Annotated in this window: 100 protein-coding genes, 1 other RNA gene and 2 pseudogenes (1 of these 103 running past the window's edge); 54 read left to right on the top strand and 49 right to left on the bottom strand. The window is 63.5% G+C overall.

The genetic code is table 11. The features are described from left to right. Positions 1 to 219, bottom strand: the 5' portion of a protein-coding gene (locus NCR93_RS10620; protein WP_008342560.1) for an ArsR/SmtB family transcription factor. Its footprint begins 105 nt before the window's first position; the window shows 219 of its 324 coding nt (coding positions 1-219); it begins with the start codon at positions 217 to 219; its stop codon lies off the left edge, out of view. A gap of 836 nt (positions 220 to 1,055) precedes the next feature. Here NCR93_RS10620 and NCR93_RS10615 point away from each other — a divergent pair. Continuing rightward, positions 1,056 to 2,071, top strand: a pseudogene (locus NCR93_RS10615) (IS110 family RNA-guided transposase). 2,960 nt (positions 2,072 to 5,031) lie between these two features. On the opposite strand, the gene NCR93_RS10610 reads toward NCR93_RS10615, so the two are convergent. The 3 genes from NCR93_RS10610 to NCR93_RS10600 are packed head-to-tail and all read right to left on the bottom strand — an operon-like array spanning position 5,032 to position 8,510. Next, on the bottom strand, positions 5,032 to 5,772 hold the full coding sequence (locus NCR93_RS10610) for an SDR family oxidoreductase (RefSeq protein WP_175980406.1): 741 nt from the start codon (positions 5,770 to 5,772) through the stop codon (positions 5,032 to 5,034). Beyond that, a complete protein-coding gene (locus NCR93_RS10605; RefSeq protein WP_034474344.1) occupies positions 5,769 to 7,085 on the bottom strand; it encodes an FAD-binding oxidoreductase in 1,317 nt (438 codons plus the stop codon). The genes NCR93_RS10610 and NCR93_RS10605 overlap by 4 nt, the downstream gene beginning before the upstream one ends. Before the next feature lie 3 nt (positions 7,086 to 7,088). Then, positions 7,089 to 8,510 (bottom strand): UbiA family prenyltransferase, encoded by a 1,422-nt coding sequence (locus tag NCR93_RS10600; protein ID WP_008342552.1) that lies wholly within the window; start codon positions 8,508 to 8,510, stop codon positions 7,089 to 7,091. A gap of 193 nt (positions 8,511 to 8,703) precedes the next feature. On the opposite strand from NCR93_RS10600, the gene NCR93_RS10595 reads away from it, so the two are divergent. From NCR93_RS10595 to NCR93_RS10570, 6 genes are all read left to right on the top strand, one after another. Then, entirely contained in the window at positions 8,704 to 9,102 is a 399-nt protein-coding gene (locus NCR93_RS10595; RefSeq protein ID WP_034474346.1) for a GtrA family protein, read from the top strand. Between the two features lie 117 nt (positions 9,103 to 9,219). Further along, positions 9,220 to 10,044: a glycosyltransferase family 2 protein gene (locus tag NCR93_RS10590; RefSeq protein ID WP_175980405.1), complete on the top strand. Its 825-nt coding sequence runs from the start codon at positions 9,220 to 9,222 to the stop codon at positions 10,042 to 10,044. Next, a complete protein-coding gene (locus NCR93_RS10585; RefSeq protein WP_175980404.1) occupies positions 10,041 to 11,012 on the top strand; it encodes a UDP-glucose 4-epimerase family protein in 972 nt (323 codons plus the stop codon). The genes NCR93_RS10590 and NCR93_RS10585 overlap by 4 nt, the downstream gene beginning before the upstream one ends. Before the next feature lie 191 nt (positions 11,013 to 11,203). Beyond that, the gene (locus NCR93_RS10580; RefSeq protein ID WP_051996840.1) at positions 11,204 to 12,229 is read left to right on the top strand and encodes an MraY family glycosyltransferase; all 1,026 of its coding nucleotides are present in this window, start codon (positions 11,204 to 11,206) and stop codon (positions 12,227 to 12,229) included. Positions 12,230 to 12,241: 12 nt separating this feature from the next. Continuing rightward, positions 12,242 to 14,137 (top strand): polysaccharide biosynthesis protein, encoded by a 1,896-nt coding sequence (locus NCR93_RS10575; RefSeq protein ID WP_175980403.1) that lies wholly within the window; start codon positions 12,242 to 12,244, stop codon positions 14,135 to 14,137. Positions 14,138 to 14,154: 17 nt separating this feature from the next. Further along, positions 14,155 to 15,261: a glycosyltransferase family protein gene (locus NCR93_RS10570; protein ID WP_175980402.1), complete on the top strand. Its 1,107-nt coding sequence runs from the start codon at positions 14,155 to 14,157 to the stop codon at positions 15,259 to 15,261. Here NCR93_RS10570 and NCR93_RS10565 read toward each other — a convergent pair. The 4 genes from NCR93_RS10565 to NCR93_RS10550 form a co-directional block, all read right to left on the bottom strand. Beyond that, complete coding sequence (locus NCR93_RS10565) at positions 15,197 to 16,117, bottom strand: LysR family transcriptional regulator (protein ID WP_033537194.1); 921 nt, start codon at positions 16,115 to 16,117, stop codon at positions 15,197 to 15,199. The genes NCR93_RS10570 and NCR93_RS10565 overlap by 65 nt on opposite strands. A gap of 111 nt (positions 16,118 to 16,228) precedes the next feature. After that, the gene (locus NCR93_RS10560) at positions 16,229 to 16,816 is read right to left on the bottom strand and encodes a phosphatase PAP2 family protein (protein ID WP_034472792.1); all 588 of its coding nucleotides are present in this window, start codon (positions 16,814 to 16,816) and stop codon (positions 16,229 to 16,231) included. Between the two features lie 30 nt (positions 16,817 to 16,846). Continuing rightward, a complete protein-coding gene (locus NCR93_RS10555; protein WP_034472789.1) occupies positions 16,847 to 17,905 on the bottom strand; it encodes a GlxA family transcriptional regulator in 1,059 nt (352 codons plus the stop codon). A gap of 189 nt (positions 17,906 to 18,094) precedes the next feature. After that, positions 18,095 to 18,547, bottom strand: coding sequence for a GDP-mannose mannosyl hydrolase (locus NCR93_RS10550; protein WP_034472787.1), 453 nt, complete (start codon positions 18,545 to 18,547; stop codon positions 18,095 to 18,097). A gap of 785 nt (positions 18,548 to 19,332) precedes the next feature. Here NCR93_RS10550 and NCR93_RS10545 point away from each other — a divergent pair. The 6 genes from NCR93_RS10545 to NCR93_RS10520 all read left to right on the top strand — a co-directional run bounded on the left by NCR93_RS10545 (position 19,333) and on the right by NCR93_RS10520 (position 27,314). Beyond that, a complete protein-coding gene (locus NCR93_RS10545; protein WP_175980401.1) occupies positions 19,333 to 19,578 on the top strand; it encodes a hypothetical protein in 246 nt (81 codons plus the stop codon). 49 nt (positions 19,579 to 19,627) lie between these two features. Next, a complete protein-coding gene (locus NCR93_RS10540) occupies positions 19,628 to 20,626 on the top strand; it encodes a GlxA family transcriptional regulator (protein WP_175980400.1) in 999 nt (332 codons plus the stop codon). A 143-nt stretch (positions 20,627 to 20,769) separates the two neighbouring features. Next, on the top strand, positions 20,770 to 22,299 hold the full coding sequence (locus NCR93_RS10535) for a mannose-1-phosphate guanylyltransferase/mannose-6-phosphate isomerase (RefSeq protein ID WP_502799848.1): 1,530 nt from the start codon (positions 20,770 to 20,772) through the stop codon (positions 22,297 to 22,299). Positions 22,300 to 22,411: 112 nt separating this feature from the next. Continuing rightward, positions 22,412 to 23,791, top strand: a complete 1,380-nt coding sequence (locus NCR93_RS10530) for an undecaprenyl-phosphate glucose phosphotransferase (RefSeq protein WP_008342527.1) — start codon at positions 22,412 to 22,414, stop codon at positions 23,789 to 23,791. A 50-nt stretch (positions 23,792 to 23,841) separates the two neighbouring features. Continuing rightward, entirely contained in the window at positions 23,842 to 24,996 is a 1,155-nt protein-coding gene (locus tag NCR93_RS10525) for a polysaccharide biosynthesis/export family protein (RefSeq protein WP_008342525.1), read from the top strand. Positions 24,997 to 25,082: 86 nt separating this feature from the next. Then, positions 25,083 to 27,314 (top strand): polysaccharide biosynthesis tyrosine autokinase, encoded by a 2,232-nt coding sequence (locus NCR93_RS10520; RefSeq protein WP_175980399.1) that lies wholly within the window; start codon positions 25,083 to 25,085, stop codon positions 27,312 to 27,314. A gap of 11 nt (positions 27,315 to 27,325) precedes the next feature. On the opposite strand, the gene NCR93_RS10515 is transcribed toward NCR93_RS10520, so the two are convergent. Beyond that, entirely contained in the window at positions 27,326 to 27,616 is a 291-nt protein-coding gene (locus NCR93_RS10515) for a hypothetical protein (RefSeq protein ID WP_008342521.1), read from the bottom strand. A 97-nt stretch (positions 27,617 to 27,713) separates the two neighbouring features. On the opposite strand from NCR93_RS10515, the gene NCR93_RS10510 reads away from it, so the two are divergent. Next, entirely contained in the window at positions 27,714 to 28,172 is a 459-nt protein-coding gene (locus NCR93_RS10510; RefSeq protein ID WP_034472777.1) for a hypothetical protein, read from the top strand. An 11-nt stretch (positions 28,173 to 28,183) separates the two neighbouring features. On the opposite strand, the gene NCR93_RS10505 is transcribed toward NCR93_RS10510, so the two are convergent. Then, positions 28,184 to 29,605, bottom strand: coding sequence for a hypothetical protein (locus tag NCR93_RS10505; RefSeq protein WP_241814162.1), 1,422 nt, complete (start codon positions 29,603 to 29,605; stop codon positions 28,184 to 28,186). Positions 29,606 to 30,141: 536 nt separating this feature from the next. Here NCR93_RS10505 and NCR93_RS10500 point away from each other — a divergent pair. Beyond that, on the top strand, positions 30,142 to 30,837 hold the full coding sequence (locus tag NCR93_RS10500) for a dienelactone hydrolase family protein (RefSeq protein WP_008342514.1): 696 nt from the start codon (positions 30,142 to 30,144) through the stop codon (positions 30,835 to 30,837). A 44-nt stretch (positions 30,838 to 30,881) separates the two neighbouring features. On the opposite strand, the gene NCR93_RS10495 is transcribed toward NCR93_RS10500, so the two are convergent. From NCR93_RS10495 to NCR93_RS10475, 5 genes are read right to left on the bottom strand one after another with little or no spacing between them, the layout of a single operon-like run. After that, positions 30,882 to 31,991 carry an MraY family glycosyltransferase gene (locus tag NCR93_RS10495; RefSeq protein ID WP_033537192.1) on the bottom strand — a complete coding sequence of 370 codons (1,110 nt, stop codon included), beginning with the start codon at positions 31,989 to 31,991 and terminating at the stop codon, positions 30,882 to 30,884. A 58-nt stretch (positions 31,992 to 32,049) separates the two neighbouring features. Continuing rightward, a complete protein-coding gene (gene galE, locus NCR93_RS10490) occupies positions 32,050 to 33,084 on the bottom strand; it encodes a UDP-glucose 4-epimerase GalE (RefSeq protein WP_034472825.1) in 1,035 nt (344 codons plus the stop codon). Between the two features lie 25 nt (positions 33,085 to 33,109). Then, positions 33,110 to 34,249 carry a glycosyltransferase family 4 protein gene (locus tag NCR93_RS10485; protein WP_034472774.1) on the bottom strand — a complete coding sequence of 380 codons (1,140 nt, stop codon included), beginning with the start codon at positions 34,247 to 34,249 and terminating at the stop codon, positions 33,110 to 33,112. Between the two features lie 19 nt (positions 34,250 to 34,268). Continuing rightward, positions 34,269 to 35,075 (bottom strand): glycosyltransferase, encoded by an 807-nt coding sequence (locus NCR93_RS10480; RefSeq protein WP_175980397.1) that lies wholly within the window; start codon positions 35,073 to 35,075, stop codon positions 34,269 to 34,271. Continuing rightward, a complete protein-coding gene (locus NCR93_RS10475; protein WP_034472769.1) occupies positions 35,072 to 36,334 on the bottom strand; it encodes an oligosaccharide flippase family protein in 1,263 nt (420 codons plus the stop codon). Before NCR93_RS10475 ends, NCR93_RS10480 begins: the two co-directional genes overlap by 4 nt. 452 nt (positions 36,335 to 36,786) lie before the next feature. Between NCR93_RS10475 and NCR93_RS10470 the strand changes: the two genes are divergently transcribed. The 5 genes from NCR93_RS10470 (at position 36,787) to NCR93_RS10450 (ending at position 42,599) form a co-directional block, all read left to right on the top strand. Continuing rightward, complete coding sequence (locus NCR93_RS10470; protein ID WP_008342501.1) at positions 36,787 to 38,187, top strand: phosphomannomutase/phosphoglucomutase; 1,401 nt, start codon at positions 36,787 to 36,789, stop codon at positions 38,185 to 38,187. 148 nt (positions 38,188 to 38,335) lie between these two features. Further along, positions 38,336 to 39,331: a lipopolysaccharide heptosyltransferase I gene (gene waaC, locus NCR93_RS10465; RefSeq protein ID WP_034472764.1), complete on the top strand. Its 996-nt coding sequence runs from the start codon at positions 38,336 to 38,338 to the stop codon at positions 39,329 to 39,331. A gap of 47 nt (positions 39,332 to 39,378) precedes the next feature. After that, on the top strand, positions 39,379 to 40,263 hold the full coding sequence (kdoO, locus tag NCR93_RS10460) for a Kdo hydroxylase KdoO (RefSeq protein WP_175980396.1): 885 nt from the start codon (positions 39,379 to 39,381) through the stop codon (positions 40,261 to 40,263). 44 nt (positions 40,264 to 40,307) lie between these two features. After that, positions 40,308 to 41,630, top strand: coding sequence for a lipid IV(A) 3-deoxy-D-manno-octulosonic acid transferase (waaA, locus tag NCR93_RS10455; RefSeq protein WP_175980489.1), 1,323 nt, complete (start codon positions 40,308 to 40,310; stop codon positions 41,628 to 41,630). Positions 41,631 to 41,795: 165 nt separating this feature from the next. Continuing rightward, entirely contained in the window at positions 41,796 to 42,599 is an 804-nt protein-coding gene (locus NCR93_RS10450; RefSeq protein WP_175980395.1) for an FkbM family methyltransferase, read from the top strand. A 27-nt stretch (positions 42,600 to 42,626) separates the two neighbouring features. Here the strand turns inward: NCR93_RS10450 and ureG are convergent, their stop codons facing one another. From ureG to NCR93_RS10355, 19 genes are all read right to left on the bottom strand, one after another. Further along, positions 42,627 to 43,277: an urease accessory protein UreG gene (gene ureG, locus NCR93_RS10445; protein WP_034472760.1), complete on the bottom strand. Its 651-nt coding sequence runs from the start codon at positions 43,275 to 43,277 to the stop codon at positions 42,627 to 42,629. Positions 43,278 to 43,288: 11 nt separating this feature from the next. Next, positions 43,289 to 43,969, bottom strand: a complete 681-nt coding sequence (locus NCR93_RS10440) for an urease accessory protein UreF (RefSeq protein WP_250532218.1) — start codon at positions 43,967 to 43,969, stop codon at positions 43,289 to 43,291. After that, complete coding sequence (gene ureE, locus NCR93_RS10435; RefSeq protein ID WP_008342488.1) at positions 43,956 to 44,549, bottom strand: urease accessory protein UreE; 594 nt, start codon at positions 44,547 to 44,549, stop codon at positions 43,956 to 43,958. The genes NCR93_RS10440 and ureE overlap by 14 nt, the downstream gene beginning before the upstream one ends. Position 44,550: 1 nt before the next feature. Continuing rightward, positions 44,551 to 46,257, bottom strand: coding sequence for an urease subunit alpha (gene ureC, locus NCR93_RS10430; protein WP_175980394.1), 1,707 nt, complete (start codon positions 46,255 to 46,257; stop codon positions 44,551 to 44,553). 12 nt (positions 46,258 to 46,269) lie between these two features. Beyond that, on the bottom strand, positions 46,270 to 46,575 hold the full coding sequence (locus NCR93_RS10425) for an urease subunit beta (protein WP_008342484.1): 306 nt from the start codon (positions 46,573 to 46,575) through the stop codon (positions 46,270 to 46,272). Between the two features lie 4 nt (positions 46,576 to 46,579). Then, positions 46,580 to 46,882, bottom strand: coding sequence for an urease subunit gamma (locus NCR93_RS10420; RefSeq protein ID WP_175980393.1), 303 nt, complete (start codon positions 46,880 to 46,882; stop codon positions 46,580 to 46,582). A gap of 99 nt (positions 46,883 to 46,981) precedes the next feature. Then, positions 46,982 to 47,701 carry an amino acid ABC transporter ATP-binding protein gene (locus NCR93_RS10415; protein WP_008342480.1) on the bottom strand — a complete coding sequence of 240 codons (720 nt, stop codon included), beginning with the start codon at positions 47,699 to 47,701 and terminating at the stop codon, positions 46,982 to 46,984. After that, positions 47,688 to 48,338 carry an amino acid ABC transporter permease gene (locus NCR93_RS10410; protein ID WP_008342479.1) on the bottom strand — a complete coding sequence of 217 codons (651 nt, stop codon included), beginning with the start codon at positions 48,336 to 48,338 and terminating at the stop codon, positions 47,688 to 47,690. Before NCR93_RS10410 ends, NCR93_RS10415 begins: the two co-directional genes overlap by 14 nt. Next, positions 48,335 to 49,012: an amino acid ABC transporter permease gene (locus NCR93_RS10405; RefSeq protein ID WP_034472752.1), complete on the bottom strand. Its 678-nt coding sequence runs from the start codon at positions 49,010 to 49,012 to the stop codon at positions 48,335 to 48,337. Before NCR93_RS10405 ends, NCR93_RS10410 begins: the two co-directional genes overlap by 4 nt. Before the next feature lie 18 nt (positions 49,013 to 49,030). Continuing rightward, entirely contained in the window at positions 49,031 to 49,819 is a 789-nt protein-coding gene (locus NCR93_RS10400; protein WP_008342474.1) for a transporter substrate-binding domain-containing protein, read from the bottom strand. Between the two features lie 172 nt (positions 49,820 to 49,991). Next, positions 49,992 to 50,852 (bottom strand): urease accessory protein UreD, encoded by an 861-nt coding sequence (locus NCR93_RS10395; protein ID WP_034472749.1) that lies wholly within the window; start codon positions 50,850 to 50,852, stop codon positions 49,992 to 49,994. A gap of 32 nt (positions 50,853 to 50,884) precedes the next feature. After that, positions 50,885 to 51,577: an urea ABC transporter ATP-binding subunit UrtE gene (gene urtE / locus NCR93_RS10390; RefSeq protein ID WP_008342470.1), complete on the bottom strand. Its 693-nt coding sequence runs from the start codon at positions 51,575 to 51,577 to the stop codon at positions 50,885 to 50,887. Between the two features lie 150 nt (positions 51,578 to 51,727). Next, positions 51,728 to 52,594 carry an urea ABC transporter ATP-binding protein UrtD gene (urtD, locus tag NCR93_RS10385; RefSeq protein ID WP_008342468.1) on the bottom strand — a complete coding sequence of 289 codons (867 nt, stop codon included), beginning with the start codon at positions 52,592 to 52,594 and terminating at the stop codon, positions 51,728 to 51,730. Beyond that, positions 52,591 to 53,784 (bottom strand): urea ABC transporter permease subunit UrtC, encoded by a 1,194-nt coding sequence (urtC, locus tag NCR93_RS10380; RefSeq protein WP_175980392.1) that lies wholly within the window; start codon positions 53,782 to 53,784, stop codon positions 52,591 to 52,593. The genes urtD and urtC overlap by 4 nt, the downstream gene beginning before the upstream one ends. A gap of 3 nt (positions 53,785 to 53,787) precedes the next feature. Further along, the gene (gene urtB / locus NCR93_RS10375) at positions 53,788 to 55,392 is read right to left on the bottom strand and encodes an urea ABC transporter permease subunit UrtB (protein WP_175980391.1); all 1,605 of its coding nucleotides are present in this window, start codon (positions 55,390 to 55,392) and stop codon (positions 53,788 to 53,790) included. Positions 55,393 to 55,469: 77 nt separating this feature from the next. Next, positions 55,470 to 56,777 (bottom strand): urea ABC transporter substrate-binding protein, encoded by a 1,308-nt coding sequence (gene urtA / locus NCR93_RS10370; RefSeq protein ID WP_008342462.1) that lies wholly within the window; start codon positions 56,775 to 56,777, stop codon positions 55,470 to 55,472. Positions 56,778 to 57,099: 322 nt separating this feature from the next. Next, positions 57,100 to 58,416, bottom strand: coding sequence for an MFS transporter (locus NCR93_RS10365; RefSeq protein ID WP_008342460.1), 1,317 nt, complete (start codon positions 58,414 to 58,416; stop codon positions 57,100 to 57,102). Between the two features lie 175 nt (positions 58,417 to 58,591). Continuing rightward, on the bottom strand, positions 58,592 to 59,368 hold the full coding sequence (locus NCR93_RS10360; protein WP_175980390.1) for an SDR family oxidoreductase: 777 nt from the start codon (positions 59,366 to 59,368) through the stop codon (positions 58,592 to 58,594). 10 nt (positions 59,369 to 59,378) lie between these two features. Beyond that, the gene (locus NCR93_RS10355) at positions 59,379 to 60,818 is read right to left on the bottom strand and encodes an aldehyde dehydrogenase family protein (protein ID WP_175980389.1); all 1,440 of its coding nucleotides are present in this window, start codon (positions 60,816 to 60,818) and stop codon (positions 59,379 to 59,381) included. 188 nt (positions 60,819 to 61,006) lie between these two features. Between NCR93_RS10355 and ppa the strand changes: the two genes are divergently transcribed. Continuing rightward, positions 61,007 to 61,534, top strand: a complete 528-nt coding sequence (ppa, locus tag NCR93_RS10350; protein ID WP_008342456.1) for an inorganic diphosphatase — start codon at positions 61,007 to 61,009, stop codon at positions 61,532 to 61,534. A 51-nt stretch (positions 61,535 to 61,585) separates the two neighbouring features. On the opposite strand, the gene NCR93_RS10345 is transcribed toward ppa, so the two are convergent. After that, positions 61,586 to 61,879: a GIY-YIG nuclease family protein gene (locus NCR93_RS10345; protein ID WP_008342455.1), complete on the bottom strand. Its 294-nt coding sequence runs from the start codon at positions 61,877 to 61,879 to the stop codon at positions 61,586 to 61,588. 165 nt (positions 61,880 to 62,044) lie between these two features. Between NCR93_RS10345 and NCR93_RS10340 the strand changes: the two genes are divergently transcribed. The 5 genes from NCR93_RS10340 to NCR93_RS10320 all read left to right on the top strand — a co-directional run bounded on the left by NCR93_RS10340 (position 62,045) and on the right by NCR93_RS10320 (position 69,259). Further along, the gene (locus NCR93_RS10340; RefSeq protein ID WP_175980388.1) at positions 62,045 to 63,187 is read left to right on the top strand and encodes a GNAT family N-acetyltransferase; all 1,143 of its coding nucleotides are present in this window, start codon (positions 62,045 to 62,047) and stop codon (positions 63,185 to 63,187) included. A gap of 55 nt (positions 63,188 to 63,242) precedes the next feature. Next, the gene (locus tag NCR93_RS10335; protein ID WP_175980387.1) at positions 63,243 to 65,297 is read left to right on the top strand and encodes an NAD(+) synthase; all 2,055 of its coding nucleotides are present in this window, start codon (positions 63,243 to 63,245) and stop codon (positions 65,295 to 65,297) included. Positions 65,298 to 65,426: 129 nt separating this feature from the next. Beyond that, on the top strand, positions 65,427 to 65,765 hold the full coding sequence (glnK, locus tag NCR93_RS10330) for a P-II family nitrogen regulator (protein WP_008342452.1): 339 nt from the start codon (positions 65,427 to 65,429) through the stop codon (positions 65,763 to 65,765). Between the two features lie 167 nt (positions 65,766 to 65,932). Beyond that, positions 65,933 to 67,690: a cation:proton antiporter gene (locus NCR93_RS10325; protein ID WP_034472734.1), complete on the top strand. Its 1,758-nt coding sequence runs from the start codon at positions 65,933 to 65,935 to the stop codon at positions 67,688 to 67,690. A gap of 162 nt (positions 67,691 to 67,852) precedes the next feature. Next, a complete protein-coding gene (locus NCR93_RS10320) occupies positions 67,853 to 69,259 on the top strand; it encodes a gamma-glutamyl-gamma-aminobutyrate hydrolase family protein (RefSeq protein ID WP_008342450.1) in 1,407 nt (468 codons plus the stop codon). Positions 69,260 to 69,346: 87 nt separating this feature from the next. Here the strand turns inward: NCR93_RS10320 and NCR93_RS10315 are convergent, their stop codons facing one another. The 3 genes from NCR93_RS10315 to NCR93_RS10305 form a co-directional block, all read right to left on the bottom strand. Further along, complete coding sequence (locus NCR93_RS10315) at positions 69,347 to 70,060, bottom strand: DUF2968 domain-containing protein (RefSeq protein WP_175980386.1); 714 nt, start codon at positions 70,058 to 70,060, stop codon at positions 69,347 to 69,349. Between the two features lie 51 nt (positions 70,061 to 70,111). Further along, complete coding sequence (locus NCR93_RS10310) at positions 70,112 to 71,131, bottom strand: hypothetical protein (protein WP_175980385.1); 1,020 nt, start codon at positions 71,129 to 71,131, stop codon at positions 70,112 to 70,114. Positions 71,132 to 71,342: 211 nt separating this feature from the next. Further along, positions 71,343 to 71,855: a GNAT family N-acetyltransferase gene (locus NCR93_RS10305; RefSeq protein WP_034472728.1), complete on the bottom strand. Its 513-nt coding sequence runs from the start codon at positions 71,853 to 71,855 to the stop codon at positions 71,343 to 71,345. 247 nt (positions 71,856 to 72,102) lie between these two features. Between NCR93_RS10305 and NCR93_RS10300 the strand changes: the two genes are divergently transcribed. Then, a complete protein-coding gene (locus tag NCR93_RS10300) occupies positions 72,103 to 73,398 on the top strand; it encodes an MFS transporter (protein ID WP_034472725.1) in 1,296 nt (431 codons plus the stop codon). Positions 73,399 to 73,449: 51 nt separating this feature from the next. On the opposite strand, the gene NCR93_RS10295 is transcribed toward NCR93_RS10300, so the two are convergent. Next, the gene (locus tag NCR93_RS10295) at positions 73,450 to 75,309 is read right to left on the bottom strand and encodes a tetratricopeptide repeat protein (RefSeq protein ID WP_034472722.1); all 1,860 of its coding nucleotides are present in this window, start codon (positions 75,307 to 75,309) and stop codon (positions 73,450 to 73,452) included. A gap of 131 nt (positions 75,310 to 75,440) precedes the next feature. On the opposite strand from NCR93_RS10295, the gene NCR93_RS10290 reads away from it, so the two are divergent. The 3 genes from NCR93_RS10290 to NCR93_RS10280 are packed head-to-tail and all read left to right on the top strand — an operon-like array spanning position 75,441 to position 78,615. Next, complete coding sequence (locus NCR93_RS10290) at positions 75,441 to 75,800, top strand: ArsR/SmtB family transcription factor (RefSeq protein ID WP_085955275.1); 360 nt, start codon at positions 75,441 to 75,443, stop codon at positions 75,798 to 75,800. A 25-nt stretch (positions 75,801 to 75,825) separates the two neighbouring features. Beyond that, entirely contained in the window at positions 75,826 to 76,821 is a 996-nt protein-coding gene (locus tag NCR93_RS10285) for a cation diffusion facilitator family transporter (RefSeq protein ID WP_174447741.1), read from the top strand. A 57-nt stretch (positions 76,822 to 76,878) separates the two neighbouring features. Continuing rightward, a complete protein-coding gene (locus tag NCR93_RS10280; RefSeq protein WP_051996560.1) occupies positions 76,879 to 78,615 on the top strand; it encodes an FAD-dependent monooxygenase in 1,737 nt (578 codons plus the stop codon). 32 nt (positions 78,616 to 78,647) lie between these two features. On the opposite strand, the gene NCR93_RS10275 is transcribed toward NCR93_RS10280, so the two are convergent. The 4 genes from NCR93_RS10275 to NCR93_RS10260 are packed head-to-tail and all read right to left on the bottom strand — an operon-like array spanning position 78,648 to position 83,876. Further along, the gene (locus NCR93_RS10275; protein ID WP_008342440.1) at positions 78,648 to 78,893 is read right to left on the bottom strand and encodes a formate dehydrogenase subunit delta; all 246 of its coding nucleotides are present in this window, start codon (positions 78,891 to 78,893) and stop codon (positions 78,648 to 78,650) included. Between the two features lie 3 nt (positions 78,894 to 78,896). Continuing rightward, positions 78,897 to 81,818: a formate dehydrogenase subunit alpha gene (gene fdhF, locus NCR93_RS10270; protein ID WP_034472719.1), complete on the bottom strand. Its 2,922-nt coding sequence runs from the start codon at positions 81,816 to 81,818 to the stop codon at positions 78,897 to 78,899. 16 nt (positions 81,819 to 81,834) lie between these two features. Further along, entirely contained in the window at positions 81,835 to 83,391 is a 1,557-nt protein-coding gene (locus tag NCR93_RS10265) for a formate dehydrogenase beta subunit (RefSeq protein WP_034472717.1), read from the bottom strand. Next, a complete protein-coding gene (locus NCR93_RS10260; protein WP_008342437.1) occupies positions 83,388 to 83,876 on the bottom strand; it encodes an NAD(P)H-dependent oxidoreductase subunit E in 489 nt (162 codons plus the stop codon). The genes NCR93_RS10265 and NCR93_RS10260 overlap by 4 nt, the downstream gene beginning before the upstream one ends. Before the next feature lie 128 nt (positions 83,877 to 84,004). On the opposite strand from NCR93_RS10260, the gene NCR93_RS10255 reads away from it, so the two are divergent. Next, positions 84,005 to 85,075, top strand: coding sequence for a substrate-binding domain-containing protein (locus NCR93_RS10255; protein ID WP_008342436.1), 1,071 nt, complete (start codon positions 84,005 to 84,007; stop codon positions 85,073 to 85,075). A gap of 94 nt (positions 85,076 to 85,169) precedes the next feature. Then, entirely contained in the window at positions 85,170 to 85,439 is a 270-nt protein-coding gene (locus tag NCR93_RS10250; RefSeq protein ID WP_008342435.1) for a hypothetical protein, read from the top strand. A 382-nt stretch (positions 85,440 to 85,821) separates the two neighbouring features. Here the strand turns inward: NCR93_RS10250 and ssrA are convergent. The 4 genes from ssrA to ompA all read right to left on the bottom strand — a co-directional run bounded on the left by ssrA (position 85,822) and on the right by ompA (position 88,562). Beyond that, positions 85,822 to 86,180: a transfer-messenger RNA gene (gene ssrA / locus NCR93_RS10245) on the bottom strand. A 59-nt stretch (positions 86,181 to 86,239) separates the two neighbouring features. Continuing rightward, positions 86,240 to 87,004: a phosphoglycolate phosphatase gene (gene gph / locus NCR93_RS10240; RefSeq protein WP_008342397.1), complete on the bottom strand. Its 765-nt coding sequence runs from the start codon at positions 87,002 to 87,004 to the stop codon at positions 86,240 to 86,242. Positions 87,005 to 87,008: 4 nt separating this feature from the next. Continuing rightward, complete coding sequence (gene ubiG / locus NCR93_RS10235) at positions 87,009 to 87,707, bottom strand: bifunctional 2-polyprenyl-6-hydroxyphenol methylase/3-demethylubiquinol 3-O-methyltransferase UbiG (protein WP_008342396.1); 699 nt, start codon at positions 87,705 to 87,707, stop codon at positions 87,009 to 87,011. A 192-nt stretch (positions 87,708 to 87,899) separates the two neighbouring features. Continuing rightward, on the bottom strand, positions 87,900 to 88,562 hold the full coding sequence (gene ompA / locus NCR93_RS10230) for an outer membrane protein OmpA (protein WP_033537188.1): 663 nt from the start codon (positions 88,560 to 88,562) through the stop codon (positions 87,900 to 87,902). A gap of 732 nt (positions 88,563 to 89,294) precedes the next feature. Here ompA and gyrA point away from each other — a divergent pair. The 16 genes from gyrA to cysM all read left to right on the top strand — a co-directional run bounded on the left by gyrA (position 89,295) and on the right by cysM (position 107,194). Continuing rightward, entirely contained in the window at positions 89,295 to 91,940 is a 2,646-nt protein-coding gene (gene gyrA / locus NCR93_RS10225; protein WP_075583528.1) for a DNA gyrase subunit A, read from the top strand. Positions 91,941 to 92,090: 150 nt separating this feature from the next. After that, positions 92,091 to 92,705, top strand: a complete 615-nt coding sequence (locus NCR93_RS10220; protein WP_008342389.1) for a DUF2059 domain-containing protein — start codon at positions 92,091 to 92,093, stop codon at positions 92,703 to 92,705. Between the two features lie 207 nt (positions 92,706 to 92,912). Further along, positions 92,913 to 93,995, top strand: coding sequence for a 3-phosphoserine/phosphohydroxythreonine transaminase (serC, locus tag NCR93_RS10215; protein WP_008342388.1), 1,083 nt, complete (start codon positions 92,913 to 92,915; stop codon positions 93,993 to 93,995). Between the two features lie 26 nt (positions 93,996 to 94,021). Then, the gene (pheA, locus tag NCR93_RS10210) at positions 94,022 to 95,104 is read left to right on the top strand and encodes a prephenate dehydratase (protein ID WP_034472713.1); all 1,083 of its coding nucleotides are present in this window, start codon (positions 94,022 to 94,024) and stop codon (positions 95,102 to 95,104) included. A 34-nt stretch (positions 95,105 to 95,138) separates the two neighbouring features. Next, positions 95,139 to 96,059 carry a prephenate dehydrogenase gene (locus tag NCR93_RS10205; protein ID WP_239295203.1) on the top strand — a complete coding sequence of 307 codons (921 nt, stop codon included), beginning with the start codon at positions 95,139 to 95,141 and terminating at the stop codon, positions 96,057 to 96,059. 21 nt (positions 96,060 to 96,080) lie between these two features. Then, positions 96,081 to 97,385, top strand: coding sequence for a 3-phosphoshikimate 1-carboxyvinyltransferase (aroA, locus tag NCR93_RS10200; protein ID WP_008342383.1), 1,305 nt, complete (start codon positions 96,081 to 96,083; stop codon positions 97,383 to 97,385). 75 nt (positions 97,386 to 97,460) lie between these two features. Further along, positions 97,461 to 98,147, top strand: coding sequence for a (d)CMP kinase (gene cmk / locus NCR93_RS10195; protein ID WP_008342380.1), 687 nt, complete (start codon positions 97,461 to 97,463; stop codon positions 98,145 to 98,147). A gap of 112 nt (positions 98,148 to 98,259) precedes the next feature. Continuing rightward, positions 98,260 to 99,990, top strand: coding sequence for a 30S ribosomal protein S1 (gene rpsA / locus NCR93_RS10190; protein ID WP_174447740.1), 1,731 nt, complete (start codon positions 98,260 to 98,262; stop codon positions 99,988 to 99,990). A 23-nt stretch (positions 99,991 to 100,013) separates the two neighbouring features. Beyond that, positions 100,014 to 100,343, top strand: coding sequence for an integration host factor subunit beta (locus NCR93_RS10185; RefSeq protein ID WP_008342376.1), 330 nt, complete (start codon positions 100,014 to 100,016; stop codon positions 100,341 to 100,343). 295 nt (positions 100,344 to 100,638) lie between these two features. Continuing rightward, positions 100,639 to 100,932, top strand: coding sequence for a LapA family protein (locus tag NCR93_RS10180; protein ID WP_008342374.1), 294 nt, complete (start codon positions 100,639 to 100,641; stop codon positions 100,930 to 100,932). 38 nt (positions 100,933 to 100,970) lie between these two features. Next, on the top strand, positions 100,971 to 102,146 hold the full coding sequence (gene lapB, locus NCR93_RS10175; RefSeq protein ID WP_008342373.1) for a lipopolysaccharide assembly protein LapB: 1,176 nt from the start codon (positions 100,971 to 100,973) through the stop codon (positions 102,144 to 102,146). A gap of 82 nt (positions 102,147 to 102,228) precedes the next feature. Further along, positions 102,229 to 103,632, top strand: a complete 1,404-nt coding sequence (locus tag NCR93_RS10170; protein WP_034472707.1) for a UDP-glucose dehydrogenase family protein — start codon at positions 102,229 to 102,231, stop codon at positions 103,630 to 103,632. Then, the gene (gene rfaE1, locus NCR93_RS10165) at positions 103,598 to 104,572 is read left to right on the top strand and encodes a D-glycero-beta-D-manno-heptose-7-phosphate kinase (protein WP_175980383.1); all 975 of its coding nucleotides are present in this window, start codon (positions 103,598 to 103,600) and stop codon (positions 104,570 to 104,572) included. The genes NCR93_RS10170 and rfaE1 overlap by 35 nt, the downstream gene beginning before the upstream one ends. A 19-nt stretch (positions 104,573 to 104,591) precedes the next feature. Continuing rightward, the gene (gene rfaD, locus NCR93_RS10160; RefSeq protein WP_008342370.1) at positions 104,592 to 105,584 is read left to right on the top strand and encodes an ADP-glyceromanno-heptose 6-epimerase; all 993 of its coding nucleotides are present in this window, start codon (positions 104,592 to 104,594) and stop codon (positions 105,582 to 105,584) included. Positions 105,585 to 105,659: 75 nt separating this feature from the next. Further along, entirely contained in the window at positions 105,660 to 106,034 is a 375-nt protein-coding gene (locus NCR93_RS10155) for a ComEA family DNA-binding protein (protein WP_008342369.1), read from the top strand. A 257-nt stretch (positions 106,035 to 106,291) separates the two neighbouring features. Next, positions 106,292 to 107,194 (top strand): cysteine synthase CysM, encoded by a 903-nt coding sequence (cysM, locus tag NCR93_RS10150; protein WP_034472705.1) that lies wholly within the window; start codon positions 106,292 to 106,294, stop codon positions 107,192 to 107,194. A gap of 73 nt (positions 107,195 to 107,267) precedes the next feature. Here cysM and mltB read toward each other — a convergent pair whose 3' ends face one another. Continuing rightward, positions 107,268 to 108,440 (bottom strand): lytic murein transglycosylase B, encoded by a 1,173-nt coding sequence (gene mltB / locus NCR93_RS10145; protein ID WP_175980382.1) that lies wholly within the window; start codon positions 108,438 to 108,440, stop codon positions 107,268 to 107,270. A gap of 308 nt (positions 108,441 to 108,748) precedes the next feature. Here mltB and NCR93_RS10140 point away from each other — a divergent pair, with 308 nt between their 5' ends. Beyond that, entirely contained in the window at positions 108,749 to 109,672 is a 924-nt protein-coding gene (locus NCR93_RS10140; RefSeq protein WP_008342364.1) for a histone deacetylase family protein, read from the top strand. Here the strand turns inward: NCR93_RS10140 and NCR93_RS10135 are convergent. Further along, positions 109,669 to 110,550: an alpha/beta hydrolase gene (locus tag NCR93_RS10135; RefSeq protein WP_034472700.1), complete on the bottom strand. Its 882-nt coding sequence runs from the start codon at positions 110,548 to 110,550 to the stop codon at positions 109,669 to 109,671. The genes NCR93_RS10140 and NCR93_RS10135 overlap by 4 nt on opposite strands. A 164-nt stretch (positions 110,551 to 110,714) precedes the next feature. Between NCR93_RS10135 and NCR93_RS10130 the strand changes: the two genes are divergently transcribed. The 5 genes and pseudogenes from NCR93_RS10130 to NCR93_RS10110 form a co-directional block, all read left to right on the top strand. Further along, complete coding sequence (locus NCR93_RS10130) at positions 110,715 to 111,749, top strand: methionine ABC transporter ATP-binding protein (RefSeq protein ID WP_008342360.1); 1,035 nt, start codon at positions 110,715 to 110,717, stop codon at positions 111,747 to 111,749. Further along, positions 111,739 to 112,392, top strand: a complete 654-nt coding sequence (locus NCR93_RS10125) for a methionine ABC transporter permease (RefSeq protein WP_008342358.1) — start codon at positions 111,739 to 111,741, stop codon at positions 112,390 to 112,392. Before NCR93_RS10130 ends, NCR93_RS10125 begins: the two co-directional genes overlap by 11 nt. 14 nt (positions 112,393 to 112,406) lie before the next feature. Then, the gene (locus NCR93_RS10120; RefSeq protein WP_008342356.1) at positions 112,407 to 113,201 is read left to right on the top strand and encodes a MetQ/NlpA family ABC transporter substrate-binding protein; all 795 of its coding nucleotides are present in this window, start codon (positions 112,407 to 112,409) and stop codon (positions 113,199 to 113,201) included. A gap of 175 nt (positions 113,202 to 113,376) precedes the next feature. Continuing rightward, complete coding sequence (locus tag NCR93_RS10115; protein WP_034472697.1) at positions 113,377 to 114,126, top strand: electron transfer flavoprotein subunit beta/FixA family protein; 750 nt, start codon at positions 113,377 to 113,379, stop codon at positions 114,124 to 114,126. Positions 114,127 to 114,128: 2 nt separating this feature from the next. Continuing rightward, positions 114,129 to 114,497 (top strand): annotated as a pseudogene (locus tag NCR93_RS10110) (electron transfer flavoprotein subunit alpha/FixB family protein); the annotation flags it as partial.

Below are 114,497 nucleotides of genomic sequence, written 5' to 3'. Positions count from 1 at the left end.
ATAGATCAGGCTGCGCCCGTCGCGCTCCTGCGTGACGAGGCCAGCGTGCATCAGTTCCTTCAGGTGAAAGGAGAGCGTCGCGTTTGGAACGTCGAGCTGGTCCGCCATGGCGCCCGGCGTCAAGCCGGTTGGACCCGCGACGACCAGCATTCGGAACACACGCAGGCGTAGTTCGTGGGCAAGCGCTGCAAGGGCGCGAATAACGTCTTTATCTTCCATATTTCCAATATACTCGAAATATTGCAAGGAAGCAAGTCGCTTCGGCAGTTCACCGGGGCAATGACGACTATCGTTTTGCGAGCGGGTCTGGCCGGTACAGTGGGTCGACGGGCAGTTCAGGATCGCCTCCGCCCGAAACGCGAGCGCCGGCAGTAGCTGACTCCGTATGCAAATCGCATCTGACACTCATCGGCCACGAGCTGACGTTCGCAACTATTGCCACGGCATTCAGATGGCCCGATCTGCCCGCAATTAGACGCCCGATGGGCACAACTCTGTTGCTCCGTCTCCTACTGAATCGCGAGGTGAGCCAATTTATGGCGCCTTAGCGCTGCTCGCACGTACTCGCGGCGGACCCTTCACAACGGCCGCAGCATCGGTCAACATAAGAGGAACGGGCTATGGCTAACGTCCAAACGCTGGACGAAAGTAGTGGCCGTGGGCCAATTGTCGGATCGCTCGTATGAATCTGAGTGGCGCTTTGATAGGACCGGCCAAGGAGCTATGGAAGACCATGTTGGCAACGCGTGCGTTTTTTTTAGACGGAACCGGCAAGTTGGGAGAAAACGTCGCATGAATCGCAGGCTGGCCTAATTCGCAATGAAGGCCATGACATGATGGCGTCGCGTGCACGTGACTCGCACGACGCGCCCACACGGCTGACGTCATGAAACTAGTCAGCGGATTTCATCGGGGGCCGCAGCGTCTAAGGCTGCAACAAGCCCGGATATAGTGGAATGGCCTCGTCCCACCTTCGATGCGTGAATGCAAATGATCGCCATCAGAGGGTATGGCAGTATGAGCACTCCCTGATCCACGTATGAGCGGAGGCCGTCATGAGCGTCTCGTTGCTGAGCATCGATCTGGCAAAAAGCATCTTCCAGCTGTACGGCGTCGACGAGCGAGGCCACCCGGTGTTGAGCCGGCGAGTCAGCCGCAGCAAGCTCCTCGAAGTAGTCGTTGCTCTACCCTGTTGCCGGATCGTGATGGAAGCTTGTGGTGGGGCGCACTACTGGGCTCGCCGCTTCTCGGCAATGGGGCATCACGTGCAGATCATCGCTCCGCGATTCGTCAAGCCGTTCGTAAAATCCCAGAAGAATGACCGCAACGATGCGGAGGCAATCGTCGAAGCTGCGTCCCGCCCGACCATGCGCTACGTCGCAGTCAACAGCGTTGAGCAGCAAGATATCCAGTCCATGCTCGCGTCCGCAGTCTGTTGATGCGAGACCGCATCGCACAGATCAATCAGATTCGAGGCCTGCTGGCTGAATACGGGGTGGTCATTGCCCAAACACCTCTAAAAATAAGGACGCAACTCCCCGCGATTATCGACGACGAATGCAACGAGCTGACAGGGTTGACTCGGTCAATGATGAGAGATATGTACGAGAGACTCGTCCTGCTGGATAAGCAGATCGCCCGGTACGATGAGTTGATTCATCACGTGCACAGGGCATCGCCTGCAAGCCAGCGCCTGGAAAAGATTCGTGGGGTCGGGCCGATGATTGCAACCGCCGTCATCGCCGCTGCGGGAAGCGCCTCCGAGTTCTCAAATGGTCGGCAGTTCGCGGCCTGGCTGGGTTTGACGCCACGCCAGCACTCCTCAGGCGGCAAGGATCGTCTGTTCGGTATCACCAAGCGCGGGAACGGCTACCTGCGAGTGCTGCTGGTACACGGTGCGAGATCCGTGGTACAGCAGGCGATAAAGCATACGGATACGCTGTCTCGATGGATACTTGAGGTGCAGGCGAGACGGGGAACGAACATCGCGGTCGTAGCGCTTGCCAACAAGATTGCCAGGACGATCTGGGTATTGCTCGCACGCGGTGTGGAGTACGTATCGCCGGTATGAGCGGAGCGTCGGTCGGATAGTAGCAGTGATTTACCCTCTTCACTGGTTGCACAAGTAATCTGATTCAATGGCTAACAGGTCGGACCGTCGGTGACAAAACCTGCGCAGTCTTAGGGCTCTCGAAGCCGTGGATATAAGTAGGAGTCGCCGGGCGAAATCCATTGGGGCCGGGCACACGCGTGCCACAGAAAGGCCGAATGTATATATGCAATCCAGCACCTGCTCGCCGTAGAACAGATTGTTTGGCAAACGGGACGAGGCCATGTATACGACTGCAACCCATCTTGTCCAGGTCGATTCGCATAAAAACTGGCGCAAGCGGGACGCGTTCATATACGGTCCTAGAAGAATACTGGCAAGCTGACGTCCATCGGGATGAAATTCTTTCCGTAGCGGACGTTAGCGCCGTCGGAGCGACCACAGCGGCACAATCTTCCACGGTCGCCAAAAGCGAAGTGGTAGGAAGATGAGATCATCTTGTGTTCAGCATGCCGTAGATCTCGGGGTAACTGCACGCGGAAAAGATCTCGCACCAGACGGAATTCAAGATTTTTGCGGTTTCAGCGCGTCACGACAGCGTGCCCACAATTCGATCACCTCCGCACTCGTCAGATCCAGCGCAAGTGACTCGGTGAAAATACATTCGACTTGGGGGCAGCGACGCTTTTGTTTGACGTGTTCTCTGCAAAGTTTCAACGCGAGTTGGCCAAGCTGAACGCGCGTCATCCAGTCAAAGGACGTTTTCGATCGTGCGTGCCACAGGCGGGTAGATTCGACTAAGTGAGGAAGTGACCATGTTCGCGTCAGTCCGTACGACACTAGCGTCGCACAAACTAGGTAGCAGACGCAATGGACCCGGGTGTCGTCGGTGTCAAATTGAACGTTGAATTCGCGCATAGAGCATCGCACAGGAACTGACATTTAAGTACGGCGCGCCAGCAATCAGACGGCGGGCTGGCTTCACCGCTTTAGCAGAAAGGTTAGGGCATCCTGCAAAACTCATCTACGTTCGAGTTTGAAATGCAGCGTTTCGCGGACGACGACACGTGCACCACGAAAAAATTCAGCGGTAGCGAGGTTCACGAAATCGTCGATCGGAATTCGGGGGCGAATGCGGATTGCTATGTCAGCTCGAGAAAAGTGCGAACTTTCGCCCGCAAAGCGCTCACATACCAACGCGAACCTCGTCGGGCCGCCCCCAACTTCGTGATCGCTCAGGATGCGTTGCCGGCTAAGAAGGTTTGACGTGGGCGGATTTTCACTGAAGCATCGATGCATCGGATCTTCGAACGTCCGCTCCGCTGACAATGCCGGCCGACAAGGCGTCCGATTGGCGAACGGCGGCAACGAGTGAGCTCCGGTAGTTGGGCCGCAGGCGTAGTCGAGCGGGGTCGTGAAGAAACTTCTGCACGTTCGGCCAGAGACGCTTCTGACCGCACGGGGTCGTGGTTCCGCGGCCGTCCGAAGGAGAATCTTGCATAAGAAGCGGCTCTTTTTGGCCGGGCCGATCGACTGAGTGATGCCTGGGCGTGCGGTCAATTCGCTGTTGAAATATTGGTATCGCGGCACGTGCTCAAAATACGTTCTGCCGAATATGGGACGATTAAGGCCGCGCTTTGCTTAGACGGGACAAATAGCAAGCGAATCCCAATATTCTTGGAGACTGCAATCGTGAGTGAAGTCTCACTGGCGTCTGTCTCCCGACCGTGCGCAATCACTCCACGCTCGTAAAACTCGGATACGAATGAACCTGGCGGAGCGCGGATTCATATATGCCCGTGGCTCTGAAAGGAAGTTGGTTTGCTGTTGAACGCATGCGCAGAAATGAACGGCAGTCCCGATAGGACTGCAAGGGCGCATCGATTGAAGCTAAGCTAATTCGACGAACGGTAACGGAACGATCAGCAGACTTGTCAACAACGTCGGTTAGGATGACCGCTCGTAGACGTCCTCAATCTTCCGTTGTATCGAACAATCTTTGCAACGCAAATGAGCCGACTGTCTAGCGTCACTCAATTTTCCTCGGTTTGCGAAAAAACATCGTATCTTCCGACGACTCAGTCCTTAAATAGTGTTTCAATCCGATTGCTACTTATGCACTAGCGTTAAATGTATTTTGTTGCATGCTCGTGCAACCACTTTAGCTTTGTGTAGGGCTTGCACCTTTATTTCTGGCTTTTTTGGTCGCGGCGCTACGAGCTTACTTCGAACTCGGATACCTATGAAGTTAGGGAGAGTCGATGTGCGGCTAATTCCTAGAGTTGGGGTTGGGGTTGGGGTTGGAGTTGGCGTTGGGGTGAGCAACTTTAGACAAAGCCCGCGTCAACAATGCGATTCGTGGCTCAAAAAAAATCGCATAGATTGAACGCGAGCGACGAAGATTAGGTAGAGGCGCACATGGGAAAAGTGGTGTGCCATGGCTTCTCGAATATAATCAAAATCAAGAACGCCACGACGAAAAGACCTTGCAAGTTTTTACCTTCTTGTGTGCGGGCCCATATTTTATTCGGATCACTGATTCGCGTTCGAGCGTTTAAAACTGGAGCGTTCGAGTTTAAGGCGCCGAGAGTTCTTGAAAATGGTTGCTGAACTTCGCACTTAAAATACATGCGAGTTGCCTTTGCACCTGTTCTCGCGCTCCCCACCGTCGCGAACGTCCCAGCGCGGGGCCTCGAGACACGCGTCGACGCTCCCTAGCGATTCTCTTCCCCAGTGCTGTTCAACAACGGCCATGGCGGCCTGAAATTCATACGAGACAACAAAATAGATCGTCGACTGTAAGTCACAAAGTACACATTACGGCGCCACTCTGTCACGGCGTATCTGATGATGGGAGTCGGCAGTGCCGTGACTCCGCAAGTGGAGTTTGACTCCAACCACATCTTCGGCAACATATATCGGCGCTCTTGGTGGCTTGGGGGTCTGCGGAGTGTCAACTATCGCGCTGAAACTGCGCCTACTTAAAGCGACGCGCGCTTAAACACGAACCGCGGCACGTTCCGGATGATCAGCATAATCCCCCACCAGAACCACGGCGTATAAAGCACGTCCTTCTTCCTGTCGATTCCGCGCACGATATCCTTCGCGACCTTCTCCGGCGTGGCGACGAGCGGGCCGGGCAACGGCAGCCCCGCAGTCATCGGCGTGGCGACGAAGCCGGGTTTGATATCGACGACATGCACGCCGACCTTGAACAACCGCGCGCGCAAGCCTTCGAGAAACGCCTGCAACGCGGCCTTCGCGCTGCCATAAAGATAATTCGACGGACGCCCGCGATCGCCCGCCACCGACGAGATCACCGCGAGCGCCCCGTGCCGCTGCGCGTCGAGCCGATTGGCGATCGGCGTGATGAGCGCAATCAGCGAAAGCGCATTGGTATGAAACTCGCGCACCGCGACGGCGGGATCGCTCTGGCAGGCCGCCTGGTCCGGCAGCGTGCCCGACGCAATCAGCACGATATCGATCGAATCCATGTGCGCGGCGCAGTCAGCGAGCATCGCGGCGTGATCGTCGAGCTTGTCGATATCGAGCCGATACACGGCGACCGAAGCCGCCCCCCGCGCCGTCAAATCGGCGGCGACCTGCTCCATGCGTTCCTGATTGCGCGCGACGAGAAAGAAGCGCGCGCCTTTCGCGGCCCATTCTCGCGCGCAGGCGATGGCGATAGCGGACGTGGCGCCCACGATGACGATGTTCTTCATAGGCCAGTCATTCGTTTCCAGAAATGCGACAGCATGGCCGGATCGCGAAGCGATTCGAGCGCCTGCCATCGGGGATAAGCGGCGCGGAAATCGGCGCCCGACATGTGCGCGTCCTTGGCCGGATAGATGCGTCCGCCGGCATCGCGCACGATCGCGTCGAGCGCGTCGAAGAGCTGCGAATTACGCAATTCATGCTGCGGAAAGTCGAGCGCGAGCGAGGTGCCTTCCATCGGAAACGACAGCAGCCCCGGCGACGGAATGTTCCCGCAGCGCTTGAGCACCGCGAGAAACGAACCCGTGCCGCTCGATGAAATGCGATCGAGCATCGCGCGCACCGCATCGCGCGCGCTCGCTGCCGGCACGACGCACTGATACTGCTGAAACCCCTGCGGCCCGTAGATGCGGTTCCATTCGAGCAGACTGTCGAGCGGATAGAAATAGCCGTCGTAACCGACGCGCGAAAGCTCGATCGCGCGTCGCTGCTTCCGGTAGTACAGCTCGTTGAACGCGCGCAGCGTGAGGCCGTTGATGAGCGAAACGGGCGGCGTGAACGGCACGCGGCGCGTGTTGCGCTGTTCGACATCGAGCGAGCCGTGGATCGCGTGATCGCCCGCCATGAAGATGCCGCGCCCGAGCGCCGGTCCGCGGCTCGCGCAATCGACCCACGCGACGCAATACTCGTGCTTCGCGTCGTACTCTTCCGAGAGATCGAAGAACTCGTCGAGCTTGCCGAAGCGGATGCTCGTCACGTCGATGAGACTCGTGCGGATCGGCATCAGCGAGAACTCGGCCCACAGGATGAGTCCCGTCAGCCCGAGCCCGCCGATCGTCGCATTGAACATCTCCGTGTTCGATTCCGGCGAGCATTCGATGAACGTGCCGTCGCTGCGCGCGAGGCCGAACGCGCGCACATGCCGCCCGAACGTGCCGCGCACGTGATGATTCTTGCCGTGCACGTCGTTGGCGATCGCGCCGCCCAGCGTCAGGTACTTCGTGCCCGGCGTGACCGGCAGCATCCAGCCGCGCGGCACCGCGAGCGCGAGAATCTGCTCGAACGTGATGCCGGGCTCGGCGCGCACGATGCCGCGCGTCCAGTCGGCGGCGATGATCCGGTCGAGCGCGAGCGTCTGAAAGACGTGATTCGAACTCGCGAGGCAGACGTCGCCGTAGCTTCGGCCATTGCCGAACGCGAGCGTCGTGCCATGTTCGCGCTGCACGTCGCGCCATCGCGCCTGCGCTTCGTCGCGCCAGTGCGCGGCGTGCGCGGTCTGCGGCAGGCGCGGGTAGCGGCCCCAGGAGAGCAGTTCGCTCATCGCTCAGATCGCGAGCCAGAACGCGAAGCCGCACAGCGCGACGACGACGAGGCTCATGCGATCGCGCGCCGCGAACACGATGGGATCGTCGTTCATGCGTCCGCGATGCGTGATGACCCATGTCCGGCTGAACCAGTAGAGCATCAGCGGACACACCATCCAGATGTATTGCGGATGCCGGTAAAGCACGGTGGTGCGTTCGTCCTGGATATAGAGCGCGAGCACGAGCACCGAGATGTAACCCGACGACGTTCCCAGCGACGACACGATGGCCAGATCGCTCGCCAGATAACCTCGCCCGCGCGCGCCTTCGCGCCCGGACTTCATCATCGCGTGAAGCTCGGTGTAGCGCTTGACGAGCGCGAGGCTCAGGAACGCGAACATCGAGAAAGCTAGCAGCCAGAACGTGAGCGGGACATGGATCGCCGCGGCGCCCGCGACGATGCGCGTCGTGTACAGCGCGGCAAGCACGACGACGTCGATCATCACCTGACGCTTGAGCGCGAGCGAATAGGCGAGCGTCAGCACGTAGTAGCCGAGCAGGACCGCGTTGAATTTCCACGACAAGAACGTGAGCGAGATCGAGAACGCGGCGGCGAGCAGAACAGGGCAGAGCGCCATGCCCCATGCGAGCGGCATCGTGCCGGCGGCGAGCGGGCGCCGGCGCTTCACCGGATGCTGCCGGTCGTCCTGCAAGTCGAGCAGATCGTTTAGCAGATACACGCTCGATGCACACAGCCCGAACGCGAAGAACGCAATCACGGCGGACTCGATGGCCGCCGGCGACTTCAGCTGATGCCCTGCGAGCAGCGGCACGAAGATCAGCACGTTTTTCAGCCACTGATGCAGCCGCAGGGACTTGGCCCAGACCTTGAGCGTCGGCGGGCGATTCTCGAAGACCTGTTCGACGTTGTCGTGCTTCGATGCGGCGCGCACGACGCCCGCGTGCGGATTGACCACGTACGCGCGATCGGCGGCGGCCCAGACGGACATGTCATCGTGCGAATTGCCGACGTAATCGAAGCCCTTCTCGCCGTACTCGGCGACGAGCCGGTCGCGCTTGCGATGCGCGGAAAGGTTGACGCGCTCGTCGGTGGCGAACACGCGATCGAAGATGCCGAGATGCTCCGCGATGCGATGCGCGAACGATTCATGGCTCGCGGTGGCGAGCGCGATCGTGCGGCCCCCGGCGCGCATGTCCTTCAGCCAGTTCACGACCTGCGTGTTGTAGGGCAGCGTCGCGACATCGATGCTCACGTGCTCGGCGAGCCGCGACTTGAGCACGGACTTGCCGCCGCTGGAAAGCCACAGCAGCGGCTTGAAGAATTTCTGCGGTGAGGATCTCAGGAAGGCGAATCCGCTCTCGACGAGAATGTCGGAGTGAATCAACGTGCCATCGAGATCGACGACGATGGGCTTGCTCATTCAATTCACGTTGAGATGATTGCTTAAGCCCACGACCGGGCGGAACCGGGCCTGGCCGTCTTCTCAGCGACGGCTTCGGCACCGGCTTTGTCGAGTTTTCCAGGCACATCGTATATGGTGTCGATTTTTCCGCCAAGCAACGTGTGACGTAGCGCCGGAAAAACGCCGAACCACCGAACCATGTTCTGAACACATGCAACTCGCGCTGCTCTACACCTTTTTCGCCGCCATCGCGACGCTTGCCAACATCGGCGCGCAGGATCTGACTACGCGCATCTATAGCGGCCCCTGGCATGTTTTGCTGTCGGTGTTCGTCGGCACGGGCGTCGGTCTCGTCGTGAAATATCTGCTCGACAAGAAATGGATCTTCCGCTTCAAGGCGGAGAATGCGCGTCACGACGCGACCATGTTCACGCTCTACGTCACGATGGGCCTCGTCACCACAGCGATTTTCTGGGGCGTCGAATTCGGCTTCAATCACGTCTTCGGAACGGCCGAAATGCGCTACGTCGGCGGCTGCATCGGTCTCGCGATCGGTTATGTGATCAAGTACCGCCTCGACAAGCGCTACGTGTTTCGCACGTTCGCCTGACGCGACGCCCCGCCGCCCGCGGTTGCCGAAACCTCCGACATTAAGGACAATCTTGGCGTCTTCCACCCGTCGATGCGGTCCGTTTTCCTTTCGTGGCGCGGACGCCCCATTTGTCCGATGAACGCGAACGCCCCGCCGATCACTCTCAGCATTTCCATCGTCGTCTACCGGCCCGATGCCGCGTTGCTCGCGCGCACCGTCGAAACGCTGGAATCCGCGCTCGCCCAACTGCACGATGTCGCCGGGCGCCCGTGCCTGTATCTGATCGACAACGGCAATCCGGGCGAGCTCGCCGACCTGCCGGCGCCCGCGGATGCCGAATTCGACACCGTCGTGCTCAAAGGGCACGGCAATGTCGGTTATGGACGCGGCCACAATCTCGCCATCGAGCGCGCGAACAGCCGCTTCCATCTGATTCTCAATCCCGACGTCGAACTCAATGCCGATGGCCTGCGCCGCGCGCTCGCCTTTCTGCACGGCTCGCCGGAAACCGGTCTGCTCGCGCCCTGGATCGGCGGCGACGATGGCCGTCAGCAGTTTCTTTGCCGCCGCTATCCGACCGTGCTCGACCTTTTCGTGCGCGGCTTTCTGCCGTCGGCGCTGCGCAAGCCGTTCGCGGGGCGCCTCGCGCGCTACGAAATGCGCGATGTCATCGGCGACAGCAATATCGTGTGGGATCCGCCGATCGTGAGCGGCTGCTTCATGCTCTTCAGAACCGATGTGCTCAAGTCGCTCGGCGGCTTCGATCCGCGCTATTTCCTCTATTTCGAGGACTACGACCTGAGCCTGCGCACGCGCCGCGTCGCGCGCATCGCCTATGTGCCGTCGGTGCGAATCCTGCATCACGGCGGCGGCGCGGCGAAGAAAGGCTCGGTGCACATCAAGCTGTTCGTCACGTCGGCGTACCGGTTCTTCAACCGTTTCGGCTGGAAATGGCTATGAGCGAATCCGGCCGACGCATCGCGATAACCGGCGCCAACGGCTTCGTCGGCCGCGCGGTGAGCCGTGCGCTCGCGGCGCGCGGGATCGGCGCGACAGGGCTCGTGCGGCGCGACGCGCAGTGCGAACCGGGCGTCGACGTGCGCCATATCGACGGCCTCGATTCGATCGCGCCCGAAGCCTTTGCCGGTTGCGACGCAGTGATCCATCTTGCGGCGCGCGTCCACGTAATGGCCGACGCCGCCGCCCAATCGCAGGCCGTGTTGAAGGCGTATCGGGCGGTCAACGTCGACGGCACGCTCGCCGCCGCCGAATCCGCGCGGCGAGCGGGCGTGACGCGCTTTGTCATGATGAGCAGCGTCAAGGCGCTCGGCGAAAGCGATCCGGGCCGCCCGTTCAGCGAAGACGACGCGCGCAATCCGCCCGATGCCTACGGCGTGTCGAAAGCCGAAGCCGAAGTGAAACTGCTCGAATTCGGCAGCCGCACCGGGCTGGAAATCGCCATCGTGCGGCCGCCGCTCGTCTACGGCCCCGGCGTGCGCGCCAATTTCCTGGCGATGATGAACGCGATCGCGCGCGGCATCCCGTTGCCGCTCGGCGCGATCGATGCGCGCCGCAGCCTCGTCTCCGTCGACAATCTCGCGAGCGCGACGATCGAATGCGCGCTCCATCCGGCTGCGGCGGGCCGCCTGTTCCATGTCACGGACGGCGACGACCCGAGCGTCGCCGAACTCGCGCGCAAGCTCGGCCAACATCTCGGCAAACCGGCGCGGCTCGTGCCGGTGCCGGTGGGACTCTTGCGCGGCGTCGGGCGTCTGACGGGCAAGACCGCGCAGATCGATCGGCTGACCGGCAGCCTGCGCCTCGATTCGAGCCGCATCCGCGAGACGCTCGGCTGGCAAGCGCCGCAATCGCTCGACGAAGGCCTCGCCGCCACGGCCGCGTGGTTTCGCTCGACACGCGCGCAATAAACGGTTCTCGCGATCGGAAACGTCTGTCGCGAACGTTAAAATATGCGCGGCTTCGATATCGGCGCGATTTTCGTTATCCGTCAGTTATTTACGACTCATTCCGGCGACCGTTCGCGTATCCTTGCGGGTTTGCCCGGGATAAAAGTCGCCGGGACGATCGGGGCTTCGTTTTCGACAACTCATAACAACGCATGCTGCATTCGTATTTCCAAGCTTCGCCGCCGCTGGCCGCGATGTCGGTCGCGGTATTGGCGTTCGCCGCCTGCGCGCTGATTCTGCGGACGCTCATCCGCACGGGCCTCGCGTGGCGCCTCGCCACCGATATCCCCAACGAGCGTTCGCTGCACGAACGGCCCACGCCGCGCGTCGGCGGCTGGGGCATCGTGCCGGTCGCCGTCGTCGCGCTTCTCGTCGCGGCCCCGTCGATGTGGCTCGTCGCGGCATGCGCGGTCTTCCTCGCGGCCGTCTCGCAGATCGACGACCGCCGCGGTTTGCCCGCGCGCGTGCGCTTCGCGGCGCATATCGTCGCGGTGACGCTCGTGATCGTCGCGCATCCGGCGAACGCGCCGTGGTGGGCGCTCGCATTCGTCGGCTTTCTGATGCTGTGGCTCGTCAATCTCTACAACTTCATGGACGGCTCCGACGGGCTCGCCGGCGGCATGGCGCTGTTCGGATTCGGCGGCTACGCGCTCGCGGCGCTCGCCGGACCCGCGCCGCAAGCCGATCTCGGCCTGGCGAGCGCGGCGATCGCCGGAGCGGCGGCCGGTTTCCTGACCCTCAATTTCCATCCGGCTCGGATTTTTCTCGGCGATGCCGGGTCTATTCCGTTGGGATTTCTGGCAGGCGCGCTCGGGTTCTGGGGCTGGCAACGGGGCGCGTGGCCCGTCTGGTTTCCGGCGCTCGTGTTTTCGCCTTTCATCGCGGATGCCACGGTCACGTTGCTGCGACGCCTCGCGCGCGGTGAAAAATTTTGGCAGGCGCATCGAGAGCATTACTATCAGCGCATGGTGCGCCTCGGAATGGGGCACGCGCGCACCGCGCTCACGTGGTATCTGCTCATGCTGGCGGGCATGATCCTCGCGAACTGGGCGCTGTGGTTTTCCGTCACGGGGCAGTGGGCGGCGGTTGCTGGCTGGGCAGTCGTGGTTGTGGCAGCGGGCGCGGTCGTCGACGCGCAGTGGCGTCGTCATGAAACGCGCCATACCGGACAATCTTGAGGGTCCATGCTGATGAATCGAATAAAAGCTACATGGCTATCGGCGGGGGCGTTCGGCTTTGATCTCGTGGCCGTCGTCGGAGCCTGGGTCGTCGCTTACCTGCTGCGCTTCAACGGTAGCGTGCCGCATGATTTCCGCGATGGCGCGCTGCACGCGCTCTTGTGGGTCGTGCCGGTCTATGCCATCGTCTTTCGCGTCTTCGGGCTGTATCGCGGCATGTGGGTGTTCGCGAGCCTGCCGGACCTGATGCGTATCTCCAAATCGATCGTCGTGGGCGCGCTCGTCGTGATGGTGGGCGCGGTGATGTCGCAGCCGACGCCGATCATCCCGCGCTCGGTGCTCATCGTCTCGCCGCTTCTGCTGTTTCTCGCGATGGGCGGCGCGCGCGCGCTTTATCGCGCGGGCAAGGAGTTCTATCTGTACGGCGGTCTGGTCGGCCAGGGCAAGCCCGTGATCGTGCTCGGCGCGGGCACGGCGGGCGCGATGCTCGCCCGCGAGCTTGCGCGCTCCAGCGAATGGCGTCTCGTCGGCCTGCTCGACGACGATCCCGCCAAGCAGGGCCGCGAAGTGCTCGGCCACAAGGTCCTCGGCGGGTTCAGCGACCTCTCCCGATTCGCGGAGCAGTACAAGACCGACTACGTGATCATCGCGATTCCTTCGGCGTCGGTCGAGGAGCAGCGGCGCGTCGCCACGTTGTGCGTGCGCGCCGGCGTCAAGGTGATGGTGCTGCCCGCGCTCACGCCGCTCACCGAAGGCGGCAACTTCCTGTCGCGCGTGCGGCAGATCGACCTCGAAGACTTGCTCGGCCGCGAGCCGGTGAAGATCGACATGCCGCACGTCGAGCAACTGCTCCACGGGCGCGTCGTGATGGTGACGGGCGGCGGCGGCTCCATCGGCTCGGAACTGTGCCGTCAGATTCTGCGTTTCTCGCCCGCGCAGCTCATCGCCTACGACCTCTCCGAATATGCGATGTATCGCCTCATCGAGGAACTGCACGAGAAGTTTCCGGAGTGCTCGGTGATTCCGGTCGTCGGCGACGCGAAGGATTCGCTGCTGCTCGATCAGACGATGGCGCGCTTCACGCCGCACATCGTTTTCCATGCGGCGGCCTACAAGCACGTCCCGCTGATGGAAGAGCAGAACGCGTGGCAGGCCGTGCGCAACAACGTGCTCGGCACGCTGCGCGTCGCGCGCGCGGCGATTCGCCACAACGTGCGCCATTTCGTGCTGATCTCCACCGACAAGGCCGTCAACCCGACCAACGTGATGGGCGCCTCCAAGCGTCTCGCCGAGATGGCCTGTCAGGCGCTGCAGCAATCCGCGCCGCGCACGCAGTTCGAGACGGTGCGCTTCGGCAACGTGCTCGGCAGCGCGGGCAGCGTGATCCCGAAATTTCAGCAGCAGATTGCGAAGGGCGGTCCTGTCACGGTCACGCATCCGGAAATCACGCGCTTCTTCATGACGATTCCGGAAGCCGCGCAACTCGTGCTGCAGGCGTCGAGCATGGGGCGCGGCGGCGAGATCTTCATTCTCGACATGGGCCAGCCCGTGAGAATCGTCGATCTCGCGCGCGACCTCATCCGTCTCTATGGCTTCACGGAAGAGCAGATCCGCATCACGTTTACTGGGCTGCGTCCGGGCGAAAAGCTCTACGAAGAACTGCTCGCCGACGACGAAACCACCACGCGCACGCCGCATCCGAAGCTGCGCATCGCGCAGGCGCGCGGCGTGCCGGACGATTTCATCGACGAATTGCTGCCCTGGCTGATGCAGCATCGCGTGCTCTCCGACGAAGAAGTGCGCCGCGATCTGCGCCGCTGGGTGCCCGAGTATCAGACGGCGACGATGCCCGTGCTGCAAAGCGTGCCCGTCGCGAAGGCGGCGAACGAACGCGGCGCGGCCGGCTGACCGCAACGGGGTCACGCATGACGACGCTCGACGAAGTTCATGCGCTGACCCACGCGGGATCGCTGTTATCGCTAAGCGGCGAGATCGTCGCGCCTTACGATCTCGAAGTCGCGCACGCCGATGCATCCGCGTTCTCCGCGCTGCCCGCCACCATCCTGAACGCGGGCCGCGAACCCTTCGACGCCGACTATGCGCGCGAGCGCCGCGTGCATCTCGTCAACGCGTTCGGCGTCACGCTCGGCGATTCGATCATCGGGCTTACGGCGCTCTCCGCCGTCAAGCGCCTTTATCCGTATCTTCGGTTCACGATCTATCGGCCGGCGCGCGCGCCGCGCTACGTGCAGCGTCTTTACGAGCTTGCCGCGCCGCGTCTCGCCGATATCGTCGGTCTGCCGGTGCCGCTCGCGAGCCTGCCTGCCGATGAACCGAAGATCGACGTCGGCAATCAGCTTTTCTGGCCGCGCTTCGCCTCGATGCCGATGATCGACTTCTTCCTTTGGGCGATGGGCATCGCGCCTTCGACCATCGCCGCCGCCGACAAGCGCAATCGCTGGCTCGCCGATGTGCCGCTCAAGCCGATCGCAAACGAGCCTTACGCGCTGTTCTGCCCGAACGCGAGCACGCCGGTGCGCAGCATTCCGGCGTCGATGCGCGCGCGTATCGTCGCGCGTCTCGCGGATGAAACCGGCCTGCCGGTGATGGGTTTCGGGCCCGTCGACGATCCGCGTTATCGCGATATCGCGCCGTTTTGCATCGACACGGACGATTTCCTTGCGTGGATCGGGCGCGCGCGCTATCTCGTCACGGCGGATACGGCGGCGCTACACGCCGGCGCGGGATTCGACGTGCCGACGACTGCGTTCTTCACGACGATCCCCGCCAACATGCGCGCGCGCGATTATGCGAACTGCGTCAAGGTGGAATTCAGCTTGCCGCATCTGGAGGGCGTGCACGCGAGCGCGCGGCCCGCTGATCTGCGCGCGCTCGAGCGCGCCTATCGCGATTACGACTGGCGCGCGATGCCGTTCGCGGATGCATCGCCGCAAACGACGCCCGCGTTCAGTTTCCCTTGCTCACCTGAAACGACGGCAGGCGCGCATACAACTCCGCAACCCAGTCGATGAACACGCGCACGCGCCTCGGCTGATGCCGGTTGGCCGCATACAGCACCGACACCACGCGCGGATACGACGGATATTCCCGTAGCACTTCCTTCAACGCGCCGCTTCTGACGAGCGGATCGAGCGTATAGCTCGAGCTTTGAATCAGCCCGAGCCCGTTGGCGCCCGCCGCGATATACGAATCGCCGTCGTTCACGGCGATCTTGTGCTTCATCGCGATGGTGCGCGTTTCGCCATCGACGACGAATTCCCAGTTGCGCACGCGTCCCGAATTGTTCAGCACATAGCCGACGGCGAGATGCTGCTCGAGGTCATCGAGCGACGTCGGCTCGCCGTGCTTTTCGATGTATCCCGGCGACGCGCAAGTGATCTGCGTATACGCGCCGATGCGTTTCGCGACCAACCCGACATCGCCCACCGCGCCCACGCGCACGACACAATCGACCGCTTCCTCGACGAGATCGACTTGCCGGTCCGTCAGCACCAGTTCGACGCCGATATCCGGATACGCGGCGAAGAATTCCGGCAGCGCGGGAATGATCGTGTTCTTCGCCATCACTTGCGGCAGGCTGACTTTCACATTGCCCTTGGGACTCAGCTTGGAATGCGACAGCGACGCTTCCATGTCGTCCACTTCGCCGAGCACGCGCACGCAGCGCTCGTAATAGGCTTCGCCGTCTTCGGTGATGCTGATGCTGCGCGTCGTGCGATTGATGAGGCGCGCACCGAGATGCGCTTCGAGCGCCTGAAGCGTGCGCGAGACGCTCGCGGGCGGCAGGCGCAGGGCATCGGCTGCCTTGGAGAAACTGCCCGCCTCGACGACTCGCGCGAAGACTTTCATTGCAAGGAAGCGGTCCATGCTCGATCCCGGAAACGTGATCGCGCGCCTCGATGGGCGCGCGAGAGAAAAGAGCCTGCGATCATACTGAAGTTCGTCAGCCCATGCGCTGCGAGTGAACTGACGCGAAGCTCAGAGCCCGAGTCCCTGACAGAGCCGCCACGAATAGTGCTCGATCATCCGCTGGAACGGCGCGTGATGGCCGTAGGCGATCGACGAAACCGCCAGCAGCGCGCAACCCGCGACGAGCGCGCGCGGCATCTTGCGCGGCGTTTCGAAGACGCGCATGAGGAAGAGGGCGGCGATGACCGCGCCGAGCACCCAGCCCGCGACGACTTCGGCGGGCGTGTGCGCGTCCTGCATGATGCGGCTCGCGCCGATGGCCGCCGCGAGCGCGAGTCCGCCCGCCGCGCCCAGCCGATGCCAGCTTCCGCCGAATGCGCCGAACAGCAAGCCGCCGGCGACGGTGTAGATCGACGCGGCGAGCATCGTGTGTCCGCTGATCATGCGCAACTGGATCGCGGCGATCTCGACGCCGCAGCCGGCATAGAGAATCTTCGACAGACCGACGAGCCCCATGCCGATCGCGAGCATCACGGCCCAGCGCACCGCGAGGCGCACGTCGACCGTGCGCAGCCACAGCGCGCAGACGAGCGCGAGTGGCAGCAGAAAGGCCGCGTCGCCGAGATTCGAAAGCGTCCAGAGTACCTTTGATTCCATGCGTATTTGTTCTAGGCCGGCTCCGGACGTTTACGAACCGTCGCCCTGTTTTCGGCGGCCTGCCATCCGGTATTCGGTCGGCGAGATCGAGAGCCGCTTGCGGAAGATTTTCGCGAGGCCGTCGCCGCTGCCCGCGCCGCAGCGCCGCGCGATCTTGTCGACCGGCAGATCGGTCGCGGCCAGCAACATGCAGCTCGCATCGAGCCGCGCGCGCAACAGGTATTCCGACGGCGTCAGCCCGATCTGCGCCTTGAAGCGGCGCAGGAAATTGCGCTCGCTCATCGCGGCGACGCGCGCCGCATCGGTGATCGAGATCGGCCGCACGTAGTTCTCGCGGATCCAGCGCGCGGCGGCGTCGATCTTCTGGCGCACGCTGCCGGCTTCGGTATCGTCGAGCACGGTGGCGAGCTTCTGCCACGCGCCCGGAATGGAGCGCTCCGATACTTCACGCGCGAGCGCCGCGCCGTGATCGCGCTTGATGATCGACAGCGCCGCCGCGATCGGCCCTTTGGGATCGTCGAGCGTGAGCGTTTGTTCCGCGATGAAAAGCGGATTCGACAACGCCGGCGCAAGCGCGCGGCCTTGCGGCTCGCCGGCGAAATCGAGCGTGCGGTTCTGCACGTCGAGATTGGCCGCGGCGAGAATCTGCGCGCCTTCGCCGATCGCCTTGATGAACGGAATCTTCGGCGCCACGCGCGCGAGGCGCTTGCGCAGCGCGGCATCGTTACGCGCATGACGCGCGCCCACGCCGCCCGCGATGAACAGCGCGTCGCATTCGTTCATCCAGCGCGTTTCGAGACTCTCGGTCCAGATCCGCATCGAGCAACTGCTCGCCACGCTGCCGCCATCGCTCGACAGAAACATCAGCGAATAATTCGGCGCCTGCGCGCGTGCGTTGGCGTCGGCGGGCAGATGCACCTGATTCGCGACCGAGAAGACCTCGGAGATCGAGCTGACTTCGACGAGCGAAAAGTCCTCGAAGATCAGAATGCCGATTCGCTTCGCCGCGCTGGTCATATCGGCGGACGGCACGTCGGGCGCGACCGCGCGCACGACCTGAAGCCGGCCCGTACCATTGGCGTACACCATCGACTTCTCCCTGTGCGAACCGCGGCAGGCGTCGTGTCCGGCCGGGGTTCGATCGATGCAGGAACGTAAGTAGCGGGAAAGTGAGCTTACATGGGCGCACTATACGCGGCGCCCGGCAGCCGCCGCGCGCCGAGTCCGAAATTGACGAAGTGTTGGCAGATGATCTCGGTACGCGCCTTTTCGCGCGGATCAGCGGAAGTAGGCCTTGGTGTTTTCGTGCACGTCGTCGCGCGCGAGCAGTTCGTCGGGCATAAGCCATCGATAGTCGCTGTGCTGATCGAAGCGGCCGATCGGAACCTTGCTCGAGAGCGTCAGCGCGTAGGCGAGCACGATGTAATGCGTGCCGATGCCATCGGCGCCCGCGAAGTTGTCGTCGTAGAGATGCTCGTAGACGCCGAAGAAGCGTGCGGCCGAACGCTGCGCGCTCGCGACGCCCAACTCGTTGCTGACGATGCGCCTGTAGGCGGCATCGAGCGATTCGTCTTTTCTGATGCGGCCGCCCGGCACGAACCATGTGCCCTGCGCGGGCCGGTTGCGCCGATGCCCCACGAGGATGCGCCGGTTGCCATCGGTGACGATCAGATCGATCGCCACGAGCGGCGCGAGCCGCACGACCGTCAGGAAATCAGCGTTGCTCAGCATCGTTGCTCCGGGTTGGCTTCGGTGAGTCGTGCGTCGCGCAAACGATGCCCGCTGCGACGCCGCATGACCGTGCGTGCGCGCACGCGCGAGGGAATTTCACGACTGAAACAAGCAAGGCTGACGAGCAACGGTCAGCACATTGTCAGCGCGGGCGGCAAACCTGACCGATTTGCGTGTCCGCGCGCTGTACGAAAATTTGCGTGAAGACGATTGCGAACGTACGCGCGATTCGAGCCGCATTCAGCCGATCATTGCAAAACAAGAATTGGGCGATTCGGCAAATAGTGTCGAAGCGTGCGCCGCCGCAAAAATACTAGCCGATGGCGGACGGTGACAGCGCCCGAGTCCCGCGCGCATGCAGGTTCGACGCGATCCCGCGTCCGCTGCAATGCAGCATCTAAGTTCATATGAAAATACCGCATTATGCCTTTGAATAAAAATAAAACGGGTTAATCAAAAATCACGTTGGGGACCTCGATTGCGTTATTAGAAAATCATTGAGTATTAATGCCGAAGCCGTTCGCGGATTTTAATCGGCGTCTGAAATGCGCATTACATATCGTTCCTAAATGTAACGGCGAAACCAAAATTTTCCGATTGCAGCGGTACGAACGTCCGCTTTCGCACACATCGATGTTTCATAAATGAATCAATTCGAATGATCGGACTTGGCGGCCATCGCATCCGGCGGACCGCGCAGGGCCGTCCTGCGGAGCTTAGTGAGCAACGCTGTGTCCGATCTGGCGGCACGGGAATCAGATTGAGCTAAACCGCCGAATCAACCCTTGTATGACAAATCCGTATTTGTTTTCCATGCATTGAATGCAGGCTTTCCGGAATTTGGGGAAGGATTTCAATGTGCGCTCACCCTCATAGCGGAACAGATTCTGTGGTTTAAGCGCGAAAATCCAGAGCACAAAAAACATTGTCTGCTTATTATTCAAGCCAGCGGATCGATTCCGCCAACACTTCGTTCCAATCGGTCACGGCAACCCGGCGAAGTCCGGAAGTCCATTGATGCGCCGCAATGACCGAACAACTCTTCCGCGCCTTCCAGGAAACAAGCTGCAGAGGATGACCATGCCTTACGCCACTCTTGAACCCGCAGTCATGGGTTGGACGCCTCCCGCGTCGAACGCCTCGCAGACCGAGGTGCGCCAGGTCGCGATCCTGCTGTTCGACGGCTTTTCGCTGCTCGGCGCGGGAATCGTCGCGGAGGTCTTCCACATGGCGAACGAGCTGTCGTCGGCGAAGTCGCGGCCGGATTGCACGTACGACGTGCGGTTCCTGTCGGTCGAAGGCGGCAACGTGGCGTGCTCGTCGTCGGTGCGCGTCTGGACGGACGGTCTCGATGCGCGCCACTACGGCGGCTTCGACGCGCTTTTCGTCGCGGGCGGCCGTGGCGCGGAAGAAGCGGCGAAGGACGATCGCATCATCGAATGGCTGCGTCGCGTGCAGACCAAGACCACGATCGTGCGCGCGATTTCCGAGGGCCGCAAGGTGCTCGACGCCGCGGGCATCGGTCAGGCGCAGGACGCGCAGGCGCGCTACGGCAACGCGATGCAACTCGTGCGCGACGAGCAGCAGGGCGACGCCGGCGACCGCTACGAGTCGATGAAGGGCGCGCTTCTGATCGTGAAGCGCGATCTCGGCATCGACGTGTCGCGCAGCGTCGCCGAACGTCTGATGCCCGGTTCGGCCGCGAAGCTCGTGTCGATCCTCGGCGACAGCGGCGTGGCGTCGGCGGGCGACAAGATCCGCGCGGCGGCGCGCTGGCTGCAGGACAACTGCGAACGGCCGATTTCGGTCGTCGATGCGGCGCAGGTGGCCGCGATGAGCGAGCGCAACTTCTTGCGCCGCTTCAAGATCGAGATGGGCATCACGCCGTCCGATTATTTGCTGCAGGCGCGCCTCGCCGTGACCTGTGCGCTTCTGACGGATTCGGAACTGCCGGTCGACAAGATCGCGCGCAGAAGCGGCATGGGCAACGGCGACAGGCTCGCGAAGATTTTCCGCAAGCGCCTTCTGATCTCGCCGACGGAGTACCGAATGCAGAGCAGACGCGAGGCGAACGGCTGACCCGCGCGCTTATGTGACGTGGGCCGCTCTGAGCCCGACCATGGCGTAAAACGTCGGACCTTTGGCCGGACCCGATCGGTCCGGCACTTAATCATTTCCCGAACGGTTCGCCGTTCGGACGAACAGGCAGGCAGGAGTTCTTTATGACGAATGAAGCACGCACGGAAGGTGGGGTGAAGCAGGGAGCAGCAGGTGTGGAGGCGGGCCCGGCCATGGCGGCCGGGCCATGCCGCCGCCTCGTCCCTGTGATCCTCGCCGGCGGCTCGGGCACGCGCCTGTGGCCGATGTCGCGTGAGCAATTCCCGAAGCAGCTGATCGGCGTCGTCGGACGTGACTCGCTGCTCCAGGCGACGGTGTCGCGGCTCAAAGGCTTTGCCGGCAACTTCAAGGTCGATGGCGAGCCGATCATCGTGTGCGGCGAAGAGCATCGGTTCACGACGGAAGAACAGACGCGCGAAGCCGGCGTCGATGCACGCATCATCGTCGAGCCGGCGCGCCGCGACACCGCGCCCGCGCTCACGCTCGCGGCACTTGCCGCCGTGAGGGACGGCGAGGACGCGATCATGGTCGCGATGCCGGCGGATCACTCCATCGCCGATATTTCGGCGCTGCATCGCGCGATCGCGATCGCTGCGGAACATGCGGAGCGCGGCGTGATCGCGACGCTCGGCATTCCGCCGACGCGCCCCGACACCGGCTTCGGCTACATCCGTCTGGGCGCGGCGCTCGATGACGGCGCGCACGAGATCGACCGCTTCGTCGAAAAGCCGGCGGCGGAACTCGCGGCGCAATACGTCGCGGCGGGCACGTACTGGTGGAACAGCGGCATCTTCGTCGTGCGCGCGAGCGTGTGGCTCGCGGCGCTGCAAAAGCTCAATGCCGACATGCACGCGGCGTGCTCGGCCGCCGCGCAGGAGGGCGAGGCCGACGGCAAGTTCTTCCGCCCGCAGGCGGCGCAGTTCGGGCGCGCGCCGTCCGACTCGATCGACTATGCGGTGATGGAGCACATCGGCACGCCGACGAAGCCGTGCGACGGCGTGGTCGTGCCGCTCGTCGCGGGCTGGTCGGATCTCGGTTCGTGGGACGCCGTGTGGGACGCGATGGACAAGGACGAATCGGGCAACGTCGCGAGCGGCCGCGTCGTGTTCGAAGGCGCGACATCGAGCTATGCGCGCTCCGAAGGCGGACGGCTCGTCGCGTGTGTCGGCACGACCAACGTGATCGTCGTCGAGACGGACGACGCCGTGCTCGTCGCGGACCGTTCGCGCGTGCAGGACATCAAGGGGCTGGTTGCGCGCATCCGCGAGCAGCACGCGCCCGAAGCGGATACGCATCGCAAGGTGCGCCGCCCGTGGGGTTTCTACGATTCGATCGAGCACGGGGAGCGCTTCCAGGTCAAGCGCATCGTGGTGTCGCCGGGCTCGAAGCTGTCGCTGCAGATGCATCACCATCGCGCGGAACACTGGATCGTCGTGTGCGGCACGGCGCTCGTCACGCGCGGCGAAGAGCAGTTTCTGCTCTCCGAGAACGAATCGACGTTCATTCCGCTCGGCGTGCGGCATCGTCTGGAGAACCCGGGCAAGGTGCCGCTCGAAATCATTGAAGTGCAGTCGGGGAGCTATCTCGGCGAAGACGACATCGTGCGTTTCGACGACACCTACGGGCGCAGTTGAGCGTTCGAAGGCAGAAGACTTTCTTGCAACCGTTCACAAGAAGAAGACGGGGCTAACGCGAGGAGGAGACTGAAGGGCGGTAAAGGGCTGATTGCGTTCCGGGGAAAAAAACATGCGCGATTTACAGGGATTGCTCGCGCGCCTGTTCGACGTCTTGATGATCGTCGGCGGTGCGGCAGTGGCGTCGCAAATCAGGTTCGAGTACATCGAGGCACACACCTATTCGGTGGCGTTCGTCGCGTTCGCGGCGGCGTTCTCGCTTGCGCTCTTTCCTGGCTTCGGCGTCTACCAGTCGTGGCGCGGCCGCAGCAAGCTTCAGCTTGCGTGTCAGGTCTCGCTCGGCTGGCTCGTCGTGCAGGGCTGCGCGCTCGCGCTGATGTTCTCGCTGCATCGGCTCGACTACGTGTCGCGCCTCTGGTTCGCCTACTGGACCGCGATGTCCGGCGGCCTCATGATCGCCGGCCGTCTCATCACGCACGCGATTCTCGCGCACATGCGCAACGCGGGCCTGAACCTGCAGCAAGTGGCAATCGTCGGCTGCGGCAGACATTGCGATTCGATGCTGCGCAAGATCGAGCGTTCGCAGGACACCGGTTTTCGCATGTGCGCGGCGTTCAACGCGGCGGCGGGCAAGTCGCGTCTGAACACGCGCCTGCCCGTGTATGACGATTTCGACGCGTTCGTCGCCTTCGTGCGCGCGCAGAACGTCCATGAAGTGTGGCTCGCGTTGCCGCTGTCGGAGGAGCCCACGATCCTGCGCTTCGTGAACGAATTCCGCGACGATCTCATCAACGTGCGCTTCATCCCCGACGTGCGCAGCCTCGCGCTGTTCGAAAGCGGCGTCACCGATCTGCTCGGCCAGCCCGCGATCAATCTCGTCGCGACGCCGTTGTCGGCGTCGGCGCAGCTGCAAAAGGAAATCTTCGACCGCCTGTTCGCGCTCGGCGCGATCATCGCGGTCTCGCCGGCGCTCATCTGCATCGCGCTCGCAATCAAGCTCACTTCGCGCGGGCCGGTGTTGTTCCGGCAGAACCGCAAAGGCGCGGATGGCCGCGTCTTCACCATCTACAAGTTCCGTTCGATGCGCCTGCACACGGAACAGGCCGGAGTGCTTCGCCAGGCCACGCGCAACGATCCGCGCGTGACCCGTGTCGGAGCGTTCCTGCGCCGCACCAGCCTCGATGAGCTGCCGCAGTTCTTCAACGTTCTGCGCGGCGACATGTCGGTCGTGGGCCCGCGTCCACACGCGCTCGAACATGACGACCTGTATCAGAAGGTCGTATCGGGGTACATCCATCGTTACCGGATCAAGCCAGGCATCACCGGCTGGGCCCAGGTCAACGGTTTTCGTGGGGAAACGGATCGGATCGAAAAGATGGAAGGACGCGTCGCTCACGATTTGTACTATCTGGGTAACTGGTCGTTCGGACTCGATATGAGAATCATCGCCGCAACGATCTTCAAGGGACTACGCCACACCAACGCTTACTGATGCAGGGGACGACCATCATGCACAACCAACAACAACCGGGCACCACCTCCATGGCCGCCAACACCAACGTGTCGCGTATCTTCCGCCTCACGAGCCTGGCTGCGGCAGCTTCCGTCGCCGTGATCCTGACGGGTTGCGGGCTCTCGCCGGGCATGCACATGGAAAAGCCCGCCCAGCTCGTCGAAACGTCGAACGATCAGGGCGATCCGGCCACGACCACCAACATCCCGATCACGACCATCGACGCCGCGCTCGTGAAGAAGATGCGCGCCGCGCAGCCGTCCGTGACGGGCGATCCGAACGCCTCGCTCTACGGCAAGCCCGCGCCTTACAAGCTGGGCGTCGGCGACGTGCTGCAGATCACGGTCTGGGATCACCCGGAACTCGTCGCGGCGCTCGGCCAGCCGGCGAACCAGACGCGCACGTCGGATGCCGCGCCCGGCTTCGTCGTCGATGCCGACGGCAATCTGCAATTCCCGTACGTGAACAAGCCGCTGCACGTCGCGGGCAAGACCGAGACGCAGGTTCAGCGCGAGCTGTATGCCGAGCTGTCGAAGGTGTTCGTGAAGCCGCAGGTGACGGTGCGCGTCGCGTCGTTCCGCGCGTCGCAGGTGTATATCGACGGCGATGTCCGCACGCCGGGCGCGCAGCAGATCAACGACATTCCGATGACGCTCACCGAGGCGATCGGCCGCGCGGGCGGTTTCGCGACGACGGCGGATCAGAGCCGCGTCACGCTGATCCGCGATGGCGTCACGTATCACATCAACATGGCCGGCATGACGTCGAAGGGCCGCAGCCCGTCGGACATCATGCTCAAGCCGGGCGATGCGCTGCGTGTCGATTCGCGCGACGAAAACGGCGTCTACGTGATGGGCGAAGTGACCAAGCCGGCCACCGTCATCCCGATGCGCAACGGCAAGCTCACGCTCTCGGACGCGATCTCGCAGGCGGGCAGCTTCAACCCGGAAACGTCGAACCCGCGCGAGCTGTACGTGATCCGCAACGGCGCGACGGACCAGCCGGAGGTCTACAAGCTCGACGCGCTGTCGCCGGTGTCGATGCTGCTCGCGAACAACTTCGAGCTGCAGCCGCATGACGTCGTCTATGTCGACAACAACGGGCTCGTGCGCTTCTCGCGCGTGCTCAACCTGCTGCTGCCGGCGATCAACGCTGGTTTGACGGCGGCCGTGTTGACGAAGTAAGCATCTGGCATCAAGTGTCTGACCGGCGCGCGCGGGGCGCGCCGGAGCATCATGGTTCGACTTAAAAAATATAAGCGAGCGAGATCATGTCGATGAACTTTGATACGCGATACGTGGACGTATCGACGGGTGACGAACTGCGCCTGTCCGATTACCTGGCCGCGGCGATGCTCAACTGGAAGCTCGTGACGCTCGTCATGCTCGCCGTGATTGCGCTCGGCACCTCTTACGCGTATCTCGCGACGCCGACCTACAAGGCCGACGCGATGATCCAGGTCGACGAGCCGGCCAACACGAACAACGCGAACGCCGGCGCCAAGGCGCTGCAAGCCGCCGTTCCGCAACTCACCGAAACGAAGACTTCGACTGCCGCGCAGATCGAACTGCTGCGCTCGCGACTCGTCATCGACGATACGGTGCGGCGTCTGCATCTGGATATCGATGCCTCGCCGCGCGTGTTGCCGGTCGTGGGCAAGCTCGTCGGCAACGTGTTCGCGATGCTGAACCGGCCGATTCCGCAGGGTTATCTGTCGCGCTTCGCGTGGGGCGGCGAAGCCATCGACGTGCCGCTCTTCGACACGCCGAAGGAGCTCTACGACAGGAAGTTCACACTCGTCGCGCTCGAGCGCGGCGCTTACGAACTGCGCGATCCGAGCGGACTGGTCGTGCTGACGGGGCAGGTCGGCAAGGAAGTGTCGGGCGCGACGCCGCAAGGCCCGGTGACGCTCAAGGTCGACAAGCTCGACGGCAAGCCCGGCGTGCAGTTCGAACTGCAACGCTTCTCGACGATCACGACCATCGACCGTCTTCAGCAGCGCCTGACCGTGGCGGAGACCGCACTGCAATCGGGCATCATCGGCGTATCTCTGGAAGGTAGTAATCCGAAACAAATCGCGGCGATCGTCAACAACATCGCGAATCGTTATGTGGAGCAGGACACGCAGAAGCGTTCGGCCGAAGCGGAGCACACGCTCGCGTTTCTGGAGCAGCAACTGCCGCTCGTGAAGAAGCAGCTCGATGAAGCCGAGCAGCGCCTGAGCGCGTTTCGCAACAAGCAAGGTTCCGTCGATCTCTCCGAAGAGAGCCGCTTGCTCCTGCAGCAGATCGTCGACAACAAGACGAAGCTCTCCGATCTTCAGCAACAGCGCGCGGAACTGTCGCTGCGCTTTACGGCGAATCATCCGTCGGTGCAGGCGCTCGATGCGCAGATTGCATCGCTCACCGCCGCGCAGACGCGCCTCGGCAAGAACGTGTCGACGCTGCCCGATACCGAGCAGACCGCGCTGCGCTATACGCGCGACGTGCGCTCGAACAGCGAGCTTTACGCGAACCTGCAGAACAGCGCGCAGCAATTGCGCATCGCGAAGGCGGGGCAGGTCGGCAACGTGCGGATCGTCGATCTCGCGCAACCCGCCGACGATCCCGTGCGTCCGAAGCGCGCGCTCGTGATCCTGATCTCGGCGGGCATCGGCCTCGTGCTCGGCATCATCGCGGCGTTCGTGCGCAAGTCGCTGTGGGGCGGCGTCGAGCGTCCAGAGGACATCGAACGGCAACTGGGCACGCGCGTCTTCGCCATCGTGCCGCGCAGCACGCAGCAGCTTCGTCTGCAACGTCAGGTCGGCATGCGCCGCGAAGGCATGCACGTGCTCGCGGCGCAGGCGCCGGAGGATGCGGCCGTCGAAGGCATTCGCAGCTTGCGCACGTCGCTGCAACTGCAGCTCGGCGAAGCGCGCAACAACGTCGTGATGCTGACCGGCTCGCGGCCCGAAGCGGGCAAGTCGTTTCTGTCGGCGAATCTCGCGACGCTCGTCGCATCGACGAGAAAGCGGGTGTTGCTGATCGACGGCGACATGCGCCGCGGCGACATCCACTCGCACTTCGGCGTGCGTCACACGCCGGGCCTATCCGACGTGCTGATGGGCGCCAACGCGATGGACGTCATCGTTCACGACGTGTTGCCCGGCGTCGATCTGATTCCGAAGGGCTCGCTGCCATCGCATCCGGCGGAACTGCTCGCGAGCGATCGGCTCGGCGAAATCCTCGGCGAACTGAAGCAGCTCTACGATCTCGTCGTCATCGATACGCCGCCCGTGCTCGCCGTCACCGACGCGACCGTGATCGGCCGGCACGCGGGCACGAGCCTGCTCGTCGTGCGGCACGGCAAGAATCAGGTGCAGGAAATCGGCGAGACGATGAAGCGCCTCTATCACGGCGGCGTGCACATGAAGGGCGTGCTCCTCACCGATGTGCCGCAATCGAAGGTGCTGATGGGCAGCACCTACGCGGGCTATTACAGCTACGAGAGCATCGCGGAGTAGGTCTTCTCAGTTCAATACGGCGACTTGTAGATGTCGCGCGCACGCGCGGCATTCGACGCCGGCGCCTTCAGACCCGAAGGCGCCGGATAAAGCGTCGCCGCCGCGCTTCGCGGCATCATCATCGCTTTTGCGTCGGCCTTGCGCGTGCCCGGACGCAGCCGCGCGCCCCCCGCCGGATTGCCCACATAGCCGTTCTGTTGCGCGAGCAGCGCGTCCATCGACGGAGTATCGGCCGAATCGCCCGCATACGCGAACGACGGCGCGAAGGCCGCGATGGCCAGCCACAAAAGCGCGTGTTTCATGTGTCTCCTCCTGATCGCGCGATACCGCACGCAAATGGTTGCCGAAAGCGGGCGTCGTTATAATCGCCGTCCGACCTGATTCTTTGGCTTTCCGTCCGTGAAAAAGCTCATCGCTCTCGCAGTCGCTTCGATCGTCCTCACCGCGTGCTCGTCCGTCGAGAAGGAGCAGACGAAGGAACGCACGTTCCTGCTCTCGCAGCAATCGCTCGATACGGCGCAACGCAATGCGACCGTCGCATGCCGCGACGCGGCGCAGTGCGATGCGGCCTGGAAGCTCACGAAGACTTACGTCGAGCAGAATTCGAAGGAACGCCTGACACGCGCCGACAATGCCGCGATCGAAACCGACGTGCCTTCGGACACCGGCAAGCCGGTGTTCTCGGCGACGCGCGTCCCGAACGGCGACGGCGCGACGATCTCGCTCTTCGCGCAATGCAAGGGCATGTTCGAGGACGAGCGCGCGCGAGGCTCGGATTTCGACGACTGCGCGACGAAGATCATCTCCGTTCAAAACGGCTTCGCGCCTTATCTGCGGGCACATCTGCGCGCGCAGTGAGCGGACGGATCTTACTGCGCGGGCAGCGAACCTGACGCGCGCGGCGGATTCGCCGGACGTATCTCCGTGAGCGGCCCGTCTTGCGGATGCATGTCGGGCGGCGCGCCGTAAAAAGGCGCGCTTTGCTGCGGCGTGCGACCGGCCGCTTCGGCGGCGCGCGCGTGGATGCCATGCGCGATGCGCGCATACGACGCGACGACGAGACCCAGCGCGACACCGAACATCAGCCCCGGAAAACGCTCGCCGAGCGGATTACCGCCGATCGACGTCGCGGGCAGCGCAGCGAGCACGAAGAGCGCACGGCCGAGCACCGGCAGCCAGGGCGCATCGGGCGTGCTGTGCCGCCATGCGCGATACGCCCGCGAACCGCGCCAGAGCGCCCACAGAATGGCGATCGGCAGCGCGAGCCCGAACAGCACGCCGCCTGCGAAGAACTGATAGACCCAGAAGTCGCGGCCGGCCGCCCATTTTTTGAAGGCGTAGAAGTCCTGCTCGCTGATGTCGCCGGCAAGATCCGGCAGATACGACGGCGCGTAGCGATAGTCGTGTCCGTAGCCCATGCCGACGATCGTCGACATCGCCGACGACGTAGTCTGATCGACCTGATCCTTCATTTCCGCGAGACGCGCGATCAGCACCGGATCGCGTGCGGGCGGCGCATCCTGCACGAGCGAGAGACGCTTCATCCACGGGGCTCCGATCGTCGGAAAGAACGTGGCCGTCGCGGTAGCCATCGCGATCAGCAGCGTCAGGATCGTGGCCGCGCGCAGACCGGCGGCGAAGAACGCGCGCAGCGAAGGCGCGGCGAGCCACGTCGCATAAGCGATCAGCAGCACGGTGCCGACCAGGAGGCCCGGCGTGCCGAACAGAATCTCGATGACGATCGTCGCGAGAAAAAACAGCCCGGCCAGCTTCCCGATGCGCTGCGCGAAGACGATTTCGTGCAGCAACAGCCCTTGCAGACAAAGGAACGTGACCGGGACGACGCGAATGCTCAAGGTGTCGATGCCGCCAGGCATCGCCATGCCGAAACCGCCGCCGAACACGAGCGATGCGATCATCGACCAGACCATCGCGCGTTCGATCTGCGCAAGACGCTGCGCATCCCACGGACGGCAGCCTACGAAATAGCCGAGCAGCATCAAGAGGAACGGCAGCACGACGCGCGCGTAGTTGCCGGCGTCGTTGCCTTGCAGCCATTGGGTTGCGACGCTGCCGAAGATCGTGAGCAGAAAGAGCGCGCTGACGAACCCGCGCATGCGCGAGCGGCGCGCGAAGCGCGGCGCGATGAGCAGCATCGCGCAGGCGGCGCCCATCGATGTCACGGTGAGCAGAACATCGATGGCCTTGCTGGCCGTCTCGACGCTTCGTAAGTCGAACGCGAGCGGAAGCAGGCAAAGCCAGATCCAGACGACGGCGAACTTGTTGCGCATGACGGCCCCGGCACCCCTATTTTTTGCGTCGAATATAGCAGCGGCTCTTGTCGTGCGCGGTTGCGGCGGCGTCTTGCGACTAGTCTTCGGCGCGAAACGACGGATGCGCGTGTGCGCCGGACCACGCTTCATCGGACGCTTCGAATCGATGTCCGCAAAGCACGGCATTCTGGCGGATCGCCGCCGTTCGATGGACCGAAGATGCAATGGCCGGAAGCGGTCCGATCCGGCTTGAGACCACTCAATATGCGCGATGTGCGTGCTACACGCCGGAACGAGGTGCCCCGCGATGCCGGGGAAGCAGGCCCACGAGGACGCGCGGTTCCGGCCGCGCGAGCCACTCGATAACAATCGACCCTCGCAGAAGGGAAATGGCATGGGCGGTTCGGCGCGACACGCATGCAAGGCCCCGATCGATCGATACGCTCGATTCATCCGGGGACTCGCGATCATCGCCGAGATGAGTGGTCCGCTTCGAGCGCGGCGCGGGAAAGTTTGGATATGATGGGCTCGCTTCATCATCCAGGAGACTTCCCATGTCCGAGACGCTCAGCATCTCCATCCCCGATGGCAATTTCGACGCTTACGTCGCATATCCCGCGCAAACGACCGCGCCGGCCGTGATCGTGATTCAGGAAATTTTCGGCATCAACGCCGACATGCGCGAAACCTGTGACGAATACGCGCGCCAGGGATACGTCGCGCTATGCCCCGATCTCTTCTGGCGGCTGGAGCCGAACGTCGAACTCACCGATCGCACCGAAGCCGAATGGCAGCAGGCGCTCAAGTACTACAACGCATTCGACGTGAACACGGGCGTCGAGGACATCGCGGCGACGATCGGTTTCGCGCGCGGACTCTCACAAGTGCAGGGCAAGATCGGCTCCGTCGGCTTTTGTCTCGGCGGCTTGCTCTCGTTCCTGACGGCGGCGCGCACGGATGTCGACGCATCGGTTTCGTACTACGGCGGCGGCACGGATCAATACCTCGCCGAACTGCCGAAGATCAAGGTGCCGCTCATGCTGCATCTCGCGGAAGAGGACGAGTTCATTCCCGCCGATGCGCGCAACCGCGTGCTGGCGGCGGTGAAGGGGCAGCCGAATGTCGAGGTGTACACGTATCCCGGCTGTCATCACGCGTTCGCGCGCAATCAGGGCGCGCATTACGACGCGGCGGCCGCGCAACTCGCCAACGGCCGCACCGCGGATTTCTTCGCAAAGCACCTGAAATAAGGCTTCGAATGAAAAACGCCGCCTGGAACTCAGGCGGCGTCGCTTCATTTCTTCACCGTGTGCGGCCGGCGAAACACGAGCCAGCGCGGTGATTTGAAGCGCACGATGCTCATGTAGAGCCACACGTAAGTTGCCGCGAACACGACGACGAAGCAGAACAGATGCACCGTATGCCGCCAGAAGAGCGTCGCGGGAATCACGGCGACGAGACACAGCAGCCACAGATACGGCGACGTCAGCGAATTGCGCCGCGTCAGCTCATGCGCGTTTTTCACGCCGACGGCCCAGCGCATCAGACGCTTGTAGACGAGCATATGCAGATGCACGCCGTCTGGAATGCCCGGCGAAATGCCGCGAATGAACTTCTTGCGATAGATCGAGAAGCACGTCTCGAAGATCGGATACATGAAGAGCAGCACCGGATACCACGCGGAGACATCGCGGTTGCGCATCACGAGCATGATCGAGAGTTCGCCCAGCATGAAGCCGACGAAGTACGCGCCGCCGTCGCCGAGAAAGATCAGCCCGGCGGGGAAGTTCCAGATGAAGAAGCCCATCACCGCGCCCATCATGATGAGCGAACCGGAAAGCACGATCGGATCGTGCACCTGGAACGCCACATAGGCGAGCGAGGCGAACATCATGAAGCTGACCATCGATGCGAGGCCGTTGAAGCCGTCGATGATGTTCACCGCGTTGGCGAGCGCCGCGACGGCGAGCACCGTCACCGCGCATGAAATGACCGCGTAGGACAACAGGAAATCGAGCGGCGGCACGCTGATGCGCGTGACCGCGATGTTCAGGAACGCATAGGCGAGGCCCGCGGCGGCCATCGTGCAGACGAGGCGCGCGAGCGGCGAGACGCGCTTGGTCAGGTCTTCGATCAGCCCGGAGAGAAACGCCGGCAAGCCGCACGCGACGATGCCGAGAATGCCGCCCGATACGGCCGGATAGCCCCATCGCAACTGCACGGCCGATGCCGTGAGCCCGCAGATGATGCCCACGCCGCCGATGCGCGGAACGGGCCGCGCGTGAAACTTCTGCACGCCGGCGAGATCGGTGTCGCCGAGCACGCCCTCCTGCAGGTGTGCGAAGCGCACGATCAACAAGGTCACGAAGAGCGAGACCAGAAAAGCAAGCGCGAAACTGAGCATGAAATAGAACCGATGGAAAAAAGCGGCGCCGCGCGCAAAGCGCAGCGCCTCGACGCTTTTAAGCGAACCCTTGCGGATTCTGCGACTGCCAGCGCCAGTGATCCGCGCACATGCGTTCGATGCCATGCTCCGCGCGCCAGCCGATCAGTTCCGCCGCGGCGGCCGGATCGGCGTAGCAGGCGGCGATATCGCCCGGACGGCGCGGCACGAGCTCATACGGAACCGGCTTGCCCGACGCCGCCTCGAACGCCTTCACGACATCGAGCACGCTATAGCCTTGCCCGGTGCCGAGATTCACGACGAAGCTGCGGTCGAGCTTCTTGAGCGCATCGATGGCCGCGATATGCCCGCGCGCCAGATCCACGACGTGGATGTAATCGCGCACGCCGGTGCCGTCGTGCGTATCGTAATCGCTGCCGAACACGCGCAGTTGCGCGAGCTTGCCGACGGCCACTTGCGCCACATACGGCATCAGGTTGTTCGGAATGCCCGCCGGATCTTCGCCGATCAAACCGCTCTCGTGCGCGCCGACCGGATTGAAATAGCGCAGCGTCGCGATGCGCCACGACGGATCGGACACTTCGAGATCGCGCAGGATCTGCTCGGCGATGAGCTTGCTCTGGCCGTAGGGGTTCGTCGCGGAAAGCGGAAACGATTCGTCGATCGGCACGCTCTTCGGCACGCCATACACCGTCGCCGACGAGCTGAACACGAAGTTGCGCACGCCGCGCGCTTTCATGACCTTGAGCACCGCGAGCAGGCTGCCGATGTTGTTCTCGTAGTACTCGATGGGCTTCGCGACCGATTCGCCCACGGCCTTCAACGCCGCGAAGTGGATCGCGCCGGTGATCGCGTGCGCGTCGAAGATGCGGTTGAGCGCGGCTTCGTCGCGGGCATCGGCTTCATAAAACGTGACGCTCTTGCCCGTGATGCGCTCGACGCGCTTCAACGACTCCGCGCGACTGTTGACGAGATTGTCGATGACCACGACGCCATAGTCCGCGTCGAGTAGTTCGACGCACGTATGCGAACCGATGAAGCCCGCGCCGCCGGTGACGAGAATCGTGCCCTTCGTCGGCTGATTGCCATTCATCTTGTGCTCTCCCGATTGCATGAAATCAAAGTGAAATGCCGGTAATGGCATGTATTGTGCCCTTGTAGCGTTCGACGACATTTTTTTCGTCGAATTCGCTCGCGACCTTTTCGCGGCCGCGCCGCGCCATGGCGGCGCGCTCGTCGGCGGAGAGCGTCAGCATGCGCTCGAGCGCTTCGGTCAGGCTGTCGGCGCTTTTGACCTCGCAGAGCAGGCCGTTCACGCCGTCCTCGACCACTTCGCGGCAGCCGGGAACGTCGGTGGCGACGATCGGGCGGCCCATCGCCGATGCCTCCATCAGCGTGCGCGGCACGCCTTCGCGATACGAAGGCAGCACGACGCAATCCGCCGCGGCGACGAGCGGCCGCACGTCGTTCGCTTCGCCGAGATATTCGACGATATGCTCCGCTTCCCACTTTTCTACGTCGGTGCGGCTGATCGCGCTCGGATTGTCGACGCCGACCGGCCCGAGCAACTGAAAACGCGCGTGCGGAAACTTCGCGCGAATCCTGCGTGCGGCTTCGACATATTCCGCCACGCCTTTATCCCACAACAGACGGCCGATCAGGATGAACACGAAATCCTCGCGCGCGGGCAGCGGCTCGAACGCGAATTCGTCGAGATCGACGCCTTCGCCATGCAGACGCCGCGCGCGATCCGGATGCGCGAGCAGATTCTCGTGCAGGAAGGCTTCGTGATCGTCGCGATTGAGGAACCACACTTCGCGCGGAAAGCGGAACGCGAAACGGTACAGCCGCTTCGCGACCTGCGCCGTGCGGCTCTTCTGGATGAAGACGTAGCCGAGACCCGTCGTCACCGCGATCGACGGCACGCGCGCGAGCATCGCGGCAAGCGAGCCGTAGATGTTCGGCTTGATCGTATAGTGAAACACGATATGCGGACGCGTCGCACGATATTCGCGAAAGAGCGCGGCGAGCGTCCTGAGGTCATCGCGCGGATCGGTGCTTTTCGATGCGACCGGCAACTCGACGCAGCGGCAGCCCATTTCGGTGAGCGGCTCGAAGGTGCGGTCGCGCGGCGCGATGATCGTGACTTGCGCGCCGCGCGCGGTCAGCATGCGCAGCACGCCTTGCCGGTAGGTATAGATCGCCCACGCCGTGTTGCACACGAGGGCGATACGAAGCTTCGACTTTTCTTTGGTCATCCGGAAGTCAGGAATAGGTTCACGCGGCGGATGCGCGCTTCAGCAAGCGCGCCTTCAATCCACGCAACGCGCGATACGGCAAAACGAGATGCGCGATGCTCTTCGCGACGCCCGCCCAGTCGAGCGGATTGGTCACGCGCAAATGGCGCAGTTGCAGACGCAGTGTCGACATGATTTGCGCACGCCGTTTGGTCGCGCTGATGCCGCTTTCGTTCAGTTCGTAGAAGAGACCGAACTCCGGCAGATTCGCGCCGTCGTGCCGTTGTAGCAGACGCAGGATCAGATCGAGATCCTCGGCGGCGCGATACTGCGCGCGATAGTTGCCCGCTTCGATCACGGCGTCGATGCGCAGCATCAGCGACGGATGCGTGAAGCATGTGCGCGCGAGCATCATGCGGCGGATCGCGGCGGGATCGGCGGGCGGCGTGAGATCGAAGAGCGGCGCGCCATCGGTCGATACGACGTGCGTCCACATGCCGAGCACCGCGACGCGCGGATGCGCCTCCATATACGCGCGCTGCTTCGCGAGGCGAGCGGGCGTCGCGAGATCGCCTGCGTCGATGCGCGCCGCGTAACGGACGCCTCGCGCGTGCAGCGCCGCGATGCCCGCTTCGAGCGCGCGCTCGATGCCGCCGTTTTTCGGCATGCGCAGAATGTCGATGTTCATGCCGTCGATGACGGGCGCGACGATAGGCGGCGTGCTGCCATCGTCGACGATGAGCACGTTCACCATCGACGTTTCGCGAAACGACGCGAGCGTGCGTTCGACATCGGCCTGGCCGTTGAACGCGGGCATCAGCACGGCGACATCGTGGAGTTCGTTCATGCGCGCAGCCGAAAACGGATGTAGTAGAAATTCACCGATGCCGCCGCGACATAACCCGCCGCGAGTCCGATCAGCGCGCCGTAGCCTTCCATGCGCGGTATCGCGAACCAGTTCACCGCGAACGCGACCGCGAGCGCGAAAAGCCATTTCGACAGCAGCACATACTTCGCCTGATATTTCAGCACGACGAGATTGCCGATCGCTTCGATGCCCGCGGGCACCGAAAGCCACACGGCCCAGCGGAAGATGTCCGCCGCGCCCGCGTAATTCGGTCCGAACACGCGCGCGATGATGAAGCCCGCGAGCGCATCGAGGACGGCCGCGCCTGCGATCATCAGCGCGGCGGTCATCGCGAAGAGGCGCACGAGATTGCGCTTCAGGCGCGCGGTTTCCTGCACGCGATACACGAACGCCGGCGCGATGGTCTGCGAGAGCATCAGCGCGAGCGCGATCCAGTTCTCGTTCAACTGCTGCGCGGCGGAGTAAAGCCCGAGTTCCGCGAACGACACGCGATGCGCGAGCATCAGCCGGTCGAGCTTCAGGAACAGATACATGCAGATGAGGCCGAGCCAGAACACCGTGCCCGCGCTCGCGAAATGTCTGAACAGTGCGCGGTCGAAACGCCAGCCGAGCGTGCCGCCGTGACGGCGCACGTAGTACGCGACGAGCGCGGCGCTGATCGCCGCGGCTTCGAGCGCCCAGAGCCAGCCGAAGCTCGACGGCGCGGCCGCGATGCGCACGAGCGCGAAGACGAGCGCCGCCTTGACGATGGCCGCCGCCATGCTCGCGATGAGCTGCGGCTTGCTGTAGGTGAGGCTTTGCAGCCACGAATTGACGACGCCGATGAACGGCTCGCGAAAGAGCATCGTGACGGCGAGTCCGGCGAGCATCAGCCCGACCATCGGGTCGGTGCCGCCGGCGGCGATCCAGATCCACGTTACGCAGAGTGCGACGACCGACACGCCCATGCGCAGCACGAACGCGCTGCCGAGTACGGCGCCGGTATCGGCGGGCTTGCGGTTGACGATCGTCGGCACGAGAATCTCCGCGCCGCACACCCACGTGATCGGCGCGATGACGAGCAGCAGCGTGTTCGCGTATTGCCATTTGCCGAAGTCGTCCGGGCCGAGGTAGCGCGCGAGCAAACCGGAGATGACGATGGCGACCGCGATCTGCGTGAGCCGCTCCAGCCCGAGCCAGACGATGTTGGCGAGCGCGCGGGCGACGTCCGGATTGCCGGAGCGCGTGAGCGCCTTCATGCGGTGAAGCGCTCGGCGTAATCGGGCACGGCGCGTGCTACCCAAGCCTGACCGCCTCGCGCAAACGAGCGATCGGTCAAGTTTTGTGTGTTTGCACGCAGACGCGCCTCATTCGAAGGCATCGAGGCGAAAGAGCGTTTGAGCATTGGATTAGAATGAACGCGCACGCTCCAACCGGCTTCGTCAGAGCGAGCGCAACCACCAGAGCGCCGAAAGACAGCGATTATAAGTGCGATCCGTGGGCCGCCCGCTGCGCCGGTTTTGCATCCATTTGCTTCGAATTGTTTCTTTCGTATTGGTTTACCAGACGCATAGGCAGAATTCGATACGTCATCTGGCAGTCGTTCGCGCGCGCTGTGCATTGCAGCGGCGCGCCAACCGTCACGACCTGCATGCCCTCATGGCTGCATCGCCGAGAAACCATCAATTAATAGAGAGGAGGTAGCCATCTCATGAGCCAAGTTTCCCAATCCATCTTCAAGGCCTACGACATTCGCGGGATCGTCGGCAAGACGGTCGACAAGGACGTCGCTAAGAGCATCGGCCAGTCGTTCGGCAGCGAGATCAAAAAGCAGGGCGGCGATTCGGTCGTGGTCGCGCGCGACGGTCGTCTCTCCGGTCCCGAACTGGTCGGCGCACTCTCGGATGGCCTGCGCGCGGCGGGCGTCGATGTCGTCGATATCGGCATGGTGCCGACTCCGGTCGGCTACTTCGCGGCGAGCGTGCCGCTGCCGTTGCCTTCGGGCGAGCGTCGCGTCGATTCGTGCATCGTCGTGACGGGCAGCCACAATCCGCCCGACTACAACGGCTTCAAGATGGTGCTGCGCGGCGCGGCCATCTACGGCGATCAGATCCAAGGCTTGTACAAGCGCATCGTCGATAACGACTTCACGACGGGCGAAGGCACGTACACCGAATTCGACGTGTCGCAAATGTATCTCGACCGCATCGTGTCGGACGTGAAGCCGGTGCGCGCGATGAAGATCGTCGTCGATACGGGCAACGGCGTCGCGGGCGGTCTCGCGCCGCGTCTTTTCAAGGCGCTCGGCTGCGAGCTGGTCGAACTCTTCACGGAGATCGACGGCAACTTCCCGAATCATCATCCGGATCCGGCGCATCCGGAGAATCTGCAGGACGTCATCAAGGCGCTCAAGGAAACGGACGCGGAAGTCGGCTTTGCGTTCGATGGCGATGGCGACCGTCTCGGCGTCGTTACGAAGGACGGGCAGGTCATCTATCCGGATCGCCAGTTGATGCTGTTCGCGCAGGAAGTGCTGTCGCGCAACAAGGGCGGCCAGATCATTTACGACGTGAAGTGCACGCGCAATCTCGCGAAGTGGGTGCGCGAGCAGGGCGGCGAGCCGGTCATGTGGAAGACCGGCCATTCGCTTGTGAAGGCGAAGCTGCGTGAAACGGGCGCGCCGCTCGCGGGCGAAATGAGCGGCCACGTGTTCTTCAAGGATCGCTGGTACGGCTTCGACGACGGTTTGTACACCGGCGCGCGTATGCTCGAAATCCTGTCGCGCGTGGCCGATCCGAGCAAGCTGCTCAACGATCTGCCGAATTCGCTTTCCACGCCTGAACTGCAATTGAAGTTGCAGGAGGGCGAGAATTTCGAGCTGATCGCGCGTCTGCAGAAATCGGCGAAGTTCACTGGCGCGGACGACGTGCTGACGATCGACGGTTTGCGTGTCGAGTACCCGGATGGGTTCGGGCTGGCGCGTTCGTCGAATACGACGCCGGTCGTCGTGATGCGTTTCGAAGCGGACAACGACGCGGCGCTTAAGCGCATTCAGGAAGATTTTCGTCGGGTGATTCTGGCGGAGAAGCCGGACGCGCAGTTGCCGTTTTAAGTATTGCGGGCGTCACTCGATGCCCGGTGAAAAGCGGCGCAATCGAATCGATTGCGCCGCTTTTTTTGCTTATCCGATGAACGCGCCGCGCTAAAATCCCCGTTTTCCTGCTCACCGCGCCGCGCCGTCCGCGCTTCTCCATCTCAGCGTGCAAAAGATCCTGATCGTCCGCGTGTCGTCGCTTGGCGACGTCGTCCACAACATGCCGGCCATCGCCGACATCCGCCGCCGCTATCCCGATGCGCAAATCGACTGGCTCGTCGAGGAAAGTTTCGCGAGTCTCGTCGAACTCGTACACGGCGTGCGCCGCGCGATTCCGTTTTCGCTCAGGCGCTGGCGCAAGGCGTTCACGTCGCCGGCGAACTGGCGCGAGATCGGCAAGTTCAAGCGCGAGCTCGCCGCCGAAAAATACGATCTCGTCATCGACTGCCAGGGTCTCATCAAGACCGCGTGGGTCGCGAGCTGGGCGCGCGGGCCGCTCGTCGGCCTCGGCAATCGCACCGACGGCGCGGGCTACGAATGGCCGGTGCGCTTTTTCTACGACCGGCGCGTGCCGATCGAACCGCGCACGCACGTCGTCGAGCGCACGCGGCAACTCGTGGCGGCGGCGCTCGACCTGCCGAAGCCGCAAACGACCGACGACATCGACTTCGGCCTCGACACGCGACGCGCGACGCTTGCCGTCTCCGCGCTCGGGCTGAATCTTCCCGTGCCTTACGTCGTGTTCGTGCACGCCACCTCGCGCGCCGACAAGCAATGGCCCGAAGCCGCGTGGATCGAACTGGGCCAAGCGCTCGTGACGCGCGGCGCGTCGATCGTGCTGCCGTGGGGCAGCGAGGCCGAACGCGCAACGAGCGAAAAGCTCGCGAAGGAATTCGGCGCGGCCGCGATCGTGCCGCCGAAGATGTCGCTGCCCGCGGTCGTCGGGCTGATCGACGGTGCCGCGGCGACCGTCGGCGTCGATACCGGTTTGGTGCATATCGCCGCGGCGCTGAAGCGCCCGACCGTCGAGTTGTACAATTTCTCGACCGCATGGCGCACCGGCGGCTATTGGTCGCCGAACGTCGTCAATCTCGGCGACGCGAGCCGGCATCCGACGCTTTCCGAAGTGAAGACCGCGCTCGCGGGCTTCGGCCTGCTGTAGTTTTCACCGCGCTGCGCTGTGTGCGGGCAACTCAAGGTCGTAGACACATGACGGAATCTCAAATCATCGAAGTCGCCTCGGGCGATTGGCAAGGCAAGAACCTGTCCGTGCCGCGCGAGACGCTGCTCGCCGGCGTCGAAAACGGCAAAGTGCTGTATTTCCCCAACCTGCGCTTTCCGATCGAAGGCGGCGAGCTTTCGCTGCTCGATCCGGGCATCGCGGATCCGAAGCGCAAGAACATCAGCCTCGCGCCCAACGGCGGCGCGTTGAACGGCGTGCTCGGCGACAGCGTGATGCAGTCGGCGGTGCGCTCGCTCATCAAGCGCTATCAGGATCATGCGCGTTCGCTCGTCGACGGGCTCTTTCCCGAATACGACGGAAAGCTGCGCGTCGCGCCCACGAGCCTCAGGCTGCGTCAGGTCGAGACGCGCGAAACATCCTGGCGAAAGGACGATGCCCGTCTTCACGTCGATGCCTTCCCGTCGCGGCCAACGCACGGCGAGCGCATCTTGCGCGTGTTCACGAACATCAATCCGAAAGGCGCGCCGCGCGTGTGGCGCGTCGGCGAGCCGTTCGAGGACATGGCGAAGCGTTTCCTGCCCGGCATCAAGGCGCAGGCGCCCGGCTCGGCGTGGCTGATGAATCTGCTGCACATCACGAAGTCGCCGCGCAGCGAGTACGACCATCTCATGCTGCATCTGCATGATGCGATGAAAGCCGATCTCGACTATCAGAAAAATTCGCCGCAGGAGACGATGCCGTTTCCGCCCGGCTCGGTGTGGGTCTGCTTCTCCGATCACACCTCGCATGCGGTGATGTCCGGCCAGTTCATGATGGAGCAGACCTTCTTCCTGCCCGTCAAGGCGATGGCGCGCCCCGATCACGCGCCGCTCGGCATTCTCGAACGCCTGAAGGGCCGGGCGCTCGTTTGAGCGGCGCCGCCTCGTCCGCCGCTACGCCGGGCGCATCGGCTTCCGTGCTCCGGCTCGTCTATCGCGCGCTCTGGTGGATCGTCGCGCCGCTCGCGGTGCTGCGGCTCTACATCCGTTCGCGAAAGGAGCGCGGTTATCGCGAGCATATCGGCGAGCGTTTCGGCCACATCGCGCCGCGCCGCGCCGACGATCTCGCGCCGCTCATCTGGGTGCACGCGGTGTCCGTCGGCGAGACGCGCGCGGCGCAGCCGCTCATCGACGCGCTGATGAAAGCGCATCCCGAAGCGCGCGTGCTGCTCACGCACATGACGCCGAGCGGCCGCGCGACCGGCGTCGAGCTTTTCGGCGACCGCGTGTTGCGCAGCTATCTTCCCTACGATCTGCCCATTCTCGTGCGACGCTTTCTGCGCGCGTGGCGGCCGTCGCTCGGCATCGTGATGGAAACGGAAGTCTGGCCGACGCTCATCGACGAATGCAAACGCGCCGACGTGCCGCTCGTCTTGACGAACGCGCGCATGTCGGAACGTTCGTACCGGCGCGCGGCGAAGTTCGGGCGCGCGGTGCGCGAGGTGTTCGGCGGCTTTTCGCGTGTGCTCGCGCAGACGCCGTCCGATGCCGAGCGGCTCACCGCGCTCGGCGCGCGCAATGTCGCCGTGCTCGGCAATCTGAAGTTCGACATGACCGCGCCGCCCGAACTGGTCGCGCGCGGTCACGCGTGGCGCGCGGCGATCGGCGAGCGGCCCGTGTGGGTCGCGGCGAGCACGCGCGAGGGCGAGGAAACGCTCGTGCTGCGCGCATTCTCGGCCCTCAACGTGCCCGATGCGTTGCTGATTCTCGTGCCGCGTCATCCGCAGCGTTTCGACGAAGTGTCCGCGCTGATCGCGAGTCTCGGGCTGACGAGCGCGCGCCGGTCGGTGTGGGCGCCGAAGCCCGTCGCGGCGGGCTCGGGCGCGGACGTGCCCGAGCCGTTGCCGGCGAGCGTGCAGGTCTTGCTCGGCGATTCGATGGGCGAGCTCGGCGCGTATTATGCGGCCGCGGATCTGGCGTTCATCGGCGGAAGTCTGTTGCCGCTCGGCGGGCAGAATCTGATCGAAGCGTGCGCGGCAGGTGTGCCGGTGCTGATCGGCCCGCACACGTTCAACTTCACGCAGGCGACCAACGATGCGATCGCGGCGGGCGCGGCGCTGCGCGTGCAGGATCCGCAGGAGCTCGCGCGCGGTCTGCGCGAGATTTTCGGCGACAAGGCGCGGCGTCTCGCGATGAGCGCGGCGGCTTCGGCGTTCGCGGCGCGGCATCGCGGCGCGACGGAGCGTACCGTGAGCGTGCTGAGCGCGCTGCTTGAAGAGGACAGCGACGCGGCGAAGTGATCCGACGCGATCTCGCTGTTTCCTGCCGCCAACTGCGCTTTTCCTCAGATGAATCTTGCGAAGTAAGTTCGGAGGATAATGAACTTCCTCGAGCCGATCCTTTCGAACGCATAACAAGCGGCCGGGGGCCTGCGAACGTGCTTCCAATTTTCTTCGAGGACGCGCATGCAAGATCTCATCAAGTCCGTCGTCAAGGACATGTTGCCGCCAAGACTGTTGCGCCTGCTGCGGCCATCCCCAGGACCGACCGATGCATGGGGCACCGTCCGTTACGGCGCGCATGGCCTGATTCTTCCCGGCAATCGGCGCTTCGAATACCGGCCTTGTCCGGCGGATCGCTCGGTTTGTCGGCAGATCTTCATTCTTCGCGAATACGCGACGGATCATCTCATGCGCGCGAAGGAAATCGCCGCGTTCTATGAGGCTTGCGAAAATCCGCTGATCGTCGATGCGGGCGCCAATATCGGCGCCGCCGCAGTGTGGCACGCGCTCACTTATCCGAAAGCCAAGATCGTCGCCATCGAGCCGGACATATCGAATTTCGCGCTGCTCAACAAGAATGCACAGGCGTTTCCGTCGATCAAACCGCTCAACGCCGCGATCGCGGCCAAGCGCGGCACGCTTTATCTGAACGATCCGGGCGGCGGCGAGTGGGCGTTTCGCACCGCGGAGCAGCCCACCGAGAAAGGCTATGCCGTCGATGCGCTCACGCTCGAAGACGTGATGCCGTCCGGCACGACGCCGTTCATCCTGAAGATCGACATCGAAGGCGCGGAGGCCGACCTGTTCTCGCGCCATTGCGATGCGCTGAACATGTTTCCGGTCATCATCATCGAGCTGCACGACTGGATGCTTCCCGGCGAATCGAACAGCCGCAACTTCCTGCAATGGCAAGTCGCGATGAAGCGCGACTTCGTGCAGGTCGGCGAGAACGCGGTCTCGATATCGAATTCGATCGCGCTGCCGTAACGCGTTGTCGTCACGCGATTTTCCGCGTCAAGCCAGCAGCAAACCCTTCTTCTCGATGAAGCGGATGACTTCGTCGAGCCCATCGAGCGCCTTCAGATTGCACATCACGAAGGGCCGCTCGCCGCGCATCTTCTTCGCGTCGCTCGCCATGATGTCGAGATTCGCGCCGACGTGAGGCGCTAGATCGGTCTTGTTGATGACGAGCAGATCCGACTTCGTGATGCCAGGCCCGCCTTTGCGCGGAATCTTCTCGCCGCCCGCGACATCGATCACGTAGATAGTCAGATCGGAGAGTTCGGGGCTGAAAGTCGCCGCGAGGTTATCGCCGCCCGATTCGATGAACACGATATCCGCATCCGGAAACTTCGACACCATGCGATCGACGGCTTCGAGATTGATCGACGCATCTTCGCGGATTGCCGTATGCGGGCAGCCGCCCGTCTCGACGCCCATGATGCGCTCGGCCGGCAGCGCGCCCGCGACGGTCAGCAGGCGCTGATCTTCCTTCGTGTAGATATCGTTGGTGATGGCGACGAGATCGTATTTCTCGCGCATCGCCTTGCAGAGCATTTCGAGCAGCGTGGTCTTGCCGGAGCCGACCGGCCCGCCGACACCGACACGCAACGGCGGCAGTTTCTTGGTTCGGCGAGCGGCGGAAGAGTAAGCGGGAGCGTTCATGGAGTGTCGGTTCAGGAGCGGAAAAGCCGCGAATATTGCGATTCGTGCCGCGCGGACAAAACGCCGAGCTGCGGCGCGAAGGTGTTGATGTGTTGAGGCGCTGTATCGAGCGCGCGGCGCACGGCGGCATCGATCGGCTCGCGCAACGCGACGATGATGCGCTGTCCCGCGAGCTGGCCGAGCGGCACGGCCTTGAGCGCGGCGGCCGCCTGATTCTCGACCCAGCTGAATGCGTAGCCCGCGAGCGCGGCGTCGGGTGCCGCATCGTGCGCGAACGCGGCGAAGGCGAAGGCGGTCGGCTGCGCGATCGGCTTGATCGCGGCGAGCGTCGCGCGGCGTGCTTCGTCGCCCCATTCGAGCGACACGCACAACTGCGCGAGCGACCAGCCCATCTGCTCCGTTTCGCGTCGCAGTTCCGCCGATTCGCGGCTCGCGATGTATTCATCGTTCGCGGCGCTCAGCGCGGCTTCGTCGTGCGAACGCCAGTGTTCGATCTGATGCGCGAGCATCGGCAATTCGCCGCGCGCGAGCACGCTGGAAAGGCCGCTCGCGATCCAGTCGCGCGCGCTGTCGCCGTCGTGGATCAGGCCGTGCTCGATCGCCGCTTCGAGCCCTTGCGAATAGCTGAACGCGCCGATCGGCAATGCCGGCGACGCGAGATGCAACAGCGCGGTGAGCTCAGCGATGCGCATGGCCGTGGTGATGATGACCGTGATCGTGACCATGATCGTGGCCGCACGACGAATGATCGTGATCGTGCCCGTGATGCTCGTCGAATACCTTCTGCGCGAGCGCGTAGTCTTCGCTGAACGTCTCGTCGTGGCCGTGCTTGTGTCCGCCGCCGTACGCGCCCGTTTCGGGCTGGAACGGCTGCGATTCGTGCGCGACGAGCACGCCTAAGCGCTTCAGCATGTCTTCGAGCACGGGATCGGCTTCGAGCTTCAGATACTCCGCGCCGACTTCGACCGGCGTATGCCGGTTGCCGAGGTGATAGGCCGCACGCGTCAAGAGACGCACGCTCGGCGCACGCACGATGAGCACGTCCTCCGCCGCCGCGACGACGCGCACGAAGCCGCCGTCGTCGGCGACGAGCATGTCGCCATCCGCGAGCACGGTGCCGCGCGGCATGACGAGGGCGACTTCCTCGCCGTTGTCGAGCGTGGCGGCGAGGCGGCTCTTGCAGCGCGCATCGAAGGGAAGAGTCAGCGTGGGCGCGCGTTTTTTGAGGACGTCGGCAAGCTTCGCGGTCAGACGTTTGTCGATGGTACGCATATCAGAACAAGAAGTAACGCTGCGCCATCGGCAGAACGGTGGCGGGATCGCATGTGAGCAATTGTCCGTCGGCGATCACCTGATAGGTCTGCGGATCGACGCTGATGGACGGCTGCCATGCATTGTGAATCATGTTGGCCTTCGTCACATTGCGGCAGTTCCTGACCGCGACGATCTGCTTTTGCAAGCCATAACGATCCGCGATGCGCGCCTCCATCGCCATCTGCGATACGAATGTCAGCGACGTCTTGCCAAGCGCGCCGCCGCGCGTCGCGAACATCTCGCGATAATGCACCGGCTGCGGCGTCGGAATGGACGCGTTCGGGTCGCCCATCTGCGCGACCGCGATCATGCCGCCCTTGACGATCATCGCGGGCTTCACGCCGAAGAACGCGGGTTCCCAGAACACCAGATCGGCCCACTTGCCCGGCTCGATCGAGCCGACTTCATGCGCGATGCCGTGCGTGATTGCCGGATTGATCGTGTACTTCGCGACATAGCGCTTCGCGCGGAAATTATCATTACGCGCGCTGTCTTCGGGCAACGCGCCGCGCTGCACCTTCATCTTGTGCGCGGTCTGCCATGTGCGAATGATGACTTCACCGACGCGGCCCATTGCTTGGGAATCCGAAGAAAGCATCGACAGCGCGCCGAGATCGTGAAGGATGTCCTCGGCCGCGATGGTCTCGCGACGAATCCGCGATTCCGCGAACGCGATGTCTTCCGCGATAGACGGATCGAGGTGATGGCACACCATCAGCATGTCGAGATGCTCATCGAGCGTGTTGACGGTGTAGGGGCGCGTCGGATTCGTGGAAGAGGGCAGCACGTTCGATTCGCCCGCGACCTTGATGATGTCCGGCGCATGGCCGCCGCCCGCGCCTTCCGTGTGATACGTGTGGATCGTGCGGCCCTTGAACGCGGCGATGGTCGTTTCGACGAAGCCCGCTTCGTTCAGCGTGTCGGTGTGGATGGCGACTTGCGTGTCGGTGTCGTCGGCGACGCTCAAGCAATTGTCGATCGCGGCGGGCGTCGTGCCCCAATCCTCGTGCAGCTTCAGGCCGATCGCGCCCGCTTTCACCTGCTCGATCAGCGGCTCCGGCAGGCTCGCGTTCCCCTTGCCGAGAAAGCCGAGATTGACGGGCCAGCCGTCGGCGGCCTGCAGCATGCGCTCCATGTGCCACGGGCCCGGCGTGCAGGTTGTCGCGTTGGTGCCGGTCGCGGGGCCGGTGCCGCCGCCGAGCATCGTCGTGACGCCGCTCGCGAGCGCTTCGTCGATCTGTTGCGGGCTGATGAAGTGAATGTGCGTATCGACGCCGCCCGCCGTCACGATCATGCCTTCGCCCGCGATCACTTCCGTCGCCGCGCCGATCGCGATGTTCACGTTCGGCTGAATGTCCGGATTGCCCGCCTTGCCGATGGCGAAGATGCGTCCACCCTTGATGCCGATATCGGCCTTCACGATGCCCCAGTGATCGAGGATCAGCGCATTGGTCACGACGGTATCGACGACGTCGGCGGCGGGGCGCTGCGACTGGCCCATGCCGTCGCGAATCACCTTGCCGCCGCCGAACTTCACTTCTTCGCCGTAGGTCGTGAAGTCGCGTTCCACTTCGATGATGAGATCGGTGTCGGCGAGGCGCACGCGGTCGCCGGTGGTCGGGCCGAACATTTCCGCATAAGCGCGGCGGCCGATGCGTAGCGTCATATCTGTCCTTTTTTAGAGCGGGCCCATGACGAGCGCGTTGAAGCCGTACACATGGCGATCGCCGGCCAGCGCGACGAGTTCGACGGTGCGTTCCTGACCGGGTTCGAAGCGGACTGCCGTGCCCGCCGCGATGTTCAATCGGAAGCCGCGCGCCTTCTCGCGCTCGAATTTGAGCGCCGCGTTGACTTCGTAGAAGTGGAAGTGCGAGCCGACCTGCACCGGCCGGTCGCCATGATTCGCGACGACGACCGTAACCGTCTCGCGGCCCGCATTGAGCTCGTGCTCGCCATCGTCGATGAAATATTCGCCGGGGATCATGGTGTCAGGGAATCGGATGATGAACGGTGACGAGCTTGGTGCCGTCGGGGAAGGTCGCTTCGATCTGGATGTCGGGAATCATCTCGGGCACGCCTTCCATCACGTCGTCGCGCGTGAGCAGCGTGCTGCCGTAGTGCATGACTTCGGCGACGGTCTTGCCGTCGCGCGCCGCTTCCATCAATGCCGCCGATATGAACGCGACCGCTTCCGGATGATTGAGCTTGAGGCCGCGCGCGCGGCGACGCTCGGCGAGCAGGGCCGCTGTGAAGATCAGCAGCTTGTCCTTTTCTCTGGGCGTGAGTTTCATGGGCTTCTTCTATGGAGAAAAGTGTTTCGGGCTTTGCAATGCTAGCACCGGAATGCCGCGTCTCATGCGCTTTTAAGGGGCTTTCGGTAGGCTTTCGGCTTACTGGATGAAGCGCTGCAACTCCACGGTCGACGGCCGCTCGAAGATGGCGTCCGGCGCGCCCGATTCCCACACGCGCCCCTGATGCATGAACACGACCTTGTCGCTCACCTTGCGCGCGAAGCGCATTTCGTGCGTGACCATGATGAGCGTCATGCCGTCGCGCGCGAGGTCTTCGACGACCGCTAGCACTTCGCCGACGAGTTCGGGATCGAGCGCCGATGTGATCTCATCGCAGAGCAGCACGGTCGGCTTCATCGCAAGTGCGCGCGCGATCGCGACGCGTTGCTGCTGACCGCCCGAAAGCTGATCGGGAAAAGCATCGAACTTGTCGCCGAGACCGACGCGTTCGAGCACGGTATGCGCCGTCGCGCGCGCCTTCGCCCTGTGGATCTTCCTGACGACGGTCTGCGCGAGCATCACGTTTTCGCCCGCGGTGAGATGCGGAAAGAGGTTGTACTGCTGAAACACCATGCCGACTTTCAGCCGCAGCGCGCGCAGGTCGGCATGACGCGCATCGATATGCTCGCCGTCGATTTCGATCGAGCCTTCGTCGATGCTCTCCAGACCGTTGAGCGTGCGCAGCAACGTGCTCTTGCCCGAGCCGCTGCGCCCGATGATCGACACGACTTGTCCGCGCTCGACGGCGAAGTCGATGCCCTTCAGCACCTGATTCGCGCCGAACTGCTTCTGAAGATTGCGGGTTTCAACGAGCGGCATTCCATTTCCTTTCGAGCGTGCGCGCATAGCGCGTCAGCGGATAGCAAAGCAAGAAGTAGATAACGGCGACGAGCCCATACACGAGAAACGGCCGGAAAGTTGCGTTCGAAATCATCGTGCCAGCCTTCGTCAGTTCCGTGAAGCCGATGATCGATACGAGCGCCGTATCCTTCACCGCCTGCACCGCGAAGCCGACCGTCGGGCCGACCGCGATGCGCGTCGCTTGCGGCAGGATCACATGACGAAGCTGCTCCATGTAACTCATCGCGAGCGACGACGATGCTTCCCACTGGCCCTTCGGCACCGCTTCGACCGCGCCGCGCCAGATCTCCGCGAGATACGCGCTCGTGAAGAGCGTGAGACCGACGCTCGCCGCGAGCCACGGCGACACGTCGATGCCGAGCAAGGGCAGGCCGAAGAACACGAGGAACAACTGCATGAGAAGCGGCGTGCCCTGAAAGAGCTGGATATAGCCTTTGACGAGCATGCGCAGCACTTGCGATTTCGACACGCGCATGACGAGCAGCACGAAGCCGACGATGCCGCCCAGCACGAACGACACGATCGACAGCACGACGGTCCAGCGCGCCGCGAGCAGCAGGTTCTCGAAGATCTGCGCGAGCGTGAATTCGATCATCGCGCGGCGCTCCGGTGATTCATCAGAAAGCGCTTGCCCATGGCGTTCAATGCGGCGCGCAGAGCGAGCGCCATCACGAGATACGCGGCCGTGATGAAGAAGCACGTCTCGAACGCGCGGAAGTTGCGCGACTGGATATAGCTCGCGGCATACGTGAGATCGGGCACCGATATCTGCGAGACGACCGCCGAGCCGAGCATCGTGATGACGATCTGGCTCGTCAATGCGGGGAACACTTTGGCGAGCGCTTGCGGCAACACGACATGACGGAACGTCTCGCCACGCGACATCGCGAGCGATGCCGCCGCTTCGAGATGACCCTTCGGCACGGCGGCGACGCCCGCGCGCACGATCTCGATCGAGTACGCGCCGAGATTGAGCGTCATCGCGAGAATGGCCGCGACGTATTCGCTGAGATGAATGCCGAGCGCGGGCAGGCCGAAGAATACGAAGAACAGTTGCACGATGAACGGCGTGTTGCGGACCGCTTCGACATAGGCGCCGACGATCGCCGCGAGCCACGCATGCCGGCTGTTGCGCGCGGCGGCGCCGAGCACGCCGACCGACACGCCGAGCGCCGTCGAGACGGCGGTCAGCGCGAGCGTGGTCGCCGCGCCGCTCGCGAACATGCCCGCGTACTGCGCGAGATCGGCGAATTGAAGTTCATAGGCCATACGATGCCGCGCTCCCGATCAAAGGGTCGCGGGCAGCGGCTGGTTGAACCACTTCTTCGACATCGTGTTGAGCGTGCCGTCCTTCTTCGCCTGCGCGATGGTGTCGTCCACTTTCGACATCAGGCGCGGCTCGTTCTTGTTCATGCCGACGAAGCACGGCGAATCCTTGATGATGAACTTCGCTTCCGGCCGGCGCGGCGGATTCTTCGACAGGATCGCCGCCGCGACGATGTTGCCCGCCGCGATCAGTTGCACCTGTCCCGAGAGAAAGGCCGAGATGGTCGCGTTGTTGTCCTCGAAGCGCTTGATGGTCGCGTTGGGCGCCATCTGCGAGAGCGCGATCTCTTCGAGCGCGCCGCGCGTGGCGCCGACGGTCTTGCCGGTGAGATCGGCGGGGCTCGTCACCTTGATGTCGGCGGGGCCGAACACGCCTTGGAAGTAGGGCGCGTAAGCCGTCGAGAAGTCGAGCACCTTCTCGCGTTCCGGCGTCTTGCCGAGCGACGAGATCACGAGATCGACCTTGTTGGTCGTCAGATACGGGATGCGGTTCGCGCTGTTGACGGGCACGAGTTCGAGCTTCACGTTCATCGACTTGGCGAGCAGCGCGGCCATGTCGACGTCGTAGCCTTGCGGTTTCATGTCGGCGCCGACCGAGCCGAAGGGCGGATAGTCTTCGGGCACGGCGACGCGCAGCGTGCCGTTCTTCGCGATGGTGTCGAGCGCGTCGGCATGCGCGGCGAGAGGCGCGAGGGAAAGCAGCAGCGCGACGAGTGCGGTGCGCCGCGTGCGGGAAAAAGTCGTGAGCATCGATGATCCTTCGGTCTTGAACGGCCGCGTTGGAATGCGCGGCTCTCGAGCGAAGGCTTAAAGCGAGAGTCGTGCCATCGATGCCTATTTCTTATGCTGTCAGCGTTTGCCGGTTACGCATATATCGCCGCGCACAACGGATGTGCAGACGCGTGCGCTTCGTTGGTGCGTACTAGGTAGTCCACAAACGCAGAGGTCGCGCATCGACGCCATGCACGAGCGGACGAAGACGCGACCAGCAATCGGTGAGTGCGTTTTGCAGCGGTTCCATGGAGCGGCTGATCGCGCGCACGATCAGCACGCCCGGCGCGACGCACGATGCGCCCGCGCGGAGCTCATCGTCGAAGGGAAGATGTGCGGCGAGGGTCTCGGCGAGGGCATCGTCGCATGCGGGGCCGATCGCCCAGAGCGTGCCGTAAGCGGGGAAGCCCGCGAGACCTTGAGCGGAGTCGCGCAGCGGATCGCGCGCATCGAGCAGCGTGCGTTCGAACCAGAGCGTCGAACCATTGCGATGCGCGATACGCGATGTCGCCTTGATTTGCCCTTGCGTCCACTTTTCGCCGGCGGCGGCGCGCCCGAGCAGCATTGCGTCCCAGCCGATCGCGCTCGCGCCTTCATCGAGTGTCAGGTTGAATTCGAGTTCGACGTTCGACGATTCGAACACGATGTTGTTTTGCGGAAGCCAGTCGAGCCTGGCGTGCGCGGCGAGATCGATATCGATGCGCTGCGTCGCGAGCTTGCCGTTGGCCTTGTACCACTTGGTCGCGCCGGGCGTCGTGATGACGGCGTGCGTGTCTTGGTGCAGACGAACGTCGATGGAAAGACGATCGCCGCCCGCGACGCCGCCGGGCGGGTGCACGATCACCGAATGACAGATATCGCCTTCGGGATAGAGCGGCCGTTGCAGCCGCAATGGGCCTTCGTGCTTGCGATGAACGCAGACGGTGCGGCCGTGCTGACGCGCGTAGCCGAGTTCGAGCGAGCCGCGCCAGATGTTCGGATCGGCGAGTGTTGCGTGCGATTCGTGGTGCATGAGCGATGCGTTTTTCTAGAGCGGAGCCTCGATCATACGGCGATCAGCTCGCGCACTCCATGCGCGTCCATTTCCGAGCCCGCGCCGCCCGCGACGATTTCGCCGCGGCTCATGACCCAGTATCGATCGGCGAGTTCGCGCGCGAAGTCGTAATACTGCTCGACGAGCAGGACCGTCATGCCCATTTCGTCGACGAGTTGCCGAAGCGTTCGGCCGATATCGCGGATGATCGATGGCTGAATGCCTTCGGTCGGCTCGTCGAGGATGAGCAGTTGCGGCTCGCTCATCAGCGCGCGGCCGATTGCGAGTTGCTGTTGTTGACCGCCGGAGAGATCGCCGCCTCGGCGGTTCTTCATGTCTTTGAGGACGGGGAACAGCGCGTAGATGTGATCGGGAATCTTCGATGGCGCTTTGCGGCTCGCTGCGCCGACGAGCAGGTTTTCTTCGACGGTGAGACGGCCGAAGATGTCGCGGCCTTGCGGCACGTAGGCGAGGCCGTTTGCGACGCGCGCGTGGGTGGGCATCGAGGAGAGCTTGTTGCCGCGCCAGGCGATGGTGCCGCTTTTTGTCGGGACGACACCCATCAGGCAGCGAAGGAGCGTCGTTTTGCCCACGCCGTTGCGGCCCAGCAGGACGGTGAGTTTTCCATCGGGGACGGTGAGTTTCACATCGCGGAGGATGTGGCTGCCGCCATAGTATTGGTTCAGGTTTTCGACTTCTAGCATTTGCTTTGTCTCTTGGTCTGCGCTTGTTTGCTTACGCTTGCGTGGAGTCCTGTGATCGCGTCGGTCTATTAGCACTGCCCCGCACAGGGGCAACGCTAATCGACCACTAAGAAAACAGGCTTCCACGACGACCCACGCCGACATAAAACACTAACGCCCAAGATAAGACTCAATAACGGCCTCGTCCCGTTTGACGTCATCGAGCGTGCCTTCGGCAAGAACACTCCCCTCAGCCATAACAGTAACCTTCCCGCTATCCCCCGAAAGCGCAGCAACAAACTCCATATCATGCTCGACGACCATCATCGAACACGACCCACGCAGCTTGTTGAGCAACTCCGCGAGTTCCATCGTTTCATGATCGGTCATGCCGGCCGCAGGCTCATCGAGCAGCAAGAGAGCAGGCTGCTGCATCAACAACATGCCGATTTCGAGCCGCTGCTTCTGCCCATGCGACAACTCGCCCGCAAGCCGCGTCGCCTGATGCTGAAGGCGAATCAGCTCGAGCGTCTCTTCGATGCGAGCCTGCGCGGCACCATCCAGCCGCGCCCTCAACGATGCGAACCAGCGCTTGTCCGTCTTCATCGCGAGTTCGAGGTTCTCCCACACCGGATGATTCTCGAACACAGTCGGCTTCTGAAACTTGCGCCCGATGCCCGTGCGCGCAATCACCGGCTCCGACATGCGCGTGAGATCGAACGTCTGCCCGAGAAAAACCTTGCCGTCGTCGGGACGTGTCTTGCCGGTGATGACATCCATCATCGTCGTCTTGCCCGCGCCGTTCGGGCCGATCACGCAGCGCAACTCGCCCACATCGATCGACAACGTCAGCTTGTTCAGCGCGCGAAAGCCGTCGAAGCTCACGGTGACGTCCTCGAGATAGAGGATCGTGCCGTGCGATACATCGATCTCGCCGGGCGCGAGCACATGCCCCAGGCCCGACGACACGTTGATGTTCTTGTGGCTCGTCTCCGGAATCGGCGGCAAATCCACGATCAATGCGTTATGTGCAGTCATTCGGCAGCGTCTCCATGCGCCTTCTTGCGGCGCGCGAGATCGATCAGTCCCATGATGCCGTTCGGCAGAAGCAAGGGCACGAGCGTGAAGATGAGGCCGAGGAAAAACAGCCAATACTCCGCGAAATAGGCGGTGAAAAAGCTCTTCGCGCCGTTGACGGCGAACGCGCCGACGATCGGTCCGATCAGCGTGCCGCGTCCGCCGACCGCGACCCAGATCGCCATTTCGATCGAGTTCGCGGGCGACATCTCGCTCGGATTGATGATGCCGACCTGCGGCACATACAACGCGCCCGCGATGCCGCACAACACCGCCGACACCGTCCAGATGAAGAGCTTGTACGCGAGCGGGCTATAGCCGAGGAACATCAGGCGCGCTTCGCCGTCGCGCACGCCGGTGACCACTCGCCCGAGCTTCGACGTGACGATCCATCTCGCCGCGAGAAACGCGAGCACGAGCACCGCGAACGTGATGAGAAAGAGGGCGGTGCGCGTGCCCGGATGCGTGATTGGAAAGCCCGCGATGCGCTTGAAGTCGGTGAAGCCGTTGTTGCCGCCGAAGCCCATTTCGTTGCGATAGAAAAGCAGCATCGCGGCGAAGGTCATCGCCTGCGTGATGATCGACAGATACACGCCCTTCACGCGCGAGCGGAACGTGAAGAAGCCGAACACCCACGCAAGCACGCCAGGCACGAGGACGACGAGCAACAGCGCATACCAGAGATGTTCCGTGCCCTCCCAGTACCACGGCAGCTTGTGCCAGTCGAGAAACACCATGAAGTCGGGAAGATCGCTTTGATACGTCCCCTCGCGGCCGATCGAGCGCATCAGGTACATGCCCATCGCGTAGCCGCCGAGCGCGAAGAAAAGCGCATGGCCCAAGCTCAGAATGCCGCAATAGCCCCATACGAGGTCGAGCGCGAGCGCGCCGATTGCGTAGCACATGAGCTTACCGACGAGCGTCATCGCATAAGCCGAGAGATGGAACGTGCTCGTTTCCGGCAGCACGAGCGCGCTGACGGGCACGAAGATCACCATCGCGATGATGAGCGCGATCAACGCGAGCCAGCCTTTCTTCGGCAAGAGCGCGGCGCGCGGCGGCAGGCCGAGCGCGAAGCCCGCGCGCGCCGCGCCCGGATCGGGTTGCGGCGTGACGTCGAGGTTCGTGCCGACATTGGTCGAGGCGGTCATGTCTCAAGCCTCCGCGCTGCGGCCCTTGAGGGCGAACATGCCCTGCGGACGCTTCTGGATGAACAACACGATGAGCACGAGCACCGCGATCTTCGCGAGCACCGCGCCCCAGAACGGCTCGACCGCCTTGCTGACGAGCCCGAGCCCGAAGCCGCCGATCACCGTGCCCGCGAGCTGGCCGACGCCGCCGAGCACCACCGCCATGAACGAATCGATGATGTAGCTCTGGCCGAGATCGGGCCCGACGTTGCCGATCTGCGAGAGCGCGCAGCCGCCGAGTCCCGCGATGCCCGCACCGAACGCGAACGCGTACGAATCGACACGCGCTGTCTTGACGCCGACGCACGCGGCCATGCGGCGGTTCTGCGTCACCGCGCGCACGAAGAGGCCGAGGCGCGTCTTCGTGAGCACGCCCCACGCGATCGCGACGACGGCGAGCGAGAACGCGAGGATCGTCAGACGGTTGTACGGGAGGATGAGGTTCTGCATCACGGTGACGCCGCCGCTCATCCACGAGGGATTCGTCACCTGCACGTTCTGCGCGCCGAAGAGCGTGCGCGTCGCCTGAATCAGGATCAGGCTGATGCCGAAGGTCGTCAGCAGCGTTTCGAGCGGACGTCCGTAGAGATGCTTCAGCACGAGCCTTTCGAGCACGATGCCGACGAGCCCCGCGGCGATGAACGACGCAGGCACCGCGAAGAGCGGATACCAGTTGAACGCGGCGGGCGCGTAATGCTGCACGAGGTTCTGCACGACATAGGTCGCATAGGCGCCGATCATCAGGAACTCGCCGTGCGCCATGTTGATGACGCCGATCAGCCCATATGTGATCGCAAGCCCGAGCGCCGCGAGCAGCAGCACGCTGCCGAGCGAGAGGCCCGCGAAGATCGTGCCGAAGATTTCGCTGCGGCGCTGAATCGAATCGAGTGCGTAGATGCCTTCCTGAGCCGCGTTGCGTACGCGTTCGTCGGGTTCGTTGAACGTGCCGTCGGCCTTCTTCGCGACGATCGGGCGCAGCAGTTCGTACATGTCGAGGTCATGGCGCGCCGCGACGAGTTGCGCGGCTTCGAGACGCCTGTTCACGTCGGGATCGTGCAGCGCGGTCATCGCCCAGAGCGTGTCGAGGCGCTTCTTTAGTTCGGAATCCTTTTCGATGGCGCGGGCGCGGTCGATCATCGGCTTCATCGATGCGTCCGGGTTCTTCAGCAACGCAGCGATGGCGTCGCGGCGTTTGGCCATATCGGGCGATGCGAGCTGCAGCCCCGACAACGCGCCCGCGACCTTCGTGCGCAGCAGATTGTTCAGCGTGATCGGCTGCGCATCGGGCGCTTCGGCGGTCTTGCCGGTGATCGCGTCCTTCGTGCCGTCATCGGTCTGAATGTAGACGTGACCGTTATCGGTCGCGACGAGCGAGCCATCGGACAGCGCGCCGAGCACGGCGATGGAAGGCGCATCGGCATTGGCAATCAGCTTGTCGATGGCGGCGGTCTTGGCTTCGAAGTCGTCGCCGGCGAGCGGGGCGAGATCGTCGTTGGTGAGCGCGTGGGCCGCGAGCGACGTCATCGCGAGGATGAGCGCAAAGAGCGCGCGCTTGAGGGAGCCGGTCATGTGGGCCTTTCCGTTAGAACTCGAAAGGCCGCGCGCATCGCATGAAACGCGCGGCCTCGCTGCATCGACGTCACGCGTTACGCGACACGCACACGCTGACGGCGCAGGAACGCGGGAATCGAGCTGACGACATCCGGCTTGCCCTCGTTGCCCGCGATATACGGGCTCCACGGCTGCGCGCGTATGGCGGTCTTCGTCTTCCAGACGACGTTGAATTGACCGTCGCCGCGAATTTCGCCGATCATCACGGGCTTATGCAGATGATGGTTGCCGTCCATCGTCAGCGTGAAGCCGGAAGGCGCGGCGAAGGTCTGACCGACCATCGCGGTGCGGACCTTGTCGACATCGGCGCTCTTCGCCTTTTCGACGGCCTGCTTCCACATGTGGATGCCGACGAAGGTCGCTTCCATCGGATCGTTGGTGACGCGCTTGTCGCCGCCCGGAAGGTTCTGCGCCTTTGCGTACGCAAAGAATTCCTTCTCGAACTTCGAGTTGTTCGGGTTCTTCACCGACATGAAGTAGTTCCATGCGGCAAGATGGCCGACGAGCGGTTTCGTGTCGATGCCGCGCAGTTCCTCTTCGCCGACCGAGAACGCGACGACAGGCACGTCCGTCGCTTTCAGGCCCTGGTTGCCGAGTTCCTTGTAGAACGGTACGTTCGAATCGCCGTTGATCGTAGAGATGACAGTCGTCTTTCCCCCTTGGGCAAAGGTCTTGATGTTCGCGACGATGGTTTGATAGTCGCTATGTCCGAACGGTGTGTAGACCTCCTGAATGTCTGCATCTTTCACGCCCTTGGAGTGAAGGAACGCGCGCAGGATCTTGTTGGTCGTGCGCGGGTACACGTAGTCGGTGCCGAGCAGGAAGAAGCGCTTGGCGCTGCCGCCTTCCGGTCCCATCAGATATTCGACGGCGGGAATCGCCTGCTGATTCGGCGCGGCGCCCGTATAGAACACGTTGCGGGACATCTCTTCGCCTTCGTACTGCACGGGGTAGAAGAGCAGGCCGTTGAGTTCCTCGAACACCGGCAGCACGGACTTGCGCGACACCGAGGTCCAGCAGCCGAACACGACCGCGCACTTGTCCTGCGTGAGAAGCTGACGCGCCTTCTCGGCGAAGAGCGGCCAGTTCGAAGCGGGATCGACGACGACGGGCTGAATCTGCCGGCCCATGACGCCGCCGCTCTTGTTGATATCGGCGATGGTCATGAGTGCCGTGTCTTTCAGCGACGTCTCGGAGATCGCCATCGTGCCCGACAGCGAATGGAGGATGCCGACCTTGATCGGACCGGTATCGGCGGCGTGGGCTTTCGTGATCGGAAGTTGGCCCGCAAGGGCGAGCGCGCCCGACATGGAGCCGAACTTCAGCAGACTGCGTCGTTTCATTTCTGTGTTCCCCTTGCCGATGTGGTTGTTTGAGCAATGACGATTGCTCGGAGCGTTCTGCAAGGGGTATGCCAATTGGGGTCTTTTGCCCTAATGGCGGGGGTTTGCGGAGAATCGCAGGGAAGTTTTACTTCGGGGGATGGGGGTTAGCGGGCGAGGTTTTGGTGCATGCACGGGGGATGTGCATCGTTGCGGTGCGGGTTTCGTTCTTTTTCGCCGGCTCGCGATTACGCGTCGGTCTATTGGGACTGCCCTGCACAAGGGCAGTGCCAACAGACCGACGCGATCACAGGCTGCCGCGAAAAAAAAGTGGAACGCAACCTCACCGATTAACCAACCGCGCCGGCACACTAAGCACAAGCACAGCCCCAAGAACGAGAAAACCCGCGAGCATATACATCCCACTCGAATTAGAAGCAGTGACCTGCTTCAACCACCCCACGAGATAAGGACTCAAAAACCCGGCGAGATTCCCAAGCGAGTTGATCATCGCAATACCCGCAGCCGCCCCGGTGCCGGCAAGAAACGCCGTCGGCAGACTCCAGAACAGCGGCAGCGTCGTGAGAATGCCCATCGTGGCGAGCGTGAGGCCGAGCATCGCGAGCGTCGTGTTGTTGAACCACACCACCGACAGCACCAGCCCGATCGCACCGATCAACGCCGGAATCGCGATATGCCAGCGACGCTCGCCGGAACGATCCGCGCTGCGCGCCGCGTACAGCATGCCGATCACCGCCGCGCCATAAGGAATCGCGGAGAGCAGGCCGACATGCAGCGCATCCTTGATCCCCATCGACTTGATGATCGTCGGCAGCCAGAAGCTCACGCCATACAGTCCCATCACGAACGAGAAGTAGATGATGCTCATCAGCCACACTTTCGGGCTCGACAAGATCTTGCCCAGCGACAGATCTTCCTTCTGGACGTTATCCGCCGCGATGTTGCGTTCGAGCAGTTCGCGTTCTTCCTGCGTGAGCCAAGAAGCCTTCGAGATACGATCGTCGAGCTTCAGGAACACGACGATGCCGACGATGATCGACGGAATGCCTTCGAGCAGCAGCAGCCATTGCCAGCCGTGCCAGCCGTTCTTCATGTGGAACGCATCCATGATCCAGCCGCTGATCGGCCCGCCGATCAGACCCGAAAGCGCGATCGCCGTCATGAACAGCGTCGTGATGCGCCCGCGCCGCTGCGCCGGAAACCAGTACGTCAGATAAAGAATGATGCCGGGGAAGAAGCCCGCTTCCGCCGCGCCGAGCAGAAAGCGCATGACGTAGAACATCGTCGGCGTGGTGATGAACATCGTGAGCGCCGAAATGACGCCCCACGTAATCATGATCCGCGCGATCCACACGCGCGCGCCGACGCGATGCAAGATGATGTTCGACGGAATCTCGAAGATGAAGTAGCCGAAGAAGAAAATGCCCGCGCCGAAGCCGTACACGGCATCCGACAGTTGCAAATCGGCGGCCATCTGCAGCTTGGCGAAGCCGACGTTCACGCGGTCGAGATACGCCACGACATAACAGATCAGCAGAAGCGGCGCGAGACGCCAGACGACCTTTCGGTAAGTGGCCTCCTCGAACGCGGAAGGCGTGCCCGCGCCGGGGCGCGGCATGGGTTTGGCGGTGCTGGCCATGATGCTTGTCTCCAATATTTTTTGTGTGCGCCAGGCGAGCGGACGGGCCCGCTCGCGATTACAGGCGCGTAAGGATTCTAGCCCGTCGGCCGCACCGCAAAACGCCCGTTTCTGCTAGGGAAAGCACCGATGCCCGCACTCGCCGCACACGGCGCGCGGCGTGCGCGGGCAAGCGTCAGACGCAGCGTCCGCCGTCCACTTCGAGCGCGACGCCGGTGATGAACTCCGCATCGTCGGATGCGAGATAAAGCGCCGCGTTGGCGATGTCCTGAGGCGTCGAAAGCCGGCCGAGCGGTATCGTCGCGAGAAACTTGCGGCGGTTCTCGGGCGTGTCCTCCATGCCCATGAACTCGGAGAGCAGGGCGGTCTCGCCCATCACCGGATTGATGCAGTTCACGCGGATGCGGTCCGCGCCCAGTTCGACCGCGAGCGCCTTGCTCGCGATGATCACCGCCGCCTTGCTGCCGTTGTACCAGACGAGTCCCGGACGCGGCCGCACGCCTGCCGTCGACGCGATATTGATGAACGCGCCGCCGCCCCGTTCGCGAAAGTACGGCACGAACTGCTCGACGCTCCAATAGATGCTCTTCACGTTCACCGCGTAGACGCGGTCGAATTCGGCCTCGGTGACGTCGAGAACGGGCTTGTTACGGTGCGTCGTGCCCGCGTTGTTGACGACGATCTGCACGCTGCCGAAGTCCCCGATCGCGGCATCGAAGAGCGTTTGCCAGTCGGCGCGCTGCGTCACATCGCCTTGAACGGCGATCGCGCGGCCGTGCTTCACCTCCGGCGACGATGCGAGCGCGATCTCGCTCGCGACGCGCTCGGCGGCCGGCCCGTTCAGATCGTTGACGACGACGTTCGCGCCCTCACGCGCGAACGTCTTCGCGATGCCTTCGCCGAATCCCGAGCCGCCGCCCGTCACGATGACGGTTTTGCCTTGCAGTCGCATGCGTGTCTCCTTATCCGTGTTTGATGGCGATGGTCTTGAGCGTCGTGAAGCCGTACAGCGCCTCGAAGCCTTTCTCGCGTCCGTGTCCCGAATGCTTGACGCCGCCGAACGGCAATTCGATGCCGCCGCCCGCGCCGTAGTTGTTGATGAACACCTGTCCGGAACGCACGCGGCGCGCGAGCCGCATCTGACGCGCGCCGTCGCGGGTCCAGATGCCGGCGACGAGCCCGTAGTCGGTGCCGTTGGCGAGTCGGAGCGCGTCGGCTTCGTCGTCGAAGGGCATCGCGGCGAGCACCGGGCCGAACACTTCCTCGCGCGCGAGACGATGCGTCGGCGGGACGTCGCGCAACAGCGTCGGCGCCTGATAGAAGCCCGCTTCGGGCGCATCGCCGACGACTTCGCCGTGCGCGGCCATCGGAATGCCGTCGTGCTGCGCATCGGACAGAAAATCCCACACGCGCTGCTGCTGCTTCGCGCTGATGAGCGGGCCGCAGTCGAGATCGAGCTTGCTCGGACCGACCTTCAGCGCCGCGAACGCCTCCGAGAGACGATCCAGCAAGGGTTCGTACGCCGCGCGCTCGATCAGCACGCGGCTGCCCGCCGAGCACGTCTGTCCGGCGTTCTGCACGATCGCGGCGACGAGCACGGGGAGAGCGGCGTCGAAATCGGCATCGGCGAATACGATTTGCGGCGACTTGCCGCCGAGTTCCAGCGTGACGGGGACGTGATTGTCGGCGGCCATCTTGGTGACGGCCGCGCCCGTCGCGGGCGAGCCGGTGAACGAGATGTGATCGATGCCCGGATGCCGCGCGAGCGCCGCGCCCGCTTCGTGACCGTATCCGGTGACGATATTGAGCGCGCCATCCGGCAGGCCGGCTTCCGCCGCCAGTTCCGCGATGCGCAACAGCGACAGGCACGCGTCCTCCGCCGGCTTCACGACGCACGCGTTGCCCGCGGCGAGCGCCGCGCCGACGCTGCGCCCGAAAATCTGCAGCGGATAGTTCCACGGCACGATATGCCCGGTCACGCCGTGCGGCTCGCGGATCGTGAGCACGGTGTAGCCGTGCTGATAGGGCAGGGTTTCGCCGTGGAGCTTGTCGGCGGCGCCCGCGTAAAACTCGAAATAGCGCGCGATGCCGGTGGCGTCGGCGCGTGCCTGCTTCAGTGGCTTGCCGGTGTCGCGCGCCTCGACCTGCGCGATCTCCTCGTGGCACGCGCCGATCAGCATCGACAGGCGCGCGAGGATGCGCCCGCGTTCCGCCGCGCTCGTCGCGCCCCAGCCGCCGTCGAAGGCCGCGCGGGCGGCGGCGACCGCGCGGTCGATGTCCGCCGCGGTGCCCCGCGCGATCTGCGCGAAGACCTGGCCATCGGACGGATCGACGACCGGAATCGTCTCGTTGCCCGATGCCGCGATCCAGCGGTTATCGATGAAATGCTTCGCGTCTTCCATGCATGTCTCCTGAAATCGGATGTTCTGGAGCCGGAAACCGATTATCGCGCCAACCGGGAACGTGCGTCGGGCGTGCGGGGTCGATTGGCTATAATGGCGAAATCACGCGCAGACAAGCGCGACGGGCCGCAAGACACCGTCCGCCCGTGCGATTCCATCTCCGATCTCAACTTCTCCAGAGAGCGCTCATGAGCTTCAACAACGTACCTCCCGGCAAAGATCTCCCGCACGATTTCAACGTCATCATCGAAATTCCCGCGCAGAGCGATCCGGTCAAATACGAAGCGGACAAGGACATGGGCCTGCTCGTCGTCGACCGTTTCGTCGGCACCGGCATGCGCTATCCGGCGAACTACGGCTTCATTCCGCAGACGCTCTCCGGCGACGGCGACCCGGTCGACGTGCTCGTCATCACGCCGTATCCGCTGCTGGCGGGCTCGGTCGTGCGTGCGCGCGCGGTCGGCATGCTGCAGATGACCGATGAATCGGGCGTGGACGCGAAGCTCGTCGCGGTGGCGCACGACAAGGTCTGCCCGATGACGGCAAACATCAAGTCGATCGACGACGTGCCCGAGTATCTGAAAGACCAGATCAAGCACTTCTTCGAGAACTATAAGGCGCTCGAAAAGGGCAAGTGGGTGAAGGTCGAAGGCTGGGCCGGCATCGACGCCGCGCACAAGGAAATCTCGGAAGGCGTCGCGAACTACAAGAAGTAAACGCGTTCTCCGACAAAACGCCGCCGCGTGTCACCCACGCGGCGGCGTTTTTTATTCTTCTTCGCTTGCTTCGGTCTGAGGCAACAACGACTCCAGCGTCCTTTCCCCCGCAATCAACGCGCGCTTCTGCTGCGCGGTCAGTTGCTTGACGCGATATTCCGCGCGCAGCGCCTCCGATTTCCCCGCCAGTTCGAACGACGCCAGCACGCGCACCGGCTTTCGCGCCCGCGTGTAGCGCGCGCCCTTGCCGCTCGCGTGCGCGGTGAAGCGCGCCTCGACGTCCGTCGCGATGCCCGTGTAGAGGCTGCCGTCGGCGCATTCGATCAGGTACAGAAACCAGGGCATGGGAGAACGATGAAAGATTTGCCGCGCATTATCGCCGAAAGCACCGCGCCGGGGCGTTTTGTCCGCATCGGCGCGCCGCTGCGACTTGCGCGAGAATAGTCGCTTTCGGGCGCGCTCTGCGATGGTTCGGGCGCGCTCGTCGGTCAATCACAGCGAGGTAGCCTGTTGAATCGCGAGGTCGAAATTCATGTGGTCGATGCGCTCGCCGACATCGCCGCCGACGACTGGAACCGGCTCGCCGGCGAAAACCCGTTCGTGCGTCACGCGTTTCTCTCGGCGTTGCAGGAGACGGAGTGCGCCGTCAAGCGCACCGGCTGGCGCGCGCATCATCTGATACTGAAGCGCGGCGGCGAATTTGCCGGCGCGATGCCGCTCTACATCAAGTCGCATTCGCGCGGCGAATACGTGTTCGATCACGCCTGGGCCGATGCCTTCGAGCGCCACGGTCTGCGCTACTACCCGAAGGCGCTGTCGGCGGTGCCGTTTTCGCCGGTCACGGGCCCGCGCCTCATCGCCGCGCATCACGAGGATCGCGTGCTGCTCGCGCGCGGCGCGATCGAATTGACGCGGCGACTCGAACTGTCGTCGCTGCACGTGCTGTTTCCGCACGCGCAGGATGTCGAGGCGCTCACCGACGCGGGCTACATGCTGCGCGAAGGCGTGCAGTTCCACTGGGAGAATCTGCCCGGCGATGGCTACGCGAGCTTCGACGCCTTCCTCGCGACGATGAGCCACGACAAGCGCAAGAAAGTGAAGCAGGATCGCCGGCGCGTGGCGGATGCGGGCGTCACGTACAAGTGGCTGCGCGGTGGCGAAATCGACGATGCCGCGCTCGACTTCTTCTACGACTGTTACGACAACACGTATCGCGAGCACTGGAACGCGCCGTATCTGACGCGCGAGTTCTTCGGCCGCATTCACGCCGATGCGCCCGACAGCATGCTGCTCGTCATCGCCGAAGCGGACGGCGAGCGCCTCGCGTGCGCGCTCAACATGATCGGCGGCGACACGATGTACGGCCGCTATTGGGGCACGCGGGAGTTCGTCTCCGGGCTGCACTTCGAGACGTGCTACATGCAGGGCATCGCGTATTGCATCGAACATAGGCTCGCGCGTTTCGAGGGCGGCGCGCAGGGTGTGCACAAGATGTCGCGCGGACTGTTGCCGACGCCGACATGGTCCGCGCACTGGATCGCGGATCAGCGTTTCGCGCACGCGATCGCCGAATTTCTCGATGCCGAAACGCAGGCGATGGATCAGCACATCGAGGAACTCGAAGCGCACACGCCGTTCAGGAAGAAAACCTGAGATGCGATAATCGATTCGACCCCTTCGCTGCAACTCGCGCACATCCATGTCAGCCATGAGCAGAAATTTCTTCAACCTGTACAGCCACGATTTCGCGCGCGTCGCGGTCGGCGTTCCGTCCTGCAAGGTCGCCGATCCCGCGTTCAACGCGGCGCAGACGATCGAACTGGCGAAAGAAGCCGCCGCGCACGGCGCGGTGCTCGTCGCGTTTCCCGAGCTCGGGGTGTCCGCGTATACGTGCGACGATCTCTTCCATCAGCGCGCCTTGCTCGACGCGTGCGAAGACGCGCTGCAAAGCATTCTCGACGCATCGAAGCAACTCGATATCGCGATGATCGTCGGCGCGCCGGTGCGCGCCGAGCACAAGCTCTTCAACTGCGCGATCGTCATCGCTGGCGGCTTCATTCGCGGCGTCGTGCCGAAGAGCTATCTTCCGAACTACGGCGAGTTCTACGAGGCGCGCCAGTTCAGTCCCGCCGATGCCGCCGCCGAAAACACGGTCACGCTATGCGGTCAGGACGTCCCGTTCGGCGCGTCGCTGCTGTTTCAGATCGAGGATCTTCCGCTCTTCCGGTTTCACGTCGAGATTTGCGAGGACGTTTGGGTGCCGATTCCGCCGTCGTCGTTCGCGGCGCTCGCGGGCGCGACCGTGCTCGTGAATCTGTCGGCGTCGAATATCGTCGTGGGCAAGTCGGCTTATCGGCATCAGCTCGTCGGGCAGCAGTCTGCGCGTTGCGTCGCGGCGTATCTGTACACATCGGCGGGCAATGGCGAATCGTCCACCGATCTCGCCTGGGACGGGCAAGGCCTCATCTACGAAAACGGCGAGCTGCTGGCGGAGTCCGAGCGCTTCTCGGACCAGTCGCACCTCATTTACGCCGATATCGATCTCGAACGCCTCTCGCGCGAACGCATGCGGCAAACCACGTTCGGCCGCTCGACGCATCGCCACGCCGGCGAAGTCGCGCAATTCGACGTGATCGAATTTCCGCTATCGATTCCCGACGATGAAAAGCTGCCGCTCGAACGCCGGGTCGCGCGCTTTCCGTACGTGCCCGCCGATGCCGCGCGCCGCGACGAACGATGCAACGAGGTCTACAACATTCAGGTGCAGGCGTTGCTGCAACGGCTGCAATCGTCGGGGATGTCGAAGGTGGTCATCGGCATATCGGGCGGGCTGGACTCGACGCATGCACTGCTCGTGTGCGCGAAAGCGATGGACCGCCTCGGTCTGCCGCGCTCGAACATCCTCGCCTATACGATGCCCGGCTTCGCCACCAGCGACCGCACGCTCAAGCAGGCGCGCGAGCTGATGGAAGTCGTCGGCTGCACGGCGAGCGAGATCGACATTCGTCCGAGCTGCGTGCAGATGCTCGCCGACATCGGCCATCCGCACAGCACGGGCGCCGAACAATACGACATCACGTACGAGAACGTGCAGGCGGGCGAACGCACGAGCCATCTGTTCCGGCTTGCGAACTTCAACCATGCGATCGTCATCGGCACGGGCGATCTGAGCGAGCTCGCACTTGGTTGGTGCACCTACGGAGTGGGCGATCACATGTCCCACTACAACGTGAACGCGAGCGTGCCGAAGACGCTGATCACGCATCTGGTGCGCTGGGTTGCCGAGTCGGGACAGATCGGCGGAAGCGGAACCGATGTGCTCGAAAACATCCTCTCCACCGATATCAGCCCGGAACTCATCCCCGGCAAGACGAGCGGCGTGGTGGAGCAGAAGACGGAGAGGGTCATCGGCCCGTACGAATTGCAGGACTTCAATCTGTACTACACGTTGCGCTTCGGCTTTGCACCAACGAAGGTCGCGTTTCTCGCGTTGCATGCATGGCGCGATCGCGATGCGGGCGCGTGGCCGGAAGGCCCGACCGTTACGCGGAATCAATACGACATCGGCGCGATCCGCAAAAATCTGCGCATCTTCCTGGATCGGTTCTTCCGCACGAGCCAGTTCAAGCGCTCATGCGTGCCGAACGCGCCGAAGGTCGGCTCGGGCGGCTCGCTTTCGCCGCGCGGCGACTGGCGCGCGCCGAGCGACGGCCAGGCGACGGTGTGGCTCGCGGACCTCGAACGCGTGCCGACGAAGGAGTGATATCCGACGTCCTCGCGAATATACGGACCGCCTGCTCGATGAAACGCGGCTAGAATCGAAAACATCTGTCCCGCGCGGGACACGACCTTTTTTCGAACCCCTTGAATCGATCTTTACGCGAGGCACGCCATGAAACGCATCACCGCCATCATCAAACCGTTCAAGCTCGACGAAGTTCGCGAAGCGCTGGCCGAAGTGGGCCTGACCGGTCTCACGGTCACGGAAGTGAAGGGCTTCGGCCGTCAGAAGGGGCATACCGAGCTTTATCGTGGTGCAGAGTATGTCGTCGACTTCCTGCCGAAGGTGAAGATCGAAGTCGTCGTCGCGAACGATCAAACCGATCAGGTCATCGACGCGATCATCGGCGCCGCGCGCACGGGCAAGATCGGCGACGGCAAGATCTTCGTCGCCGATGTCGAGCGCGTGATCCGCATTCGCACCGGCGAGGAAAACGAAGCGGCAGTCTGAGCGCCGTCGTTCTTTCGTTTTCATCGAGGCCCGCCATTTGCGCGGGCCTTTTCTTTGCGCTTGCACCAGCGCGATGCGCGTCCAAAAGATCGCTTGCCGGAGGGCAGGAATCCGCGTCCGTGCGGTAACATCGGCTATCCCATTATCATTTTGTAAGGAAATAGTTGATGCATCACGCGATCGGCTTCATTCAGGATCTCGCAGTGATCATGGCCATCGCGGGCGTGGTGACGGTGCTCTTTCACCGTCTGCGGCAGCCGGTCGTGCTGGGTTATATCGCGGCGGGCGTGATCATCGGGCCGTACACGCCGCCGTTCAATCTGATCCACGACGAAGCGACCATCCAGACGCTCGGCGAACTCGGCGTCGTCTTCCTGATGTTTTCGCTCGGGCTCGAATTCAGCTTGCGCAAGCTCTTCAAGGTCGGCGCGACCGCCTTCGTCGCCGCGCTTTCGGAAATCGTGCTGATGATCTGGGTCGGCTACGAGATCGGGCGATGGTTCGGCTGGAGCTCGATGGACTCGCTCTTTCTCGGCGCGATGCTCGCGATCTCGTCGACAACCATCATCGTGAAGGCGCTTTCCGAACTCGGTATGAAGGGCGAGCACTTCGCGCAGATCGTGTTCGGCATTCTGATCGTCGAAGACATACTCGCGATCGCGATGCTCGTGCTGCTCTCCGGCATCGCGCAGACGGGGTCCGTAAGCGCTGGCGTCGCGGTCGTCACGCTCGGCAAGCTGCTGCTTTTCATGACGGTGTCGCTGGTCGTCGGCATTCTCACGGTGCCGCGCGCGCTCAACTACGTCGCGAAGGCGAAGAGCGACGAGATGCTGCTCGTCACCGTGCTCGGCTTCTGCTTCGGCTTCTGCCTGCTCGTCGTGAAGCTCGATTATTCGATCGCGCTCGGCGCGTTTCTCATCGGCGCGATCATGGCGGAGTCGCGGCATCTCGCGCGCATCGAGCATCTGATCGCGCCGGTGCGCGACATGTTCTCGGCGATCTTCTTCGTCACCATCGGTTTGCTGCTGAACCCGACGGTGCTCGTCGACTACGCGTGGCCGATCGCCGTCATCACGATTGCCGTCGTGCTCGGCAAGATCGTGTCGTGCGGGCTCGGCGCGTTTCTCGCCGGCAAGGACGGCCGCACGTCGATGCGCGTCGGCATGAGCGTCTCGCAGATCGGCGAGTTCTCGTTCATCATCGCGTCGCTCGGCCTGTCGCTGAAGGTCACGAGCAGCTTTCTCTATCCGATCGCGGTGGCCGTGTCCGCGCTCACGACGCTCTTCACGCCGTATCTGATCCGCGCCGCCGATCCGCTCACGATGCGCCTTTCCCGCGCGATGCCCGCGCCGCTCGCGCATACCTTCGGCCTGTATTCGCAGTGGCTCGCGAGCCTGACGCCCGCGTCCGGCGGCCCGACGCTTTTCTCGATGACGCGGCGCATCGTCATGCAGATCGCGGTGAATCTCGCGCTCGTCGCGGCGATTTTTCTCGGCGCGTCGTATGCGGCGCCGTTCGCGTCGGGCTATCTCGCGCGCTGGCTCGACACCGATAACGCGCAGCGCGTCGTGCTGTGGGGCGCCGCGTTGGTGATCGCGCTGCCGTTTCTCGTCGCGGTGTATCGCAAGCTCGAATCGCTCGCGCTGCTGCTCGCCGAAGTGAGCGTGCAGCCCGCGAAAGCGGGGCGCTTCACGAGCGCGATCCGTTCGGCGATTTCCGGGCTCATTCCGATCGTCGCGATGTTCGGCGTCTTCCTGCTCGTCGCGGCACTGTCGGGCGGGATCCTGCCGCCGTTCGGGTTGATGGTCGGCGTGCTCGTGTGCGTCGCGCTGTTGCTGACGGTGTTGTGGCGCTGGTGCGTGAAAATCCACGCGACGATGCAGATCGCCTTGCGCGAGACCTTCGAGGAGCCGCGCGACCATTGAGGGTTTTCGTCACGGGATAGCCCCGACAGCGGCCCGCACCGGGTTCCCGCGATAATGTGAGCCAATGTGACCAAATGTGTGCTGGTTTGCCCCGTGCAGGTCTCAGGCGGATAATCGGGGTTTGTCCACTCTCCTTATGGCGTTCGAGCGCCTGAATCAGGAATGAGCGATAACAAAACGTCCAACGACGCAAGCAGCACCGACGCCCGCCGCAGCGGCGCCGATTCACAAGCCGCCCCGCGCAGCGCGAACCCGACGGCCTCGCCCGAAGCCGCCGCCGCGGCCTCGGCGCCCGGTCCGCAGGCGAGCGCGACCGAACGGGCATCGACGGATGCGCCTTCGAGCGCGTCGAACGTCGAGCCGGCCGACACGGCGCAAGCCCGCCGCGACGACGCGCTGCAGGACGCTCGCGAGGCGCGCGCATCGGCGGCTAGCGCGACCGCCGCGCAGGAAGCCGCGGTGCGCGAGAAGCAGCGCGCATCGGCGAAACCGCGTGCGAGCCTCGCCGAAAACTTCGAGGCCGCGACCGATGCGGAAGCCGCCAGCACCGCGAACGCGCAATCCGCGTCGTCCGATTCCCCGACTGGCCGCGCCACCGTTCTGCCGCCCGAATTCACCGAGGCGCCGGACTTCGGCAAGCTCAATCCGCCGCCGCTGCCCGCCACCGAGCAGACGTCCGCGCAGCCTCAACCCGCGTATCTCAAGCAATCCGATTCGGCGTGGTCCGTCTTTGGCCGCGTGATCGCGGCGCGCGCGCGGCAGATTTTCGATCGCGCGGGACAGCGCATGACTCAGCGCACGTTGCGCATCGGCGTGTCGGCGCGGATCTTTCATCCGGAGCCGGGCGCGAAAGGGTTGCGCGGCAAGACGCTGCAATATCTCGAGGAATCCATCGCGCATTGGGTGATGTCGCGCGACGTGCTCGTGTTCATGATTCCGACGGTCGGCAATCAGGGCATGCTGCACACGAGCAATATCCGTCTGCGCGACTACGCGAAGCATCTCGACGGCCTGCTGCTGCAAGGCGGCGCGGACGTCTCGCCGCAGTCGTACGAAGAAGCGACGACGCGTCCCGAATGGCCGGGCGACCGCGTGCGCGATATGTACGAACTGGAGTTGCTGCATGAGTTCGTCGAGTCGGGCAAGCCGGTGCTCGGCGTGTGCCGCGGCTGTCAGCTCATCAACGTGGCGTTCGGCGGCACGCTTTACGGCGACATCGCCACCGATGTGCCCACGGCCGGCATCCACGTCAACGAGCAGTACGACCAGCATAGGCATTCGATCCGCTTCCCCGAAGGCTCCACGCTCGTCAACATGTTCCCCAACCAGCGCGAGGCGATCGTCAACTCGATCCACCATCAGGCGGTGAAGACGATCGGGCGCGATCTGAACATCGAGGCGGTGTCGGCCTCCGATGGGATCATCGAGGCGGTGCGCTACCGGAAGGCGCCGTTTGTCGTCGGCGTGCAGTGGCATCCGGAGTTTCATCGCGCGGGCGGCGCGGAACTGCTCGATTGCACGCCGCTGCTCGATACGTTTCTGCGCGTCGCGCGCGAAACACGCTTCTGACGCGAAACGCGTTTTCGACGTCGCCAAGCAGGAAGGCCCGCTCGGATCGAGCGGGCCTTCTTCGTTTTCAGATGCGTATCGCGCAGATCAACGCGACGGCGACGCGCTCACCGGCGCGAGTCCGGCTTCCGTCTTCTTTTGAAGCTGCTCGACCTGCAACTGCAGCGTGCGCAGCTTGCGTTCGGCTTCGAGCTTGTCCGTTTGCAGCACGGCCGATTCGGCCTGCAATTGCTGCTGACGTTGCGACACCTGCGAATCCTGCTGCTGCGCGAGTTCGAGATCGGCGGTGAGACGGTTGGCGCGATCCGCCGATTTCGCGATCACGCGATCGAGCAGCGCTTTCTGCGCCTGCAATTGCGCGCGGCGGATTTCGCCATCGGCAAGCTCGAAGCTCTTGCGTGAGAACTGCGCGTAGATCGTTTCCGCGCGGGCCGCGTCCTGTGTCTTCACGACGCGCCACAAGCGCGCGTCCTGCGACAGCGCGACGTAATACAGCATTTCCTGCGCGAGGAAGTAGAGCCGCGCCCCGTAACTGCCGTTGCGCGTGGCGCGCAACTCGGTGAGGCTTCCCGCCTGCACGAGACTCTGCAACTCGGCGATGTTCCCCTCGACGCGCGGCGCGTTCGAGTTGGCGGTCAAGTCGGAGAGGTCTACGGGCGCGGGTTGCGCGGGCTCGCTTGCGGCGGATTTCGCCGCCGTTGCGGGCGCCGCGAACGTGCTGCCGAAAGGCGCAAGGAAACCACACAGGGACAAGGCGAGGGCGAGCGTCGCGTAACGGAGATGATGACGTAGTTGCTTCATGTTGGCGTCGTGGCCGGGAATGGTTGATCGTTCTGATGCGTATTGCGCGCTTCAGCGCGCGCTGTTCGCGGATGCGCGACCGGACGAGGCCGCGTTGCTGTCGAGTGTCGGTGAGTGCTGAAGCATCGCGTAGAGCGTGGCCGGATTCGTCGATTCCGACGCCTTCGACTGGCTCGCGATTGTTGCGGCCGGCGTCGAGCGCGTGCGCCGCGCGGGTCCGTGCTTGGCGGACCGGCTCGCGATTTTTTCGACCCGCGTCGCCCGCGCCGGTCGCGCCGATTCCTGCTTCACGACGCGCGCGTCCGACGCAGGGATGCGGTAAAAGGCCGGCTTCCCTCGCGGCGTCAGTACGGCTCGCACACGACCGCCGTTCTTTTCCGGTCCTGCCGTCGATGCCGCAGGTGACTTCGGATTGTCAGCAGTCACGATTCCTGGCGCGACGGAGTCATTGGCGGTTGCGGCCGGGAGCGAGGCGGGAGGCTCCGCGACCGAAGGCTGCGCGTCCGTCGCGGGTTGATCGGCCGTCGATACGGCGGTCGCCGCGACCGGCGCCGGAGCCGATGCGGGCTCGGCTTGCTGCGTGCGCGTCTCGCTCTGCGCGGCCGGTGCGGCGTCGCGCTTCGAGTCCGACGGATATCCGAGCACGAGCCATACGATGAACACGCCGCAAGCCGCCGCGATCGCAGTCGCGACCGGCGCGCTCAGGCGATAGGTCCGTACGGTCTTCGGAGCGTTGACCGCCAGTTGGATGGGATCGGTGCGCGAGTCGCTGGCGTTGCTCGGGGCATTCGAGCCTTGCATCAGGCGCAGCATCGCGCGGGGAATGTCCTCTTTGCCGAACACGCCCCACAGGCTCGTGGCGCGATAGGGCGAACTGGTGTCGGACAGGCTCAGCGCCGGCACATAAGCCGTGGCGAAGCGCGCGGCGAACAGCGCGACTTCGGATTCCGACTGGACAGGTCGCGCGCACGCGGGCGTCCACTCGCAACCGAATTTCAAGGACGGATCCTTCAGCACGCGCAGCGCCGGCAGACGCAGATTGCCTTCCACTACGATCAAGGGTTCGGACATGAAGATTCCACATGCATGCGCCCGGGCGTGGGCAACGCGACAACTCACCCGGACCATCGTGGTGTATGGAGACAGCACCGCGGGTTCGACGCGAGAATCGCCGAAATTTCGACCCGCGATCATACGAAACGGTCACGTCCCCGACGACCAGAAGATTCCTATTGTCGATTTTTGACAGGAATGCTTATTGACCGAGCCGATCCTCGTGTGCTCAGTCGAGCGGATACACGTATCGAAGAGAGAAAAGCGCGACGCCCGCCATGTGATCCGCTTCGCGCGCCGCGAGTTGCCAGCCGCGCGATTCGTAAAAGCCGATCGCCGCGGCGTTCTCTTCGAGCACGGAAAGATACAGTTCCCGCGCCCCGCGTGCGCGTGCCCAACGCGCCGCTTCCTCGAGCATCGCGGTGCCGGTGCCGAGGCCGCGATGTCCCGGCAGCGCGTGCAGATTGTCGACGAGCACGCTGCCCGCCGCATCCGGCTCGACGAGACAGATGAAGCCGACCGGCTCGCCCTCGTGCTCCGCGATGAACACGGTCGCCGCGCCGGCCGCGACATCCTTCATGCGTGCGATCCAATGTTCGGCGCGCTCCGCGCTCAGATCGCGGTCGAGATACTCGTCCGGCAGGATGCCCCGATACGCCGACGCCCAACTCGACGCGTGCATCGAGGCGATGAGGGCGGTGTCTTCGGCGGTCGCCGTGCGTAGCCTGATATTCGCGTTCATCTTTTGAGGTGCTGTCAGTTAAAAGTTAGGCATACGTAATCGTATTTTAAGCTTTATTTCGGCGATATTGCGCGAAGTTGTGTACAGTCGCGAGCGGCGCGGCGTTAAGATTGTCGACGTTGCGCTTACAAAAGATGGCACAAGTCGTCCCGTCGTCGCGGCCGGCCGAGCACGGCGACCGTCTACGGTCTTGCGGCCACGCCGAAACCAAAAACTGAAGTGCGCCCACAGCTCTTTCGAGAAATTCATGTCCACAGCCCACGTAGCACCCGCCAACGAGTCGAAGTTCAAGACGGTGTTTCGCGTCGTCAGCGGAAACTTCCTCGAAATGTATGACTTCATGGTCTACGGCTATTACGCCTCGGCGATCGCCAAAACCTATTTTCCGAGCGGCAACGAATTCGCCTCGCTGATGCTCGCGCTGTCCGTCTTCGGCGCGGGCTTTCTGATGCGGCCGGTCGGCGCCATCGTGCTCGGCGCCTATATCGATCATCACGGCCGGCGCAAGGGCCTGATCCTCACGCTCGGGCTGATGGCCGCCGGGACCGCGTGCGTCGCGCTCGTGCCGGGCTACGCGACCATCGGTGCGCTCGCGCCGGTCATCGTACTAGGCGGGCGGCTGCTGCAAGGATTCTCGGCCGGCGTGGAGCTGGGCGGCGTCTCCGTGTATCTGTCCGAAATCGCGACCAGGGGCAACAAGGGCTTCTATTGTTCGTGGCAGTCGGGCAGCCAGCAGGTCGCCGTCGTGTTCGCCGCCCTGATCGGCGTCATCATGAACCGGCTCCTTCCGCCCGAGCAGATGACCGCGTGGGGCTGGCGCGTGCCGTTTTTGATCGGCTGCCTGATCGTGCCGTTTCTCTTCATCGTGCGGCGCTCGCTGCGTGAAACAGACGAGTTCCTCGCGCGGAAGCATCGTCCGAGCATGGGCGAGATCGCGCGCTCGATCGGGCAGAACTGGGGCATCGTGCTGGCCGGCATGGGCATGGTCATCATGACGACGGTGTCGTTCTACATGATCACCGCGTACACGCCGACCTTCGGCAAGGAAGTGCTGAAGCTCTCCGCGATCGATGCGCTCGTCGTGACCGTATGCGTCGGCATCTCGAATCTCGTCTGGCTGCCGCTGATGGGCGCGGTCTCGGATCGCGTCGGCCGCCGCCCGGTGTTGCTCGTCTTTACGATTCTCACCATTCTGACGTCGTATCCGGTCGTGCAATGGCTCGTCGCGGAGCCGTCGTTCGTGCGTCTGCTGATGTGCGAACTGTGGCTCTCGTTCCTGTACGGCAGCTACAACGGCGCGATGGTGGTGGCGCTGACCGAAGTAATGCCCGTCGATGTACGCACGACCGGCTTCTCGATGGCCTATAGCCTCGCGACGACCATCGGCGGTTTCACGCCCGCGATCTCGACGTATCTGATCCACGCGACCGGCAACAAGGCCGCGCCCGGACTGTGGATGGGACTTGCCGCGGTGTGCGGCCTGATCGCGACGCTCGTGCTGTATCGGTCGCCCGAGGCGCGCAATCAGTACAAGACGGCGTGATCCGGCTGAACAGTCGAAAAAAATCCCCGCCGATGATGAAGCGGGGATTTCTTATTCGGGAAGCGCAGCCAGCGCCGCCGCGGTGTCGTCGATGACTTCGCGCCATTGCCCCGGCGCGCGCTGACGCACGAGCCGCGCGCCCGGATACCACGCGCATTCGGCGCTGCCGATGCCCCAGCGCCAGTCGGCGGCGAACGGCAGCATTACCCAGAGCGGCTTGCCGAGCGCGCCCGCGAGGTGCGCGACGGACGTATCGACGGAGACGACGGCGTCGAGCCGATCGACGATCGCGCCCGTATCGGCGAAGTTTTCGAGCCGGTTTTCCAGCAGATGAATCGATGCCGCGTTCGGATGCGCGCCCAGCAAGTCACGCTCGCGGCCCGTGACGAACGGCTGCAGCACGACCCAGTCGATGCCTTCGAGCGCGAACAGCGGCGCGAGCTCGGCGACAGGGATCGAGCGCGTTTCGCCCGGCTGCATCCGTCCGGACCAGGCGATGCCGATCTTGCGCTTGTGCTGGCCACCGATCGAGCCGCGCCACTTGCGCCGGTATTCGGCGGGCACGACGAGATAGGGCGCGCGCGCCGGGATCGCGTCGAGCTCGGTCATGCCGAGCGCGAGCGGCAGGCTTAACAGCGGACAGAACGCGTCGGCGTGCACCGGGACGCCATCTGACTTGCTCTTCAGTTCGACGCGCGCGGCATGCGCGGCAGGCGCGAGCAGCGGCACGAGCGCGGGCTGCACTTCGAGCACCAGCTTGCCGGCGAGCTTCGCCGCGAACGGCACGAAACGCGCGAACTGCAAGGTGTCGCCAAAGCCCTGCTCGGCGCGCACGAGCAGCGTGCGGCCCGGCATCGGTTCGCCGTTCCAGCGTGGCAGGCGCGGCGGCGGCTCGCTGCCGGGCGTCTGCAGACGCCACTCGTAACCGGCGAGACCGCGCGCGTAATCGCCGATGGCGAGCAGGGCCAGCGCCCGGTTCAGATGCGCGGCGGGCATCGAAGGATCGATGCGCAACGCTTCGTCGAATGCGCGCAGCGCCGCCTGATGCGCGCCGAGCGCAAGCCGCGCGTTGCCGAGGCACAGCCAGGCGACGCCGTATTTCGGATCGAGCCCGACCGCGCGCTCGAAGTGCGCGATGGCGTCATCGTGACGGCCCAGCTTCGCGAGCGCGTGACCAAGCCCGAAATAGCCCGGCGCGAAATGCGGATGCAAGGCGACGGCTTTCTGCAGCGCTGGCAGCGCGTCTTCCGGATGGCCGTGCGTTTCGAGGAGATTGCCGAGATTGAAGTGCGCGGCGACGTAGTTGGGCTCGGCGTCGAGCGCGGCGCGAAAGTGCGCGATCGCGCCGAGGGTATCGCCGAGCGCGTTCAACGCCATGCCGAGATTGTTGTGCGCGCCGGCATGACGGGGACGCAGCGCGAGCGCGCGCCTGAACGCCTGCGCGGCGTCTTTGAAGCGCTGCAGCGCGGAAAGCGAGTTGCCGAAGTTGTTCCACGCGGCGGCGTCGTTCGGCTGCAGGCGCAGCGCCTTTTCGAACGCGTCGGCGGCGTCTTCGTGACGGCCGGCCGCCGTGTAGGCGTTGCCGAGGTTGTACTGCGCGAGCGGAAAGCCCGGCGCGAGCGTGAGCGCGTTGCGAAAGCGCTCGATCGCGTCGTCGAGACGGCCGAGCGCCTTCAGCGCGTTGCCGAGATTGAGCTGCAGGCCGGCATCGGTCGGGCGCAGGTCGACCGCGCGGCGCACGAGCTCGGCCGCTTCCGCGTGCTGGCCCTGTTGATGGCGCAGCACGCCGAGATAGTGCAAGGCGTCGACATGATGGGGTTCGGCGGCGAGCGCGGCCTGATAGTCGCGCTCCGCGTCGGTCAGGCGACCGTCGCGATGGGCCGCGAAACCGCGGGCGAATACGGTGTCCATGACGGGGAAACTGCTGTCCCGGAAAAGCAAACCTCGCATTTTCCCACACCGGGGACAGCGCCCCGCCAAAGCGACGTTGACTTGTTGCGGCGATGGCACTTAACATATGAACATCTATTCATATGTTGACGATGTCCGTGGCTTCCGATCCGGTTTCCGATTCTTCCGCCGCCGTCCCGATCACTTCGGATGACCGCGTCGTGCCGCTCGCCGATCTGTTCCGTCTGCTCGGCGACCCGACGCGCCTGCGCATCGTGCTCGCATGCGTCGAACGCAAGCGCGCGGTGGGGGCGATCGCGGAGTTGCTCGGGTTGTCCGCGTCGCTGGTGAGCCATCATCTGCGGCTCTTGCGCGCGGCGCGAATCGTGCGGGCCGAACGCCAGGGCAAGCAGGTTTTCTACGTGGCGGCGGATCGCCATATCAGCACGATGCTCGCCGAGTTGCGAGAGCACATCGCGGAGCCGCAGGCCGATGCCGCGGACATCGAATGACACTCACCGAACAACGAGCACGCCGATGAGCACGCATCAGCACGACAAACACGAGCATCACGACGGGCACGAGCACGCGCACGGGCACGCGCACGGGCACGCGCACGGCGGACATGGACATCACCATCATCACGCGCCGCAGGAAGGGCAGGGCCGCACGTTCGCGCTCGCGGTCGGCCTGAATCTGCTGATCGTGATCGTGCAGGCCATCTACGGCTTTCTCGCGCATTCGACCGCGCTGCTCGCCGACGCCGGCCACAATCTCTCCGATGTGCTCGGCCTGCTGCTCGCGTGGGGCGCCGTGTGGCTCGGCAAGCGCCGGCCGAACGCGCGCTATACGTTCGGTCTCGGCAGCTCGTCGATTCTGGCGTCGCTCGCCAACGCCGCGCTCCTGCTGTTCGCGTGCGGCGCGATCGTCCTCGAAGCGATCGAGCGTCTCTTCGACCCGGCGCCCGTCGCGGGCCTCGACGTGTTCATCGTCGCGACGCTCGGCATGGTCGTGAACGGCTTTTCCGCGTGGCTCTTCATGCACGGCAGCAAGGAAGACCTCAACGTGCGCGGTGCGTTCCTGCACATGGCCGCCGATGCCGCGATCTCCGCCGCCGTCGCGGTGAGCGGCCTCATCATCCTGTTCACGGGCGCGAGCTGGCTCGATCCGCTGATGAGCCTGATCGTCGTGTCGGTGATCGTCTACGGCACCTGGGGACTCGGGCGCGACGCGATGCGCCTCGCGATGGCCGCCGTTCCGCCTTCGGTCGACATGTCGCGCATCGAGCGATATCTGACCGGGCTTCCCGGCGTGCGCGACGTCCACGACCTGCACGTCTGGGCGCTCTCGACGACCGAAAACGCGCTCACCGTGCATCTCGTGATGCCGCAAGGCCATCCCGGCGATGCGTTCGTGCAGGACGTCGTCACGACCTTGCGCAGCGAATATTCGATGCATCACGCGACCGTGCAGGTCGAGTTCGGCGAGGCATGCCAGGCGTGCGTGCTCAGCGAGCGCGGCCACGCCCACTGAGCGAGCGGTTCGCGGGCGTACACTAGAGCGCGTGACGTTTCAGGGAGGACCGACTGCATGTTCGCGCCAAAGCTGAATCCGAACGACAAGCTGGACGTGGCGCCCGTTCTCATCGTCGGCGCCGGTCCGACGGGCCTCGCCGCCGCGATGAGTCTCGCGCGCGCACACATTCCGGTGAGGCTCGTCGACCGCGCGCGCGAGCCGTCGCCGCATTCACGCGCGATCGGCATTCAGGCGCGCACGCTCGAACTCTTCGAACAGCATCGCGTCGTCAAGCCGTTTCTCGAGCTCGGCCATCGCGCGCGCGTCGCGAATCTCTATTCCAACGGCCAGCGCCTCGCGCGCCTCGATTTCGATCCGCTGCAGACGCGTTATCCGTATCTGCTCTTTCTCGAACAGTCGCAGACCGAACGTCTGCTCGCCGAGCATCTGGCGGGCTGTCGCGTCGATATCGAGCGCGGTGTCGAAGTGGTCGATGTGTCGCAAGGCTCCGCCGGTCTGCACGCGACGCTGCGCCATCCGAACGGGCGCGACGAGCTGCTGCGGCCTTCGTATCTGATCGCCGCGGACGGCGCGCACAGTTTCGTGCGGCATCGGCTCGGCATCGGTTTCGACGGCAAGACGTTCGATCAAACGTACCTGCTCGCCGATCTCGATGCGGACTCCGACTGGCCCGACGACGAATTTCACATCTTCGCTTCGGGCGAAGGCTTGGCCGCGCTCTTTCCGATGGGCGGCGACCGCGCGCGCCTGATCGCCGATCTGCCCGCGCCTGCCGCAAGCGCGGTCAACGCGGCCGGCGCGAAAGCCGGCCCGACGCTCGACGAATGCCGCGCGCTCGTCGAGCGGCGCGTGCATCACAAGATCGCGCTGTCGAACATGACGTGGTCGTCGTACTTTCATCTGAATAGCCGCATGGTCGACAAGCTTCGCGTGGAGCGCGTGTTCCTGGCCGGCGATTCGGCGCACGTGCATAGTCCCGCCGGCGCGCAGGGCATGAACACCGGCATTCAGGAAGCATTCAATCTCGGCTGGAAGATCGCTCGCATGCTCGCGGGCAACGCGCCCGAGCGGCTGCTCGACACTTATCACATGGAGCGGCATCCGATCGAGCGCGACGTGCTGCGCCAATCGAGCATGCTCACGCAGATGGCCGGTGCCGAGCATGGCCCGATGAAGCTGATGCGCGATCACGTGATGCCCGCGCTCGCCGCGATCGGTCCGTTGCGCGACGCGATGCGGCGCACGGTCAGCGAGCTGTCGATCAACTATCGCAAGAGTCCGCTCACGCTGGAGCGTCTGCTCGACGGCGGTCCGCGCGCGGGCGAGCGCGCGCCCGATGCGCGTGTGCATGTCGTCGACGGGCCGCTCGGGCGTTTGCCGGGCGTGGGCTGTCTTTACGATCTGCACGATCCCGGCTGCTTCTCGCTGTTTCTGCTCGTGAATCCGTCGGGCGAGGACGATATCGCCCTCGCGCCCGCGACGATCACCGTCGCCCACGCGATGCGCGATCCCGATCTCGACGGCCTCGCGCAGTCCGTCGAAGCGATCCTGCCGAACGCGGTGCGCGTGTGGCGCATCACCGATACGCAAGGCGACGGCGCGAACTCGCTCACCGACAACTATGGCCGCACGCGCCCCGCGTTCTATCTCGTGCGTCCCGATGGCTATATCGCGGCGCGCGGGCGGGCGCCGTCGGATGTGCACGCGCTCTTGCGTCACTGCGAAACGTGGTTCGGCGCGCAGGAGACGAACATCGAGCGGCAGCCGCAACGCGAGTATCGGGAGGATTGAAAAAGCCCTGCGGTGCAGGGCTTCGAGGAGTTTCAGGCGGTCGCAGCTTTCGGCGTCAGATCTATTCGATGCAGACTGAGCGCCTCGCGCACGATCGGCTCCATCGTCGCGCTCGCTTCCGGATTGTCGAGCGCGGCGAGAATCGCGAGCCGCATGCGCGGCTCCCAGAACCGGCGGATGTGGTCCGCGACGCTATCGACGGCTTCGGGGCGGTCCGGCATCGAATCGAAGAATTCGCCGATGCGGTTCGCCATCTCGATCAGGTTATCGACATCCATTGCTTATTTTCCTGAAGAAGTCGTGGCGAGGTTGAGCAGTTCGAGCTGCTGCGTGTTGAAGCGCGAATACTCCTTCTGCCATTGCGACGGCTGCTCGACCGGCATCACCTGCACCGCCGTCACCTTGTACTCCGGACAGTTCGTCGCCCAGTCGGAAGAATCCGTCGTGATGACGTTCGCGCCCGACTCGGGGAAGTGGAACGTCGTATAGACGACGCCCGGCTGCATGCGCTCCGAGATCTTCGCGCGCAACACGGTCTGCCCCGCGCGCGACTCGATGCCGACCCAGTCGTCCATCTTGATGCCGCGATCTTCCGCGTCGACCGGATGGATCTCCAGGCGATCCTCGTCGTGCCATTGCGAGTTTTCGGTACGACGCGTCTGCGCGCCCACGTTGTATTGCGACAGGATGCGCCCCGTCGTGAGCAGCAGCGGATATTTGCGCGTGACCTTTTCCGGCGTCGCGACGAACTTCGTAATGACGAAGCGTCCCTTGCCGCGCACGAATTCGTCGATGTGCATGGTCGGCGTGCCGTCCGGCGCGCGCTCGTTGCACGGCCACTGGATGCTGCCGAGCTCGTCGAGACGTTCGTACGAGACACCGTGGAACGTCGGCGTGAGACGCGCGATCTCGTCCATGATCTCGGACGGGTTCGCGTAGTTCATCTCGTAGCCGAGCGCGCGCGAAAGCTTGATGGTCACTTCCCAGTCGGAGAAGCCCGCGAGCGGCGGCATCACCTTGCGCACGCGCGAGATGCGGCGCTCGGCGTTGGTGAAGGTGCCGTCCTTTTCGAGGAAGGTCGAACCGGGCAAGAGCACGTGCGCGTACTTCGCCGTCTCGTTCAGGAAGATGTCCTGCACGACGATGCATTCCATCGACGACAGCGCATCGGCGACGTGCTGCGTGTTCGGATCCGACTGAACGATGTCCTCGCCCTGGCAATAAAGGCCCATGAAGGTGCCGTGCATCGCGGCATCGAACATGTTCGGAATGCGCAGGCCGGGTTCCGGCTGCAGCTTCACATCCCACGCTTCTTCGAAGAGCGAGCGCGTCGCAGCATCGCCGATATGCCGATATCCCGGCAGCTCGTGCGGGAACGAGCCCATGTCGCACGAGCCCTGCACGTTGTTCTGGCCGCGCAGCGGATTCACGCCGACGCCTTCACGGCCGACATTGCCGGTCGCCATCGCGAGGTTCGCGATGCCCATGACCGTCGTCGAGCCTTGCGCGTGCTCCGTGACGCCGAGGCCGTAATAGATCGCGCCGTTGCCGCCCGTCGCGTACACGCGCGCGGCTTCGCGCACCAGTTTCGCGGGCACGCCGGTGACGCTTTCCATCGCTTCGGGCGAGTTCTCTTCCGTCGCGACGAAATCGCGCCATTGGCCGAACGCGCGCTCCTCGCAGCGCTCGGCGATGAAATCGTCCTTCAGCAAGCCTTCCGTGACGATCACGTGCGCGAGCGAATTGACCATCGCGACGTTCGTGCCGGGGCGCAATTGCAGGTGATACTGCGCCTTGACGTGCGGCGTATCGACGATATCGATGCGGCGCGGATCGATCACGATCAGCTTCGCGCCTTCACGCACGCGGCGCTTCAGCCGCGAGCCGAAGACGGGATGGCCGTCGGTTGGATTCGCGCCGATCACGATGATCACATCCGACTGTTCCACCGATGCGAACGTCTGCGTGCCCGCCGATTCGCCGAGCGTCGTCTTGAGGCCGTAACCGGTCGGCGAATGGCAGACGCGCGCGCAGGTATCGACGTTGTTGTTGCCGAACGCCGCCCGCACGAGCTTCTGCACGAGATACGTCTCTTCGTTCGTGCAGCGCGACGACGTGATGCCGCCGATCGAATCGCGTCCGTACTTGTCCTGAATGCGGCGGAACTCGCTCGCCGCATAGTTGAGCGCTTCGTCCCACGACACTTCGCGCCACGGATCGGTGATCTTCGCGCGGATCATCGGCTTCTTGATGCGGTCCTTGTGCGTCGCGTAACCCCATGCGAAGCGGCCTTTCACGCACGCGTGGCCTTCGTTCGCCTGGCCGTTCTTGTTCGGCGTCATGCGCACGACAGTGTTGCCCTTCATCTCCGCCTTGAGCGAGCAGCCGACGCCGCAATACGCGCACGTCGTGATGGCGGAATGCTCCGCCTGGCCGAGCATGATGACGCTCTTTTCCTGCAGCGTCGCGGTCGGGCACGCGGCGACGCACGCGCCGCACGACACGCATTCGCTTTCCATGAACGGCACGTTTTCGCTCGCGGCGACGCGCGATTCGAAGCCGCGTCCGGCGATGGTCAACGCGAACGTGCCTTGCGTTTCCTCGCACGCGCGCACGCATCGATTGCAGACGATGCACTTCGACGGATCGTAGGTGAAGTACGGGTTCGACTCGTCCTTCTTGTCCTTCAGATGGTTTGCGCCTTCGTAGCCATAGCGCACTTCGCGCAAGCCGACGACGCCCGCCATGTCCTGCAACTCGCAATCGCCGTTGGCGGGACAGGTGAGGCAGTCGAGCGGGTGATCGGAGATATAGAGCTCCATCACGTTCTTGCGCAGCGATTGCAGCTTGTCGCTTTGCGTGCGTACTTTCATGCCCGCTTCGACGGGCGTCGTGCACGATGCCGGATAGCCGCGCTTGCCTTCGATCTCGACGAGGCACAGGCGGCACGAACCCCACGGTTCGAGCGAATCGGTGGCGCAGAGCTTCGGCACGTTGACGCCGGCTTCGATCGCGGCGCGCATCACGGACGTGCCGGCCGGAACCGTGACGCTTTCGCCGTCGATTTCCAGCGTCACGTCGACATCCGCATGACGCAGCGGCGTGCCGTAGTCGGTTTCGTCGAACGGATCGCGGCGCTGCACCGATGCCGCGCTCTTGCACGCGCAGTTGCCGGAGCCGCAGCCGTTGATGGTGTTGGACATGTTTGTCTCCTTTTCTTTACGCCGCCTTCTGCGCGGGCGTGCGGGGCAAGCCGAAATCTTCGGGGAAGTGATCGAGCGCGGACATCACCGGAAACGGCGTCATGCCGCCCATCGCGCAGAGCGAGCCGGACACCATCGTGTCGCACAGTTCGCGCAAGAGCGTGATCTGCTTCACCGACGTATCGCCCTCGCGAATCTTCGCGATGACTTCCTCGCCGCGCGTCGAGCCGATGCGGCACGGCGTGCACTTGCCGCACGATTCGAGCGCGCAGAAGTGCATCGCGTATTGCGCGAGCTCGGCAAGGTTCGATGTGTCGTCGTGAACGACGAGCCCGCCGTGGCCGACCACCGCGCCGACCTTCGCGTACTCCTCGTAATCGAGCGGAATATCCCACTGGCTTTCCGGCAGATACGTGCCGAGCGGACCGCCGACTTGCACCGCGCGCGCGGGACGTCCGCTCGCGGTGCCGTCGCCGTAGGTATAGATCAGCTCGCGCAGCGTCACGCCGAACGCGAGTTCGACGAGTCCGCCTTGCTTCACGTTGCCGGCGATCTGGAAGGGCAGCGTGCCGCGCGAACGGCCCATGCCGAAGTCGCGATAGAAGGCCGCGCCCTTCGCGAAGATGATCGGCACCGTCGCGAGCGTGATGACGTTGTTGATGACCGTCGGCTTGCCGTACAGACCCGTGAGCGCGGGCACCGGCGGCTTCGCGCGCACGATGCCGCGCTTGCCTTCGAGCGATTCGAGCAGCGCCGTTTCCTCGCCGCACACGTACGCGCCCGCGCCCTTTGCGACATACAGCTCGAACTCGTGCGACGTGCCGAGCACGCTCGCGCCGAGCCAGCCCGCGTCGCGCGCCTTGTCGATCGCACGGTTCAGCGTCGCGATCGAATGCGGATACTCGCTGCGCACATAGATGTAGCCCTTGGTCGCGCCGACCGCCACGCCCGCGATGATCATGCCTTCGATCAGCATGTACGGATCGCTTTCCATGACGAGGCGGTCGGAGAACGTGCCGGAGTCGCCTTCGTCGGCATTGCAGACGATGTATTTCTGGTCCGCCAGCGCGCCGCGCACGGTCTTCCATTTGATGCCCGCCGGGAACGCCGCGCCGCCGCGTCCGCGCAGGCCGGAATCGAGCAGCGCTGCGCAGACGGCGTCGCCGTTCATGTCGAGCACGTTGCGCAGGCCATGGAGTCCGCCGAGCGCGACGTAATCGTCGATCGACAACGGATCGGTAATCCCGATGCGCGCGAACGTCAGACGCTGCTGGTTCTTCAGATACGGAATCTCATCGACGATGCCGACGTTCTTTTCATGCGCGCTGCCTTCGTGGAAGCCCGCATCGAAGAGCGAGACGACGTCTTCCACGTCGACGTTCGAATAGCCGATGCGCCCGTCCGGCGTCTCGACCTCGACGAGCGGTTCGAGATAGAAGAGGCCGCGCGAGCCGTTGCGCACGAGTTGGACGTCGAGGCCGCGCTTCAGCGCTTCGCTCGCGATGGCTTGCGCGACGGCGTCCGCGCCCAGCGCGAGCGCGGCGGAATCGATCGGTACATAGATGCGGGTCATGCCGTCACCTCCGCGACTTTCGTCTGCGCCGCTGCATACAGGCGGTCGAACTTCGCCGGCGTCACGCGCGCGTGCAGTTCGCCGTTGATCGTCATCGCCGGGGAGAGCGCGCATTGACCGAGGCAGAACACGGATTCGAGCTCGGTCTCTTCGGCATGGCCGCTGTCGAAGCGGCAACCCGTGTGTCCTTCGATGTGATCCTTCAGCGCTTCCGTGCCCATGCTGCGGCACGCTTCCGCGCGGCAAAGCTGCACGGTCACGCGCGCGGGCGGGGCGGACCGGAAGTGATGGTAATACGTGACGACGCCATGAACTTCTGCGCGCGACAGCGACAGCGTTTGTGCGAGCGGCGCGATCGCCGTCTCCGGCACATAGCCGACTTCGTCCTGGATGGCGTGAAGAATGGTCATCAACGTCGCGCCTTGTACTGCATGGCGACGCACGATTTCAGCGGATGCAGCGGCGGAAAGCTGCGGATGTGTCATGGGGCTCCTCCAACACTCGGCATATGTTTTGTTGGTACATATTTGGACGGATATAATTACGGGTGCCGAGCCTGTAAAAGAACAATAGGCGTCGTGATATATCTTGGCAATAGGAAGGGGGAGTGCATATGGTGGACGTCGAATGCCGCGCGGAGCTGATCCTGCGCGACGCGGATGGCCGGGAAACCAGTCTCAGCGCGGTTGTGCCGCTTTTGAAGCTCGTCGCGCAGACGGGCAGCATCGCGAACGCCGCGAGCGCTAAGGGTTTGTCCTATCGTCACGCGTGGGGTTTGTTGCGCGAAATCGAAGCGCGGCTGGGCGGTGCGCTCATCACCAAATCGCGCGGTCGCGGCTCGGTGCTGTCCGAACTGGGCGAATCGGTGTTGCGCGCGCAGCGCGTGTGCGGCGAGCGGCTCGAAACGCCGTTGCAGGCGGTGGCGAACGATGTGGCCATCGAGCTGAACCGGCGTCTCGCGGGCGGCGTCAGCCAGGTGCGGATTCACGCGTCGCACGGTTACGCGGTCGCGGCGCTCGTGCGCGCGCTGGGCGATCAACGCGTGCCGGTCGACATCAAATATCGCGAGAGCGCCGAAGCGGTGAGCGCCCTCGCGCGCGGCGAGTGCGAACTGGCGGGCTTTCACTTGCCGATCGGCGAATTCCGTTCCACTTGCGCGGACATTTATCGGCCGTTTCTGGACCGGAACAGGCATCAGCTCATCCGGCTCACACGCCGCACTCAAGGGCTGTTTCTGCCGAAGGGCAATCCGAAGCAGATTTCCGGCTTGCGCGATCTCGCGCGCGGCGACGTGCGCTTCGTCAATCGTCAGCCGGGTTCGGGCACGCGCATGCTGCTCGATCTGTCGTTGCGTAGCGTGGGCGTCGATCCCGATCAAATCAACGGCTACGCGACCACCGAGCTCACGCATTCGGCGATCGCCGCGTTCGTCGCGAGCGGCATGGCCGATTTGGGCTTCGGCGTGCAGCCCGCCGCTCATCATTTCGCGCTCGATTTCATCCCGATCATCGACGAGGATTACTTCTTCGCGTGCGAGCGCGCCCGGCTCGACGAGGCGCAGCTTGCGTCGGTGCTGCGTATTTTGCGCAGCGACGGCTTCACGGAGAGCGTCGCTCATCTGGAGGGCTACGATCCGGCGCACTGCGGCTTGCTCGTCGATGTCGACGAAGGCCTGCACGGCTGAAACGGAAACACGCTGTAAAAGAGCGGGGCGGACGCAAAACTGCCATCGACGGCGAATTGAGCTAACCTAACGCTTTGCTGTCGACTTCACTGCCATGAAACTCTCGTTGCTTGCTTGTTCTTCCGCCGCGCTCGTCGCTGGCGCGATCTATATGGTTCCCGTCGCCTTTGCCCAGAACTCGCCGGGCGTGCCGGGCGGCGTGCTGCAGGACCAATTCCGTTTGAACGAGCATCCGCAGATGCAGTTCGCGGCGTCGGCGCCGTCAGCGAAATATCAGCAGGGCAAATCGGCCATGCGCCGCCGTGGCGATAACGGCGATCCGAACGGCTGCAATCTGAAGTGTCCGCAGGACGGTTCGAACTAAGGCAAAAAAAGACCTCGCACGGAGCGAGGCCAAGGTACTTGGAATGACACCTGGCCCGCCGCAAACCTCCGACGTTCCGAAGTGCAGCTTCAGAATAGGCTGAGGCTCGGACGGCGAGAATCGGAGTTTTCTGAGTAAACCGGCTTCCGATCTGTTGGTCATTGACACAAAGCAACAGCATTCGGACCGCTCCGATACGAACGCAGCGCGTGGCCGCCTATTCTCTCGGACGTAGCGATGGTTGTCTCTGTCCTCGCTATGTCTCTCAAGGATGTTTGCCCCGCCCCCGTGCGGGGCTTTTTTTCGTCTGTCGTTGTGCCTGCCGTGCGGCCAAAGAAAAACCCGCGATGCTTGCGCGATCGCGGGTTTCACGGGGGTGTTTTGGTGGAGGCGGCGGGAATCGAACCCGCGTCCAGAAGCGCTCTACGACCAGTTCTACATACTTAGTTCTGTCATTTGATTTAACCGTAACGACGCGGACGAACACGCTGCGTTACGGCGATTCACTAGATTTTCGACTCGGGCGTCGTGACGCCACCAAAGCTTATCTGACGTATATGACCTCTCGTGGTATTGCTACCCTAACCCGTCAGCGAATTAGTGAGAGGACGGCTAGCCCTTAGGCTGCCAGTGCGAACGTATCGTCGTTTGCAGTTACGTTTTTCCCATTGATTAACGAGGTGACGGGTCCTCGGTATGCCCTGACCGCTTCACAACCCCTGTCGAAACCAGGTCGCCCCCAAGCGGAAGAGAAATTATCCCACGAAAAGCCATATGAGGCGAATCGCGGGACTTTCAAGTCAGGCGATGTCACGCAGCAGATGCTGCAACTCCTCAGGCGAATCGACGACGTGATTGGCGTGCCAGCGGCGCGGCGGAATATCGTCGCCGCAATAGCCGTAGGCTGCCGCAACGGTGATCATGCCAGCCGCGAAACCGGCCTGCACGTCGCGCAAATCGTCGCCGACATAGACGATGCGCTCCGGCGCCACATCCAGCAGCTCGGCCGCGTGCAGGAGCGGTGCCGGATGCGGCTTCGAATGCGGCGTCGTGTCGCCGCAGACGAGGCAGCCCGCGCGCGTGTCGAGTCCCAGCAAGGCCACGAGCGGCGCGGCGAACCGCGTCACCTTGTTCGTGACGATGCCCCAGCGCACGCCGCGCGCATCGAGTTGATCGAGTATCTCGGCGATGCCCGGAAAGAGCGTTGTCTCGATGCACAAATCGGCTTCGTAATTGGCGAGGAATTCCTCGCGCATCGACGCGAAGTCGTGATGCTCCGGCCCGATCTCGAACGCGCCGCCGAGCAGACCGCGCGCGCCCCCCGACGCGAATGGCCGCAACGTTTCGAGCGGGCGCATTTCGAGGCCGCGATCGTGCCGCATCTTGTTCACCGCGGCGACGAGGTCGGGCGCGGTGTCGGCGATCGTGCCGTCGAGGTCGAACAGCACGGCCTGGCACAGCCCGAGGCCATCGCCTTCTGCGAGGCGCTGGGGCAGGGGATTCGTGTCTTCCGGAAGGGGCGTGGTATCGATGGTGCCCGTAGACAAGGGATCGTCGTTGGTCATGGCGTCAGGCTTCGCGGCGGCAAGCCATCATGTAGTTGATGCTCGTGTCGTTCGACAGGCCGAAGTGCCTGGAGATCGGCCGATACGTGATGCCCTTGATATCGACGGGCAAGAGCGAGGCGGCGCGCGCGAACGTGGCGAGCTCCGACGGTTTGATAAAGCGCGCGTAATCGTGCGTGCCGCGCGGCAGCATGCGCGCGATGTATTCCGCGCCGATGACGGCGAACAAATACGCCTTCGCGTTCCGGTTCAACGTGGAGAAGAATACCCAGCCGCCCGGCTTCACGAGCGCGGCGCAAGCGGCAACGGTGCCCGCGGGATTCGGAACGTGCTCGAGCATCTCCATGCAGGTGACGACGTCGTATGAGCCCGGTTCGCGCGCGGCGAGCGCTTCCGCCGAGATTTCTTCGTACGCGACCTCGACGCCGCTTTCGAGACTGTGCAGATCCGCGACGCCGAGCGCGCTCGACGACAAGTCGATGCCTTTGACGTTCGCGCCGCGCGTGGCCATCGACTCGGACAAAATGCCGCCGCCGCAGCCGATGTCGAGAACGCGTTTGCTCATCAGATGCGCGTGCGCGTCGATCCAGTCGAGCCGAACCGGGTTCAGTTCATGCAGCGGCTTGAACTCGGCGTTCGGGTCCCACCAGCGATGCGCGAGCTCGCTGAATTTCTGCAGTTCGTGGGGATCGACGTTGGTCATGTTCGGGAGTGCCTTGTTTGAGTCGTGAATCGATTAGGACCGAGTATATAGGCGACGCAATGGGCGGGCAAAACGCGCCATAGCCGAAGCCTACCTGAATCGGCGGCCCATTAAACGAATGCGCGAAATGCTTCGGGCATAAAAAAACCCCCGCGGAGGCGGGGGTTTGATCTGCGGCAATCCTGCTCGCTATTACTGCTGCGGCTGACGCGTCGTGCCGACAACTTCGACTTCCACGCGACGATCCGGTGCGAGGCAAGCGATGAGTTGCTTGCGATTCTTCTGTTGGCAGCTACCCTTCGTGACCGGGTCGCGCTTGCCCTTGCCTTCCGTGTAGATACGGTTGGCTTCGATGCCCTTGCTGACCAGGTAAGCCTTCACAGCTTGCGCACGGCGCAGCGACAGACGATCGTTGTACTTGTCCGAACCGATGCGGTCGGTGTAACCCGTTGCAACCACGACTTCGAGGTTCAGCGCGCCGATCTTCGATGCCAGGTCGTCAAGCGCCGTCTTGCCAGCCGGCTTCAGAACAGCCTTGTCGAAGTCGAACAGGGCGTCAGCTTGATACGTGATCTTTTGCGTCGTGATAGCAGGCGGCGGCGGAGCGACCGGCGTCGGCGGCGGTGCAACTTGCGCGACCAGCGCGCCGTCGCACTTCGCGTTTGCCGTAGCCGGCGTCCAGAATGCGTCGCGCCAGCACAGTTCGTTCGTGCCGTTCATCCACACATACTCGCCCGTACCGTTCACCCAGTTGTCATTCACGGCTTGTCGCGAGGCCGGCACCGACTGTGCCGAGGCCGATGCAGCCATAACTGCGGTAGCTGCAATGAACGCGAGCTTTGAAAGTTTATTCATATTTCTCCTCTCGAAATTGAGATTACCGCAGGTTTACTGCGAGCCTGTAGACGAAGACAAGTCATACATTGCTCGAAGTATAACATTCCCTACGGAACAAAACGCGCTGTATAGACTTCGAGCAGTGTCTAAGTTTGTGCGTTGGCATTTTGCCATATCGTTCCCTTGCAACGATAAAAATATCCCCGCACGCTGCACGCCCGCAACCTTATGTGGTGCATGCGCAACAAGAAGGGGACAGGAGACGGTCAGGCCCGAAGAAGGCGCGAAATCCGCGCATATTGCGTGCCTGAATGCCATTTCCTGCGTGTTTTTATCGCGGGTACTTTATCGATCAGCAAAAAGACGAGGCGGCATGATAGCCCGCCGAAGTGACGAAAGGACGGAAATCGTTCCCCGGTTTTTGTAAGTAATTGGTACGACGTTGCGCAATGCGAACTCGGCGTGCACATCCTGGCTGGACGGGCGCAACACACTGTATGTATACAGCAGTCGTCAGGGCGCTAATGTCGCGCATGGTAGAATCTCCTGATGCGCTGCGTTCGCACGCATAAATATGACATGCGCAGCATATGCACCGTACGCAGCGCTCAGAGGCGTGCGCCGCATATGGGGCGCGCAGCGTACGCCGGCTACGCCCCGCGGCAGCCTCATGTCGTGCGGCTGACGGGCGAGTTGCGCGAAATCGTCGCGCGCTGCCGTGTCGCCGCTGCATAGTTCAAGACACGGATAATGGATCAATTCGCCAAAGAGACTCTGCCAATCTCCCTCGAGGAGGAAATGCGCCGCTCGTATCTCGATTACGCGATGAGCGTGATCGTCGGGCGGGCGCTTCCCGATGTACGCGATGGCTTGAAGCCGGTGCATCGTCGGGCGCTCTACTCGATGCACGAGCTGAACAACGACTGGAATCGCGCGTACAAGAAGTCGGCGCGTATCGTCGGTGACGTCATCGGTAAGTACCATCCTCACGGCGACGCGTCCGTCTACGAGACGATCGTTCGGATGGCGCAGCCGTTCTCGCTGCGCTACATGCTGGTCGATGGCCAGGGCAACTTCGGTTCGGTCGACGGCGACAACGCCGCGGCGATGCGTTACACCGAAATCCGCATGGCGAAGATCGGCCACGAGCTTCTGGCCGACATCGACAAGGAAACGGTCGACTTCGGGCCGAACTACGACGGCAGCGAAAACGAGCCGCTCGTTCTGCCGGCGCGCATTCCCAATCTGCTGATCAATGGCTCGGCCGGCATCGCGGTCGGCATGGCGACCAACATTCCGCCGCACAACCTGCGCGAAATCGTCGACGCCTGCCTGCATCTGCTGAATACGCCCGAGGCCACCGTCGACGAACTCATCGAGATCGTGCCGGCGCCGGACTTCCCGACCGCCGGCATCATCTACGGCGTGGCGGGCGTGCGCGACGGTTATCGCACGGGGCGCGGGCGCGTCGTGATGCGCGCGGCCACGCACTTCGAAGAGATCGACCGCGGCCAGCGCATGGCCATCATCGTCGACGAAATTCCGTATCAGGTGAACAAGCGCACGCTGCTCGAGCGCATCGCCGAACTCGTCAACGAGAAGAAGCTGGAAGGCATTTCCGATATTCGCGACGAATCCGACAAGTCGGGCATGCGCGTCGTGATCGAGCTGAAGCGCGGGGAAGTGCCGGAAGTCATTCTGAACAACCTGTACAAGCAGACTCAGCTGCAGGACACGTTCGGCATGAACCTGGTCGCGCTCGTCGACGGCCAGCCGAAGCTCCTGAACCTGAAGGAGATGCTCGAGTGCTTCCTGTCGCATCGACGGGAAGTGCTGACGCGGCGCACTGTATACGAACTGCGCAAGGCCCGCGATCGCGGGCACGTGCTCGAAGGTCTCGCTGTCGCGCTCGCTAACATCGACGAATTCATCGCGATCATCAAGGCCGCGCCGACGCCGCCTATCGCGAAGCAGGAACTGATGGCGCGTCCGTGGGATTCGTCGCTCGTGCGCGAAATGCTCACGCGTACCGAGACCGAGGCTTCGGGCGGCCGCGCGGCGTATCGTCCGGAAGGGCTGAATCCGGCATACGGCCTGCAGGAAGACGGTCTGTATAAATTGTCGGACGTTCAGGCGCAGGAAATTCTGCAGATGCGTCTGCAGCGCCTGACGGGTCTGGAGCAGGACAAGATCGTCGGCGAGTATCGCGAAGTGATGGCGCAGATCGCCGACCTGCTCGACATCCTCGCGCGGCCGGAGCGGATTCGCCAGATCATCGTCGAGGAGCTGGGCCAGATTCGCGCCGAGTTCGGCGACGACCGCCGTTCGCGTATCGAGATGAACGCGACCGAGCTCAACACCGAAGACCTCATCACGCCGACGGACATGGTCGTCACCATGTCGCATTCCGGTTATGTGAAGTCGCAGCCGCTTTCCGAATATCGCGCGCAGAAGCGCGGCGGTCGCGGCAAGCAGGCGACGCAGATGAAGGAAGACGACTGGATCGACACGCTCTTCATCGCGAACACGCACGATCACATGTTGTGCTTCTCGAATCGCGGCCGCGTGTACTGGATCAAGGTCTATGAAGTGCCGCAGGGCTCGCGCAACTCGCGCGGCCGTCCGATCGTCAACATGTTCCCGCTGCAGGATGGCGAGAAGATCAACGTCGTCCTGCCGGTCAAGGAATTCTCGGTCGACAAGTACGTGTTCATGACGACCGCGCTCGGCACGGTCAAGAAGACGCCGCTCGAAGCGTTCAGCCGTCCGATGAAGAAGGGCATCATCGCGGTGGGTCTCGACGAGGGCGATTACCTCATCGGCGCCGCCATCACCGACGGCCAGCACGACGTCATGCTGTTCTCCGACGCGGGCAAGGCCGTGCGCTTCGACGAGAACGACGTGCGCGCGATGGGCCGCGAGGCGCGCGGCGTGCGCGGCATGCAGCTCGAAGACGGGCAGCAGGTCATCGCGATGCTCGTTGCGGGCGGCGAGAATCAGTCGGTGCTGACGGCGACCGAGAACGGCTATGGCAAGCGCACCCCGATCAACGAGTACACGCGTCATGGCCGCGGCACGAAGGGTATGATCGCGATCCAGACGTCGGAGCGTAACGGCCGCGTCGTCGCGGCGACGCTCGTCGAGCCGGAGAGCGAGATCATGCTGATCACGACCGCGGGCGTGCTTATTCGCACGCGAGTTTCGGAAATCCGCGAAATGGGCCGTGCAACTCAAGGTGTTACACTCATCAGCCTTGACGAGGGAACGAAGTTGTCGGGACTGCAGCATATCGCCGAAGCGGAAGCCGAGGCCGAACTCGAGGCAGACGCCGGTTCGGAAGATTCTGCAGCGAAACCGGGTGACGCGGAAAATGGTGAAGGCGAAGAAAACGCCTGATATTTTTTGTGTCTCAACGCTCTCGTTATCGCTTTTGAAAGCTCGGATTGGTTAAGCTGCGCGACGTGACATGAGCGGGTTGCCGGCGTCGAAACGACAGGCAACGCTCGTCGCCAGTGCTGAACTGGATATTTTTTACAGGGAGTAATAATGCAAGGACGTTTCAAGCAGTGGATGTTGCTGGCCGCTTTCGTGCCGACCTTCGCGATGGCTCAGTCGCTTCAGAATCAGGCGCCCGCGCAAACGGCCGCACCGGCAGCCGCAGCAGCACCGGTTGATCCGGCCAAGCAAGCCGCGATCAAGGACCTGCTCGACGCGATCGACGCGCAGAAGCTGGTCGGTGCGATCGGTAACAGCGCGCAGATGCAATCGAAGCAACTCGTGCCGGCGATCCTCTCGGACGCGCTGTCCGAGAACAAGACGATGAACGACAAGCAGAAGCAAGCCGCCGTTCCGACGCTGCAGAAGAACGCAGTGCCGAAGCTGGTCGACTCCGCCGGCCAGGTTTTCGCCACCGACGCCTTCCGCAAGGACGCGATGCAAGCTCAGTACGACGCATACGCGAAGTACTACTCGACGGACGAGATCAAGGATCTGACCAACTTCTACAAGAGCACGACTGGCCGCAAGTTCATCCAGGTTCAGGACCAGGTTGGCCGCGACGTCGTGAATGGCCTGATGCAGAAGTACATGCCGCAAGCCATCAAGGCAACGCGCACGCAAGCCGATCAGGAAGTGGCGAGCGTCAAGCCGAGCGCCAAGTAAGCTCGATGACGTCGGCCTGACGGGAATCCGCCGGCGGGGCTCACCGCCCCGTGCATTGGCGGGTTTTCAGGACAGTGCGATAATGGCTGTTTGCGCGCGAGCGCAAGCAGCCATTTCTTTTTCGGGCGCGAAAACGGTGATTGCGCGGTCTTCGCTGCATTTGCCGCGCAATTCGCGCCTGCCGAATCGGATTTCCGGGACCTCCAGATGCGCGTGTTCAATTTCTCCGCCGGCCCAGCCGCCATGCCAGAAGAAGTCCTGAAGCAGGCAGCCGATGAAATGCTCGACTGGCAAGGCAGCGGCATGAGCGTGATGGAAATGAGTCACCGCGGCGCGGAGTTCATGTCGATCCACGAGGCCGCGCTCACCGATCTGCGTGAACTGTTGGACGTGCCGGCGTCGCATCGCATTCTGTTTCTGCAGGGCGGCGGCATCGGCGAAAACGCCATCGTGCCGATGAATCTGCTCGGCAAGCGGCAAACCGCCGACTTCGTCGTCACCGGTTCATGGTCGACGAAGTCGTTCAAGGAAGCGCAGAAGTACGGCACGCCGCATCTCGCGGCGAGCGGCAAGACCGAAGAAGGCTTCACGCGCGTGCCGGCTTTCAGCGAATGGAAGCTGTCGGACGATCCGGCCTACGTGCATCTGTGCAGCAACGAAACCATCGACGGCGTCGAAGCCTTCGAGATTCCCGATCTGGGCGACATCCCGCTCGTCGCCGACGCGTCCTCGCACATCCTCTCGCGCCCGATGGACATCGCGAAGTTCGGCGTGCTCTTCGGCGGCGCGCAGAAGAACATCGGCATGGCGGGCGTGACCGTCGTGATCGTGCGCGAAGACCTGCTCGACCGCGCGCTATCCATCTGTCCTTCGGCGTTCGAGTGGAAGACCGTCGCCGAGAACAACTCGATGTACAACACGCCGCCCACGTATGCGATCTACATCGCCGGTCTCGTGTTCAAGTGGCTGAAGAAGCAGGGCGGCCTCACGGCGATCGAAGCGCGCAACGTCGAAAAGGCGAAGCTGCTGTACGACACCATCGATTCGAGCGATTTCTACGTCAACAAGGTCGAGCGCCCGAACCGTTCGCGCATGAACGTGCCGTTCTTCCTCGCCGACGAATCGCGCAACACCGATTTCCTGGCCGGCGCGAAGGCGCGCGGGCTGTTGCAACTGAAGGGCCACAAGTCCGTCGGCGGCATGCGGGCATCGATCTACAACGCGGTGCCGATCGAGGGCGTGAAAGCGCTCGTCGATTACATGAAGGAATTCGAGCGCGAAAGCGCTTAAACCTGGCTTCAAACATCAAGCACCGCATGGACGACGATCTCAATACAAGACTCAAACCGCTGCGTGAGCGCATCGATGCGCTCGACGCGCAACTCATCGCGCTGCTGAATCAGCGCGCTTCCGTCGCGCTCGAAGTCGGCGAAGTGAAGAAGCATTTCAATGCGCCCGTGTTTCGTCCGGAGCGCGAGATGCAGGTCATCGCGCGCCTGCAGGAAATGAGCGACGGGCCGCTCGCCGACGAGCACATCGCGTCGATCTGGCGCGAGATCATGGCCGCGAGCCGCGCGCTCGAACAGACGATCAGCGCTGCGTTCCTCGGCCCGGTCGGCACCTATAGCGAACAGGCGATGTTCGAATACTTCGGGCATTCGATTCAGGGCGTGCCGTGCCCGTCGATCGACGAAGTGTTCCGCGCCGTCGAGGCGGGCGCGGCGCAGTACGGCGTCGTGCCGGTCGAGAATTCGGCGGAAGGCGCGGTGTCGCGCACGCTGGATCTGCTGCTGCAGACGTCGCTCTTGATCGGCGGCGAACTCGCGTTGCCGATCCATCACAATCTGCTGACCGCGTCCGGCACGCTCGACGGCGTGAAGCGCGTATGCGCGCATCCGCAGGCGCTCGCGCAGTGCCAGCGCTGGCTGTCCGCGAACGCGCCGCATTTGGAACGGCAAGCGGTGTCGAGCAACGCGGAAGCCGCGCGCATGGCGGTCGAAGATCCGACGGTCGCGGCCATCGCGGGCGATCGCGCCGCGACGCATTACGGCCTCGGCGTCGTGTTCTCGATGATTCAGGACGATCCGCACAATCGCACGCGATTCGTGATCGTCGGCAAGCAGCCGACGGATTCGAGCGGCCACGATCAGACGTCGCTCATCGTCACGGTGAAGAACGAATCCGGCGCGGTCTTCAAGCTGCTCGAGCCGCTCGCGAAACACGGCGTTTCGATGACGCGCTTCGAGTCGCGTCCCGCGCGTTCGGGCGCGTGGGAGTACTACTTTTATATCGACATCGAAGGCCATCGCGACGATGCCGCGGTTGCGGCCGCGCTCGACGAACTCGGGCGCAAGTCCGCGTTCCTGAAGATTCTCGGTTCGTATCCGCGGGCGCGTTGAGCGGCCGCTTCGTTTTCAGCTTCAGGCTGCATCGATGTTCTCTTTCAATAAACTGGTTATCTTCGGCGTCGGCCTGATCGGCGGATCGCTCGCGCGCGCGTTGCGTGAGCGCGCGGGGCTCGAAGGTCGCGTCGTCGGCGTGGGTCGGTCGCGTGCGTCGGTCGAGCGCGCCATCGAACTCGGCGTGATCGACGAAGCCGCCGCGCTCAACGACGACGCCGCGCTCGCCAAGGCGCTCGAAGGCGCCGACGTGGTATTGCTCGCCGCGCCCGTCGCGCAGACCGAGCCGCTGCTCGTGCGCATCGCGCCGTTTCTCGACGCGCGAACCATCGTCACCGACGCCGGCAGCACGAAAACCGATGTCGTCGCGGCGGCGAAGCGCGCGCTCGGTGCGCGCGTCGCGCAGTTCGTGCCGGGACATCCGATCGCCGGGCGCGAGTCGAGCGGCGTCGATGCGGCATTGCCCGATCTGTACGTCGATCGCAATGTCGTGCTGTGTCCGCTGCCGGAAAATGCGGCGGATGGCGTCGAACGCATCGCGTCGATGTGGCGCGCGAGCGGCGCGTGCGTGCGTCAGATGAGCGAGGCGCAGCACGATCGCGTGTTCGCGTCGGTGAGTCATTTGCCGCACGTGCTCTCGTTCGCGCTCGTCGATCAGATTCTCGACACGCCCGATGCCGATCTGAAATTCTCGTTCGCCGCAGGCGGCTTTCGCGATTTCACGCGCATCGCGGCGTCGAGTCCCGAAATGTGGCGCGATATCTGTCTCGCGAACCGCGCCGCGCTGCTCGCCGAGCTCGACGATTACACCGCGGTGCTCGCGCGTTTTCGCGCGGCGATCGACGCCTCGGACGGCGCGGCGCTCGAAGCGGCGTTCGCGCGTTCGCGCGTCGCCCGGAAAGAATGGCAGGAACGCGGCGGCATCAAGCCTTCGAACGACATCGCCGCCAAGTAAGCCGCGAAACAAGGAAACAACATGGAACATCTCGATCTCGGACCTTTCTCCCGCGCGTCCGGCACCGTGCGCCTGCCCGGCTCGAAGAGCATTTCGAACCGCGTGCTGCTGCTCGCGGCGCTTGCGCACGGCGAAACGTCGATCACGAATCTGCTCGATTCTGACGACACGCGCGTGATGCTCGCCGCGCTCCGGAACCTGGGCGTCGCCGTGCGCGAGGACGGCGAGCGCGTGATCGTCGGCGGGACGGGCGGCGCGTTTCCGTCGAAATCGGCGGAGCTGTTTCTCGGCAACGCGGGTACGGCGGTGCGTCCGCTGACCGCGGCGCTGGCCGTGAACGGCGGCGAATATCGCGTCCACGGCGTGCCGCGCATGCACGAGCGGCCGATCGGCGATCTCGTCGACGGGCTGCGCCAGATCGGCGCTGCGATCGATTACGAGCTCAACGACGGCTTCCCGCCGCTCAGGATCCACGCCGCGAAGATCGCCATCGACAAGCCGATCCGCGTGCGCGGCGACGTGTCGAGCCAGTTTCTCACCGCGCTCCTGATGAGCCTGCCGGTCGTGGAAGGCCGTAACGGTCCCGTTACGATCGAGATCGAAGGCGAACTCATTTCGAAGCCGTACATCGAAATCACGATTCGTTTGATGGAGCGCTTCGGCGTGACGGTCGAGCGCGACGGCTGGGCGCGCTTCACCGTTCCCGCCGGCGTGAGCTACAAGTCGCCGGGCGCGATCATGGTGGAAGGCGATGCGTCGTCGGCCTCGTATTTCCTGGCGGCGGGCGCGATCGGGCATGGACCGGTGCGCGTGGAGGGCGTCGGTCGTTCGAGCATTCAGGGCGATGTCGGCTTCGCGGACGCGCTGAACCGCATGGGCGCGAACGTGATGATGGGCGAGGACTGGATCGAAGTGCGCGGCGTCGAATCGGACGATGGCAGGCTCGCGCCCATCGACATGGATTTCAACCTGATTCCCGACGCCGCGATGACGATCGCCGTGGCCGCGCTCTTCGCCAGCGGCACGACGACGCTGCGCAATATCGCGAGCTGGCGCGTGAAGGAAACGGATCGCATCGCCGCGATGGCGAACGAGTTGCGCAAGGTCGGCGCGACCGTGGAAGAGGGTGCGGATTATCTCGTCGTCACGCCGCCGGCGAAACTGACGCCGAACGCCGCGATCGACACCTACGACGATCACCGCATGGCGATGTGCTTTTCGCTCGTGAGCCTCGGCGGCGTGCCGGTCCGCATCAACGATCCGAAATGTGTGGCTAAAACCTTTCCGGACTACTTCGACCGCTTCTCGACGCTCGTGAAAGCGTAACGGGAGCGCTGTACCGTGAAACGCGATGACTTCGACTTCCATGACCGTAATAACGGGCCAGAACGGCCAGACTCAATGAAACCGACCCGTCCTTTCGACCCAACACCAGTGATTACCATCGACGGGCCGACGGCGTCGGGCAAGGGCACGGTCGCGGCGATCGTCGCGGCGACGCTCGGCTTCCACCTGCTCGACAGCGGCGCGCTCTACCGGCTCGCGGCGCTCGCGAGCATTCGCTACGAAGTGGACAAGGACGACGCCCCCGGCCTTGCAAAACTGGTCGAGGCGCTCCATATCACGTTCCGCGAAGGTTGCGCGCAGCTCGATGGCGCCGATGTCTCGGGCGAAATCCGGCAGGAAGAAGTCGGCAACCGCGCCTCCGCGATCGCCGTGCATCCCGAAGTGCGCCAGGCGCTCGTCGCGCGCCAGCGGGCTTTTCGCAAGCGCCCCGGCCTCGTCGCCGACGGCCGCGACATGGGCACGGTCATCTTCCCCGACGCCACGCTGAAGGTGTTCCTGACTGCAAGCGTCGAGGCGCGCGCGGCGCGGCGGTATAAGCAATTGATGCAAAAAGGTTTTTCTGCTAATATGGATGACTTGCTGCGAGATTTGCGCGCACGCGATGCCCGGGACATGAACCGGAGCGCCGCGCCGCTCAAGCCCGCGGCGGATGCGAAGACGCTGGACACCTCCGGTTTGTCGATCGATCAAGCGGTCGAGCAGATCATCGGCTGGTTCAGCGAGATTCGTGTAGTGCAGTAGAAGTAAGGTGCTCTGCCGGGAGGCAGGGCGTGTGTTAAACCATTTAACCCCGTATGGCGTTGCGCATCTGGGTAAAACCCGCCGGTTCATTCCGAATCACCGCGCAAAGGCCGTGCAAATATCGATTTTTATGTCCGACCTGCAAACCTCCACCCCGAATACCGAATCCTTTGCGGCTCTGTTCGAAGAGTCGCTGACCAAGCAGGACATGCGCGCCGGCGAAGTGATCTCCGCCGAAGTCGTGCGTGTCGACCACAACTTCGTGGTCGTCAACGCTGGTCTCAAGTCCGAAGCCTATATTCCGCTCGAAGAATTCCTGAACGACGCGGGTGAAGTGGAAGTGCAGGCGGGCGACTTCGTTTCCGTCGCGATCGACGCGCTGGAAAACGGCTATGGCGACACCATCCTGTCGCGCGACAAGGCGAAGCGCCTCGCTTCGTGGCTGTCGCTGGAAAAGGCGCTGGACAACAACGAACTCGTGACCGGCACGATCACCGGCAAGGTCAAGGGCGGCATGACCGTGATGGTCAACGGCATCCGCGCGTTCCTGCCGGGTTCGCTCGTCGACACGCGTCCGGTCAAGGACACGACGCCGTACGAAGGCAAGACGCTCGAATTCCGCGTCATCAAGCTCGATCGCAAGCGTAACAACGTGGTGCTGTCGCGCCGCGCGGTCATCGAAGCGACGCAGGGCGAAGAGCGCGCGAAGCTGCTCGAGACGCTGAAGGAAGGCGCGATCGTCGAAGGCGTGGTCAAGAACATCACCGACTACGGCGCGTTCGTGGACCTCGGCGGCATCGACGGCCTGCTGCACATCACCGACATCGCATGGCGCCGCGTGCGTCACCCGTCGGAAGTCCTGTCGGTTGGCCAGGAAGTCACCGCCAAGATCCTCAAGTTCGACCAAGAGAAGAACCGCGTTTCGCTCGGCATCAAGCAACTTGGCGACGATCCGTGGGAAGGCATCTCGCGCCGTTACCCGTCGGGCACGCGCCTGTTCGGCAAGGTCACGAACATCACCGACTACGGCGCATTCGTCGAAGTGGAATCGGGCATCGAAGGCCTCGTCCACGTGTCGGAAATGGACTGGACCAACAAGAACGTTGCGCCGTCGAAGGTTGTTCAACTGGGCGACGAAGTCGAAGTCATGGTTCTCGAAATCGACGAAGACCGCCGCCGTATCTCCCTCGGCATGAAGCAGTGCAAGCCGAATCCGTGGGATGACTTCAGCCGCAACTTCAAGAAGGGCGACAAGATCAGCGGCGCCATCAAGTCGATCACCGACTTCGGCGTGTTCATCGGTCTGCCTGGCGGCATCGACGGCCTGGTTCACCTGTCGGATCTGTCGTGGTCGGAAACCGGCGAAGAAGCCGTTCGCAAGTACAAGAAGGGCGACGAAGTCGAAGCCGTGGTTCTGGGCATCGACGTCGACAAGGAACGCATCTCGCTCGGCATCAAGCAGCTCGAAGGCGATCCGTTCAGCAACTTCGTGGCGATCAACGACAAGGGCGCTATCGTCGACGGCGTTGTGAAGTCGGTCGATCCGAAGGGTGCGGTCATCACGCTGTCCGGCGAAGTCGAAGGCTACCTGCGTGCTTCGGAAATCGCGCAAGACCGCGTGGAAGATGCGCGCAACGTGCTGAAGGAAGGCGAGAAGGTCAACGCGATGATCATCAACATCGATCGCAAGTCGCGTGGCATCAACCTGTCGATCAAGGCGAAGGATTCGGCCGAACAGCAGGAAGCCATGCGCAGCCTGCAGGGCGACTCGAACGCCGCCGCGACCGGCACGACCAACCTCGGCGCGCTGCTCAAGGCCAAGCTCGACGGCCAGAACAGCTAAGCCCTTAACGGCACAGCTGCAGAATGACCAAATCGGAATTGGTCGCCCAGTTGGCGTCGCGATTTCCGCAACTTGTCCTCAAGGATGCGGATTTCGCGGTGAAGACGATGCTGGATGCGATGTCGGAGGCTCTGGCCAACGGTCATCGCATCGAGATTCGCGGCTTCGGCAGCTTCGGGCTCAATCGTCGTCCGTCGCGCGTCGGGCGCAATCCCAAGTCGGGTGAAAAGGTGCTGGTGCCGGAGAAATTCGTGCCGCACTTCAAGCCGGGCAAGGAGTTGCGCGAACGCGTCGACGGCCGCGCGGGCGAGCCGCTGAAAGCTTCGAATGACGACGATGCCGACGATCTCTGATCGGCACGCATCCTGACTGATGATCCTTCAGGATTTTCGGTTCGCGGCGTCGGCCTGCGAGGCAATCGACCAGAAAAGCACCCTTCGGGGTGCTTTTTTTATGCGCGGCGTTTCGATAGCAGCGATCCAGCGCGACGGGTGCGTTGTTTGCTAAAAATTCATGCGTCGAGCGGGCGACTGCCGGCGCTCGGGAGCATCAATTACAATACCGGTCACTTTGACCTGGGTGTTCAACCGCGCAGGCCCGGCCGAAACGGAAGGGCCGTCTGGTGCAACCGCTCTTGCGAGACCCTACATGAAATTCATCGTCTGGCTGATCCGCGTTCTGGTATTCGTGCTGTTGCTGGTGCTGGCGCTCGCCAATACCCAGCCCGCGACGCTGAACTTTCTCGCGGGCTACGCGTGGCAGGCGCCGCTTATTCTGATCGGCCTCGCGTTTTTCGTGGTGGGATTGCTCGCGGGGCTCGTGTCGGCTGTGCCGGCCAGGGTGCGTCTGCGCATGGAGAACGGGCGTCTGAAGCGCGAGCTGCGCGTCGCTCGCGAGACGCCGGTGGTGAAGGAAGAACCGCCGATGCCGCCGCTCATCTGACCTTTCGCGCAGACATCTGACACTCAACGACTAATCGCATGGATCTAGACTTCTGGTGGCTGCTTGTCATCCCCGTCGCTTTCGCGCTGGGGTGGATGGCGTCCCGCTATGACTTGAAAGCGCTGTTATCCGAAAATGCGAATCTGCCGCGCTCGTATTTTCGCGGCCTCAACTTTCTGCTCAACGAGCAACACGACAAGGCGATCGATGCGTTCATCGAAGTCGCCAAGCTCGATCCCGAAACGATCGAACTTCATTTCGCGCTCGGCAATCTGTTTCGCCGTCGCGGAGAGACCGATCGCGCGATTCGCGTGCATCAGAATCTGTTGAGTCGCGCCGATTTGCCGGTCGCGGAACGCGATCACGCGCTCTACGAACTCGGACAAGATTTTCTGAAGGCGGGCCTGCTCGATCGCGCCGAGGAAACGTTCAAGTCGCTCAACGCCGGCGAATATTCGCTCGGCGCGCAGCGCGCGCTGCTGACCATCTACGAGATCGAAAAGGACTGGCCGAAATCGATCGCGACGGCCGAGCAGATCGAAAAGATGGGCGCGCCCTCGCTGCATATGGAAATCGCGCATTTCCACTGCGAGCTGGCGCAGGAAGCGCTTCAGCGCAAGAATCCAGATGGTGCGCGCGCCGAACTGAAGCTCGCGCTGGCATCGAACCCGGACAACGTGCGCGCGACCATCCTGGCAGGCGATGTCGAAGCGGCCGCCGGCAACGTCGATGTCGCGATCGCGCACTGGAAGCGCGTCGAGGAGCAGAACGAGGCGTATCTGCCGCTCGTCGCCGAGAAGCTGATGAAGGCGTACGCCGCGCTCGGGCGCAAGGAAGAGGGCGTCGATCTGCTGATCGATTACGCGACGCGCTATCCGTCTAACGATCTGCTCGATGTCGCCTACAAGCACGTTCAAGAGTTGCGCGGTCTCGAAGCCGCGCACGAGCTGGCACGCAAGCAGATGCAAAGCGCGCCGAATCTCGCGGGCATGACGCGTCTGCTCGAGGCGCAGGAGGCGACGGCCGACGAGCCGCGCCGCGGCGAGCTCGAACTGATGCGTAATCTGGTGAAACAGCGCACTAAGAATCTGCCGCGTTATACGTGTCAAACTTGCGGGTTCCGTGCGCGTCTATTCTATTGGCAATGCCCCGGCTGCAGCGGCTGGGAGACGTACGCGCCGCGTCGCGTCGAGCCGATCACGAGCTCGGCCTGAGCCAGCGCGGCGAGCATGACATCGGGCGGCGCGCGAATGCGCCGCTTCTGCCACCGGCATTTCAGGAACAACCGGAAAGCGTATGAAAGTGACCATCGTCGGCACGGGTTACGTCGGTCTCGTAACCGGCGCGTGCCTTGCCGAAATCGGCAATGACGTGTTTTGCGTGGACGTCGATCCGCGCAAGATCGAAATTCTCAACAATGGCGGCGTGCCGATCCACGAGCCGGGCCTTCAGGAAATGCTGAGGCGCACGCGCGCGGCAGGCCGCATCCAGTTTTCCACCGACGTGAAAGCGAGCGTCGAGCACGGCGACATTCAATTCATCGCGGTCGGCACGCCGCCCGACGAAGACGGCTCAGCCGATCTGCAATACGTGCTCGCCGCCGCGCGCAATATCGGCAAGTATTCGAACGGCTTCAAGGTGATCGTCGATAAATCGACGGTGCCGGTCGGCACGGCGCTGCAAGTGAAGCGCGTCGTCGAGGAAGAGTTGCGGGCGCGCGGACTCGGCGAGTCGGAGAAGCACGGCTTCTCGGTCGTGTCGAATCCGGAGTTCCTGAAGGAAGGCGCGGCTGTGGACGACTTCATGCGCCCGGATCGCATCGTGATCGGCATCGACGACGACCGCGCGGGCAACCTCGCGCGCGAGAAGATGAAGCGCCTCTACACGCCGTTCAACCGCAATCACGAGCGCACGCTGTACATGGACGTGCGTTCGGCCGAGTTCACGAAGTACGCCGCCAACGCGATGCTCGCGACGCGCATCTCGTTCATGAACGATCTGTCGAATCTCGCGGATACCGTCGGCGCCGACATCGAATCGGTGCGGCGGGGCATGGGCTCGGATCCGCGCATCGGCTATCACTTCCTGTATGCGGGCTGCGGCTATGGCGGCTCGTGCTTCCCGAAGGACGTGCAGGCGCTCGCGCAAACCGCGCGCGAAAACGGCCACACGCTGCGCGTGCTCGAGGCGGTCGAAGCGGTCAATAACGATCAGAAGGAAGTGCTCGTCAACAAGATCGTGAAGCGCATGGGCGAGGATCTGCGCGGGCGCACGTTCGCCGTGTGGGGCCTCGCATTCAAGCCCAATACCGACGACATGCGCGAGGCGTCGAGCCGGCGCATCATCGAGGCGCTGCTGCAGCGCGGCGCCACGGTGCGCGGCTACGATCCCGTCGCGCGCGACGAGGCAGAGCGCGTGTTCGCGCTCGATCTCGCGGATCGCCCCGACGACTTCCAGCGCCTGCATCTCGTGAACACGCAACAGGATGCGCTGACGGACGCCGACGCGCTCGTCATCGTGACCGAATGGAAAGAATTCAAGAGCCCGGATTTCTGGCACTTGAAGAGCGCGTTGAAGACGCCGGTGATCTTCGACGGCCGCAATCTGTATGAACCGGAAGCGATGGCCGAAATGGGCATCGACTACTTTGCAATAGGACGTCCCCATGTCGAACTCGACCGCAACGGCAGCCACAACTAACGCCGATATTCCCGTCGTCCCGCTTGCGCGCGTTTCGGCGGCGCGCGTGCTCGTGGTCGGCGACGTGATGCTCGACCGCTACTGGTTCGGGGACGTCAACCGCATCTCGCCCGAAGCGCCCGTGCCGGTCGTGCACGTGCAGAAGAAGGAAGACCGCCTCGGCGGCGCGGCGAACGTCGCGCGCAACGCGGCGGCGCTCGGCGCGCAGGCCGGCCTGCTTTGCGTAGTGGGACATGACGAGCCGGGCGAGCGCATCGTCGAGCTGCTCGGCGAAAGCAAGGTCGCGGCGCATCTCGAGCGCGATCCCGAACTGCTCACGACCATCAAGCTGCGCGTGCTGTCGCGTCAGCAGCAGTTGCTGCGCGTCGATTTCGAGAACACGCCGAATCATGAAGTGCTGCGCGCGTGTCTCGAACGGTTCACCGAGATCCTGCCGCAGCACGACGTGATCCTCATGTCCGATTACGCGAAGGGCGGCCTCACGCACGTCACGCAGATGATCGCCGACGCGAAACGCGCCGGAAAGCCCGTGCTCGTCGATCCGAAGGGCGACGACTGGGACCGTTATCGCGGCGCGACGCTCATCACGCCGAATCGCGCGGAGCTGCGCGAAGTCATCGGCCAGTGGAAATCGGAAGAAGATCTGCACGAGCGCGTGAGGAAACTGCGTGCGGAGCTCGATCTTTCAGCGCTGCTCCTCACGCGCTCGGAAGAGGGCATGACGCTCTTCACCGAGGACCAGGTGCTGCACACATCGGCCGAAGCGCGCGAAGTGTATGATGTCTCGGGCGCCGGCGACACCGTCATCGCAACGGTCGCGACCATGCTGGGCGCGGGTGTGCCGCTCGTCGACTCGATGGTCTATGCGAACCGCGCGGCGGGCATCGTCGTGGGCAAGCTCGGTACGGCGACCGTCGACTACAACGAACTCTTCGCCTGACCTTATCTGAAATAACGCCATGACCATCATCGTTACCGGTGCAGCCGGCTTCATCGGCAGCAATATCGTCAAGGCGCTCAACGAGCGTGGCGAGAATCGCGTGATCGCGGTCGACAACCTCACGCGCGCCGACAAGTTCAAGAATCTCGTCGATTGCGAAATCGACGATTACCTCGACAAGACCGAGTTCGTCGAGCGCTTCAAGCGCGGCGATTTCGGCCGCGTGCGCGCGGTGTTCCACGAAGGCGCCTGTTCGGACACGATGGAAACCGACGGCCGCTACATGATGGACAACAACTTCCGCTACAGCCGCGACGTGATGGACGCGTGCCTCGCGCAGGGCGCGCAGTTCCTGTATGCATCGTCGGCGGCGACATACGGCGGATCGAGCCGTTTCGTCGAAGAGCGCGAAGTCGAGAAGCCGCTCAACGTGTACGGTTATTCGAAGTTCCTCTTCGATCAGATCGTGCGGCAGGTGCTGCCGAAGGCGGAAAGCCAGATCGCCGGCTTTCGCTATTTCAACGTGTACGGCCCGCGCGAAACGCACAAGGGACGCATGGCGTCGGTCGCGTTCCACAACTTCAATCAGTTCCGCTCGGAAGGCAAGGTCAAGCTCTTCGGCGAGTACAACGGCTATGCGGCCGGCGAGCAGACGCGCGACTTCATCTCGGTCGAAGACGTCGTGAAGGTGAATCTGTTCTTCTTCGATCATCCGGAGAAGTCGGGCATTTTCAATCTCGGCACCGGGCGCGCGCAGCCGTTCAACGACATCGCGTCGACGGTCGTGAACTCGCTGCGCGCGTTGAACGGCGAAGCGGCGCTCTCGCTCGCCGAACTCGTGCAGCGCGGTCTGATCGAGTACGTGCCGTTCCCCGACGCGCTGCGCGGCAAGTACCAATGCTTCACGCAGGCGGACCAGTCGAAGCTGCGCGCAGCCGGTTACGACGCCTCGTTTCTTACGGTTCAGGAAGGTGTCGATCGCTACGTGCGTTGGCTATTCGGCCAGCTATAAACGCGCTTCGAGCCTCTCTAAACTGGGTCTCACGGTTGGCGCTGGTGCCGGCCGGTTCTTCACGGAGACTCAGTCATGTTCAAGCAAGCACTCTCGTCGATCGCTGCGTTCGCGCTCATCTTTTCCATCGGTAGCGCGTTCGCGGCCGTCGACGTCAATACCGCCAACTCCGACGCGCTGCGCGGCATCAAGGGCATCGGTCCGGCGAAGGCGAAAGCCATTCTCGATGAACGTCAGGCGCACGGTCCGTTCAAGGACGCGAGCGATCTCGGCACGCGCGTCAAAGGCATGGGCGGCAAGACCGTCCAGCGTCTGGAAGCGGAAGGACTGACAATCGGCGCAACGACGAAGACCGCGGCCGTCGCCGCACCGCCTGGCGGCGCGAACTCGGCTGTCGCGACGCCGGTTTCGGCGTCCGCATCAGCTAAACCGGTCATTGTGAAGAAATAAGCACGGCCCGGAGGCGCGCCCTGGTGCGCGGCGCGCCATCGATCTCCTTCAGCCTTCGGATGTCTTGGGCTCCCCGCGGACGGCCTCCTCGCGGGGCTTTTTGCATGCGCGGACGGCGCGCGCGAGCGGCATTCCATCCGTGCAGCAGGGATGCGCCGGCATCGGCGGAACCGGTGGGCTACAATCGACGAATCCCTATATCAAAATCCGCGCGGAAAGGCAGTGTCGTCCGCGGGGAATCCGAATCGGCTCCGCATATGGCTTACATGACTATCGAAGACACGATCGGCAACACGCCGCTCGTGCAACTCGTCCGCATCGTCGACGATGAAATTCGCAGCCGCAACAACGTCGTGCTGGGCAAGCTCGAAGGCAACAATCCGGCGGGATCGGTGAAGGACCGGCCGGCGCTGTCGATGATCAGGAAAGCTGAAGAGCGCGGCCGCATCAAGCCGGGCGACACGCTCATCGAAGCGACGAGCGGCAACACCGGCATCGCGCTCGCGATGGCCGCCGCAATGCGCGGCTACAAGATGGTGCTGCTGATGCCGGAAGATCTGTCGATCGAGCGCCGCCAGAGCATGGCCGCGTATGGCGCCGAAATCGTGCTGACGCCGGTGACGGGCGGCATGGAATACGCACGCGATCTCGCCGATCAGATGCAGCGTGACGGCAAAGGCATCATTCTCGATCAGTTCGCGAACCCGGACAATCCGCTCGCGCATTACGAAGGCACGGGCCCGGAGCTGTGGCGTCAGACCGAAGGCCGCCTTACGCACTTCGTCTCGTCGATGGGCACGACGGGCACGATCATGGGCGTGTCGAAGTATCTGAAAGAGCAGAACGAAAAGATCGAGATCATCGGCGCTCAGCCGGAAGAAGGCTCGCGCATTCCGGGCATCCGCAAGTGGCCGGAAGCCTATCTGCCGAAGATTTTCGATCGCAGCCGCGTGGATCGCGTGGAGAACGTAAGTCAGGCGGCCTCCGAAGCGATGGCGCGACGCCTCGCATCGGTCGAAGGCATTTTCGCGGGCATTTCGTCGGGCGGCGCGTGCGAAGTGGCGCTGCGCATCGCGCGCCAGGTGGAGAACGCGACGATCGTGTTCATCGTCTGCGATCGCGGCGATCGTTATCTTTCGACGGGCGTGTTCCCGGCGTGATGCCGCGCATCCTGATCGCGCAATGAGAGAACCCCGGCGAGCCGGGGTTTTTTACGTCTGTAGCGGACAAACGTCACTGCGAATTCGCGCCCGTGTCGCCCGCGACCATGCGCGCCTTGACCGCTTCGCCAAGCTGATACACCGCGAGCGCGTAGAAGAAGCTGCGGTTGTAACGCGTCAGCACGTAGAAGTTCTTCAGCCCGAGCGTGTATTCGGTCGCGCGGCCGGGCGTGGGCAAATCGACGACGGTGAGCGGCGTCGGCGCTTCTGCGTCGATATTCAAGCCCGGCTCGTTGAGCAGCATGCCGGCCTTCGTCAGTTGCGCGAGCGACCATTTCGGTTCCGGCGCGCCATCGGCGGCGGCCTGCGCGATGCCCTGACTGCCGACATCGCCGGCGATGCGCCACACGACCGGCCGGCCCGGTTCCCAGCCGTTCTGCTTCAGATAGTTCGCCACACTGCCGATGGCGTCTGCCGGGCTCGTGCGCAGATCGATGCGGCTGTTGCCGTCGTAATCGACCGCGTATTGCACGATGCTGCTCGGCAGGAACTGCGGAATCCCGATCGCGCCCGTGTATGAACCGAGGACGGTCGTCGGATCGATCTGCGAATCGCGCGTCCACACGAGCAGGTCTTCGAGATTCTTGCGGAACGTCGCCATGCGCTCGACGCGGTTCGGCGTGTTCGGGTAATCGAAGGTGAGCGTGGTCAGCGCGTCGAGCGCGCGGAAGTTGCCCATGTACTTCCCGTAGATCGTCTCCACGCCGATGATTCCGACGATCACCTCCGGCGGCACGCCGAATTGCTCGGACGCGCGCTGCAGCGTCGCCTGATTCGCGCGCCAGAACTTCACGCCCGCGTTGATGCGAACCGGCTCGATGAAACGCCCCTGGTACGCGCGCCAGTTCTTGGCCTGCGGCGTGGGCGAAGGCAACACCAGTTTCGCCGCGGTCGCCGAATAGCTCACGCGCGCAAACAGATCGTGCAGCGCGGACGAATCGAAGTCGTAGCGCGCGACCATGTCATTGATGAACGCATCGACATTCGGATTGTTCGCGTAGCGCTGCGGCACGATCTCTTCTTCGAACACCTGCCCTTGCGGCGTCGCGGCCTGCGGCTGCTGCGACTGCGCAAAGGCACTGTTCCCGGAGAGAAAGCCGAGCGCGCAGACGAGGGAAGCAACGAGTGCGCGCTTTGCCGGCCTGGATGAAGCCGTGAAGACGAACTGAGCAAACTGGAAAGTCATAGTGTGCGTGGTTGGGGGCGGTTGGGGCGATGCCGGATGCGCGAGTGGCCAAAAACGCCTGTGAAGTCGAATCGATGCAACGATTCTCAACGGAACGCAACAGCCTGCAACATGCCGCGCGCAATCGCTCGGCCGGCAAGGCGTCGGGGCAGTATAACCGACGCTTCGCGCCCATATCGGCCATGTGCCCGGGCGAGGGCGGCCGTGCCGGACGGTGTGGTAACTTAACGTCAATTACGCGACAAGTGGTCGCGTATGACGAAAAAATACGAGACGAGAGCCGACGACAAGCGGCATTGCGAGACATCATGGCCACCGGCTTCTACTCCCACCCCGACTGCCTCCAGCACGACAACGGCCAATGGCATCCCGAGTGTCCGGCGCGCCTGCAGGCGATCGAAGACCAGCTGATCGCGAGCCGGATCGATTCGCTCATCGAGCGCGAGGAAGCGCCGCTCGCCGACGAAGCCGACCTCGCGCGCGTGCATACGCAGGCGCACATCGACTACATCAAGAGCCGCACGCCGGAATCGGGCCGAAGCGAACTCGACCCCGATACGTCGATGTGCCCCCAGTCCTACCGCGCGGCATTGCGCGCGGCGGGCGCGGCGGTCGCGGCCACCGATGCCGTCATCGAAGGCCGTTACGACAACGCGTTTTGCAGCATCCGGCCGCCGGGCCATCACGCCGAGCCCGCGCGCGCGATGGGCTTCTGCCTCTTCAACAACGTCGCGATCGCCGCGCGGCATGCGCTGGAAGTGCACGGCCTGCAGCGGGTCGCGATCGTCGATTTCGACGTGCATCACGGCAACGGCACCGAAGCCGCGTTCAGCGGCGATTCGCGCGTGCTGATGTGCAGTTTCTTCCAGCATCCGTTCTATCCGTTTTCCGGCGCCGACAATCACGCGGCGAACATGGTCAACGTGCCGCTCGCCGCGCGCACTAAGGGCATGCAGGTGCGCGAGGTCGTCGACATGATGTGGCTGCCGCGGCTCGAAGCGTTCAAGCCGCAGATGATCTTCGTCTCGGCCGGCTTCGATGCGCATCGCGAAGACGACATGGCGAACATGGGTCTTGTCGAGGACGATTACGCGTGGATCACCGAGCAGATTCGCGGCGTCGCGAAGCGCCACGCGCAAGGGCGCATCGTGAGTTGTCTCGAAGGCGGCTATAACCTGTCGGCGCTGGGCCGCAGCGTCGTTGCGCATCTGCGGGTGCTGGCGGAAATCTAGCGGGCGCGAGCGCGCGCGTAGTCCGCGCGCACGAGCGTCCAGTCGATCAGCTCGCGGATCACGCGCTCGCGGTCGAGATCGTTGAGCGTTTCGTGGGCGCTGCCTTCGTGGACGATGAGCGTGGTGTCGGTCGATCCCGCGTTGGCTTCGAACTCGCGGCTGCCGGCGGGATCGCAGATCGCGTCCGCGCTGCCGTGAAAGACGAGAAGCGGCAGCTTGATGTCGCCGCGCTTTTCCGCCACGCGCTCCATGCCGGCGAGAATCTGCGCGGCAGTGCGTGCGCAGACGGCTGCGTGATGCACGAGCGGATCGCGCTTGTACGCTTCGACGACGCCCGGCGCGCGCGACAGCAGCGCCGGATCGATGCTGAACGCGGCGACGCGCGGCGCGACCACGCCCACGATGCGGCTCAGTTTGGCCTTCCAGCGCGGCGTGCCCGGTCCGATCTTCAATGCCGGGCTCGACAGGATCAGACCGGCCAGCTTGTTCGCCTGCGCACGCTCGGCGGCGTAGAGCGCCGCGATCGTTCCGCCCATGCTGTGGCCCATCAAAAAGAGCGGCGTGCCGGCGGGCGGCGTGGCCGCGCACGCTTCGAGCAGGACATCGGTGTCGCGCAGATAGTCCGTGAAGACGCGAACCCACGCCCGTTCGCCCGACGACTTCCCGTGTCCGCGCAGATCGATCGCGATCAGTTCGATGCCCGCCGCGTTCAGCGCGGTCGCGAGCGCGTCGTAACGGCCCGCGTGTTCGCCGAGACCGTGGACGAGCGCGATCCGCGCGTTGAGTTCGATGCCCGGCGCGGGGTGCCAGCGATGCAGAAACAGTTCGACGCCGTGTCGCGTCGTGACGGCGCTCGTCGAATAGATAGTGCGTGACATGGCGCGGTAAATATCTCCACGTTATTAGCCGATCTGAAATCATTATTAAACAGAATGTAACGCGTCCTGTAAAATCCCCGCCACGATACAAACAGCTAAGAACGAGCGGCGGCCGGCGGCGCGGGTGGGTTCCACCCGACAAGCCTTCCGCCGTTTGCATTTTCATGATCGAAATACGCAATCTTTCGCAGCGTTTCGCGGGGCCCCGAGGCTGGGTCGAAGCGCTGCACAACGTCAATCTGACGATTCCCGCCGGCGAAGTGTTCGGCATCATCGGGCGCAGCGGCGCGGGCAAGAGCACGCTGGTTCGCACGATCAATCTGCTGACGCGGCCGAGCGAAGGCAATGTGATCGTCGACGGACGCGATCTCACGACGCTCGGCAAGGACGATCTGCGCGCCGCGCGCCGCGACATCGGCATGATCTTTCAGCATTTCAATCTGCTGAGCTCGCGCACGGTGTACGACAACGTCGCGCTGCCGCTCGAACTCGCCGGCAAGAAGCGCGCGGAAATCGAAGCGGCCGTGTTGCCGCTGCTCGATCTCGTCGGCCTCACGACGCACAAGGACAAGTATCCCGCGCAGATCAGCGGCGGACAGAAGCAGCGCGTCGGGATTGCGCGGGCGCTCGCGAGCAAGCCGACAGTGCTGCTCTCCGACGAAGCCACGTCCGCGCTCGATCCCGAAACCACGCGCGCGATTCTCGATCTGCTGCGCAAGATCAATCGCGAGCTCGGGCTCACCATCGTGCTCATCACGCATCAGATGGAAGTGATCAAACAGGTCTGCGATCGCGTCGCGGTGCTCGACGCCGGGCGCGTGGTCGAAGAGGGCAAGGTCGTCGATGTCTTCATGCAGCCGCATCACGAAGTCACGCGCGCACTGATCGGCGACGTGATCGCGCACGAGTTGCCGCCCGCATTGAAGGCACGCGTGATCGAGCGGCTCAAGACCGGCAGCGGTCATTTGCTGCGGCTCGCGTTCACGGGCTCGGGCGTCGATCAGCCGATTCTCTCGGAGACGATCCGCCGCTACGAACTCGATTTCAACATCCTGCACGGCCAGATCGACGAGATTCAGGGGCAGGCGTTCGGCTCGCTCGCGGTGCTCGCGGGCGGTCAGCCGGTGAAGATCGCCGAAGCGATCGAATATTTGCGCTCGCAGGGCGTCGTCGTGGAGGAGTTGTCCCATGTTGAGTGAAATGTTCGACATGTTCGTCCAGTCGTTCTGGGAAACGCTGATCATGGTCGGCATCTCGGGACTCGTCGGCGCGGCGGTCGGTTTGCCGCTCGGCGTGCTGCTCTATCTCACCGATCGCGACGGCGTGCTGCAGAACATCGGCGTGAATCGCGTGCTCGGCGGCATCGTGAATGCGGTGCGCTCGACGCCGTTCATCATCCTTCTCGTCGCGGTGATTCCGTTCACGCGGCTCGTCGTCGGCTCGTCGATCGGCACCGCGGCCGCCGTCGTGCCGCTGACGATCGCCGCTGCGCCGTTCATCGCGCGGCTCGTCGAGACGGCACTGCGCGAAGTGGATCGCGGACTCATCGAAGCCGCGCAGGCAATGGGCGCGACGACATCGCAGATCGTCTTCAAAGTGCTGTTGCCGGAATCGCTGCCGGGCGTCGTCGCTGGATTGACGATCACGTTCGTGTCGCTCGTCGGCTATTCGGCGATGGCGGGCGCGATCGGCGGCGGCGGTCTCGGCGATCTCGGCATCCGCTATGGTTATCAGCGTTTTCTTCCTGAAGTGATGATCACGGTCGTCGTGATTCTCATCGTGTTCGTGCAGCTCGTTCAGTCGTTCGGCGACTGGCTCGTTCGTCGTCTCAGTCACAAATAACCACTCAAGAAACCATGCAACGTCGATTCATTCTGAAGTTCGCCGCCGCGCTGTTGAGCGCAACGCTGTTCAACGGTGCCGCGCACGCCGATGAAGCCATCAAGTTGGGCGTGACCGGCGGCCCGCACGCGCAGATCATGGACGTGGTGAAGCAGGTCGCCGCGAAAAACGGGCTGAAGATCACGGTCGTCGAGTTCTCGGATTACGTGCAGCCGAACGCCGCGCTCGCCGCCGGCGATCTCGATGCGAACAGCTATCAGCATCTGCCGTATCTCGACGCGCAAGTGAAGGATCGCGGCTACAAGCTCGTCAAGGTCGCCGATACGGTGACGTTCCCGATGGGCATCTACTCGAAGAAGCTGAAGTCGCTGTCGGCGCTTGCCAACGGCGCGCGCATCGCGGTGCCGAACGATCCGACCAACGGCGGCCGCGCATTGCTGCTGCTGCAGAAGCAAGGTCTCATCAAGCTGCGCGCGGATGCGGGTCTGAAAGCGACGCCGCTCGATATCGTCGAGAATCCGAAGAAGCTGAAGATCGTCGAACTCGACGCCGCGCAGATTCCGCGCTCGCTCGACGACGTCGATGCCGCCGCCATCAATACGAACTTCGCGATGGAAGCGGGCCTGAAGCCGAAGTCGGACGCGATCGCAATCGAAGATCCACGCGGTCCGTATGTGAACATCATCGCGGTTCGCGCGGCCGACAAGGACAAGCCGTGGGTTGCGAAGCTGATCGCGGCGTATCACTCGCCGGAAGTGAAGCAGTTCATCGAAGGCAAGTACGCCGGCGCGGTGATTACGGCCTGGTAATCGTTTTCATGGTCGGATTCGGGTTTTCGTGGATATAAATAGAACGATCGTTCGATAAAATTCGGCTCATACCTATTGCACGATCGCCGACCCCACCCGCTTTTGGAGGGGTGATCTTACGCGCCACTCGTATAATGGCGCTGGGTTGACGTAATCGTAACTTTGGAGCGTGTGCATGAAAATTCTGGTGCCAGTCAAGCGCGTGGTCGACTACAACGTGAAGGTCCGCGTGAAATCGGATAACACGGGTGTCGATATCGCCAACGTGAAGATGTCGATGAACCCGTTCGACGAAATCGCCGTGGAAGAGGCGGTGCGTCTGAAGGAAGCGGGTGTTGCTACGGAAGTGATCGCCGTATCGTGCGGCGTGACGCAATGTCAGGAAACGTTGCGGACGGCGCTGGCGATCGGTGCGGATCGCGCGATTCTGGTCGAATCCGCCGATGAGTTGCAGCCGCTGGCGGTCGCGAAGATCCTGAAGGCATTGGTCGATCAAGAGAAGCCTGAGCTCGTCATCCTGGGCAAGCAGGCCATCGACGACGACTCGAATCAAACCGGCCAGATGCTCGCTGCACTGGCGGGTCTGCCGCAAGCGACGTTCGCATCGAAGGTCGTCGTTGCCGATGGCAAAGCCACGGTATCGCGCGAAGTCGATGGCGGCGCCGAAACGCTGTCGCTGAAATTGCCCGCAGTCGTCACGACCGATCTGCGTCTGAACGAGCCGCGCTACGTGACGCTGCCGAACATCATGAAGGCGAAGAAGAAGCCGCTGACGACGGTGAAGCCCGCCGATCTCGGCGTCGATGTCGCGCCGCGTCTGAAGACGCTGAAAGTCGTCGAGCCGCCGAAGCGCAGCGCGGGCATCACCGTGCCCGACGTGAAGACGCTGGTCGAAAAACTGAAAACCGAAGCGAAGGTGATCTGAACATGACGATTCTCGTAATTGCAGAACACGACAATGCGTCGATCAAGGCAGCGACGCTGAACACGGTTGCGGCGGCATCGAAGATTGGTGGCGATGTGCATGTGCTGATCGCGGGATCGAACGCGCAGGGCGCGGCGGATGCGGCGGCGAAGATCGCGGGCGTTTCGAAAGTGCTGCTCGCCGATGCGCCGCAACTCGCTGAAGGCTTGGCGGAGAACGTCGAAGCTACGGTGTTGAACATCGCGAAGGATTATTCGCACATTCTGGCTCCGGCGACCGCGTACGGTAAGAACGTCGCGCCGCGTATCGCTGCACACTTGGATGTCGCGCAAATCAGCGACATCACCGCCGTCGATAGCGCCGATACTTTC

The sequence above is a fragment of the Caballeronia sp. ATUFL_F1_KS39 genome (assembly GCF_023630985.1).
GTDB classification, from domain to species: Bacteria; Pseudomonadota; Gammaproteobacteria; order Burkholderiales; family Burkholderiaceae; genus Caballeronia; species Caballeronia zhejiangensis.
The sequence above is the reverse complement of the archived record's forward strand: the minus strand, read 5'-3'. Positions and strand labels throughout refer to the sequence as shown.

What these genes read in the sequence shown, in the direction of transcription:
- NCR93_RS10540 (WP_175980400.1), top strand. Translation starts at nt 19,628, where the DNA reads ATGCCTTACGCCACTCTTGAACCCGCAGTCATGGGTTGGACGCCTCCC.
- pheA (WP_034472713.1), top strand. Translation starts at nt 94,022, where the DNA reads ATGGACGACGATCTCAATACAAGACTCAAACCGCTGCGTGAGCGCATC.
- NCR93_RS10400 (WP_008342474.1), bottom strand. Translation starts at nt 49,819, where the DNA reads ATGCTCACGACTTTTTCCCGCACGCGGCGCACCGCACTCGTCGCGCTG.
- NCR93_RS10135 (WP_034472700.1), bottom strand. Translation starts at nt 110,550, where the DNA reads ATGTCACGCACTATCTATTCGACGAGCGCCGTCACGACGCGACACGGC.
- NCR93_RS10485 (WP_034472774.1), bottom strand. Translation starts at nt 34,249, where the DNA reads ATGACCAAAGAAAAGTCGAAGCTTCGTATCGCCCTCGTGTGCAACACG.
- NCR93_RS10395 (WP_034472749.1), bottom strand. Translation starts at nt 50,852, where the DNA reads ATGCACCACGAATCGCACGCAACACTCGCCGATCCGAACATCTGGCGC.
- NCR93_RS10320 (WP_008342450.1), top strand. Translation starts at nt 67,853, where the DNA reads ATGAGCGATAACAAAACGTCCAACGACGCAAGCAGCACCGACGCCCGC.
- NCR93_RS10600 (WP_008342552.1), bottom strand. Translation starts at nt 8,510, where the DNA reads ATGAGCAAGCCCATCGTCGTCGATCTCGATGGCACGTTGATTCACTCC.
- NCR93_RS10595 (WP_034474346.1), top strand. Translation starts at nt 8,704, where the DNA reads ATGCAACTCGCGCTGCTCTACACCTTTTTCGCCGCCATCGCGACGCTT.
- NCR93_RS10325 (WP_034472734.1), top strand. Translation starts at nt 65,933, where the DNA reads ATGCATCACGCGATCGGCTTCATTCAGGATCTCGCAGTGATCATGGCC.
- NCR93_RS10345 (WP_008342455.1), bottom strand. Translation starts at nt 61,879, where the DNA reads ATGCCCTGGTTTCTGTACCTGATCGAATGCGCCGACGGCAGCCTCTAC.
- NCR93_RS10335 (WP_175980387.1), top strand. Translation starts at nt 63,243, where the DNA reads ATGAGCAGAAATTTCTTCAACCTGTACAGCCACGATTTCGCGCGCGTC.
- NCR93_RS10590 (WP_175980405.1), top strand. Translation starts at nt 9,220, where the DNA reads ATGAACGCGAACGCCCCGCCGATCACTCTCAGCATTTCCATCGTCGTC.
- gyrA (WP_075583528.1), top strand. Translation starts at nt 89,295, where the DNA reads ATGGATCAATTCGCCAAAGAGACTCTGCCAATCTCCCTCGAGGAGGAA.
- galE (WP_034472825.1), bottom strand. Translation starts at nt 33,084, where the DNA reads ATGAATGGCAATCAGCCGACGAAGGGCACGATTCTCGTCACCGGCGGC.
- NCR93_RS10205 (WP_239295203.1), top strand. Translation starts at nt 95,139, where the DNA reads ATGTTCTCTTTCAATAAACTGGTTATCTTCGGCGTCGGCCTGATCGGC.
- urtC (WP_175980392.1), bottom strand. Translation starts at nt 53,784, where the DNA reads ATGACCGCCTCGACCAATGTCGGCACGAACCTCGACGTCACGCCGCAA.
- cmk (WP_008342380.1), top strand. Translation starts at nt 97,461, where the DNA reads ATGAAACCGACCCGTCCTTTCGACCCAACACCAGTGATTACCATCGAC.
- ompA (WP_033537188.1), bottom strand. Translation starts at nt 88,562, where the DNA reads ATGAATAAACTTTCAAAGCTCGCGTTCATTGCAGCTACCGCAGTTATG.
- NCR93_RS10125 (WP_008342358.1), top strand. Translation starts at nt 111,739, where the DNA reads ATGTTGAGTGAAATGTTCGACATGTTCGTCCAGTCGTTCTGGGAAACG.
- NCR93_RS10155 (WP_008342369.1), top strand. Translation starts at nt 105,660, where the DNA reads ATGTTCAAGCAAGCACTCTCGTCGATCGCTGCGTTCGCGCTCATCTTT.
- NCR93_RS10565 (WP_033537194.1), bottom strand. Translation starts at nt 16,117, where the DNA reads ATGGACCGCTTCCTTGCAATGAAAGTCTTCGCGCGAGTCGTCGAGGCG.
- ppa (WP_008342456.1), top strand. Translation starts at nt 61,007, where the DNA reads ATGAGCTTCAACAACGTACCTCCCGGCAAAGATCTCCCGCACGATTTC.
- NCR93_RS10255 (WP_008342436.1), top strand. Translation starts at nt 84,005, where the DNA reads ATGGTGGACGTCGAATGCCGCGCGGAGCTGATCCTGCGCGACGCGGAT.
- NCR93_RS10140 (WP_008342364.1), top strand. Translation starts at nt 108,749, where the DNA reads ATGGCCACCGGCTTCTACTCCCACCCCGACTGCCTCCAGCACGACAAC.
- NCR93_RS10520 (WP_175980399.1), top strand. Translation starts at nt 25,083, where the DNA reads ATGTCGATGAACTTTGATACGCGATACGTGGACGTATCGACGGGTGAC.
- NCR93_RS10410 (WP_008342479.1), bottom strand. Translation starts at nt 48,338, where the DNA reads ATGATCGAATTCACGCTCGCGCAGATCTTCGAGAACCTGCTGCTCGCG.
- kdoO (WP_175980396.1), top strand. Translation starts at nt 39,379, where the DNA reads ATGACGGAATCTCAAATCATCGAAGTCGCCTCGGGCGATTGGCAAGGC.
- NCR93_RS10355 (WP_175980389.1), bottom strand. Translation starts at nt 60,818, where the DNA reads ATGGAAGACGCGAAGCATTTCATCGATAACCGCTGGATCGCGGCATCG.
- urtE (WP_008342470.1), bottom strand. Translation starts at nt 51,577, where the DNA reads ATGCTAGAAGTCGAAAACCTGAACCAATACTATGGCGGCAGCCACATC.
- NCR93_RS10360 (WP_175980390.1), bottom strand. Translation starts at nt 59,368, where the DNA reads ATGCGACTGCAAGGCAAAACCGTCATCGTGACGGGCGGCGGCTCGGGA.
- NCR93_RS10280 (WP_051996560.1), top strand. Translation starts at nt 76,879, where the DNA reads ATGTTCGCGCCAAAGCTGAATCCGAACGACAAGCTGGACGTGGCGCCC.
- NCR93_RS10560 (WP_034472792.1), bottom strand. Translation starts at nt 16,816, where the DNA reads ATGGAATCAAAGGTACTCTGGACGCTTTCGAATCTCGGCGACGCGGCC.
- NCR93_RS10185 (WP_008342376.1), top strand. Translation starts at nt 100,014, where the DNA reads ATGACCAAATCGGAATTGGTCGCCCAGTTGGCGTCGCGATTTCCGCAA.
- NCR93_RS10555 (WP_034472789.1), bottom strand. Translation starts at nt 17,905, where the DNA reads ATGGTGTACGCCAATGGTACGGGCCGGCTTCAGGTCGTGCGCGCGGTC.
- fdhF (WP_034472719.1), bottom strand. Translation starts at nt 81,818, where the DNA reads ATGTCCAACACCATCAACGGCTGCGGCTCCGGCAACTGCGCGTGCAAG.
- NCR93_RS10130 (WP_008342360.1), top strand. Translation starts at nt 110,715, where the DNA reads ATGATCGAAATACGCAATCTTTCGCAGCGTTTCGCGGGGCCCCGAGGC.
- mltB (WP_175980382.1), bottom strand. Translation starts at nt 108,440, where the DNA reads ATGACTTTCCAGTTTGCTCAGTTCGTCTTCACGGCTTCATCCAGGCCG.
- ubiG (WP_008342396.1), bottom strand. Translation starts at nt 87,707, where the DNA reads ATGACCAACGTCGATCCCCACGAACTGCAGAAATTCAGCGAGCTCGCG.
- NCR93_RS10610 (WP_175980406.1), bottom strand. Translation starts at nt 5,772, where the DNA reads ATGAAGAACATCGTCATCGTGGGCGCCACGTCCGCTATCGCCATCGCC.
- NCR93_RS10585 (WP_175980404.1), top strand. Translation starts at nt 10,041, where the DNA reads ATGAGCGAATCCGGCCGACGCATCGCGATAACCGGCGCCAACGGCTTC.
- NCR93_RS10480 (WP_175980397.1), bottom strand. Translation starts at nt 35,075, where the DNA reads ATGAACGAACTCCACGATGTCGCCGTGCTGATGCCCGCGTTCAACGGC.
- NCR93_RS10310 (WP_175980385.1), bottom strand. Translation starts at nt 71,131, where the DNA reads ATGTCCGAACCCTTGATCGTAGTGGAAGGCAATCTGCGTCTGCCGGCG.
- NCR93_RS10420 (WP_175980393.1), bottom strand. Translation starts at nt 46,882, where the DNA reads ATGAAACTCACGCCCAGAGAAAAGGACAAGCTGCTGATCTTCACAGCG.
- aroA (WP_008342383.1), top strand. Translation starts at nt 96,081, where the DNA reads ATGGAACATCTCGATCTCGGACCTTTCTCCCGCGCGTCCGGCACCGTG.
- NCR93_RS10425 (WP_008342484.1), bottom strand. Translation starts at nt 46,575, where the DNA reads ATGATCCCCGGCGAATATTTCATCGACGATGGCGAGCACGAGCTCAAT.
- urtB (WP_175980391.1), bottom strand. Translation starts at nt 55,392, where the DNA reads ATGACCGGCTCCCTCAAGCGCGCGCTCTTTGCGCTCATCCTCGCGATG.
- NCR93_RS10405 (WP_034472752.1), bottom strand. Translation starts at nt 49,012, where the DNA reads ATGGCCTATGAACTTCAATTCGCCGATCTCGCGCAGTACGCGGGCATG.
- NCR93_RS10265 (WP_034472717.1), bottom strand. Translation starts at nt 83,391, where the DNA reads ATGACCCGCATCTATGTACCGATCGATTCCGCCGCGCTCGCGCTGGGC.
- NCR93_RS10500 (WP_008342514.1), top strand. Translation starts at nt 30,142, where the DNA reads ATGTCCGAGACGCTCAGCATCTCCATCCCCGATGGCAATTTCGACGCT.
- rfaE1 (WP_175980383.1), top strand. Translation starts at nt 103,598, where the DNA reads ATGTCGAACTCGACCGCAACGGCAGCCACAACTAACGCCGATATTCCC.
- NCR93_RS10180 (WP_008342374.1), top strand. Translation starts at nt 100,639, where the DNA reads ATGAAATTCATCGTCTGGCTGATCCGCGTTCTGGTATTCGTGCTGTTG.
- ureC (WP_175980394.1), bottom strand. Translation starts at nt 46,257, where the DNA reads ATGACGCTACGCATCGGCCGCCGCGCTTATGCGGAAATGTTCGGCCCG.
- NCR93_RS10475 (WP_034472769.1), bottom strand. Translation starts at nt 36,334, where the DNA reads ATGAAGGCGCTCACGCGCTCCGGCAATCCGGACGTCGCCCGCGCGCTC.
- rfaD (WP_008342370.1), top strand. Translation starts at nt 104,592, where the DNA reads ATGACCATCATCGTTACCGGTGCAGCCGGCTTCATCGGCAGCAATATC.
- NCR93_RS10250 (WP_008342435.1), top strand. Translation starts at nt 85,170, where the DNA reads ATGAAACTCTCGTTGCTTGCTTGTTCTTCCGCCGCGCTCGTCGCTGGC.
- ureG (WP_034472760.1), bottom strand. Translation starts at nt 43,277, where the DNA reads ATGAACGCTCCCGCTTACTCTTCCGCCGCTCGCCGAACCAAGAAACTG.
- NCR93_RS10290 (WP_085955275.1), top strand. Translation starts at nt 75,441, where the DNA reads ATGTCCGTGGCTTCCGATCCGGTTTCCGATTCTTCCGCCGCCGTCCCG.
- NCR93_RS10570 (WP_175980402.1), top strand. Translation starts at nt 14,155, where the DNA reads ATGACGACGCTCGACGAAGTTCATGCGCTGACCCACGCGGGATCGCTG.
- NCR93_RS10260 (WP_008342437.1), bottom strand. Translation starts at nt 83,876, where the DNA reads ATGACACATCCGCAGCTTTCCGCCGCTGCATCCGCTGAAATCGTGCGT.
- NCR93_RS10365 (WP_008342460.1), bottom strand. Translation starts at nt 58,416, where the DNA reads ATGGCCAGCACCGCCAAACCCATGCCGCGCCCCGGCGCGGGCACGCCT.
- lapB (WP_008342373.1), top strand. Translation starts at nt 100,971, where the DNA reads ATGGATCTAGACTTCTGGTGGCTGCTTGTCATCCCCGTCGCTTTCGCG.
- NCR93_RS10530 (WP_008342527.1), top strand. Translation starts at nt 22,412, where the DNA reads ATGCGCGATTTACAGGGATTGCTCGCGCGCCTGTTCGACGTCTTGATG.
- NCR93_RS10525 (WP_008342525.1), top strand. Translation starts at nt 23,842, where the DNA reads ATGGCCGCCAACACCAACGTGTCGCGTATCTTCCGCCTCACGAGCCTG.
- urtA (WP_008342462.1), bottom strand. Translation starts at nt 56,777, where the DNA reads ATGAAACGACGCAGTCTGCTGAAGTTCGGCTCCATGTCGGGCGCGCTC.
- gph (WP_008342397.1), bottom strand. Translation starts at nt 87,004, where the DNA reads ATGACCAACGACGATCCCTTGTCTACGGGCACCATCGATACCACGCCC.
- NCR93_RS10300 (WP_034472725.1), top strand. Translation starts at nt 72,103, where the DNA reads ATGTCCACAGCCCACGTAGCACCCGCCAACGAGTCGAAGTTCAAGACG.
- NCR93_RS10535 (WP_502799848.1), top strand. Translation starts at nt 20,770, where the DNA reads ATGACGAATGAAGCACGCACGGAAGGTGGGGTGAAGCAGGGAGCAGCA.
- NCR93_RS10580 (WP_051996840.1), top strand. Translation starts at nt 11,204, where the DNA reads ATGCTGCATTCGTATTTCCAAGCTTCGCCGCCGCTGGCCGCGATGTCG.
- NCR93_RS10275 (WP_008342440.1), bottom strand. Translation starts at nt 78,893, where the DNA reads ATGGATGTCGATAACCTGATCGAGATGGCGAACCGCATCGGCGAATTC.
- NCR93_RS10575 (WP_175980403.1), top strand. Translation starts at nt 12,242, where the DNA reads ATGAATCGAATAAAAGCTACATGGCTATCGGCGGGGGCGTTCGGCTTT.
- NCR93_RS10505 (WP_241814162.1), bottom strand. Translation starts at nt 29,605, where the DNA reads ATGCGCAACAAGTTCGCCGTCGTCTGGATCTGGCTTTGCCTGCTTCCG.
- ureE (WP_008342488.1), bottom strand. Translation starts at nt 44,549, where the DNA reads ATGCGTACCATCGACAAACGTCTGACCGCGAAGCTTGCCGACGTCCTC.
- NCR93_RS10515 (WP_008342521.1), bottom strand. Translation starts at nt 27,616, where the DNA reads ATGAAACACGCGCTTTTGTGGCTGGCCATCGCGGCCTTCGCGCCGTCG.
- cysM (WP_034472705.1), top strand. Translation starts at nt 106,292, where the DNA reads ATGGCTTACATGACTATCGAAGACACGATCGGCAACACGCCGCTCGTG.
- serC (WP_008342388.1), top strand. Translation starts at nt 92,913, where the DNA reads ATGCGCGTGTTCAATTTCTCCGCCGGCCCAGCCGCCATGCCAGAAGAA.
- NCR93_RS10220 (WP_008342389.1), top strand. Translation starts at nt 92,091, where the DNA reads ATGCAAGGACGTTTCAAGCAGTGGATGTTGCTGGCCGCTTTCGTGCCG.
- NCR93_RS10315 (WP_175980386.1), bottom strand. Translation starts at nt 70,060, where the DNA reads ATGAAGCAACTACGTCATCATCTCCGTTACGCGACGCTCGCCCTCGCC.
- urtD (WP_008342468.1), bottom strand. Translation starts at nt 52,594, where the DNA reads ATGACTGCACATAACGCATTGATCGTGGATTTGCCGCCGATTCCGGAG.
- NCR93_RS10415 (WP_008342480.1), bottom strand. Translation starts at nt 47,701, where the DNA reads ATGCCGCTCGTTGAAACCCGCAATCTTCAGAAGCAGTTCGGCGCGAAT.
- NCR93_RS10115 (WP_034472697.1), top strand. Translation starts at nt 113,377, where the DNA reads ATGAAAATTCTGGTGCCAGTCAAGCGCGTGGTCGACTACAACGTGAAG.
- NCR93_RS10440 (WP_250532218.1), bottom strand. Translation starts at nt 43,969, where the DNA reads ATGCGCATCGCTGAGCTCACCGCGCTGTTGCATCTCGCGTCGCCGGCA.
- NCR93_RS10295 (WP_034472722.1), bottom strand. Translation starts at nt 75,309, where the DNA reads ATGGACACCGTATTCGCCCGCGGTTTCGCGGCCCATCGCGACGGTCGC.
- NCR93_RS10120 (WP_008342356.1), top strand. Translation starts at nt 112,407, where the DNA reads ATGCAACGTCGATTCATTCTGAAGTTCGCCGCCGCGCTGTTGAGCGCA.
- NCR93_RS10550 (WP_034472787.1), bottom strand. Translation starts at nt 18,547, where the DNA reads ATGCTGAGCAACGCTGATTTCCTGACGGTCGTGCGGCTCGCGCCGCTC.
- NCR93_RS10605 (WP_034474344.1), bottom strand. Translation starts at nt 7,085, where the DNA reads ATGAGCGAACTGCTCTCCTGGGGCCGCTACCCGCGCCTGCCGCAGACC.
- NCR93_RS10470 (WP_008342501.1), top strand. Translation starts at nt 36,787, where the DNA reads ATGAGCCAAGTTTCCCAATCCATCTTCAAGGCCTACGACATTCGCGGG.
- NCR93_RS10450 (WP_175980395.1), top strand. Translation starts at nt 41,796, where the DNA reads ATGCAAGATCTCATCAAGTCCGTCGTCAAGGACATGTTGCCGCCAAGA.
- glnK (WP_008342452.1), top strand. Translation starts at nt 65,427, where the DNA reads ATGAAACGCATCACCGCCATCATCAAACCGTTCAAGCTCGACGAAGTT.
- NCR93_RS10495 (WP_033537192.1), bottom strand. Translation starts at nt 31,991, where the DNA reads ATGCTCAGTTTCGCGCTTGCTTTTCTGGTCTCGCTCTTCGTGACCTTG.
- NCR93_RS10285 (WP_174447741.1), top strand. Translation starts at nt 75,826, where the DNA reads ATGAGCACGCATCAGCACGACAAACACGAGCATCACGACGGGCACGAG.
- NCR93_RS10170 (WP_034472707.1), top strand. Translation starts at nt 102,229, where the DNA reads ATGAAAGTGACCATCGTCGGCACGGGTTACGTCGGTCTCGTAACCGGC.
- NCR93_RS10305 (WP_034472728.1), bottom strand. Translation starts at nt 71,855, where the DNA reads ATGAACGCGAATATCAGGCTACGCACGGCGACCGCCGAAGACACCGCC.